This is a genomic window from Bacillus sp. H1a, from assembly GCF_000633475.1.
GTDB lineage: Bacteria > Bacillota > Bacilli > Bacillales > Bacillaceae_G > Bacillus_A > Bacillus_A paramycoides.
Map to the genome: position 1 here is coordinate 56,825 of NZ_AYMH01000045.1, position 89,853 is coordinate 146,677.

Below are 89,853 nucleotides of genomic sequence, written 5' to 3' on the forward strand. Positions count from 1 at the left end.
ACAAAGAAATTTACTTCTTTAGGTGTAGAAGTATTTGAAGATGATACAATGGATGTGACTGGTCACGGTGCAGGTAACTTAATTTGTACTTTACCAGCAACAAAAGATGGTGTTGATACAATTTATTTCACTTCTCATATGGATACAGTAGTTCCTGGTAATGGAATTAAGCCTTCTATTAAAGATGGATATATCGTATCAGATGGTACTACAATTTTAGGAGCGGATGATAAAGCTGGATTAGCATCTATGTTTGAAGCAATTCGTGTTTTAAAAGAAAAAAACATCCCTCACGGTAAAATTGAATTTATTATTACAGTTGGAGAAGAATCTGGTCTTGTTGGTGCAAAAGCATTAGACCGAGAGCGCATTACAGCAAAATATGGTTATGCATTAGATAGCGATGGAAAAGTTGGAGAAATCGTAGTTGCAGCACCAACACAAGCGAAAGTGAATGCTATCATTCGTGGGAAAACAGCTCACGCTGGCGTAGCCCCAGAAAAAGGTGTATCTGCAATTACTATCGCAGCGAAAGCGATTGCAAAGATGCCACTTGGCCGTATCGATTCTGAAACAACTGCAAATATTGGACGTTTTGAAGGTGGTACACAAACAAATATCGTTTGCGATCATGTTCAAATCTTTGCAGAAGCTCGTTCTTTAATAAATGAGAAAATGGAAGCACAAGTTGCAAAAATGAAAGAAGCATTTGAAACAACTGCAAAAGAAATGGGCGGTCAAGCAGATGTTGAAGTAAAGGTTATGTATCCAGGATTTAAATTCGCTGATGGCGATCACGTTGTAGAAGTAGCGAAACGTGCAGCTGAAAACATCGGTCGTACACCTTCTCTTCACCAAAGTGGTGGAGGAAGTGATGCGAACGTAATCGCTGGACATGGTATCCCAACAGTTAACTTGGCAGTTGGTTATGAAGAAATTCATACAACAAATGAAAAAATTCCTGTTGAAGAATTAGCGAAAACAGCAGAATTAGTTGTAGCTATTATTGAAGAAGTAGCGAAGTAATAAAGTAAAAAAGACGTGTGAACCAACTATGGTTTACAGGTCTTTTTTTATTTTGATTCAAGTGCTTTTACAAGGCGGATAAGCCAGTATAAGAAGATCCATGGCAATATATCAGTTGTTACAAAGCGTATGAAATGAGAGAAGATTCCTAAAACATGAATGTTGATGTTAAAAAGGGGAAGTAACAAATAATTAATTGCAAGGATTATAATAATGATAATAAATATATTATTGAGTTTATTGTGTTGTTTCATAACAATCCACTTCCTTTACAATAAAATCCATTTATTTCATAAAGTATAGCAAAAATAAAGATGAAAAAGAATAAGTAATTATTATATTGTACATGAATTTGGTATAATGAAGGAACGAATGTTCTTGGAGGAGGGTGGTATTATGCGAGAAATGTATCCGAAAAATGGTCGTGTTATTTTACATGTAGATATGAATTGTTTTTTCGCATCTGTTGAAATTGCCCATGATCCACCATTAAAAGGAAAGCCATTAGCGATTGCCGGGAATGAAAAAGAGAGAAAAGGGATTATCATAACATGTAGTTACGAAGCGAGAGATTATGGAATACGTACGACGATGCCCCTTTGGGAAGCAAAGCGATTATGTCCGCAACTAGTTGTAAGGCGTCCTAACTTTACATTATATCGCGAAGCCTCATTTCAAATGTTTCAAATCCTTTCCCGTTTTACAGAAAAGATACAACCAGTTTCTATAGATGAAGGGTATTTAGATATTACAGATTGCTATGTGCTAGGTTCGCCGCTTGAAATAGCAAAGATGATTCAACAAGCGTTATTAACAGAGTTACAGCTTCCGTGTAGCATTGGCATTGCTCCAAATCTTTTCTTAGCAAAGACTGCTTCTGATATGAAAAAGCCACTTGGTATTACAGTGCTTAGAAAACGTGATATCCCAGAAGTCATTTGGCCACGACCAGTTGAAGCGATGCATGGAATTGGAGAGAAAACAGCTGAAAAACTAAAAGATATTCATATAAATACAATTGGACAGTTAGCAAAAGGAGACGAGCATATCATCCGCGCTAAAATTGGAAAGCACGGTGTTGATTTACAAAAGCGTGCAAAAGGTATGGATGATAGGGATGTTGATCCGAATCAAATGGGACAACATAAAAGTGTTGGAAATTCGATGACTTTCTCAAAGGATATGGATGAAGAGAAAGAATTGCTTGATATGTTAGGGCGACTGTCGGGCTCGGTGAGTAATAGACTACAAAAGCGAACTCTTGTCAGCTATAATATCCAAATTATGATTAAATACCATGATAGGCGGACGGTAACACGAAGCAAACAATTGAAAAATGCAATTTGGGAAGAACGTGATATATTTCAAGCTGCATCACGTTTGTTGAAACAACATTGGGATGGTGATTCCATTCGTTTATTAGGTGTTACAGCTACTGAATTGGAGTGGAAGACAGATTCGGTCAAACAGTTAGATTTGTTTTCATTCGAAGAAGATGCGAAAGAAGAGCCGCTACTTGCTGTTATTGATCAGATTAATGATAAGTATGGAACACCTCTTTTACAGCGAGGTAGTCAATTATTGCGTAAGCAAGAGAAGTCGTTTCAGCAAAAACTAGAAAATAAATTTATGTAGAAGGTGCTATGAATATAAAACCTTCTTTTTTAGATGGAAAAGAGAATCCGGCCATGAGAAGAAGCGGTCAGAACCTTTTTCAGTCCCATGCCAAGTTAAAACAAAAAGATCGAACGAGTATGGATTACTTTAAGTTATTCCAAGCAGTTGCTAATAACTTGAAAATAAAAAATGGGTGTATGTAGAAGGTGTCATGAATATAAAACCTTCTTTTATATTCATGACACCTTTATGATTTAACTTGCTTCTAAATCTAGTGAAGTTTTCCAGCCAGCGGCAGTAACACCAGATTCTAAAAGCATTCTACTTACTATTTTTTCGATTAAGACAGCTGCATTTGTATTGCAATGTAATGTAGCTTGTATAGATACTTTTTGGTTAGAATCAACGTCTTCACTGTACAATTCTTTTAAACCGATACCTTCTGAACTTACCATGTGCATGAGAAGAAAACGAATATGTGCTTCATTTTCTTCTGAACAAGTAAGAGAAAGTAAGTAGTTTGTTTGCTCGGGTACATCTTCTTTTGATTTATTATTCATAAATAGAGCGATTGGGCGTAGTAGTATATTTGCTAGTAAGACGCCGGCTGCACCTAGCATAGCTGCAACGAGGAAGCCAGCGCCTGTAAGAGTACCTACAGCAGCTGCACACCATAAAGTTGCCGCTGTATTTAACCCTCTAATACTAAAACCGTCACGAATAATAACACCGCCTCCTAAAAAGCCAATACCACTCACAACTTGAGCAGCGATACGTGATGGGCTAGCTTCATGATCAAGCATGACGGATAATAAAACAAATATACAGGCACCAAGTGATACGAGAGCGTTTGTTCGTAGCCCAGCCATTCGATGTCTCCATTGTCTTTCCATTCCGATGCAAGCTCCTACAATAATTGCTATAAATAATCTTAATACGATGTCATACCATACCATAATGGTCACCTCCATACATTTAAGTACATGGTATATTTTTTAAGAATGAGTGAGAAATACCCACTCATTCTTATTTTTACAACCAGCTATGAAACTTTTTAATATAAAGTTTTTTCAGGAATTGTGTTAAGAAAGCATAACCTAATAATATTCCTATTAACCATGGGAAGTAGCTTAGTGGTAATGCTTGTAAACCAACTGCTGCACCAAGTGGTGAGAACGGAATGTAGATGCCAATTGCCATAATACAAGCAGTTAATAAAAGAACTGGTATTGATGCAGTACTTTGAATGAACGGAATCTTCTGTGTTCTGATCATGTGAACAATTAATGTTTGCGTTAGTAATCCAACGACAAACCAACCAGATTGGAATAGCGATTGTTCTCCAGGTGTATTTGCACCGAATACATTCCACATGACAACGTATGTGATAATATCGAATATAGAGCTAATTGGGCCGATACAAATAATGAAATTACGTAAGTTTGCAGTATCCCATTTTCTTGGTTTTTCTAAAAATTCTTTATCCATCTTATCCCATGGAATAGAAAGTTGAGAAAAATCGTAAAGTAGGTTTTGAATTAATAGATGAATTGCAAGCATCGGTAAAAATGGAATGAAAGCACTCGCCACTAATACACTAAATACATTTCCAAAATTAGAACTAGCTGTCATTTTTATATATTTTAAAATATTGCCGAACGTAGTGCGACCTTCTAAAATGCCTGCTTCTAATATAGTTAAACTTTTTTCAAGTAGGATAATATCGGAAGATTCTTTTGCAATATCAGTAGCAGTATCAACAGATATCCCAACGTCAGCATCACGTAGTGCAACGGCATCGTTAATACCATCCCCCATATAACCTACAGTATGACCATTCCCTTGTAATACGCGAATGATGCGAGATTTTTGCATTGGATTTAGTTTTGCGAACACTGTTGTTTCTTCTGCTAGTTTTGCTAATGCTTTATCTGGTAAAGAATCAATTTCGTAACCGAGGACAGGCTCCCCTATATTTAATCCAACTTCCTTGCAAACTTTTTTTGTAACAATTTCGTTATCGCCAGTTAAGATTTTTACTTGTACGCCGTGTTTATGCAATGCTTGAATTGCAGAAGCAGCAGATGGTTTTGGTGGATCTAAAAAGCCGATATATCCAGTAAGAATCATAGCGGATTCATCTTGTACTGCATAAGCTTTATAATCAGGTTTGTTATCTTTCTTGTATGCTACAGCGATGACACGCATTCCTTCACTATTTAAAGTTTCGCTAAGGTGTTTTACATTTTCTCTCACTTCTTCAGTAAGAGGGACAATTTGCCCATCCACTTCAGTGTAGTTGCAAATTGATAAGATTTCTTCTACGGCACCTTTACAAACCATTGTATGTTCACCTGAAATCTCTTTCACGATGACAGACATACGACGGCGAGCAAAATCAAATGGAATTTCATCTAGTTTTTGAAAAGCTGATGGATCAAATTTATGGTTTTCCTCTGTATGCTCAATGACAGCTTTATCTATTAAATTTTTCAATCCAGTTTGATAGAAGCTATTTAAATATGCAAATTGTAAGACGCGATTGCATTCATTTCCATTAGGATCTAAATGACGAACAAGGACAACTTTATCTTCTGTTAAAGTTCCTGTTTTATCTGTACAAAGGATGTTCATAGCACCTAAGTTTTGAATTGAGTTTAGCTGTTTTACAATTACTTTTTGTTTAGACATGTTCACGGCGCCTTTAGCTAAATTAGCAGTTACAATCATTGGTAACATTTCAGGTGTAAGACCAACTGCAACGGCAATAGCAAAGAAGAAAGCTTCTTGCCAATCTCCTTTTGTGAATCCATTAATGAGAAGGACAATAGGTGCCATAATAAGCATGAATGTGATTAAGAGCCAACTTACTTTGTTTACTCCTTTATCAAAGCTTGTTTCTGCCCGTTTTCCGATAACTTTTTTTGCTAAAGAGCCGAAATACGTATCCGTACTTGTTGAAACGACAACAGCTTTTGCGCTACCGCTAACAATATTTGTACCCATGAAGCAAAGGTTTTCCATATCGAGCGGATTGCAATTTTTTTTCATGTTTTTCGGTAATATATGTTTATTTTCCGTATGGTAGCAGTTTTCATATTTTTCTACAGGAAGTGCCTCGCCTGTTAAGGAAGACTGATTTACAAATAAATCTTTAGCCGATAAGATACGCACATCAGCTGGAACGATATCGCCAGCTGAAAGTGAAATGATATCACCAGGTACAAGTTCTTCAATTGGGATTTCCGTTGTATGGTTACGATTTAAATTCATTACGTTTTTTGTTTCGTGTATAAATCCATTTATTCTAGAGACGCTTGCAGTTGTTCGAACCATAGCTTTTAACTTATCTGCAGCTTTTTGAGAACGAAATTCTTGAAAAAAACGAATCGTTGCACTTAGTAGTACCATCACAGATACGACAATTGTTCCTTGTATGTCATCTGTGAAAAAAGAGAGTGCTCCAAGAGCTAACAAAACAAAAATAAATGGGTTTTTAAATGCCAGCAGAAATTGAATATACCATGGCAATGTTTTATTATGAGCAATTTCGTTCGGACCATATAAAGAAAGTCTACGAGACGCTTCTTGTTTAGAGAGTCCATCTTGTGTTGTTTCTAGAAGTTTTAACGCAGAGTTTACATCTTGCGTTGCAACTTCCACTAATAATTCGTTATTTGTTTTCATGCTATCTTGATCGTAAGCATGCTTCGTTTCTTGTCTTTGTAAATTTAACATTGGTAGTTCCTCCTTTTTCATGAAGGAGGAAACAATCTGTTACTCGACTATATTAAACAGGGAGGAACAGCTTCTTTCCTACCTACATGATGAAATATTAACGTAAAACATATGGGTATCTGGGCCGAATCATCACTTGCCACTGTTCCTCACCTCCGTACAATTAGTAGTTTCTGAATATGCTATGTTTGTTTCATAGTAAGGTGCATAAAGATATAAAAAAGGCCTTTACTCAAAACGAGTAAAGGCCTGAATTCGCAGTTAAAAAGAGTCAACAACAAAGACTGTTATTAAACATAGATAAAAACAGTTTTTGTGTATGACAAAACATACGCACCTCTCCCTCGTTGAGTTTTAGCACTGTATAGCATAGGTACTGAAACCAGCTACGTTAAGAAAGGCCTTCATTCCGACCTTTCCTGTTGACCCATTGGCGTCTCTCGACATTTTTGGGCAGCAGCGTTTCTCTATACAGGAGCCTCACCTAACAGAGACCATATTCAATTACAAGTTGAATATTAGCACTGTAAATTTGTAGTGTCAATATCTTTTTTGTCTCTTTTTTTTGAAAAATTAAATAGATTTATGATGGCTATATAGTAGGAAATAAGAGGTGTTTTTTTGGAAATAAGGTGGGGAATAAATACTTTAATGGATATAAATAAAAAGCACTGATTACAGTGCTTTTTATTATAGATTATGAGATTGTAGGATTTTCAAAAATAACAATTTCTGAGCTGTTTGTTGTTGCAATGCGTTGTGCGTAATATGTTAAAGCTGAAGAAATATATGTTGGTAACGTCTCATTTGTATGTGATGTTGTATATTCATGAATTAATTCTTTTAAAGTCGTCCATTCTAGTTGTGCTGGGTGATCAGAAACGAAAGAACTTACCCAGCGATCAAATGAAGATGAAAAATCAGTTTGTAAACGAAATACTTCTTTCATAATAAAACGCTCCCTTTATATGTGATATAGTTATATTACTACAAAACACGAACGATTGTTAAGTTTTTTATTTCCAATGTTCGTGTTATATAGTTGTCTAGATGATTGGTTATGTAAATTCAATTTGCCATTTGAAATAACATTCCGTAAGATGAAGAGTAGATTATATAAAGAGCTGGAGGAAAGAAAGTGGAATTTGTATTTTTAGGAACTGGTGCAGGTGTTCCTTCAAAAGGAAGGAACGTTTCAGCAATCGCCTTACAATTGTTAGAAGAACGAGGGCAAACGTGGCTATTTGACTGTGGTGAAGCGACTCAGCATCAAATTTTACATACATCTGTGCGCCCACGACGCATTGAAAAAATTTTTATTACGCATTTACATGGAGATCATATTTTTGGCTTGCCGGGTTTATTAGGGAGCCGTTCTTTCCAAGGAGGAACAACGCCGTTAACTGTGTATGGACCGAAAGGAATTAAACAATTTATTGAAGTAGCGTTATCGGTAAGTACGACACATGTAAAATATCCACTTGAAATCGTTGAGATTACAGAAGAAGGCATTGTGTTTGACGATAATGAATTCTATGTAGAAACAAAAAGGTTATCACATGGAATTGAATGTTTCGGATATCGTATTGTAGAAAAAGATATACAGGGAGCTCTTTTAGTGGATAAGCTGCTGGAAATTGGCGTGAAACCTGGTCCGATTTTTAAACGCTTAAAAGATGGTGAAGTAGTTGAATTAGAGAACGGCACTGTACTAAGTGGAAAAGATTTTATCGGTCCACCTCAAAAAGGGAGAGTTATTACAATTTTAGGCGATACACGATATTGCGAAGCGAGTAAAGAGCTTGCGCAAGATGCTGATGTACTTGTTCATGAAGCAACTTTTGCAGCGGAAGATGAGCAACAGGCGCATGATTATTTCCATTCCACAACAAAGCAAGCTGCGAGTATCGCACTTAAGGCAAATGTGAAGCGATTAATATTGACTCATATTAGTTCGCGTTATCAAGGAGATACATATAAGGGATTATTGAAAGAGGCACGAGAGTTATTTTCTAATACAGAAATAGCGATGGATTTAAAATCATTCCCAGTAGAGAAGTAATATTTTCGTAAAAAAATGGTAACGTACGTTTGCCATTTTTTTATTTATGATAATTTTTTTTTACTCAAACTGTTATCATTTCATGTTTATATGGGATAATACAGAGTTTTGTAATGGTTTGAATATATAGGATGAGAATACATAATACCGATTATTTAGACAAACTGTTATATAAGCACGCTTATATACAACTAATACAAACAAGGGAAATAGATTTTTGTTCAGAAATTTTAAAATTCAATAAAAGTAAGCGTTTTATAAAAAACAAGCTATAATGAGGGCACATTATAATTTATCGTAAGTTACAGCGTGCGTTTTAGCCATTTTTCGTAACAAACGAAATTGACTAAAAAGGGAGAGGGCATCAAGGAGATTATTAAGGGAACGATATTACTATTATTTGTACTAAGTCTTTTTTCACTCTTTAGTTTTAAAGCGCCAAATGGTATGAAAGCAATGGAGCTTTAGCAAATGCGGCCGTTGCAAGTTTCTTAGTTGAAGCTTTTCAATTATACGTTGGTGGAGATTTGATTGGTATACCATTCTTAAAAGAGGTTGGACAATCAGCAGGTAGTCTGGGCGGAGTAGCCAGTGCGACTTTAGTTGCATTAGCAATGGGTGTATCACCTGTTTATGCTATGCTTGTAGGGGCTTCTGTGTTAAAATTTGGTTTGCTACTAGGCTTTATTGCTGGTTATCTCATATCATTTTTAATAGTAGAAAATAATCTTTTCATAGAGTTTTAGGGGGAGTTATGATGAAGTATCGCTCAGTGTTTGATATTATTGGTCCGGTTATGATTGGTCCATCAAGTTCACATACAGCAGGTGCTGCAAGAATGGGGCAAGTTGCTCGTCAGCTGTTTCGTCATGAGCCAGAGAGAGTTAGCATTTCATTATATGGTTCATTTGCAAAAACATACCGTGGTCACGGTACGGATGTAGCGTTAATCGGTGGAATACTAGGATTTGAAACAGATGATTTACGTATTCCAAGTGCGTTAGACATTGCAAAAGAACGCGGAATTGAAGTGGAATTCATTGAAGAAGATGCAAATGCTCCACATCCTAATACAGCGAAAATTCGTCTGTATAAAGGAGAAGAGGAAATCGAAGTTGTTGCTTGCTCAATCGGTGGCGGTAAGATCGAAGTTGTAGAATTAAACGGATTCGATCTTCAATTATCAGGAACGAGTCCAGCACTGCTTATTGTAAATAATGATCGTTTTGGTGCTATTGCAGCTGTAGCTTCAATCCTTGCAAAACATGAGATTAACATTAGTACAATGAGTGTTTCTCGTAAAGAAAAAGGAAGAAGAGCGCTTATGGTCATTGAAACAGATGAATTATTAGCAGATGAAGTGATTGAAGAAATAAATGGGCAACAAAATATTTGTCAAGTAACTATTATGGATTAATTGCAGGGGGGACACACCATGTTTCGGAACGCAGCGGAACTAGTGGCGCAAGCTAAAGAACAAAATGTAAAAATCGCAGAAATTATGATTCAGTGTGAAATGGAAACAAGAAGTATATCACGTGAAGAAGTAATTGCCGGAATGGAAAAGAACTTAGTCGTGATGGAACAAGCAGTAGAACGCGGTATTCGTGGTGTAAAATCACCGACTGGTTTAACTGGCGGGGATGCTGTGAAAGTTCAAGCGTATATGCAGAGTGGAAAAGGCTTATCCGGGGATACAATTTTGGACGCAGTGAGTAAAGCTGTTGCGACAAATGAAGTAAATGCGGCGATGGGAATCATTTGTGCAACACCAACAGCAGGATCAGCTGGAACAGTGCCAGGCGTACTGTTTGCACTTAAAGAAAAATTACAGCCTACACGTGAAGAAATGATTGAATTTTTATTTACAGCAGGAGCTTTCGGTATGGTTGTTGCGAATAATGCTTGTATTTCTGGTGCGGCAGGAGGTTGCCAAGCTGAAGTAGGTTCAGCGAGTGGAATGGCAGCCGCAGCCGCAGTTGAGATGGCTGGTGGAACACCAGATCAAGCAGCTACAGCGATGGCGATTTCTTTAAAGAACATGCTTGGTTTAGTATGTGATCCTGTTGCAGGGCTTGTAGAAGTACCTTGTGTAAAACGGAATGCAGCAGGTGCTTCAAATGCCATGATTTCAGCTGATTTATCATTAGCTGGTGTAACTAGCACAATTCCATGTGACGAAGTAATTGAGGCGATGTTTAGAATCGGACAAACGATGCCAGTAGCACTTCGTGAAACAGCTGAAGGTGGACTTGCAGCAACACCGACAGGTCGTCGTCTGCAAGAAGAGATCTTTGGGAAGAGTAATAATTAAGAATAATTATGAGAAAACGGAGCTCAAATAAAGTTGAGCTCCGTTTTCTATTTTTCGTTTGTGATTTATTCTAATGTTTTTCCGAGATCACGTGATCGTTTCGTCGCTTGTGTAATACATGAAACTAGTGCTTGTTGAAAATTATGTTCCCGTAATACTTCTATTCCTGCTTCGGTAGTTCCGCCAGGAGAAGTAATTTCTTTTCGCAAAATAGAAGGGTGTTTTTCGCTTGCTTTTAGCATTTCAGCAGCACCAATCATCGTTTGAAGAATAAGTGATTTTGCAACATCTTCTTTCAGACCAATTTTTTTTGCAGCTTCTTCCATTGCTTCCACTACGTAATAAATATAAGCTGGTCCGCTTCCGGATAATGCAGTGACAGCATGCATATCTTCTTCCTCTACAACAGAGACGAGGCCAATCGTCTCAAATAAAGCTGTTGCAGTGTGAATATGTTCTTCCGTTGCATGTTCTGAAGGTGAGATGGCGGTAGCGGATTTTAAAATAGCCGCAGATGTATTTGGCATTGCACGAATAATCGGAATGTCTTTTTGAAGTAGGTTTCTAATTGAATGGGTAGAAACACCTGCCAATAACGAGATAATAAGCAGGTTGTTATTTATATGTTCTTTAAGAGGGATAATCGCTTCTGCGACATCTTTTGGCTTCATAGCTAGAAAAAGAATATTTGCATCAGTAAGTAATTCTTTTTTGTTATGTGTACCTTTAGTCCCGTATTTTTTATGTAACTCCTGTAATCGTGTCTCGTTAGAACGATTACTTACAGTAATATGTTCCCCTTTGACAACATTTGCGTCTAATAAACCACCAATAATTGCTTCAGCAATAGAGCCTGCACCGAGAAAGGAAATATTTTGAATAGACATGATGTTCCTCCTTTAAATTTGGTTAGAAATGCTTATAAATGTACATACATTCGTTTTTTTGGGGGGAAACACCTCTTTTTATCTGAAAATAATGACAAATTTGTGGAGAAGTTGTAAACTGAAGAGGTATTCATTTTTGAACCGGAAAGAAACAGGGGGGGCTAAGCATGACGGCGATTCATCGAATGGAGATTCCTGTTCCATTTGCAGTTGAGACAGTGAATGTGTTTTTAGTTGAGGGAGAAACATTAACGTTAATTGATACAGGGACAAATACAGAAGAGGCAAAGAAGGCACTAGAAAGTCATTTAGATGTATTAGGATATAAGATAGAAGATATTGAAACGGTAGTGATTACGCATCACCATGCGGATCATTGTGGACTTTTAAATACATTTTCTGAAAAAGTAAATATTATCGGACATCCTTGGAATGAACCGTGGATTACGCAAAATGCCGAATTTTTAAAGCGGTATCATGAATTTTTTAAAGAGACAGCCTTACAGTTCGGTGTTCCAGCAGCATTTTTGAATGATGAGGCACTATTGACGACGAAGACACTTAAATATTCTTGTAATAGATCGTTAACACACACTGTGAGAGAAGGAGATCGTATAGAGTCGTTACCTGGATTTACAGTGATTGAAACGCCAGGTCATGCTTCTACTCATATTTCATTATATAGAGAATCTGATGGAATATTAATTGGTGGGGATGCTCTCATTAGTCATATTTCTTCTAATCCAATATTAGAGCCACCATATGAAGGGCAAACAGAAAGAGCACGTCCATTATTGCAGTACAATCAAACATTAAAACGTTTAAGTGAAATGAATATTTCACGCATTTTATCAGGACATGGGGAAGATGTTCTGAATGTGAAACAACTTATTGAAACGAGGTTACAAAAGCAAGAAACACGTGCGTTTAAAGTGCTTGATTTATTAAAAGAAAAGCCAATGACAGCATTTGAAGTATGTGTAAAATTATTTCCGGTATTATATAAAGAACAATTGCCACTTACTATCTCAGAAACTGTTGGACAATTAGACTTTTTAGCATATAATCAACAAGTGATGATTGATGAATCTTCGCAACAATTGATTTATTATGCAAAGTAGGTGACAGCAATGACGGGACGTTTACAAGAAAAAGTAATCGTCATTACAGGTGCTTCTAGTGGAATTGGAGAGCAAGTCGCAATGCAGGTTGCGGAGCAAGGAGCGACGCCAGTATTAATGGCTCGAACAGAAGAGAAACTACAAGCATTAGCAGAGAAAATTAAAGCAACTTATAATACGCCTTGCTATTACTATGTATTAGATGTAAGTGAAGAAATGAAAGTACAATCAGTTTTTTCAAAGGTATTACAAGAAGTAGGACGTATTGATATATTGGTAAACAATGCGGGATTTGGTATTTTTAAAACATTTGAAGATGCGTCAATGGATGAAGTAAAGGATATGTTTCAAGTAAATGTATTTGGATTAGTAGCTTGTACGAAAGCAGTATTACCTTATATGGTAACAAGGAACGAAGGACAAATTATTAATATTGCTTCATTGGCTGGAAAAATTGCAACTCCGAAGTCGAGTGCTTATGCAGCAACAAAACACGCTGTATTAGGATTTACGAATAGTTTACGTATGGAGTTATCTAACACAAATGTGTATGTAACAGCAATTAACCCGGGACCGATAGATACGAACTTTTTTGAAATAGCCGATCAATCAGGTACATATGTGAAAAATATGGGACGTTACATGTTAAAACCAACATATGTAGCAGAACAAATCGTAAAGACGATGCAAACGAAAAAACGTGAAGTAAACTTGCCGAAGTGGATGGGAATTGGGCCGAAGCTCTATGTATTATTCCCGGGGTTATTTGAACGTGTTGCAGGTAAATCATTAAGTAAAAAATAGGAGATTTCCATATGGAAATCTCCTATTTTTTTATTTTCCGGTCACATAATCGTAAACGATATCTTCAACCGCCTCGTACACATCAATTTCAGTATTTGAATGAATTATCGTTTGAATATGTTTAATTAACATGTCCTGATCCTCTTTTGAAACAGGATTACATTGATATTGCCGAAAACTTTTTGTAATCATTTTCTCAATTAATTTTTCATTCATGTTTTTCCCCGCCCATATGTATACATGTATTGTTTTATTGTACTTGAAGTGAAATAAAAATACTACCATACATAATTTTTGTATAAAAATTCACCTACGTATATTATTTTTCTAGTAAAATTAAGTTTTTAAAGTTTTTAAAATTAATAAATATTTAATTGACTCTATAAATATACAATATTATAATCATACTTAATTTAAAGAATCGATTTAAGGAGGAGCATATGAAAGTCGCAATTATTGGAGCAACTGGATATGGAGGTATTGAATTAATTAGGTTATTAGAGCAACACCCCTACTTCTCAATAGCATCTCTCCACTCCTTTTCGCAAGTTGGTGAATGTATAGCGAATGCATATCCGCATTTGCGAAGTGTTCTCGTTCATAAGTTGCAAGAAATTGATGTGGATGAAATAAGGAAGGTAGCGGAGATTGTATTTTTAGCAACGCCCGCGGGAGTATCTGTGGAGCTGACACCAAAATTATTAGAAGTAGGTTTAAAAGTAATTGATTTATCGGGTGACTTTCGTATGGTAGATCCTTCGCTATATGAAATGTGGTATAAGCAGCCAGCTGCAAAGGGAGAAATTCTCAGAAAAGCAGTGTATGGATTAAGCGAATGGAAAAGGGAAGAGGTTAGGTGCGCTGAATTAATTGCAAATCCGGGATGTTTTGCAACAGCGACATTGCTAGCGGTAGCGCCGTTAATGCAAAACGGGATAGTTGAAGAAGATTCAATTATTATAGATGCAAAGTCAGGAGTATCAGGAGCGGGAAAAACACCAACAACAATGACTCACTTTCCAGAACTATACGATAATTTTCACATTTATAAAGTAAATAAGCATCAGCACGTTCCTGAGATTGAGCAAATGCTTATAGAATGGAATGGTGAAGCGAAGCCAATTACATTTAGTACACATTTAATACCGATATCACGAGGGATTATGGTTACACTCTATGCAAAAGTAAAACAAAAAATCAAAATGCAGCAACTTCAAAAGTTGTATGAAGAAACGTATCATAATTCAGCTTTCGTTCGAATTCGTTCTCAAGGAGAATTCCCAAGTCCGAAAGAAGTAAGAGGCTCAAATTATTGTGATATTGGATTAGCTTACGATGAAAGAACAGGAAGAATTACAGTAGTTTCTGTTATAGATAATATGATGAAAGGTGCAGCTGGGCAAGCGATTCAAAATGCAAATATATTAGCGGGATTGGAAGAGGCAACGGGTTTACAGTATATACCGCTTTATCCATAAGGGGGAAATTATGATTAAAGCATCGTTCATTAATAAATTAGAAAATGGTTCAATTGTCACTCCGAAAGGCTTTTCGGCAATTGGTACTGCGAATGGTTTGAAAAAGGAGAAAAAGGATATAGGTGCAATCATTTGTGAAGTACCAGCATCGTGTGCCGCTGTTTATACAACAAATCAAATGCAAGCAGCGCCGTTGCAAGTAACGAAAGATAGTATAGCGGCGGAAGGGAAATTACAAGTAATCGTCGTTAATAGTGGAAATGCAAATGCTTGTACGGGAATGAAAGGATTGCAAGATGCTTACGAGATGCGAACATTAGGAGCTGAACACTTTGGAGTAAAAACGAATTACGTCGCGGTCGCTTCAACAGGTGTAATTGGAGTACCTTTACCGATGGATATAATTCGAGAGGGAATTGAATCACTTGTACCAACAAAGGAAGTAAGTGGAGCTCATTCTTTTTGTGAAGCGATTTTAACGACGGATCTTATGACGAAAGAATCTTGCTATGAGATGATAATTGACGGAAAAGAAGTAACAATTGCTGGGGTCGCAAAAGGTTCTGGGATGGTTCATCCCAATATGGCAACGATGCTTAGTTTTATTACAACAGACGCCAATATAGAGCATGACGTATTACAAACAGCACTATCACAAATTACAAATCATACATTTAATCAAATTACGGTGGACGGAGATACTTCTACGAATGATATGGTCATCGTTATGGCAAGTGGATTATCAGAAACGAAGCCAATAAGTATGGAACATAAAGAGTGGGAAACTTTCGTAGTTGCTTTACAAAAGGTATGTGAAGATTTAGCAAAAAAAATTGCGCAAGATGGTGAAGGAGCTACGAAGTTAATAGAAGTAAATGTGCTAGGGGCTCGAACAAGCGAAGAAGCAAAGAAAATCGCAAAGCAAATTGTCGGTTCGAGTCTTGTGAAAACAGCAATATACGGTGAAGACCCAAATTGGGGGCGAATAATTAGTAGTATTGGCCAAAGTGAAGTAGCTATTAATCCAAATACAATTGATATCACCCTTCAATCTATCAATGTGTTAAAAAATAGTGAACCTCAAATGTTTTCTGCAGAGGGAATGAAAAAGAAATTACAAGAACATGAAATTATTATTGATGTGTATTTACATTTAGGAGAAGAAACGGGATCAGCTTGGGGCTGTGATTTAAGTTATGACTATGTGAAAATAAACGCTTGTTATCGTACATAAGGAGAGAGAAGATGAGTGATTATATTGTAGTTAAATGTGGCGGTAGCATGTTGGATCAATTAAATCATGTGTTTTTTGATTGTATAAAGAAATTGCAACAGAAGTATAAGGTGGTTATTGTCCATGGCGGTGGCCCAGAAATTGATGCCAAATTAAAAGATTGTAATATCAAAGTAGAAAAAAGAGATGGATTACGAGTAACACCAAAAGAAGTTATGGATGTTGTTCAAATGGTGCTATGCGGTAGTACAAATAAAAGGTTTGTAATGAATTTACAAAAGCATAATTTACTAGCCGTAGGGCTTTCAGGGTGCGACGGTAATTTACTTCAAGTTCAACCTGCCAGCGAAGGGATAGGATATGTGGGAGAAGTAAGTTATGTAGAAACAGCCTTATTAAAAGGATTAATAAATATGAATTATATTCCTGTTATTGCTCCAATCGGGATAAATGGTAATGAGGTTTATAACATAAATGCTGATACTGCTGCCGCTGGAATTGCATTTGCGATTGAGGCAAAAGAACTCATTTTCATTACAGATGTAGACGGGATATTGTATGAAGGGAAATTAGTAAAGAAAACAGATGAATCTGAAATTCTTACTTTTATAGAACAAGGTGTTATTACAGGCGGGATGATTCCGAAAGTACAGGCGGCACTTACATCATTAAAAATGGGAGTGCAAAAGGTTAGTATCGTGAATGGTACAAAGGATTTTACTGAGGTCACAGGAGAGTGTATCGGAACGACGGTAACGAAAGGTGTGAGTATCGTATGACGAGTCATCTTTTTCAAACGTATGGAAGAAGAGACGTTGAGTTTATAAAGGGGAATGGAACGAAAGTTATTGATAAAAATGGTAAGCAATATTTAGATTTCACTTCCGGTATTGGAGTGTGTAACTTAGGACATTGCCATCCTACTGTTGTAAAGGGGATAGAAGAGCAGCTTAGGGACATATGGCATATATCTAACCTATTTACGCACTCCTTACAAGAAGAAGTCGCGTCATTATTAACAGAAAATATAGCATTAGATTATGTGTTTTTTTGTAATAGCGGGGCGGAGGCAAATGAAGCAGCTTTAAAGCTGGCCCGTAAGCATACTGGGAAATCTCTCGTAGTCACATGTCAACAATCTTTCCACGGCAGAACATTCGGAACGATGAGTGCGACGGGGCAAAATAAAGTGAAAGAAGGATTTGGTCCACTACTTCCGTCTTTTTTACATACCCCTTTTAACGATATTAAGGCGTTAGAGGAAGTAATGAATGAAGAAGTTGCGGCGGTAATGGTAGAAGTTGTTCAAGGAGAGGGGGGAGTAATACCTGCTGATCTATCTTTTTTGAAAGCGATTGAAACATTATGTAATAAGTTCGGTTCATTATTTATTATAGACGAAGTACAAACAGGGATCGGAAGAACAGGAACACTATTTGCTTACGAACAAATGGGAATAGATCCTGATATCGTTACCATTGCTAAGGCTCTTGGAAATGGCATTCCCGTTGGAGCGATGATTGGCCGGAAAGAACTTGGAACATCGTTTACTGCAGGATCACACGGTTCAACGTTTGGTGGGAATTATATTGCAATGGCTGCAGCGAAAGAAGTATTGCAAGTAAGTAAGAAACCATCGTTTTTAAAAGAAGTAAAGGAAAAGGGCGAGTACGTATTAGAGAAGTTGCGAGAGGAATTACGACATGTCGAATGTATTCAAAATATACGTGGTAAGGGGCTTATGATTGGGATTGAGTGTAAGTATGAAGTTGCAAGTTTTATAGAACAACTAGAAGAAGAAGAAGGACTTCTCGTATTACAAGCAGGGCCTAATGTTATAAGACTATTACCGCCACTTATTGTAACGAATGAAGAGCTAGAACAAGCGGTATATATGATAAAAAAGATAGTTTGTACAAAAAATGCATCAATCATATAAGGGGGAAATTTCATGTCAACTGTACAAGTACCAAAATTAAATACGAAAGATCTTTTAACACTAGAGGAATTAACGCAAGAAGAAATCATTTCTTTAATTGAATTTGCTATATATTTAAAAAAGAATAAGCAGGAGCCTTTATTACAAGGAAAAATATTAGGTCTCATTTTTGATAAACATTCAACTCGTACTCGCGTTTCTTTTGAAGCAGGGATGGTACAGCTTGGAGGACATGGAATGTTTTTAAGTGGAAAAGAGATGCAAATTGGCAGAGGAGAAACGGTGTCAGATACTGCGAAAGTACTATCTCATTATATTGATGGAATTATGATACGTACATTCTCGCATGCGGATGTAGAAGAGCTTGCGAAGGAATCGAGTATTCCTGTTATTAATGGATTAACGGATGATCATCACCCTTGTCAAGCATTGGCAGATTTAATGACGATATATGAAGAAGTTCATGCGTTTAAAGGGATTAAATTAGCTTACGTAGGTGATGGAAATAATGTATGTCATTCATTGTTGTTAGCGAGTGCAAAAGTCGGAATGAATATGACTGTTGCAACTCCCGTAGGGTATGAACCGAATGAAGAAATTGTAAAAAAAGCGTTAGCGATTGCAGCTGAAACAGGGGCTGAAATTGAAATTTTGCAGAATCCTGAATTAGCGGTAAGCGGAGCGGATTTTATTTATACTGACGTTTGGATGAGTATGGGGCAAGAGGGAGAAGAAGAGAAATATACTTTATTTCAACCTTTCCAAGTAAATAAAGAGCTTGTTACACATGCGAAGCAAACATATCGTTTCTTACATTGCTTACCTGCTCATCGTGAGGAGGAAGTAACAGGAGAAATTATAGATGGACCGCAGTCTATCGTCTTTGAACAAGCTGGTAATCGATTGCATGCGCAAAAAGCGTTATTAGTGAGTTTATTTCGAAATACTGGAAAACCTTCCTGAAAAGGAAGGTTTTTTTATATTGAAATGTCGGATGTATATTTGGTTAATTATCTCTATATCATTTATAATAAAAAGAGAAAATTAATTTTGTTTTTCATATTATGTAGGGACATACTAGATAGAAAAAATATAGTTAAAGAGATGATAATTGTGAAAACAACTAAGAAGACATATTCGTTTTTTCAACGGATGTGGAGAATATTAAAGTTTCAATATTATAAGTTACTGCGATCGCCAGAAGGAGCAAAGAAAGTGTCGTTAGGCTTTGCTATTGGATTTGGTTTAGAAATGTTAGTAATTTATACGGCATCGCTCGTATATTTAATATTTTATCCAATTGTCAGGTTGGCAAAGGGATCTTTTCCAGCCGCAGTCATTGGCAATATTATTGGGAAAATATCGTTTCTCCCAGTATTTTTATTTCCATTTGCTTACGCGTTAGGGAAAACGATTTATCCATTTCATGTAAAGAAAATACATCATGAACCATTTACGATATCAGATTTGTTTTCGAGCCATATTTTCACAATGTTAAAGAGCTTGTTACAGAGTGAAGTATATGTATTGATTGGTATGACGATAATAGGAGTTGTGTTTGGGGTAATTTCATATTTCGTTGTGCATTATTTATATGAAAAGAATCGTAAGTTACGTTTGAAGAAAAGAAAGAAACGAGTGAGAGAACCACTTGTACAAATATAAAGAATGTCACATTCATTTTCTCCGTTGAATATGTTTAAGAAAAAGGGGGAGAGAATGAATGTATTATTATTACGTACCTCAAGTATACTCGTATCTAACATATTATCCGGTACATGATATGCGAAGACAATTTGGAGTGTATCAACAACCGCAGCAATTACAACAACCTCAACAACAGAATACGCAAGAGCGAAAGCCATATTTAATGACATGGCCGTATTCAAATGTTTATTATGGTAATTATTACGAATCATAAAGCTGCTTCTATTTAGAAGCAGCTTTATACGTTTGTTTTCAAAATTAAATTTTGAATGGTTTGAAGAGAATAAATGAGCTTTTCGCGCTCTTCCTCAGATAATGTTTGGAAATTTTCTTTTAGTTTGTCTAAAATGAATTGCTGATACTGACCTACTAGCAATTTCCCTTCAGCTGTTAGGGAAATTAAAATGACCCGTCGATCTTTTTCGCTATAATGACGCTCTATTAGTTCTTCTTGAATGAGTTTGTTCAATAGAGGGGTCATGTTAGGCCGTGATATCGCTAGCCGCTTGCCAATTTCTGAAACTGCTAATGTACCATTTTCATGCAAAAGCAGTAACACCTGTGTATGTGATGGCGGCATATGTCTTTGAGAAGAAAATTCTCCTGGAAGCATAAATTTGCGATAAAAAAGAGGCACTAGCGAAAGCAGATGATCAACGATACGTTCCCACTCGCGTGATTCCATGTAAAGGCCCCCTTCCACTATCATTGTAACAAAAAAGACAAGGTATAAAAATAGAATTGTTTCATGGTCGCCTTAATATTTGTAGGATAACACTTGCTTTGTAAATGTATTGGCAATAATCGCATAGCCGTTATCATTTGGGTGTACTTGGTCAAATAGTAAATCTTTTTTATCATTCGATATTAATTTTCGAATTGGTAAAACGATAGATGGTTGATTCGCTTTTGAAATAGCATAAACAGAATCATTCCAACCATCTAAAAACATATCTGCATAACTGGCAATGGAGTCATCGAGTTGTAAAGGGTTATAGAGTTCAGAGAGAATGAGTAAAGCATTCGGATTTTGATCTCGAACTGTCTTTACAATGTTTTTTACATCCGTTTCGAAACGAGCTTTTTCTTTATTTAGCATTTTAATACCATCTATAACACCTACATCACGATTTAAGCGAAATAAATTATTTCCCCCAATATTAATAGTAATGATATTCGCTTCCCTAATTTTTTGTTGAACTTCTTCGGACTGAACTTTTTTAGCGAGACGATCCGTAGTAAGGCCATTTACACCAAGATTTTCTACTGTAATTGGTTTATGAATTTGTTCTTCCAGTTGTCTGGAAGCTAATTCGGCAAATCCCCCCTGTGTAGATCCATATCCTTTGGCGAGTGAATCACCTAATACGAGGTGATAAAAGGAGTCGTTCGTTTGTTTATCAATCCAACTTGGAGCAGATGGTTTTTCTGTTTTTTCTTTAATTTCTTTTTGTTTTGTCTCATCGTTCTTGTCAAAATTAGAATAAGAAATGATTAGAAGGAGGAGACAAACAATTGTTAAGATGACTTTTCTCATAAATTCATCCTCCTTGTAATTGGTAATTGTATCATATTCAGCAGTATAAGCAATGTAAGGGCATATTATATATTTATGAAAACTTCACAATAACTTTACAGAAAATTTGTAGAAGTGTGTCAAAAAATATTGACGATATGAAAGAAGTTTAGATATGATAATGTCAGATAAGGTGAAAATCGTCGCTCTAATAGAAGAAAAAAGGTATGTGGTTAGGGACTGATGGAGATTCATTTCATTATTTTGGGGTAATTGTATAAGGGGGATTTTTTGTGAAAAAGTCAAAAAAAATGCTAGCTGGAGCAACTCTTGCTATTGGTGTTATAGCGCCGCAAGTATTGCCAACAACAGCTCATGCAGAGGAAAAAACTGGGGAGAGTACAGTTAACTTACGAATTTTAGAAACATCAGATATTCACGTTAACTTAATGAATTACGATTATTATCAAACGAAAACAGATAATAAAGTAGGTCTCGTGCAAACGGCAGCGCTTGTTAATAAAGCGCGTGAAGAAGCGAAGAACTCTGTCCTATTTGATGATGGGGATGCATTACAAGGGACGCCACTTGGAGATTATATAGCGAATAAAATAAATGATCCGAAGAATCCTGTTGATCCAAGTTATGTACATCCATTATATCGTTTAATGAATTTAATGAAGTATGACGTCATCTCTCTTGGGAATCATGAATTCAACTACGGTTTAGATTATTTAAACAAAGTGATTAGTAAAACGAAGTTCCCAGTTATTAACTCGAATGTTTATAAAGATGATCATGATAATAATGAAGCGAACGATGAAAATTATTTTAAACCATATCATATTTTTGAGAAAGAAGTAGTGGATGAATCAGGTGAAAAACAAAAAGTGAAAATTGGTGTAATGGGATTTGTTCCACCTCAAGTTATGAACTGGGATAAAGCGAATTTAGAAGGAAAAGTAAAAGCGAAAGATATTGTGCAAACAGCGAAAAAATTAGTTCCGGAAATGCAGGCACAAGGTGCAGACGTTATCGTTGCATTAGCTCATTCAGGTGTTGATAAGAGTGGATACAATGTTGGGATGGAAAATGCATCGTTTTATTTAACTGAAGTTTCTGGTGTAGATGCAGTATTAATGGGACATTCACATACTGAAGTGAAGGATGTATTTAATGGTGTTCCGGTTGTAATGCCTGGCGTTTTTGGCAGTAACTTAGGTATTATCGATATGCAATTGAAAAAGGTAAACGGAAAATGGGAAGTGCAAAAAGATCAATCTAAGCCACAACTTCGTCCGATTGCTGATGGTAAAGGAAACGCATTAGTAGAATCAGATCAAAAATTAGTTAATGAAATTAAAGATGATCATGAAGCAACAATTAACTATGTTAATACACCTGTAGGTAAAACGACAGCACCAATTAATAGTTATTTTTCATTGGTACAAGATGATCCTTCCGTACAACTTGTGACGAATGCACAAAAATGGTACGTAGAAAAGTTATTTGCTGAAAATGGACAATATAGTAAATATAAGGGAATTCCAGTTTTATCTGCAGGAGCACCATTTAAAGCAGGTGGCCGAAACGGTGCTACATACTATACTGATATTCCGGCTGGAACGTTAGCGATTAAAAACGTTGCAGATTTATATGTATATCCAAATACATTATATGCTGTGAAAGTAAATGGAGCCCAAGTGAAAGAATGGCTTGAAATGTCTGCTGGTCAGTTTAATCAAATCGACCCAAAGAAAACAGAAGAACAGCCATTAGTAAATGTAAACTATCCTACATATAACTTTGATATTTTAGATGGTTTAAAATACGAAATTGATGTGACGCAACCAGCGAAATACGACAAAGATGGAAAAGTTGTAAATGTAAATACGAATCGTATTGTAAATATGACGTATGAAGGTAAGCCTGTAGCTGACGATAAAGAGTTCATCGTAGCGACAAATAACTATCGTGGAAGTAGCCAAACGTTCCCTGGTGTAAGTAAAGGGGAGGTTGTATACCAATCACAAGATGAAACACGTCAAATCATTGTGAAGTATATGCAAGAAACACCCGTTATTGATCCAGCAGCCGATCAAAATTGGACATTTAAACCGATTGTTGCAGATAAATTAAATACAACATTTGACTCTTCACCAAATGCACAAAAGCATATAAAGAAAGATGGAAAGATATCATATGTTGGACCATCTGAAAATGAATTTGCTAAATATGCAATTGATATAACGAAGAAGAATGATGATGGAGAAAAACCAACGACACCACCAACAGGTGATGGAGGTGATGGAGGTAATGGAGAAAAACCAACACCACCACCAACAGGTGATGGAGGTAATGGAGAAAAACCAACGACACCGCCAACAGGTGATGGAGGTAATGGAGAAAAACCAACACCACCAACAACAGAAGAAGGCAATAATGGTAATGAGCCAAAACAAGAAGGAAACAACACTGGATCTGGACAAACTACAACAGATGATCAAAATACAAAAGAAACAACAACAACTGTAAGTGAAAATAAAGAATCAGAAAAAGATGAGCGTGATTTACCGAAAACAGGTGCAAGCGTTGCTTCTACAATCGGAGCAGGCCTTGCGTTTGTTGGTGCGGGACTACTTATGTTATTTAGAAGAAAGAAAGCGAATAGATAGTGGAGTAATAAAAAAGGATTACCGATTAGGGTAATCCTTTTTTATTCTATATTATGAAACCGACACTGTTTTTTCTTTCTTCCATGAAAGACCGAATCCAGTAAAGCCAACGATAATAGTTACGACTGGACAAGCTAAGCAGAAGATTGCGTATGGAGCGTAATCAAATGTTGGAACGCTAAGGACGTTTGTTAAGAATACGCCACTTACACCCCATGGTACGAGCGGGTTAATAACTGTACCTGCATCTTCTAATACTCGTGATAAATTACGACGTTCTAAACCAACCTCATCGTATTTGTTAGCGAATGCTTGTCCTGTTAAAACGATTGATAAGTATTGTTCGCCGAGCAAGAAGTTTACACCAATTGCAGTTGAAGCAGTAGAAATAATTAAGCGTGTACTTGTCTTTACAAAGCTAGAGATGATATTCATGAGCTGCGCGATAATACCCATTCCTTGTAATAATCCTCCCATACAAAGAGCTAGGAAAATAAGGGCAATCGACATCATCATACTTTGCAAACCACCGCGAGATAATAAGCTATCAATATCTTTTATACCAGTTTTAGAAACGTAACCGTCCTGCATAATTTTCATTAAATCAGGTAGAGACGTACTTGGCTTGAAAATAAAGAGAATAATGATCCCTACTACGATTCCAGCAAGTAATGTTGGAACTGCTGGAACCTTTTTAAATGCGAATAGGAACAGTAATAAAATTGGAATAAGTGTAACGATAGAAATCGTTGCATTTTTTTCTAATGTACTAATAAAGGTTGTAAAATCAACGTCGCCTTTAGTACCGCTGCCTAAAATGAAAAATGCAATAAAAGCAATAATGAAAGCAGGGACTGTTGTCCAAAGCATGTTACGAATATGTTCAAATAAATCTACACCCGTTACAGCTGGAGCTAAGTTTGTTGTATCAGATAAAGGAGACATTTTATCTCCAAAGAATGCACCAGAAATAATTGCACCAGCGATAAGAGCTGGATCGTATCCAAGAGCACTACCCATGCCCATAAAGGCAAGGCCTACAGTTGCAGCAGTTGTAAACGCACTACCAATACTTGTGCCAACAATTGCACAAACAACAAAAACAGTTGGAATGAAAATTTTTGGAGATACAAGTTGGAAGCCGTATACCATTAAAGTTGGAATTGTTCCAGCTGCGATCCAAACGCTGATTAATACGCCTACAAGTAAGAAAATAAATATAGATGGAATACCAGCTGAAATACTACTGATCATCCCTTTTTCCATAGTAGACCAAGAGATTTTTTTCATAAAGCCAAACGCTAATAAAATAACGATACCGAATAAAATTGGGATATGCGGTGAAACTTCTAATTGAATAACACTGAAGCCAATGCAGAAAAAGATAAAAATTGTTAAAAGAACAGATTCAATTTTTGAAACCATTGTTTTCCCCTCCTAATTAATCGAAAATAGTCTTTTTTATATAAAATTCGCCAATATTGTATATTCCCTTCTAAAATTTAGAATTTTGTGACAAATTACCGGTAATTGTTAATAATTCTATATGATACGGAAATGATTGGATAAAAAAACGTCCCTGCATATAATTATGCAGGGACGAAGAAATCGCGGTACCACCCTAGCTTGTGAAATGAATGTATCACAAAATAAAGGGTCGTATGATATGCGCTAATAAAATAAAAACGCCCCTGCAATATATGCAGGGACGAAAAATTCGCGGTACCACCCTAAATTGTGAAACAGTGTCGTTTCACCACTCTTTAGACATAACGGTCTATAACCGTCTTTCACTACTCCTCACGTTTCGTAAAAGAAGCTCCAGGGGGTAATTCATAAATCGCTCTGTACTGGTTCGCACCGACCACCAGCTCTCTGAAATCAGAAATCGAAATACTACTAAATCCTATCAACGCCGATTCATATGATGTTAGTTAAATTTTTATCATATATTCGTCTTACATGTCAATAAAAATATTCAAGATTTTTTAAAAGAAATAAAGGCGAAATGTTTTTAAAGCGCCAAAATTGTGCGTTATAATGAAAGTGAAAGGGGGAGAAAAGAGTGAAGAAAAAAATAGTTCTTTTTACAACCTTATTAGTTGTTGGGGGTGGTGCTGGAATTTACACAGCTTTTGCAGCCTCCTCAGACCAACCAGACAAATACAAAATACAGCAGTCAGAAGTGAAAAAAGTAAAAGAAGCTGAAGAGAAGAAATCAATGGAAAAAACAGCAGCGAAACTAGGGGTTTCTACCGAGGGAAAAACAAAAGAAGTGATTGAAAAAGAAGTAGACACTGCCAGATTTGAGCAGCGACACGATCTATTAATTGAGCATGCAAAACAACTTGGAATTGATACAGAAGGAAAAAAAGATGAAGAAATTATTTTAGAAATTGGAAAGGTAAAGCATGGAAGGTAGAACAACTTATCGTATGATAAGTTGTTCTTTTTTAAGAACCTTTTGATTTAAAAATAATTGACAGTCATTTAGATTTAATGTTAACTGTATTTATAAACTAGTTAACATTAGGGGTGACAATTGTGACTGTTAGTAGTAATACGAATGAAAAATTACCTTATACATATGAAGAATTATCGGAGAAAAATAAAGCCTATGTATGGCATCCATTTACACAAATGAAAGATTATTTAGAAGAAGATCCTGTCATTATTGAACGTGGAGAGGGAAGAAAGCTATACGATGTAAATGGAAATGAATATTGGGACGGTGTTTCGTCTATTTGGTTAAATGTGCATGGGCATCAAGTACCGGAACTAGATGAAGCAATTCGTGAGCAATTAAATAAAATTGCACATTCTACTATGTTGGGACTTGCTAACGTTCCATCTATTTTATTAGCAGAAAAAATAATTGATGTTGTACCAGAAGGCTTGAAGAAAGTATTTTATTCAGACTCTGGTTCAACCGCTGTTGAAATTGCAATTAAGATGGCTTTTCAATATTGGCAGCATAAAGGGAAACCGAGAAAACAAAGATTTGTTACATTAAAAGAAGCATATCACGGTGATACAATTGGTGCTGTTTCAGTAGGAGCAATAGACTTGTTTCACCAAATGTATAGTTCGCTCTTATTTGAAGCAATTAAAATGCCTTATCCGTATACATATCGTTCTCCTTATGGAGATAATAAGGAACAAATTGTGAAAAAACATTTAGAAGAAATGGAAGAGCTACTGAAAGAAAAACATGAAGAAGTAGCAGCGATTATTGTGGAGCCATTAATGCAAGGTGCTGGCGGGATGATTACAATGCCGAAAGGATATTTAAAAGGGCTTCGCGATTTATGTACAAAATACAATGTATTATTTATTACAGATGAGGTAGCGACGGGATTTGGACGTACCGGAAAAATGTTTGCATGTGAACATGAGAATGTGACGCCAGACATTTTAACTGCGGGAAAAGGTTTAACAGGTGGTTATTTACCGGTGGCGATTACGGTAACGACAGATGAAATTTATAATGCCTTTTTAGGAGACTATGAAGAACAAAAAACGTTTTTCCATGGTCATAGTTATACAGGGAATCCGTTAGGGTGCGCTGTAGCAATTGCAAATTTAGAACTATACGAAAAAACTAATTTAATAGAAGATGTTGCGTATAAAACGGAATATGTAGCAAAACAATTAGAAGCGCTTAATGAATATAAGCACGTAGGAGATATTCGTCAGTGCGGGCTAATGGTTGGCATTGAACTTGTTAAAAATAAGGAAACGAAAGAATCGTTTGAATGGACAGAAAGAGTCGGCGTTCAAGTGTGTAAACGTTCAAGAGAGTTAGGCATGATTTTACGTCCACTTGGTAACACCATTGTATTTATGCCTCCTCTTGCATCTACAATGGCTGAAATTGATGAGATGTTACGCATTTTATATAAAGCAATCTCAGATGTTACGGAGGAAGAATGATGAGTGGTTTCTTTATAACAGCAACAGATACGGAAGTTGGAAAAACTGTAGTGGCAGGGGCCTTAGCAGGTATATTTCGTGAGCGTGGGTATAATGTTGGTGTATTTAAACCGTTGCAAAGTGGACATGTTGCGTCAAATCCAGATGGGGATGCAGCAAGGTTAAAAGCATTATCGGGTGTACCGACAAAAGAAGATGAAATTTGCCCTTATTCAATTGAAGAACCACTTGCTCCGAGACTTGCCATGAAAAGAGCTGGAAGAGTCGTAAAGTTAAAAGATATTATTGCGCACTATGAAGAGTTATTAAAAGAGTTTAATAGCTTATTTGTAGAAGGAGCTGGTGGGCTTGCCGTCCCATATACAGAAGACGCTCTAGTAATCGATTTCGCAAAAGAGTTAAAGCTGCCTCTTATTGTAGTAGCACGTCCTACACTAGGAACAGTAAATCATACAATTTTAACAATAGCTTACGCAAAGGCACAAGGATTAACAGTGGCAGGTGTCATTTTATCTGGTTGTAAAGAATGTGAAATGGAAAGAGTACAAGAAAATAAAGAAATGATTGAAGAATTGAGTGGGGTACCGGTTTTAGGTTTATTACCATTCTTTGAAGGTGAGTTTACAAAAGAAGAAGTATTGGAATCGGCAAAAGAACATATTATGATTTCAAAATTAGAGGAGTTCGTCCAAAATGAATCAAATGTGGCGCACACATCTTCAATCTAAATTACAACAATTAAATGAGCAAGGGCAGTATCGCAATTTGCATGTGACAGAGCAAGCAGAAGAGACATGGCTTATTCGAGATAAGAAAAGGATGCTAAATTTAGCATCAAATAATTATTTAGGATTAGCTGGAGATGAAAGGTTGAAAGAAGCTGCTATTGTCTGTACAAAAAAATATGGAACTGGAGCGACAGCATCTCGTCTCGTTGTAGGAAATTATCCACTGTATGACGAGGTTGAGAGAAGTATATGTAATTGGAAAGGTACTGAAAGATCCTTAATTGTAAATAGTGGATATACCGCGAATGTTGGAGCGATTGCTTCGTTAGTTGGTCGTCATGATATTGTTTTTAGTGATAAATTAAATCATGCAAGTATTGTTGATGGAATTATATTAAGCGGGGCAGAACATAAAAGGTATCGTCATAATGATTTGGATCATTTAGAGAAGCTGTTGAAAATAGCGTCACCTGAAAAGAAGAAATTAATCGTAACAGATACTGTTTTTAGTATGGATGGTGATACTGCATATTTGAGAGGTTTAGTGCAGCTTAAAGAGAAATACGGGGCAATCATTATAGTTGATGAAGCGCATGCGAGTGGAATATACGGAATTAGTGGAGCTGGATTATCTCATATAGAAAAAGATATTGCTCAAAAAATTGATATACATATGGGGACGTTTAGTAAGGCTTTAGGGTGTTATGGTGCGTATTTAACAGGTGATGCAATTTATATAGAGTATTTACAAAATATGATGAGGAGCTTTATTTTTACTACAGCCTTACCACCAGGAACATTAGGAGCGATACAAAAAGCAATTGAGATTGTGAAAGAAGATCACGAAAGAAGAGAGAACCTTATAGCGAATGGTGCGTACTTCAGGAACCGTTTAGGAGAAGCAGGTTTTGATATTGGGAATAGCTCAACTCATATTGTACCGATTGTAGTCGGTTCAAATGAAAATGCCCTACGCTTTAGTGAAAAATTGCAAGAGATAGGCATTACAGCAATTGCAATTCGCCCGCCAACTGTTCCGGTCAATAGTTCCCGAATTCGCTTTGCAGTTACGTCACAACATACAAGGGCCAATTTAAGATGGGCAACGCAACATATTATTCGTATTGGTAAAGAAGAGGGGTTTTTAGTATGAAAGAGCTGAAGATTATTTTTATTCCTGGATGGGGAATGGAAGAAGAGGTTTGGACTTTAGTTCTGCCGTATTTTAAAGGATATTCTGTTCAATGTGTAGAGTGGCGTAATGTGAAAGAAAGTAGTGAATTTGCGGGGCGCATCATAGATGCAGCAAATGATGAAAATGTGATTTTAGTTGGGTGGTCATTAGGAGCGCTAGCCGCTATCCAATCTTATAAAAAGATTAAGGCAAAAGGTATAGTTTTAATAGGTGGTACTGCTAAATTTACAATTACTAGCGACTATACAAGTGGGTGGAATGCTTCATTTGTAGAACGTATGAAAAAGAATTTAGCAAGGCAGAAAGAAAGTACGCTACAGCGCTTCTATGAAAATATGTTTACAAAAAATGAGTTAAAAGAGAATAAGAATTTTGAAGAGCTTACAATGCAATTTAAAGGAGACACGATTCAGTCTTTGCAATTAGGTTTAGATTATTTAATAGAAACAGATATGAGAAATGAATTAACAGATATTAAAGCCCCGTTGTTACTCCTTCATGGAGAGCAGGATGTAATATGTCCATTGTCTGCAGCTCATAGTATGACGAAGAATACGAACGCTACGCTAAAAGTAGTAAGCGGGGCTGGGCATGCATTATGCATAACAAATTTTGAATATTGTGCAAATGAAATAATTCAATTTGTAGAGGGGATACGACATGATCAACAAAATGTTACTGCAAAAACGGTTTAACGGGGCGGCGGTATCTTACGATCAATATGCAAACGTGCAAAAGAAAATGGCACAATCGTTACTTTCTATATTGCAAGAAAGGTACAGTGAAGCATCATCGATACGTATTTTAGAACTTGGATGTGGAACTGGATATGTAACAGAGCAATTATCAAATTCATTTCCGAAAGCACATATTACAGCTGTTGATTTTGCTAATGAGATGATTGCAGTGGCGAAGGCTAGGAAACAAGTAGAGAATGTTGTATTTAGATGTGAAGATATTGAGAAATTAAAATTAGAAGATTCATATGATGTCATTATTTCAAATGCTACATTTCAATGGCTAAATGATCTAAAAGCGACAGTGAAAAATTTATTTAGCCATTTGTCTGAAGAGGGAATATTATTATTTTCAACGTTTGGTAATACGACTTTCCAAGAATTACATACGTCTTTCCAACGTGCTAAGAAAGAAAAGGGGATACACAATTGTACTTCAATTGGACAACGCTTCGTTTCGAGAGAACAGTTGGTAAATATATGCAAAATACCATTAGGAGATGTACATGTTTCTGAAACATGTTACATAGAAAGATTTACAGAAGTTAGGGAGTTTCTACATTCTATTCGAAAAGTAGGAGCGACCAATAGTAATGAAGAATCGTATTGTCAAAGTCCTTCACTCTTTCGGACGATGCTTCGAATATACGAAAGAGATTTCACGGGAAAAGAAGGGATAATGGCAACATATCATGCTTTATTTACGTATATAACAAAAGAGGGGAAGAGATGAAATGAAACAAGTACAAACAAAAAGGGATTGGAAAAAACTTGCATACGACGTAGTAGAAGAGAAAATGATTACGAAAGAAGATGCAATAGCGATATTAGAAGCTGATGACACAGAAGTTTTAGAAATTATGAATGCAGCTTATATCATTCGCCATCATCATTTTGGTAAGAAAGTAAAATTGAATATGATTATTAATACGAAATCAGGCTTATGTCCTGAAGATTGCGGGTATTGTTCACAGTCTATTATTTCAGAAGCACCGATTGATAAATATGCATGGTTAACGCAGGAGAAAATTGTAGAAGGAGCACATGAAGCAATTCGCCGTAAAGCAGGTACATATTGTATTGTAGCATCTGGACGTCGTCCGACGGATAAAGAAGTAAATCACGTAATTGGAGCAGTTAAGGAGATTCGTGAAACGACAGATTTGAAGATTTGTTGTTGTTTAGGTTTCTTAAACGAAGATCAAGCAGGACGTTTAGCAGAGGCTGGTGTGCATCGTTATAACCACAACTTAAATACACATGAAAATAATTATGATAGTATTTGCTCAACTCATACGTATGACGATCGTGTTGATACAGTTCAAAAAGCGAAGCAAGCCGGCATTTCACCATGTTCTGGGGCGATTTTTGGAATGGGAGAAACAATTGAACAACGTGCTGAAATTGCCTTTGAATTACAACGTATAGATGCAGATTCTATTCCTTGCAATTTCCTTGTTGCTGTAAAGGGGACGCCGCTTGAAGGACAAAAAGAGTTAACACCTGTAGAATGTTTAAAAGTGTTGGCGATGATACGTTTTGTAAACCCAACAAAAGAAATTCGTATTTCAGGAGGACGCGAAATCAATTTACGTTCTGTACAGCCGCTCGGTTTATTTGCAGCAAACTCTATTTTTGTCGGCGATTATTTAACGACAGCTGGACAAGAGCCGACTGCGGACTGGGGTATGATTGAAGATTTAGGATTTGAGATTGAAGAATGTGCACTATAATATAGATGAAAAGTAAACTCTTTTAAGAGTTTGCTTTTTTTGTAAATAAAATGTAATAAAAAGCCATTAACGCTTGATACTATTGCTTTTTAATCGAGAAAAAGAATTTTTGTGGACGAATTTTCCAAGCCCCAATTGTACATAGTAAAAAAGTAATTTATATTGGGTTGGAGGATTTTACATGCACAAATATATATTAGCTATTATGACTTGCCTTATTTTAATAAAAGCGATAAGTGCTGATCCAGTTAAGGCGGCTGAAAATCCTGAACAAAAAGAAATGCAACAAAGAATTGAACAACATTTTCGAACGAAAGCTGAGCATTTTGGACTTGAAACAGAAGGAAAAGATTTAAAAGAAGTGCGGAAAGAACTTACTATTATAGAAGAAGCGAAAAAGAGAGAAAATGTGTGGAGAACAGCACAAACTCTTCGTATAAAAACAGAAGGAAAAACGATGGATGAATTAATAGAAGATGTACGAAAAAGGTGAAAAAATAAAATAAAAAAAGAGGCCGTAGCCTCTTTTTTTAAGCCCATTGTTTTGATAAGTGAGCCATTTCGATTGCAGCAACTGCTGATTCATACCCTTTATTACCAGCCTTTGTACCTGCACGTTCAATCGCTTGTTCAATTGTTTCTGTCGTTAATACACCGAAAATAACTGGAATGTCCGTTTGTAGTGATAAAGACGCAACACCTTTTGCTACTTCATTACAAACGTAATCGTAATGTGTTGTAGCACCACGGATTACTGTACCTAATGTAATAACAGCATCATACTTTCCGCTATTGGCCATCTTTTTAGCGATCAAAGGAATTTCGAATGCACCAGGAACCCATGCAACGTCAATATCATTTTCTTCTACACCGTGGCGCTTTAATCCATCTAAAGCCCCGCCGAGTAACTTGCTTGTAATAAACTCATTAAAACGTCCAACAACAACCCCAACTTTTAAACCTGTACCAACTAAATGACCTTCGAATACCATATTTTATCTCTCCCTTAATTATAAGTTTAATAAATGTCCTAATTTGTTTACTTTCGTTTGTAAATACGTTTTATTTTCTTCTTTTGCTGGCATTTGCAACGGTACACGCTCGATTACTTCTAAATCGTAACCTTGTAAGCCAGCAATTTTTCGTGGATTATTCGTTAATAATCGTAACCTTTGTAAGCCTAAATCTTTTAAAATTTGAGCGCCAATACCGTAATCACGAAGATCTGCTGGGAACCCGAGTTTTTCATTTGCTTCTACAGTATCAAAGCCTTCTTCTTGTAATTTATAAGCGCGAAGCTTATTAAGAAGCCCAATGCCGCGTCCTTCTTGTCTCATGTAGAGAAGAACCCCTTTTCCCTCACGCTCAATTTGAGCAAGCGCAGCATGTAGCTGTGGTCCGCAGTCACAGCGGCACGAACCGAATACATCACCTGTTAAGCATTCTGAATGGACACGTACAAGTATATGATCACCTGTTGAAATATCACCTTTTACGAGTGCGATATGTTCTTTCGTGTCTAATGAGTTAGAATAGCCAATTGCATGAAACGTACCGAAATCAGTAGGTAATGTAATTTCCACTTCTCTCGTTACAAGCGTTTCATGATGGCGGCGATAAGCAATCAAATCTTCAATTGTAATCATTTTTATATCAAATTGTTTTGCGCACTGCAGTAAATCAGGTACACGTGCCATCGTCCCATCTTCATTTATAATCTCGCAAATGACCCCAGCTGGTTCTGCTCCGCAAAGTTTGGCTAAATCGACAGCAGCTTCTGTATGACCAGCACGACGCAAGACACCGCCTTCTTTCGCAATTAATGGAAAGATATGTCCAGGGCGATTGAAATCAGCACTTTTTGATGTAGGATTTAACAATTCTTGTATCGTAGTTGCCCGTTCGTGAGCGCTAATCCCTGTAGTTGTAGAAATATGATCAATACTTACTGTAAACGCAGTATGATGTGAATCTGTATTATGAGAAACCATTGGTTCTAACTGTAGACGCTCTGCACATTGTTCTGTAATCGGTACGCAAACGAGGCCACGACCGTGTGTAATCATAAAATTAATCGTTTCTGGTGTAATGAACTCTGCTAAAGCAATAAAATCGCCTTCATTTTCTCGGTTTTCATCATCACATACGATAACGACTTTTCCTTGTTTTAAATCTTCTAGAGCTTCTTCAATACGATGAAACATTGTGCTTCCCCCTTATAGAAATCCGTTTTCTTGTAAAAAGCTTTCGGTCATTGAATCTGTTTTTTTTACCGGTTTTGAAATAAAGCGTTCAATATATTTACCAATCATGTCACACTCAATATTTACGATATCTCCGGCTTTTTTTTCTCCGATGACAGATTCGCTTACTGTGTGTGGGATGAGTGAGATTGTAATTGAAGATTCGTCTATATCAAATATTGTCAAACTAGTGCCATCAACAGAAACGGATCCTTTATGCAAACAATAGCGTAATAATTCATCAGAAATTGCTATTTTGTAATAGATGGCATTGTAATGTTGTTTTTTAGTTAAAATCGTACCGATGCCATCTATATGTCCGGTGACGAAATGTCCACCGAATCGTCCGTTCGCAGCCATTGCCCGTTCTAAATTCACTTTGGCACTTGGCTTTAGCATACGAAGTGATGTTGCTTTCATAGTTTCAGGCATTGCATCGACCGTGAATGAAGTAGTCGTAAAATGAGTCACGGTTAAGCAAATCCCGTTAACTGCGATGCTATCACCTAACTTGACATCTGATAAAATTTGATTTGCGCTAATAGTTAACTTCATTGCTTCCCCACTTTGAGTCATGCTTGATATCGTTCCTAACTCTTCTACAATTCCTGTAAACATTCCGTCACCTCGCTTTTTAAGGTTGCAACAATTTTTATATCATTACCAATTTGTTTCATCTCTTGAATTGTTAAGGGAAGTGCATCTTGTAATTTTGAAAAACCATTTCCGCCAAATAAAGTAGGTGCATCTTTTCCACCGATTAATCTCGGGCTTATATAGGTCACAATTTCATTAAAACTATTTGTTTTTAAGAAACTTGCATGTACCGTTTGACCACCTTCAACGAATAGAGAAAGAATTTGTTTCTCCCCGAGTAGGGATAGGACATCTTGTACTTCAATTTGCTTCGTTTTCATTTGGAATACAGCTATATTGTTAGATTCATAAGATGCTATTTGCTCTTTATTTACATCCTTACCGACAATAATCCATGTCGGAGCTAAGCCATCTGTTATGACATGAGAAGATGGCGGCGTTCGTAAGTGGGTATCTAAAATAACGCGTATAGGATGTTTACCTCCGTTTGGAATTCTTGTTGTTAAGTGTGGATTATCAGTTATAACTGTATTCACACCGACAAGGATAGCATCATGCATATGACGATATCGATGAACATCAGCTCGCGCTTCTTCACCTGTAATCCACTTACTTTCACCGGTTACAGTCGCTGTTTTTCCATCTAAGCTCATTGCTGTTTTTATTGTTACAAATGGACGTTTCGTTTTCATATAGTGAAAAAAGTATCGATTTAATAAAGTTGCCTCCGTTTCAAGAACACCGGTAGTTACCTCGATTCCGGATGCTTCTAATCTCCTTTTTCCATTAACGGAAACGAGTGGATTGCAATCAAGGGTAGCAATTACAACACGCTGTACTCCTTTTTCAATGAGTAATTCACAACAAGGTGGTGTTTTTCCAAAATGGCTACACGGTTCAAGTGTTACATAAACGGTAGCGCCTTTTGCTCTTTCACCAGCCATGTGAAGAGCATGAACTTCAGCGTGTTCTTCACCAGCACATAAGTGAGCACCCATTCCAACAATATTTCCATCCTTTACAACAACAGCACCAACCATAGGATTTGGACTTGTTTGTCCTGATGTACCTTGTGCTAATTGCAAGGCAATTCTCATATATTCTTGATCTGTCATTCTCTTCACCTCTCCTGAAAAAATCAAAAAACCCCAAAGATATAAAATCCTTGGGGTTTGGGAGACGTGATTTCTAGAAATATAGTTCGAATACGAAAGTATAGGAAAGAAACCTAACGATGACTGATATTTTGGCATAAGGAAAAAGCCTAGCACAATATCGAGTTTTTCAAACGCTAGTCGTATCTTTTTATTTCAGTATAGAAACATAAGTATACAAAATAAAACATATATGAAGATTCAAAATGAACCTTTAAAAATATGCATACTGAAATAAAAGTGTATTCGCTATATATAATTACTAGAAAACATATCCTTCTCCCATCCAGACTATACTGTCGGCCCTAGAGTTTCACTAGATCCACCGTTTTCGAGTTGAAAACGGGTCACGGACTTAAAAGCTTTCGCTTCATCACCGCCGGTTGGGAATTTCACCCGACCCCGAAGGATGTTGTTTGCTCACATTATAGCACAAAAAAGAAAAAAGCATAGTAGAAAATGTTCGAATGTGAAGAATTGTGTGGAAATATATGTTGCTTTGAATGGAGTCAAAAGTAATAGAAATGTTGTAATGGGAAGGTGTGTACAGGCGTTGATTGAAAGAAAAAACATGCACAAAAAATGTGCATGTTACTTATAAAATTATTCTGCCTCTGGTGCTCTAACAACAGATTCGAATTTTCCTTTATGCGAAGCATCGCAATAAGGCATATTTTTTGATAGACCACAACGGCATAAAGAAAATGCCGGTTTTTCTGGAAATACATTCCCTTGTGAGTCGACTAATTCCACGTCCCCTGTAACGCGAAAAGAGCCATTATCATTTACTTTAATTTGTACTTTTGCCAACGTTATCCCTCCTTTCCAAACGCTTAATCTCATCATATAATCAGGGAGAGGACTTGACAATAAAAAAGAGTTCTTTGTACGGAAGAAGAGGGAATGTTATAATAGCTTTTATAACTGATTAGAGTAAGGTGACGAAAGATGGATAAACAATTACGAACACTACAAAATATTGCAAATGAGCGCACGTGGGCATCATTTTTGAATGATAATCATCCATATAGTTTACTTCATTGGTCAATCGCAGGTGTAGGACAAGAACCGAAAGATGTTTGGTTACTTCAAGATGAGGTGACCTTTCAAACGACGGAATTCCCAACGCTAGATGAGGCAGTAAAGTGGATTTCTGAAAATATGGAACAAGTTACAGACGTTTTAGCGCAGTAAAAAACAGGCTTATGCAAGCCTGTTTTTTGTTTCTTTTACATATGTGTTTAAAAATTTGTCAATGGCAGCTTCGTACTCTTCTTTATTTTCATTATAAGAGCAAGCGTGTGCACCATGTTCTGCAATATAAAGTTGTTTATTATTCTCCTTTGCTTCATAAAGTGATTTCGTCATATCAGCTAAAATATAGTCATCATCTTTACTATGAATAAAGAGAACAGGATTGTTAATATTTTTTATGCAATCAATTGGTGAAACTTCACGAATTGTATAGCCGTCACGAACTTTTAAAAAGGCATTTGCTAAAGGTAATAAAGGCCATTTTGGCAAATGAAATTCAACCTTTAAACGATGTTGTAATTGTCCGTAAAAATCAGAGAAAGGACAATCAGCAATATAAAAATCGGCACCATCTTCTACAAGTCCTGCATATTGAAGAAGGGTTGCAGCACCCATAGATTCACCATGAATTCCAAGTGTAATATTCGTTCCGAAACGACCTTTTAGCCAGTCAACTACTGATTTTAAATCATGTTTTTCATAATAGCCATAGCTTGTCGTTTTGCCACCTGTTTTACCATGGCGACGATGATCATAAATAAATACGTTATATCCTCTACTCAAAAATAAGTTTGCATACTTAACGGAATTCATTTTATTTACAGTCACACCGTGGCAAAAGATCATAAATTTATTGGAATGTCCAGCTGGCATGTAATATCCGTGAAGTTCGTATCCAAATTGAGAAGGGATGTGAATTTCTTCTTTTTGAATAGCATTAAAATCGTCCAAATGAAAATGTTTTTTCGTTTCGCGTTCTAAAACTTCTTCCTCTGTTTTTTTCTTCAAGTACATAACTTTATTTGTAAAGAAAATCCCAATAGCAGTTAGTGCACCTAGTATAGTAAACAATGCTGTAAAAAAACGTTTCATACTTTACCTCATCCTCCAAATACCTCTACATATGATACACTTACATTGTATCACAATGATATAAAAAGGGGAGAAATCGTGTATGGTTCATATACAAAAAATTACACCAGAAATGAAAGAAACAATTCAGGATTTTATGTGTGAAAACTGGGGAAGCTCAATGATGGTCTCACGGGGCAGAGTACATCGATTGGAAAAGTTACCCGGTTTTGTTGCGCTTCAAAATGACAGAATAGTGGGAATTATAACTTGTGAAGTGACAGAAAACATGTGTGAAATTGTATCGTTAGATAGTCTTGAAGAAGGAAAGGGGATTGGTACAAAACTGATGGATTGTGTATTGCAAATAGCAAGGGAGAATGGATGTAAAAAAGTATGGCTCATTACGACGAATGATAATATGAACGCACTTCGTTTTTATCAGAAACGTAACTTTATGATGACGAACTTATATATTAATGCGGTAAAGGAAGCACGAAAAATAAAGAAAGAAATTCCGTTTATTGGTTATGATAATATCGCGATTTCACATGAAATTCAGCTGGAGTATATTTTGTGAGTAAAGTGGAAGCTATGTAACAATTTTCAGAAATATAAAACAATAACCTTGACGAATGTTATATTTTGGTTTAGTTTAAAATTGTAATCTATTACCATATTAAGGGGTGACGATGTGGCAACTATACGTGATGTTGCAAAATTGGCCGGTGTTTCAGTCGCAACCGTTTCAAGAGTTATTAATGAAAAAGGATATGTCCATGAAGATACGGTAAAACAAGTAAAGCAAGCAATTGAAGAGTTACAATATAGGCCTAATGCTACAGCAAAGCCCTTATTTAAACAGCCTTCAACGATGGTTGTATTACTTGTAGATAATTTGCATAATCCATCATACATCACTTTGCTCCGTTTCGTTGAGGAAATAGCATATAAAGAAGGATATCAAGTAGTAGTTTGTAATATAGAAAATAAGAATAGATACATAGATATGTTTATGCAAAATAACATTGCAGGCGTTATAATGACGGAATCTGTTTTTCGAAGTATAGGAGAAATCTCACTTCCTTTCGTTGTGCTTGAGGAAAGGCAATCTCTTATGAGCTATTATGAAAGTGGGCAGAAAGCTGTTTCTTTATTAAAAGAGAAAGGCTGTCAGTTTTTTACTTATATTGGTGAGGGGGTAGAGAGTGAAGAAATGGAAGAGCATGTGGCAGGATTTTTAGACACTGCTTGGAAAGAAGGACTTTCTTATCGAGAGGAAATTGTACAAGGGTATACGAATCAACAGTTTCTTGAAATATTGCAAAAGCATCCGTACATAGATGGGATTGTAGCTTCGAGTGACAAGGTCGCTATTGAGCTAATCAGGGCGGCGAAAACTCTTAATATTCATATACCAGGTAAGTTGCAAATCATTGGATTTAACGGGAGTGTGGAGGGTGAATGGATAAGCCCATCGTTAACGACGATTGGAAGCCATATCGAAGAAAACGGAAAAATAGCTTTTCAGCAGTTAATTGGAAAAATAAAAGAGAAGAAGGTGGAACAAGAAGAAGTAAAAACAGAATGTAGATTCATTGAGAGAGAAACAACAAAGTAAAAGGTGCGTTTTTAAAACGCACCTTTTATAGTGTAATTGCGGCAATAAAGCCGAATATAAGTAACGGTATATTATAGTGTAGAAAAGTTGGAACACATGTATCCCATATATGGTGATGTTGACCGTCAGCATTTAAACCGGAAGTTGGTCCAAGTGTACTATCTGATGCTGGAGATCCTGCGTCACCTAGAGCACCAGCTGTCCCGATAATTGCGATTGTTGCCATCGGGCTAAATCCGAGCTGGATGCATAACGGCACGAAAATTGTTGTTAAGATTGGGATGGTTGAAAAAGATGAACCAATTCCCATCGTCACGAGAAGTCCAATAACGAGCATAAGAAATGCAGCGAGCGGTTTACTATTTCCGATTATATGCGCACTCGTTTGCACAAGAGATTCAACGTGTCCAGTTTTTCGAAGAACAGCGCCAAATCCAGCGGCAGAAATCATAACAAATCCGATAAAGGACATCATACGCATTCCGCTCGTTAAAATAGCATCGGCTTCTTTAAGAGGAAGACTACCGCTAACTGATAAGACGATAATACCTGCTAAGGCACCGAAAATCATTGATTCTGTTGCTAATTGAACAGTTAATGTAGCGATTATTGATAATAAGCCAAAAGTGATGCTTCTTTTCGTATAGGGAACGATTTCATTCTGTGCAGCATGAACGTGTTCTGTTTCATACGTACGTGGGTTTCGATATGTAATGAAAACCGCTACACATAATCCGATAATCATACCGATTGCTGGAATAGTCATTGCTTTTGGAATAAGTGCGACGTCAAATGTAAGGCCACTTTGCGCAGCATTTGTTTGCAATACGTCATGATAAATTTTTCCGAACCCTGCTGGAACCCACATGTAAGGAGTAGTCAAACCAAATGTAATAAGACATGTTACAAGCCTACGATCCACTTTCAGTTCATTTAATACTTTTAAAAGTGCTGGAATTAAGATCGGGATGAAGGCGATATGAACAGGGATAATATTTTGTGAGAAACAAGCCATTGTTAAAATAATAAATAATATAAGTATTTTAGAATAGACTTGTTTTTTTGTGTCTTGTTCGTTGCCAATCCATTTTAAGGCTGATTGGATCATTGCATCGGGAAGCCCTGTTTTTGAAAGGGAAATAGCAAATCCACCGAGCATTGCGTAGCTTAATGCGATAGGAGCACTGTTTCCGAGACCGGTTGTAAAAGTGCTAATTGTTTCTGAAATACCAAGTCCGCCGATAAGTCCGCCTGTTAAAGCTCCAACAATAATGGCGACAATGACTTGGACACGTAACAAACTAAGCAATAGCATGACTGCTACTGCGATGAGTACAGCGTTCATAATAAATGTAGTCTCCCTAATCTTTATTCTGTTAAGGCAAGTACATGTGAAGTATGCTATTTTGTGGTTACACATGCTTGCGACATATTATTATAAATTGTTTTCTGGAAAATGTAAAAGTGTCTTTCGTTATTTATGTTGAAAAGATAGCTCTTGTTTAATTGATTGTAAAGATTGGGCGAATAGTTCAGGCTCTTCTAAATCTGGAGAATGTGCCGAGTTTGGAAACCAAATCATCTTTTTAATAGGAGCTTGAATGATATCGCAATATTGTTGAACGAGTGCATAGGGAGTTTGATAATCATAGCGACCAGAACAAAAATAAACCGGAACAGCTAAACTTGAAATAGATGAAAAGAAATCGATTGTCAGCATCTCTTCCCATAGTACTCCAGACTTTAAATTTCCTGTGAGAAATTTGAACCAATCTAATATCGTATATTCAGGAGAAAAGAAACCTTTTCGTATGAAAGAAAAGGAAGATCCGTTTTGTATTGCTCCTCCAAATGTACCAAGCCACTTTCTTTGAATAATGAGACGTCGCGTATCTAAAAAGGGTGGTTTACCTAATTTTAAAAGAGAGGCTAGTGCTTTTTTATGGTCATGTTTTTTTGCCGAGTTAATTAAATGTTGAAATAGTAATTCCTCATTTTGCTTCATATGTACGATTTGACCGATGCCGATATAAGCCTCTATATATTCCGGATATTGACTAGCGATTTTCAGTCCGATAATACTCCCCCAAGAATGACCAGCGAGAAATAATTTTTGCTTATTGAACCTTTTAAGAAGATATTGGATGACTTCTTTTGCATCTGAAACAAATTGATCAATCGTAAAGTTCGATTGGATATCCCGCCATAAAAAGGATTTTCCTGCCCCGCGTTGATCCCAATTAATCACGATAAAATGCTTTTCTAACTCTTTCTGAAAATGTCGAATAAAGCCGATTTGAGCCATACCAGGTCCGCCGTGACAGCATAATAAAATAGGCTGATCCACATTTTGCCCACGTATAAGGAGAGATTGTTTCCGATCATTAATCATAACGCTTTCTATCGTAGCGATACTGTTAGGGATTAATTGCTTCTTTTCGTTATAAAACTGAGGGGTATGGCTACGAAAAAGCATATGTAAACCTCCTTTTCTTAAATGGTATGAATCGCACGGGCTCTTTCTTTTGCATATACTACTAGAAAATCATTGTATCATAACATACTGGTTAGATTTCAATCTTAGGCAATTAAGAGATGAGGGAGAATGTGACGATTGGAGAAATTATCGATTCTTTAAATAGACGTGAATCAATTGCTATTATAGCGAAACGGCTTGAAATGAGCCCATATACATTATCAAAGAAATTAAGGGTGGTTGGATATGAATATGATGGAGAGCAGAAGAAACGTATTTTTACAGGTGACGGAGAAGAACCACATCATTTGCAAATCCAAAAAGCTACTGCCCTTCAATATGTAAAAACAGACTATCAATTACTAATTTATGAACAATTACAAAGCATTTATGAATTACTAAGTAAAAATCAACAGAGCGTTGTTCATCTTGTATAGCGAATTCTAATCCGTTCAAATAAAGAGTTGGACATTCTTCAGTGATTTTGGGCTGAGGGTTGTTACCAGTTAAAAGGTTGTAAATTTGTACAAATTGGTGGGAATATTTTATTTCATCTTGCTGAATTTCAAGGATTTGATTTCGTTCATTCATTGCTTTCTCAATACTACGAATAGGTTTGTCGTTTTGTCGATATAAAGCATCCCAATTGTCTGGCCGGAAATACATATGAACCCTCTCAGTATAGTTTTCTGTATATTACGAGGAAATAAGGGGCTATGTGCTTATCTATTACTGCACTAGAAGAATACGATAATATGTATGACCATAAAAGAAGAAGCTCCTTGCATATAAAAGAAGAAGCTCCTTGCATATAAAAGGAGCTTCTTCTTTCGAGTGTCACGCACTAATTCGAATAATATTTAGTTGATTTTTTGAATACGTCCATCAATAATCGGCTGAATTGGTTCTTTCAATTGTTTTACATAAGCGACTAATGCTTCAAAATCGTTCGGACCAGTTTCAGCATTTTTTCCATTTTTAAAGGATACGAATCCATCACCGCCAGAAGCTAGAAAAGCATTTGCAACTACGCTATACGTTTTAGAGGAAGCTAATTCTTCACCATTTGTTAAACGGATATTAGTAACCTTTTCGCCATTTGGTTTATTTGCATCCCAAGTGTATTGAATACCTGAAATTTGGAGCATTCTCGTAGCTCCTTTTTGCCATTGTTGATTTAAAATATCACGAATATCTTGACCTGTTAAATCTACTTTAGTTAATTGATTTCCGAAAGGTTGAATGCCATATAATTCGCCCCATGTAATATCTCCAGCGTCTAGATCGTTACGAATGCCACCGGGATTCATAAGAGCGATTTGTGCTTGCATTGTTTGGCGCTGTGCATCGGCAATTAAATTTCCAAGAGTAGATTCACCAGCATCGTTTTGTTTACGGTCGATAGGTGCTGTGGATTTCCCTAAAACTTCATTTACAAGCGGTGCAATTTTTTCTTTATATTGATCTAATTTTTGTTTTACTTGTTTATCAGGCTCTACACCTTCATGGTACGTTGTAATAACTTCAGCTTTTTTCTTAACGATATCTTTTGTTTTTCTATCAATGGTTACATCTACGTCTGAGAAAGCCATTCCGTAAGAATTCGCTTGTACGATAAGTTTATTATTTACAGTACCATTTACATACGTATGACTATGTCCACCGAAAATAACATCAACTTCAGGGTCTGTTTCATTTGCAATACGGACGAGATCACCATTTGTTACACCAGTGTCATCAGTTGTACCTCCAACATGTGCGAGGACTACGATAGATTTAACGCCGAGACGCTTTAATTGTTGTGTGGATTTATTAATAGCTTCTACTTCATCAGTAATTTGTACATTTTTTAGCATAGTGGGCATAACGACATTTGGTGTATCCGTTGTAACAACCCCAATGAATCCTACAGGAACTCCATCAACCATTTTTACAGTAAATGGTGGTAAAAATAAGCGGCCAGTTGATTTATTATAGAAGTTTGCAGCGACATAAGGGAAGTTTGCTCCTTCGAAATTCCCTGTTTTTTCGTGATATCCACCGTAAATGAGGCGTTTCATTTCATCAATACCTTCATCGAATTCATGATTTCCAATTGTACCAACATCAAACTTTAAGTCATTTAAAAATTCAATAGTTGGTTCGTCTTGTAGTAAAGCTGAAACTGGTGGACTAGCACCGACAATATCTCCAGCATGCACAAGAAGTGTATTAGGATTTTGTTTTTTACGTTCTTTTAAATAAGTGGCTAAGTATTCAGCGCCACCAGCTTCTTTGTTATTAATTTTTTTTACAGTGTCTAGTTGTCCATGGAAATCATTAATACCAAGCATTTGTACGTCTATGTATCGGTTTTGTTCAGCAGGAGTCTGAGATGGAGGAGCGGCGAACACGCTTGAAAAAGTCATGGTGCTTAAAATAGCGACAGCAGGAATAATTTTTTTCCACATGATTAATTTCTCCTTTTTTATAATCTGACATCATACGACATAATTTTAATAGATTAATAGGATTATATCCACAATAAAAGTTAGTTTTTTCGAAAAATTAACATATTTACAAAAAATAAATAATAGAGAATGCGAGAGTAATGTACCTTTTTTATTGTCGATTTCACCGTGTATCCTCTATAATAGAGGAAAAAGTAAAAGGTGAGCAGTATGAAGAAAAAGAAACAAAGACAAATGCAAAGACAATCTCAAATGAATAAACCAGAGAAAGAATCACTTACATTAGGTGATCAATTGAACGATTCACTAATGCAACAATTAAAGAATAAGAAAAAAGAGTTGCAAGTGAGAGAAGAGAAAAAAGAGGCAGCTGAGCAAGAGAGAAAGCGTAAAGAGCAAAAAGAACGTGAAAAGAATAAATCATTTGAAGAACTGTTAAGTGAAAGTAATCTTACTTGGAAAGACTTTAAATAATAAAAAAATGATCAGTGAAATATCACTGATCATTTTTTTGACGAGTTTGTAAGAAAAGGGGAATTAAAATGAGAAAAATTGTAGTCGTTCCGTACGAAAATCATTGGAGTGAGAAATTCCAAATGGAAGCCGAAAGATTAAAGCTGGCGATGCCAGAAACGGTGAAAATTTATCATATTGGCAGTACATCAGTGCCAGGACTTGCGGCTAAGCCAATTATTGATATGATAATGGAAGTAGATAGTATTGAAAGAGTAGATCATTGGAATAAACAATTTGACGAGCTTGGTTATATTGTGAAAGGGGAAAATGGCATTTCAGGTCGCCGTTTTTTTATTCATGGAACTGAGGAGAAACGCTCGTATCACTTGCACGTATTTGAAAAAGGAAATTCTGAGATTACAAGGCATTTAGCGTTTCGTGATTATATGATGGCTCATTGTGAAGAAGCTGAGGCATATGCAACTTTAAAGAAAGAACTAGCCGAAAAATATACATATGATGGCACGCTGTATACAGAAGGAAAAGATGAGTTTGTACGTAATGTTGATGAAAAAGCAAAAGAATGGATAGAAAATAACGTGAATGACTGAGTTCACGTTATTTTTATAAGGTGTATAAAATTATTATGTAAACTGTACGTATGTTTTGACTTTTTGGATGAATCTTGTTGAAATAAAGTGGTGGTTTATAAAAATGTAACAATGAAAGGGAGAACGAATGTGCATATTCCAACAACTACACTTCATAATGGCGTGAAAATGCCGATGATTGGCTTAGGTGTTTATAAAGCGAAAGAAGGCGACGAAGTAAAACAAGCAGTAAAAAAAGCGTTAGAAGTTGGATACCGTTCGATTGATACAGCGACTGTATATGAAAATGAAAGCGGTGTCGGAGAGGCGGTTCGTGAATCAGGAATCCCGCGAGAAGACTTATTTATTACAACGAAAGTTTGGAACGACGATCAAGGATACGAGGAGACACTCGAGGCGTTTGAAAAGAGCTTAAAGAAATTACAAATGGACTATGTAGATTTATATTTAATCCACTGGCCAATTAGAGGGAAGTATGTTGATACGTACCGAGCTTTAGAAAAATTGTATGAAGAAGGTAAAGTGCGTGCGATAGGTGTTTCTAATTTTCATAAACATCATTTAGAACTGTTATTATCAAATTGCAAAGTGAAGCCGATGGTAAACCAAGTGGAACTGCATCCAATGTTAGCGCAATTTGAATTGCGTAACTTCTGTCAAAATGAGCAAATTCAAATGGAAGCATGGAGTCCATTAATGAGGGGCGGGGAAGTATTCGAGCACCCAATTATTCAGGATATTGCTAACAAATATGAAAAAACACCTGCGCAAGTTATATTAAGATGGGATATTCAAGGTGGGGTTGTGACAATTCCTAAATCTGTTACGCCATCTCGTATTGAAGAGAACTTTACTATTTTTGATTTCTCATTAACTGAAGAAGAGATGAATCAAATTAATACGTTAGATCGTAATTTACATGTAGGGACGAACCCTGATAAATATGATACGTTATAAAAAGACGCTACCAGTATGGTAGCGTCTTTTTAACGATGTAAAGCATATGTATCAAATTTTACAATTTGCTGAAGTTGTGTATATTCTTCTTCTGTTAAAGGTGTTTGTTTACCAGCATGTATATTTTCTTGCAACTGTTGAATAGAGCTTGCACCAGGTATAACAGATGCAACAGCTTCATTATGTAAGCAGTATTGAATGGCCGATCCAGTTAAAGAGCGTTCTCCTGTAATGCCTTTTACATTAGTTAATGTTTGTTTTAATTCATTGAAAGAATAGGAGAGGTAATCTTTTTCTTTCACTTTTTCTATTTTCGTTTCATTGTTGTCAGTTAACAGTCCTTTTGCAAGTGGTCCGCGTGCGATGACACTAATTTGATGTTCATAAAGTAGCGGGAACCATTCTTCAGGACGACGATTTAAAAGGCTGTACTCCATTAATACACTAACGATATTTGAACGTTTTGCATACTCACGGATGACATTTGGACGTATAGAAGAGATACCATAATGACGAATAATACCTTCTTTTTTTAATTCTTCAAAGGCTTCAACTGTTTCATCCATAGGATCTTCAATCGTCCCGCCATGCAGTTGATATAAATCAATATAATCTGTTTGAAGTCTACGTAAACTTTCTTTTACTTCGGCCTTTATGTAAGCTTTAGAAGGATCCCAAGACCAGCCGTTTTTTTCTTCTGTCCATCGATTTCCAACCTTTGTTGTAAGAACAATTTGATCTCGTTTTCCTTTCAGAGCTTTTCCGACAAATTCTTCATTTAATCCATAATCGTATAAGTCCGCTGTATCAAAAAAGTTAATTCCTAAATCGATTGCCTCATCGATAATACGCATAGCTTCTACTTCAGATGTTCCAAGAGACATACAGCCAAATCCGATTTCCGTAACATATAAATCTGATTTTCCTAATTGACGTTTTTTCATAAGTCAACCTCCTTATCTTTATTGTACGAAAGGGGAAGAAGGTTGACAAACGTTTACTTTTTGTTTGCTGTAATCCACTCTTGCACAGTTGTATACTCTTTTCCATATTGTTTTAGTTTATGACGAATTTGCCATGCTTTGCCGACTAAAGTGACGCGATTTGGTAAAATATAAACTTTCATTTCTATCAGGCTCCTTTCAATGTGGTAAAATGTATGAAGAACGATTAGGAAATAGAACAGGGAGATGAAGTAGTATGAGTAATCTTGCAGAAAGAACAGTAAAAACTGAACCGATTTTTGATGGTAGAGTTATAAAAGTTCGTGTTGATGATGTAGTATTACCAAATGGAGAAATGAGTAAACGTGAAATCGTAAATCACCCTGGGGCAGTTGCTATTATTGCTATTACTGATGAGGGGAAAATTGTACTTGTTGAGCAGTATCGTAAAGCTCTCGAAAAGGCAATTGTGGAAATTCCAGCTGGGAAGTTAGAACCTGGGGAAAAGCCAGAGGTAACAGCAGTTCGTGAATTAGAAGAAGAAACAGGATATGTATGTGAAAATATGGAGTTTATCACATCTTTCTATACATCACCTGGTTTTGCAGACGAGATTTTATATGTATATAAAGCGACAGGATTAAAACAAAAAGAAAATAAAGCAGCTTTAGATGAAGATGAATTTGTGGAATTAATGGAAGTGTCATTAGAAGAAGCAATTTCTCTTATGGAAAATCATCGTATTCATGATGCGAAGACGATGTTTGCAGTACAGTATTTACAATTACAAAAATAAAACACTCGCCTTAGGCGAGTGTTTTTTAATTAATTTTCGCATATACACGTGCATCGCGTAAGCTACCGTCTGGCGCTAGGAAATCATTTTCCATAGTACCCTCTAAAATAAATTCAAGACGTTCTGCTAAGCTACATGCATTTACATTTGTTGCGTCAGTACGAATTTCAATTCTTCTAGCACCTAGTTTATCAAAGGCAAATTGAATTGCCCCTTTAACGGCTTCTGTCATATAGCCTTGCTTTGTATAAGCGCTATGTAACCAGAAGTGAAGTGAAAAATTTGGAATATCCCAGTTTTCAGGCTTAAGAGTAATAGCTCCGATGAATGTACCAGATACTTTATCGTATAAGTGAAAATCAAGTGTTTCACGAAGTAAAAACTGTCCGTGAGCTTCGCGAACAATTTCTTCAGCACTTTCTTCTGTTTCAGCTGTAATTGGCATCCACGGTAATAAGTCTTCTAGAGAAGCTTGGATTGCTTCATACACTTCTGTGCCGTCACCTGGAAACGGCTTACGTACTTGCAAGCGCTCAGTTTGAAATAATGTTGGAAAATCTAACAATAATGGTTTCAAGAGAAATCCCTCCTATTCTCTACTATTTAGTTTAGCAAAGTAGAGCGGAATTTCAATGTTAATTCGTCATACTTTTTTTCTTTCTCACATACATTTTTAGTAAGAGTGTGAACGGAGGGAAGGAAAATGTGGCGAAAAACTTGGCAAGACCGTGTAATGTCTCACATACAGGAAAATTCTTCACTATATATATTTAACTCTGTTTTATTATTGATGGGAGTAATATTTGGAGCGATTCTTGTGAATAGTTTACAAATAAACCAAAAGCAAGATTTATCATTTTATTTACAGCGTTTTTTTGGACAAGTTTCTAAAGGAGAATTTGCTATTGCGGGTGAAATGTTTCGAGAAAGTTACTTTTCGCAATTAAAATATATTGGCTTTATTTGGATTTTAGGGATTTCCATTATTGGATTACCACTTATTTTTATCTTATTATTTTTAAAAGGAGTAGTTGTTGGATTTACAGTAGGTTTTTTAGTAAGTCAGCACGGATGGAATGGATTACTATTAGCATTTGTATCTGTATTGCCGCAAAATTTAATTATAATTCCAGTGTTTCTTGTTATGACAACAATTGCTGCAAGCTTTTCTTTGAGAATGATTAGGCACCAATTTATCCGGAAAATAACTGAGCCACTATTACCGTTATTAATTCGTTATACATGCTTTTTTCTCGTGATTGGAGCAGTGTTAGCTATCGCCTCTAGCGTCGAAGCATATGCATCACCAATTTTAATGAAAGAAGTCGTGGAAGCTATTAATAAAAAATAAATACTTTTTGAGAATAATTATCAATTTGTTTTTATTGTTTTTTCTTTTGACAGAAGCCCTTCTTCTGATATAATGGTGTAAGAGTGGCGAGGAGGGAGTAGTACCGAATGGAAGAAAGAATTGAACGAATTAAGAAGCAATTACATGCAGCGAGCTATAAATTGACACCACAACGTGAAGCAACAGTTCGTGTGCTGCTGGAAAATGAAGAAGATCATTTAAGCGCAGAAGATGTATACCTCCTTGTAAAAGAAAAGTCGCCAGAGATCGGATTAGCAACCGTCTATCGAACTTTAGAGCTATTATCTGAGTTAAAAGTTGTCGATAAGATTAACTTCGGAGACGGTGTTTCACGCTATGACTTACGCCAAGAAGGTGCACAGCGTTTCCACCATCATTTAATCTGTACACAATGCGGTGCTGTACAAGAAATACAAGAAGATTTACTTGGTGAAGTGGAGAATAAAGTAGAACGAGACTGGAGCTTTAAGGTGAAAGATCATCGTTTAACATTCCATGGGATTTGTAAAAATTGTCAAGAAAATGAAACGGATGAAAAATAACCTTTTCCTATTTAACTAGGAAGAGGTTTTTTATTTGAATAAGGTATAAATCGGTGGAAGCTTGGCATATGTTGTAATAACTTATATTTTGGAGGAATTTACAATGCGCCGAGCTTTGAAATTAACTTTTGATGGAATGAAAGTATTTTTATTATTTACGAGTTGTACGATTTTGTTTTATTTCGCTATACTATGGATAAATGAAGAATATGAAAGTTACCATCGTTATGAAAAGCCAAAAGAAGAGACTGTAGAAAAAGTATCAGGGAATGAGGAGCCGGCAAAGGATGCTTTCGTAAATAGAATGATGTTTTTCTATGAAAATGGGGAGTAGTGTAGATTGGAAGATCAATTAAAAGATTTTATTCATTATATGATTGTTGAAAAAGGATTAGCGAAAAATACAGTTGTATCTTACGAACGTGATTTGAAAAGCTATGTGAAGTATTTGCAAAATGTAGAACAGACGAAGACATTTCATGAAGTGACACGCCTACACATTGTTAACTTTTTGCAGTATTTAAAAGAAAATGGGAAGTCTTCAAAAACATTGGCACGTCATATTGCATCGATTCGTTCGTTTCACCAATTTTTACTTCGTGAACGAGCGGTGGAGCATGACCCATCGGTACATATTGAAACGCCGCAAGGGGAACGGAAATTACCAAAAGTATTATCTGTTGACGAAGTAGAAGCGTTACTTCAAACACCGAAAGCGGCGAGTGCTTTTGGGATTCGTGATAAAGCAATGTTAGAGTTATTGTATGCAACAGGACTTCGTGTTTCAGAATTAATTGCATTAAATTTAGAAGATGTACACTTAACGATGGGGTTTGTTCGCTGCATAGGGAAAGGGAATAAAGAAAGAATTATTCCATTAGGAAGCTTAGCGACGGAAGCGATTCAAAAGTATATTGAAAAAGGAAGAAGAGAATTGATGGGGAAAAAAGCAGTAGATGCACTCTTTTTAAACCATCATGGAAACCGATTATCGAGACAAGGGTTTTGGAAAATTTTAAAGCGATTAGCGAAAGAAGCAAATATTGAAAAAGAGCTTACACCGCATACGTTGCGTCACTCTTTTGCTACGCATTTATTAGAGAACGGGGCAGATTTGCGTGCTGTACAAGAAATGCTTGGACATGCAGATATTTCAACAACGCAAATCTATACACACGTTTCAAAAACTAGATTAAAAGATGTATATAAACAGTTCCATCCGAGAGCATAGTTATTATGCTCTTTTTTTCATAGATTGAGAAGAGTAAAGCACTTCACAGAAACTTCACAAACATTTCGTACATTATTTTCAGCAGAAGACTAGAATATTACAATGTATTTACTCTATACTAAGGAAAGTATGAAGGAGGAAATGAAGATGAAAAAACTTATTATTACATTATTTATCGCGATGCTAGCACTGGCTGGCTGTAATACAAACAAAGAAGAACCGAAAAAAGAACAGAAAATTGAGGCTGTAAAAGTAGCCGTTCAAACGAATCCGAAAAAAATTAAACCAGGTGAAAAAACAGAAGTACAGGCACTTGTTACACAAGGAAAAGAAAGAGTAACGGATGCTGATGACGTAAAGTTTGAGATTTGGAAAGATGGCGACGAGAAACACGAGATGTTAGATGGTAAGCATAAAGGGAAAGGGGTTTATGCTGTAGAGAAAACATTTGAGACTGATGGAGTATACCATATTATTGCTCACACAAATGCACGTGAAATGCATGTTATGCCAGAAGAAAAAGTGGCTGTGGGAAATGCCAAAGTAGAAGATGCAAAGAAAGAAAATAGTGATCATGGTGCAGGGCACGGCGATCATAAGAGCGATACAATGATTCACCTTATGGCTGGAGATTTGAAAGCCAATGCTGAATCAGAAATGAAAGTTCATTTGAAACAAAAAGAAGAAGCATTAACTGGCGCTGAAGTACAACTTGAGATTTGGAAAGATGGCGTTGAAAAACATGAATTTATTCCAGCAAAAGAAGGAAATAAAGGCGAGTACGTAACCAAGCATACATTTAAAGAAAATGGTACTTATAAAGTGAAAGTTCATGTAAGAAAAGGCGAACTACATGAACATAAAGAAGAAACAGTAGAAGTAAAATAAAAAAGTAGCTCTTTAGAGCTACTTTTTTATTTTTATATTAGGAAATTATTCATAAAATGATTAGCACTTCTTTGTAGAATGGATTACAATAGAAGTGTGAAGAAAATGAGAAATTCTACGAAAATGTATTAAAAAGAAAGCGTAAACATGTTATGATATCAATATCAGATGTCTGACATCTGACTTAGAAAAAACTAGAAATGTTTTTCAGTCGTTTCAAGTAAAACGAAATAGGTTAGAGAATGATTTAAAGAAGTACTGTTTGACAATGAGAACGAAAGATAATTCTTATCGATAACAGTTTCACTTTATAGCGTTTTGAACATACTACAAGAAGTAGAACTGAACTTATAGGAGGTCGCAGTTATGAATAAATATAAACGTATTTTCCTAGTCGTAATGGACTCAGTGGGAATCGGTGAAGCACCAGATGCTGAACAATTTGGTGATTTAGGTTCTGATACAATTGGTCACATTGCTGAACATATGAATGGATTACAAATGCCAAACATGGTGAAATTAGGTCTTGGTAACATTCGTGAAATGAAAGGTATTTCTAAAGTAGAGAAACCGCTTGGATATTATACAAAAATGCAAGAGAAATCTACTGGTAAAGATACAATGACAGGTCACTGGGAAATCATGGGCCTATATATTGATACACCATTCCAAGTGTTCCCTGAAGGATTCCCGAAAGAATTACTTGATGAATTAGAGGCAAAAACAGGCCGTAAAATTATCGGTAATAAGCCAGCTTCTGGAACTGAGATTCTTGATGAGCTTGGTCAAGAGCAAATGGAAACAGGTTCTTTAATCGTTTACACTTCTGCTGATAGCGTATTACAAATCGCAGCTCATGAAGAAGTAGTACCACTTGAAGAACTATATAAAATTTGTAAAATTGCACGTGAATTAACACTAGATGAGAAGTACATGGTAGGACGTGTTATCGCTCGTCCGTTCGTCGGAGAACCAGGAAACTTCACACGTACACCAAATCGTCATGACTATGCGTTAAAACCATTTGGTCGCACAGTAATGAATGAACTAAAAGATAACGATTATGACGTAATTGCTATTGGTAAAATTTCTGATATTTATGATGGAGAAGGGGTAACTGAATCACTTCGTACGAAGTCTAATATGGATGGAATGGATAAGCTTGTAGATACATTAAATATGGACTTTACAGGTCTTAGCTTCTTAAACTTAGTTGACTTTGATGCATTATTCGGTCATCGTCGTGACCCACAAGGATACGGAGAAGCATTACAAGAATATGATGCACGTCTTCCAGAAGTATTCGAAAAACTAAAAGAAGATGATCTATTATTAATTACAGCAGACCACGGTAATGATCCAGTTCACCACGGTACTGATCATACACGTGAATATGTGCCGTTATTAGCATATAGCCCAAGCATGAAAGATGGCGGACAAGAATTATCACTTCGTCAAACATTTGCTGATATTGGTGCAACTGTAGCAGAAAACTTTAACGTTAAAATGCCAGAACACGGAACAAGCTTCTTAAACGAGCTAAAGAAATAGGGGGATAAACAAATGAATCGTGAACTTATTACAAAATCAGCTTCATACTTAAAAGAGCAATTTCAAGAGACACCACAAGTAGGACTAATCCTTGGATCTGGACTAGGTGTATTAGCAGATGAAATCGAGAATGCAGTAACAGTACCATACAGCGAAATCCCTGAATTCCCAGTTTCAACTGTAGAGGGTCATGCAGGTCAATTAGTATTTGGTACACTTCAAGGTGTAACAGTAGTAGCAATGCAAGGACGTTTCCATTTCTACGAAGGATATGATATGCAAAAAGTAACATTCCCAGTTCGTGTTATGAAAGAACTAGGTGTAGAAACAGTTGTTGTAACGAATGCAGCTGGTGGTGTAAATACATCATTTGAACCAGGCGATCTTATGTTAATTTCAGATCACATTAACTTCATGGGTACGAATCCATTAATCGGACCGAATGATTCTGAAATGGGTGTACGCTTCCCTGATATGTCTACATCATATACGACAGAACTTCGCGAAATGGCGAAACAAGTTGCAGCAGATTTAAACATTAAAGTACAGGAAGGTGTATACGTTGGAATGACAGGTCCTGTATATGAAACACCTGCTGAAATTCGTATGCTTCGTACACTTGGCGGAGATGCAGTTGGTATGTCAACTGTACCTGAAGTAATTGTAGCGCGTCATGCTGGTATGAAAGTACTTGGTATTTCTTGTATTTCAAATATGGCAGCTGGTATTTTAGATCAGCCACTTCACCACGATGAAGTAATTGAAACGACAGAACGTGTTAAAGCTAACTTCTTAGCATTAGTAAAAGCAATCGTAAAACAAATGAAGGGGTGACTTCACAATGAGAATGGTGGACCTAATTGCAAAAAAACGTGATGGACATGCATTAACGACAGAAGAAATTAACTTTATCGTTGAAGGATATACAAATGGTAATATTCCAGATTATCAAATGAGTTCACTTGCAATGGCGATTTTCTTCCAAGATATGAATGAACAAGAACGTGCTGATTTAACGATGGCAATGGTAAATAGCGGCGATACAATTGATTTATCGGCAATTGAAGGGGTCAAAGTAGATAAGCATTCAACAGGTGGTGTTGGTGATACAACGACACTTGTATTAGGTCCATTAGTAGCTGCTTTAGATGTACCAGTTGCCAAAATGTCTGGACGTGGTCTAGGACATACAGGTGGTACAATTGATAAATTAGAGGCAGTACCAGGATTCCATGTTGAAATCGAAAATAATGAATTCATGCGTCTTGTAAATGAAAATAAAATTGCTGTTATTGGCCAAAGTGGAAACTTAACACCTGCTGATAAAAAGTTATATGCGCTTCGTGATGTAACGGCAACAGTAAACTCTATTCCGCTTATTGCAAGCTCGATTATGAGTAAGAAAATTGCTGCTGGAGCGGATGCAATCGTTCTTGATGTAAAAACAGGAGCGGGTGCATTTATGAAAACAGACGAAGATGCGAAACGTTTAGCGGAAGCAATGGTACGAATCGGTAATAACGTTGGTCGTAAGACGATGGCGGTTATTTCTGATATGAGTCAGCCACTTGGTGAGGCAATCGGTAATGCATTAGAAGTACAAGAAGCAATTGATACATTACAAGGTAAGGGACCGAAAGATTTAGAAGAGCTATGTTTAACGCTTGGAAGTCAAATGGTATACCTTGCTGGACAAGCTTCATCATTAGAAGATGCACGTGAAAAATTAATTGAAGTAATGAACAATGGAAAAGCGCTAGAAGCGTTTAAAACGTTCTTATCGGCGCAGGGCGGCGATGCTTCTGTTGTTGATGATCCTTCTAAATTACCACAAGCACAATTTAAAATTGAAGTGGAAGCGAAAGAAGACGGTTACGTATCGGAAATCGTTGCAGATGAAATTGGAACAGCAGCAATGCTTTTAGGAGCAGGGCGTGCTACGAAAGAGTCTGAAATCGATTTAGCAGTTGGTCTAATGCTTCGCAAAAAAGTAGGCGATAGCGTGAAAAAAGGTGATTCTCTTGTTACAATTTACGCAAACCGCGAAAATGTTGAAGATGTTAAAACGAAAATTTATGAGAACATGAAAATCGCTAAAGAACACGTAGATGCACCGACTTTAGTACACGGTATTGTAACGAAGTAATTAAAAAAGCTGAGGAGATTTCTCCTTGGCTTTTTTTACTATTTTTTGTTTATAATAATAATGGGTGAAATTATGATTAGAATTTGTGCAATAACGAAAAAAAATGAAGTTTTATATGATGTTTCGCTAGAAGAAACGAAAAAAGAAAACATCGTATGGTATTGGCTTGATTTATACAAGCCGACGAAAGAAGAGTATACATATATTTTACAAGATCACTTCAAGTTCCATCCCCTTGCAATTGAAGATTGTGTAGAGTATGTACAGAGGCCAAAGGTAGATTTTTATGATGGATATAATTTCTTAGTTCTCCATGCGTTTGGAGAAGACGGATTGGAACCACATGAAATCGATTTATTTGTTAGCGATCGATATATTGTTTCTTTCCATTTCTCTCATAACAATGCGATTGAAAGAGTATGGAAAACGCTCGGTGAGAAGAAACGTATTAAGAAGAGCCCTTTACATGTAGCACATACAATTATTGACCAAATTGTAGATGATTATTTCGCACCTGTTTATTACATTGAAGATCATTTAAATGCAATCGATGATAATTTAACGGGTGAGACAGCAGGAAGTGTGCTAGAAGAGGTATTCGATATTCGTTCAGATTTATCTAAGCTAAGGCGTACGATTATTCCGATGCGTGATTTATTGTATCGTATATTGAATTCAACTCGTTTTTACGGTATAAGCGATCATGAAATTTATTTCAAAGATATACATGATCATTTGCTTAAACTGACAGAGATGATTGAAGCGAGCCGTGAATTAACAGCAGATATTCGAGATAGCTACTTTTCGTTGAATTCCCACCATATGAACAACATTATGAAAACATTAACTGTATTCTCGACTATTTTCATGCCATTAACATTTATTGCAGGGGTATATGGCATGAACTTTTCGCATATGCCAGAGCTTGGCGGACAGTATAGTTATTTTATTTGTTTATTTTTAATGGCTTTAATTGGCGGAGGAATGATGGTTTGGTTTTACAAAAAAGGATGGTTTAAGTAAAAAAACACCGAGAAATACTCGGTGTTTTTTTTACTAGCCAATAGCATGTAATACGAACATGGCTAAGAATAAGCATGTAATGATATACATGGATGGTGCGACTTCTTTACGCTTTCCAAGAGCAACTTTCAAGATAGGATAAGCGATAAATCCGAACGCAATACCATCAGCGATACTATATGTGAACGGGATCATAACGATAATTAAAAACGCTGGAAACCCTTCTGAAAAGTCGTTCAGAGGAATTTGTTGAATGCTTGTAATCATCAGGCCGCCAATAATAATTAAGATTGGTGCAATGGCACTATCAGGAATTAGTTTGACAAACGGAAGCGCAAACAGTGATGCGAAGAATAACAACCCTGTAACGATAGACGTCAGACCTGTCTTCCCGCCTGCAGTAATACCTGCGGCACTCTCTACAGTTGAAACGGTAGGGCTTGTGCCAAATAGACCACATGTCATTGCTGAAATTGCATTTGCTTGGTAAGCACGTGGGAATTTACGGTCATCTTCTAATAAACCGTGTAAAAGTCCCATGTTCTCAAAAATAAGCACCATGCTTAAGGAGAATGTTGCAATCCAAAATGGTAAGGAAGAAAGTTTCCCAAATGACATAGCTCCAAACACATCGCCGTAATTAGCGAATGAAAACGAACTATTTCCCACATGACTCGTATCAACAAGGCCGAACAGCCATGCAATACCAGTTCCAATTGCAATCGTCCATAAAAAGTTTCCACGTACGTTACGCACAAATAGCACAAGTGCTACAATAAGAGTAAGTAGTGTTGCAAGAACGACAGGACTACTTAATTTTCCCATTGCAACAGCAGTAGTAGGATGCGAAACGACTAAACCACCTTTTTGCAAGCCAATAAAAGCTAAAAATAACCCGATACCGACAGTGATCGCTTCCTTTAATGACTTTGGAATCGATACCGAAAGCACGCGAGCAATCGGTGTAAACGCGGCAATTGCAAAAATAATACCAGAGATAAAGACAGCAGCTAATGCTTCTTGCCAAGTTAAACCGAGCGTATGCACAGCAGTGTACGTGAAGAATGCATTTACACCCATACCAGGGACAAGAATAGCAGGTGCATTTGCCCAAAATGCCATGAGTAGACATCCGACAAATGAACTAAAAACAGTTGCCAAGATTCCTGCCTCAAGAGGAATGCCGGCATCTGATAAGATTGACGCATTTACAATCATAATATAAACGATCGTGAAAAATGACGTAACTCCAGCTAAAACTTCTTGTTTTGGTGATGTTTCGTGTAAGTCTAATTTAAATGTTCTTTCAAGTATTCCTTTCATGTTAAACCTTCTTTTTCATATCCCTCTCCCACCCGTGATATCTCTTTTGTAAGAGCTCACCGTCCTTTATTATATCAGAACATCATGTTTTTACAACAACGAAAATGATAACGGTTACTTATAAATGAAATTATTTATAAATACGTAAAAATAGCCCGGATAGATGAAATGATTTCTAATTCTCCTGATTGAATGGGCGGAGCTGCATGCGCTTGCAAAGTAGCATAGGATGCAACCTCCCGTGGTAATTGGACAGATTCTTCAACGAGTGAGAGTGGAACAGGATTAATATTTAAATTGTATGTACTCGCAATTGTACGAGCTTTGTCTACTGCTTGTTGCAGAGCCTGAATGAGAGCTTGCTCATAATATTTATTTGGATGAGATATTCGAAAACGTAACCCTTTTGCTACATTTGCACCATTCGAAACGGCTATATCATATACTTCCCCTGCTTTTTGCACATTTAAAACGGTAATTTCATACAAATGCTCCACACGGTATCCTTGTAGTAATGCTTTATCATTTACATATTCGTATTGAGGAGTAATCGTATAAGAAATGGTTTCTATATCTTTATCGGCAATACCGAGCTGTTTGAGTGCATCCAGCAATTGTTTCGATTGTATCGCATTTTCTTCTTGCGCCTGTTTTACATTTTTACTATCTGTTCGAATTCCGAGTGTTAATATGACAACATTTGGTTTTGCCTTTACAATGCCTTCTCCTTGTACAGTAATAGTAGCTTCTTTACCAGCATTTGTCGTACGGATATTATGTAAATACGGATTCATTCCACCTTGCATTTTGCATCACCATCCTTTTTTATTCCGCTATTTGCGGGCAGTAAGACTGCCCGTAAAAGCCCGATTGGTGAAGGCTAATAATCAGTGGGGGATGGAGACCTTCCCACTGATTAAAGTTTCACTTTATATGTATATGTGTGAACAAAAAAGAAAATCGTATGAAAAAAGTTACATAAATGAGAATTAAGAGGAAAGAAAGCATATACAACAGAGGTATTTATAGATTATAATATGTATAAATATGATAAAAAAGGGACGAGGCTAGTGAACGAAAAAAGAGAAACACTGATTTTAGATTTATCTGCATCATTTCGAAAGATGATACGTTTATTACAAAATGATATTAATACACGTTTTTCAGAGCATATGCCATATAATGAATTCTCTGTACTACGTGCGTTGTTTTTAAAAAGTCCACAGATGGCTTCGCAAATTGCGAGTGAAGTAAACGTAACCTCCAGTCATATTACAGCTGTAACAGATCGTCTCGTACGAAAAGGATTTGTAGAAAGAAAACGTTCAAATTCAGATCGTCGTATCGTGTACTTAGAAATTACAGAACACGGACGAGAAGTAACTGAAAAACTTGAAGCTGTGCGTAAAGAATATTATAAAGATAGATTTAAAGGTTGGAGCGACCAAGAGATAGAAATGGTTTTAGAACTATTTGGCCGCGTATTATAATAAATGAGGATAGGAGGCGAGAGCTTTCCTATCCTTTTTCTTTTGAATAAAAATATTTTGAAACTCCGATACTTTAATTAAAAAGATCGGAGGAAAGATTATGAAATATATTGCTGCGCTTACCATTTTACTTGGAAGTTTTTTCTGTTTTCATACATTCACGTACGCCGATACCCCTATCCAAGTGGTGCAAAAAGAAGTGAAGTATATTGAAAACGATAATACGGTCTTATATTCGAAATTATGGGTTCGTTCTATGCAAAATGCAGTATTATTCCATCATAGCGATAATATTCGTAATCAGGACACATTGCGTAATGTAACAAATTCAGCGCTCGTTAAAGCAAAGCAATTGCCGTTTAAGAAAGCATCTATGTACATTCCGAGATTATCGCAATACGTATCAAAAGCAGGGAAAGAAAATATTCAAGTGTACTACATTGCGGTGTGCTATAACGTGAAAAAAGAAAATGCATATCAACTTAATGGCATGAACTATTTTCTACAAGTATTTGTGAAAGAAAATGGGAAATGGAAAATTGCTGAAAGTGTAGTCGCACCGACAGAACAAATTGTACAAAATGGTGATGGGTTTGGGATGAAAGAAGAAATGGTGTATGGGGATAGGAGAGAGAATGTGAAATAACCTCCTTCAAAAGGAGGTTATTTTATATTCGAAGAAAATTTAAGTTTTAAGAAGTGAGATAAGATTAAGTAAACTACGGCACTAGTTCCTATGAAGCCCATATAATAGCTCCAGATAGAGTGGCTTCCACCTACTAACATTCCGCCAAACATTCCAATAAAGATTACACAACATATCATACATAGCTTTTTGAGATTTGGATATAATAGGAAGTTTCCGTTTTGTTCATTAGGTGATCTTGTATATAAGTACATCCCTAAAGGTAATAAAATAATTATATTTGCGATTGGCCCAATAAGTTTCGTCGCTGAAGGAATGTAAGTGAAGTTTGGCTCATCATGACGCACTCCAGCAGCATCGGTATACGCCCTCTGAGGGTCGTAATCGAAATCAATATCGAATCTGTGAATTGGTGCTAAAATATTCACTTTTTCTAGTATACCTGTATATAAACTATCTACTTTCTCTTGTGTATAAGCAGGCGTATTTGTATGGATGGAAATAAATCCAGCAATAAGTGTTGGTAAAATAAAAGGAAATCCAAGTATAGCAGTAGCAAAAAATCCTTGTGAAATTATATTTCCAGTAATTGTACCTATACATAGTGCAAGGGTATAGATGGAAATTAATACAATAACCATGTATAAGAAATAAGTATGAAATGGTGAAAATACTTGATACTTATTATGAAAAGTTGTCTTTTTCATAATAGCAAAAAGTCCCCAATTCAATATAACGATAGCTACAATATTACACACGCCAAAAAGCCATTTCGTCATGAAGAGATCTTTCCGTTTAAATGGCATAGACCATAGAAAGTCACTTGATTGATTTTGACGTTCCCATCCAATAAGGATACAGGCTAATGCAATGAGGAGTGCCCCTTGAACCATGATAGCATCAATAAGTGAAAGGTGATAAGTGTATCGGAATATATAGTTCCATTTATTATTTTCATGGAAAAAATTTAGTTGCGTTGCAGCTGATAAATAATATTTATATGACAGTACGTAGAAACTTACTAACCAAAATAGCCAAACAATATATTTGCTTTGCTGATATGTGCGTATCCACAATGCTTTTTGAAACATAGGATCTCTCCTTTAAAAAACTTTATAATTTGTAAGACGTGATAATACAAAATAAGTGACGATTCCAGTTAAAAAGAATCCAATATAGTAACTAAATAACAAATTATAACTATTTAACATTTGGCCACCTATTAATGCAGCATATATGGTAGCACTCCATATCCAAAGTGAGCGGTATTTTTGAAAAATAAAGATTTTCTTATTGTTTTCATTCGGTGACCTCGTGTAAAGAAATGTGCCAAGAAGTAAGCCGAAAATTGTATAGAAAATAGAAACAAGAATTACTTTGGCAGAGTAGTAACGATGAGATGTAGGCCCTATTTTTATAACTTTTCCGCTATCCACGTATGATTGTGAATTAGGATCATAATGATAATCAATTGAAAAGTTTAGTATGGGACTTGAGATGTCTGTTTTCTTAGTAAAATCATAAATTTTCTCAAATCTTGTATAGCTTCTATGCTCATATAGTGCATCTGCGTTGATTGTTAAGAAAAAGAGCAAGAGTGAAAACACTCCCATTCCGATTACGCAAAAAGTAATGCTAAAGATGCCTTGTGGAATAACGCCACCAGTAAATGTGCCAATACATAGAGAAACAGTGTAAATAGCAATATATGAAAAAATTGCGTAAAGAAAATAACGATGAAATGGGCCGAATGATTGATATTCAAAATGGATTGTTGATTTGTAAATAAAATACATAAGAATCCAATTAATAAGAAATGATACTATAATAAAAAATGTACCGAAAAACCATTTTGATAAGAAAATATCACGCCTTTTAAAGGGCATCGTCATCAGTAATTCTCCATGTTGATGACTACGTTCCCATCCAATTAATATACAGGCTAGGGCAATTGTAATAATACCCAACAAAAAGCTATTAGAAGAATAAAAAGAATAGTGATAGTAAAACTTTTTTTCACCCATGCTTTCTGGATGGAGAAAGAGAGACTGTTGCTCTTCTGCTGCTTGATAGTATTCGAAAGATAAAAAATAAAGTGAACTAAAGAAAAATAGTAAAACAGCATATTTCCCGCGTTTCCAATTCCACATCCATAACGCCTTATGAAACATACCCATCCTCCTCAAGCGTCGTAACGAAGAAATCTTCAAGTGACATTGTTAATTCTTCAATGAGTATTGGTTGCTCTTTATAAAACTTCTCAAGTGTTGCAGCAACATTTCCTTCGATTAAAATCGTATATACTTTTCCCGTTTGATTTAATATTTTAATATTGCTTAAGTTTTCTAGTTTTTGAGGTAATGATCGTTCGTAAGCAACTTGTATTTTAGCAAATCGTGATTTTGCATCGTCTAGTGACGTAATAGAATCTACTGTATGCCCTTTTAAAATAATGATTGTATCTGCGATTTTTTCAACTTCATCTAAATGATGAGTAGAGATGAAAATCGTAATTTCTTTCTCCGCTACTTCTTCAACGAGAAATTGTAGGATTTGTCTTTTAACGATAGGATCAAGCCCGTTTGTCGGTTCATCTAAAATAATATATTCTGCTTTTGCAGCGAAAGCTAAAATGATGGCAAGCAGTGCTTTCATTCCTTTTGAATAACTACGAATTCGTTTGTTCGGCAAGTTAAAACGTTCTAATATTTCATAAAAATATTGTTCATCGAATGCTGTATAAACGGCTTTATAAAATTTCACGATTTCCTTTACTGTATATCCGTTCAGTATGTTAGTAGAATCCGGAACATATACAACTTTTTGTTTAATTTCCGGCTGCTTATGAACATCCGTATCCTCATATGTAACAGTGCCTTCATCGGGGTCTAAAATGCCGACCATCGTTCGTAATAAAGTTGTTTTCCCTGCACCGTTTCTACCGAGCAATCCGACGATACTACCTTTTTGTAATGTGAAAGAAACATCGTCTAAAATTGTTTGATTATCAATTGTTTTCTTCAAGTTTGTCACTTTCAGCATCTGTACTTCCTCCAATCTCTTTGTAGTATGAATCTATCCAATCGTGAATTTTATCTTTCGTAATCCCAAGATAAGAGGCTTCTAGTAGTAATTGATGAAATTGCTTTTCAACCATAGCGATTTTCCTTTCGTCTAATGTTGGGGTAATCGATTGGGATACAAATGTTCCTTTCCCTCGTAATGTTTCAATAATCCCTTGTCTTTCTAATTCTTGATAAGCTTTGCTTACTGTATTTGGATTTATAACGAGCAAAGATGCGAGCTCGCGTACAGAAGGAAGCTTATCACTTGGAGCTAACATGTTTTTCAATACGAGTTCTTTTACATTTTGGACAATTTGTTCCCATATCGGAGTGTTGCTTCTTGGATCAAGTTGAATATGCAAGAGCAATGTCTCCTTCCTGATGAGTATTAAGTGTACTACTGTGTGTAATACACTTAATACAATATAGGCGATGAATTTATTTGTCAACTGAAAATGATAGAAAAATATGGTATTAAAAATGTATAAATTGGAAAAAATAGGTTTGATATAGAATGGAGGGTTAGTCATGAAGCGAGTTTTTGGAATACTTGTTTGTTTCATGTTATTGCTTTCTGGTACTTCAGTTAGTTTCGCACAATCTGAGAAAACGAAGCAGGAGAAAACAGAAGAAACAGCACCGAAGTTAGCCGAACAAGCGTCGTCAGCAATCGTAATTGAGCAAGATACAGGTAAAGTTTTGTTTGCTAAAAATCCGAATGAAAAGTTACCACCTGCTAGTATGACGAAGATTATGACAATGCTATTAATTATGGAACAAGTTGAAAAAGGAAAACTAAAACTAAACGATAAAGTTAGAGCGAGTGAACACGCAGCTTCAATGGGTGGATCACAAATTTTTCTAGAGCCTGGGGAAGAGATGACTGTAAATGAAATGCTAAAGGGTATTGCGATTGCATCTGGAAACGATGCATCTGTTGCAGTAGCTGAGCATATCGCTGGTTCAGAAGAAGGGTTCGTAAATATGATGAACAAAAAAGCGAAAGATCTAGGACTGAAAAATACACATTTTCAAAATCCGACAGGTCTTCCAGCGAAAGATCATTATTCCACAGCGAATGATATGGCTATTATGGCGAAAGAGTTGATGAAGTATCCACTTATTCGAAAATATACAGGTAAGTATGAAGACTATTTACGTGAAAATACGGATAAGAAATTTTGGCTCGTTAATACGAATAAGTTAGTTCGTTTTTATCCTGGAGTAGATGGAGTGAAGACGGGTTTTACGACAGAAGCGAAATATTGTTTAACAGCATCAGCTGAAAAAAATGGAATGCGTGTTATTTCAGTTGTCATGGGAGCACCTACGTCAAAAGAGCGGAACAACCAAGTAACAAAGCTTCTTGACTATGCATTTGGACAATATATGACAAAGAAATTGTATACACGTGGCGAGAAAATTAAGACTGTACAAGTAGGAAAAGGTAAAAAAGAAAAAGTAGATTTAGTTGCGTCAGACAATGTGTCTCTTCTTATGAAGAAGGGCGAAAATATGGACAAGGTAAAACAAGAAGTGATTGCTGAAAAGAAAGTAAAGGCACCGATTAAAAAAGGTGATGCACTTGGTACACTCGTTATTAAAAAAGATAAAGATGTTTTATTAAAACAAACAATTGTAGCAAAAGAAGATGTTGCTGCAGCAAGCTGGTGGGAACTATTTAAAAGAAGTTTTGGGATGTTTTCAACATCAAAATAGCGGCGGGAATTTTGCCGCTTTTCTGCTCGTATATACGGGGATAATTGCTGAAAGGTTTCACTTTATGACGAAATAGTTCTTCTTTTGTCAGTAGGAAGGATTCTTATTTTATATCACGAAAATCTTATGTTAATGAGTAAAGTTTGAGCATAAGGAGGAAATCGTGTGAGTCTTTCCATGCACTTAGAAGTAAAACGTGACGTCTTATGTGTGAGACTAGAGGGTGAATTAGATCATCATACTGCTGAAGAGTTGCGAACGAAAGTAACAGATATGATTGAGACACATGGTGTTCATCATATTGTTTTGAGCCTAGAGAACTTAACATTTATGGATAGTTCTGGTCTAGGTGTTATATTAGGCCGATATAAACATGTAAAGGGATTAGGTGGAGAAATGGTTGTCTGTGCAATTTCACCGCCTGTTAAACGTTTATTTGAAATGTCAGGTCTATTCAAAATTGTTCGTTTAGAAGAAAGTGAAGCGCATGCGCTCGCGACGTTGGGGGTGGCATAAATGAGAAATGAAATGAACCTTCAATTTTCAGCGTTAAGTCAGAATGAATCATTCGCTCGCGTTACAGTAGCTGCTTTTATTGCACAACTAGACCCGACGATGGAAGAACTAACAGAGATTAAAACAGTTGTGTCAGAAGCAGTTACAAATGCAATTATTCATGGATATGAAGGAAATGCAGAAGGTGTTGTTTATATTTCAGTGATTTTGGAAGAAGCAATGGTGAAACTCACGATTCGAGATGAAGGGATTGGTATCTTTAACTTAGATGAGGCAAGACAACCCCTTTTTACAACTAAACCTGAATTAGAGCGTTCCGGAATGGGATTTACTATCATGGAAAATTTTATGGATGAAGTAGAAGTTATTTCAAACGAATCTTTCGGGACAACAATCCATTTGACAAAATACTTATCAAATAGTAACGCTCTATGCAATTAAGGAGAATAGCCTATGGACATAGAGGTCAGAAATGAGAAGAAGAAACCTCAGTTAAAGGACCACGAGCTAAAAGCGTTAATTCAAAAAAGTCAAGATGGAGATCAACAAGCGAGAGATACAATCGTTCAAAGTAATATGCGTCTCGTATGGTCGGTTGTGCAGCGATTTCTTAATCGAGGGTACGAACCAGACGATTTATTTCAAATTGGATGTATTGGGCTCTTAAAATCGGTAGATAAATTTGATTTATCTTTCGACGTGAAATTTTCAACATATGCAGTTCCAATGATTATTGGTGAAATACAACGGTTTTTACGTGACGATGGATCTGTGAAAGTAAGTAGATCTTTAAAAGAAACAGGAAACAAAATTCGAAAGATGAGAGACGAGCTTTCGAAAGAATTTGGAAGAGCCCCAACGATTAATGAAGTAGCGGAGGCTCTTGAACTAACGCCAGAAGAAGTCGTTTTGGCACAAGAAGCGAGTCGTGCTCCTTCATCAATACATGAAACTGTGTATGAAAACGATGGAGATCCAATTACTATTTTAGATCAAATTGCAGATCAATCTGAAACGAAATGGTTTGATAAAATTGCTTTAAAAGAAGCAATTAGAGAATTGGATGAACGAGAACGTCTAATTGTGTATTTGCGTTATTATAAAGACCAAACCCAATCAGAAGTAGCGGAGCGCATAGGTATTTCGCAAGTACAAGTTTCAAGGCTTGAAAAGAAAATATTGAAACAGATGAAAGATCGAATAGATGAATAGCTATCTATTCGATTTTTTTTTGTTGTAACGTATGGTTGGTCGATAGCTGCAGCATTTCTTGTTGTTGCGATAGTAATTAGCTTAAAAAAGTGGAATGCACAAATATATTCAGATTCTGCACAGCTTGAAAAAGAATGGAAGGACCGAGGTGTTTCATGATGAGTGGATCAGCGATTATGATGATGGTTATTGGTATGGTAGTTATTTGGGGAGGACTCGCATTAAGTATTGCAAATTTATTTAAGAAAAAGGCGTAGGTTAAAACATCTGTACCGAAACGGTACAGATGTTTTTTATGAAAAAACTGTATTAGAAAAAATTCCAATAACCATACTACAACTACGAGGAAGAGTGAAGGGGTGATTGGAAGTTGGAACAAACGCTTTATATTAAAATGCGAAATCGCTTAAAAGTTTCTCCTACTTATGAAGTAAAGCTGGGTGATGTTGCTCAACTTGCCGGAGATTCTTTGATAGTTGAGTCGTTACAAAATGAGATAGTTTACAAAATAACAGCGCATGATAAAACGCACGTTGTAATTGATGTTATGAAAGTGATTGAGATTATTCAACAAAAAGCGTCCCATATACAAATTAATTTACTTGGTTCTGGACAAACTCTTGTTGAAATTATATACGAAAAAAAGAAAGTGCACCCGGTTTTCTTCGGACTTGTATGGTTGTTGCTTTTCATTGGCGCGGCTCTTGCGATAATTTATTTCCATGAAGATGTTAGTATGCAACAAGTACACCAACGGTTATATTACATGATTACTGGAGAATTTAAGGCACAACCGCTATTATTTCAAATTCCATATTCATTAGGTCTTGGATTAGGGATGGTCTTGTTTTTTAATCATGTATTTCAAAAGCGAATCAATGAAGAGCCTAGTCCATTAGAAGTTGAGATGTTTCAGTATCAGCAGTCACTCGATCAATATGTTATCGTTCATGAAAATAAGGATAATACGAAACAGATTGCCGATGATTGAGTTTGGATTTGTAGTTTTAATTGGTTTAGCTGGAGGCATTGCGGTAGGTAGCGGATATGTTGCATTTTTAGCTGCGCTTGGTATTATCCCACGTTTAGCTCAATTAACGAGAAGTGGAAAGCATATTCGATATTTTGAGTGGGCAGTCATTGCAGGTACTTTAATAGGGGCTTGGTGTAGTTTGAAAAATATTACATTTCAAACGTCACAATATTGGCTCGTAATACTGGGATTGTTTTGTGGCACGTTCATTGGAATGCTTGCTGCGGCATTAACAGAAGTGTTAAACGTTTTACCTATTTTAGCGAAACGGGTAGGGGTAGAGGGGAAAATTGTTATTTTGCTCGTTGCTCTTGTACTTGGAAAAGTAATAGGCTCATTATTTCACTGGATTTATTTCGTAAAGTAGGAGGCAATATATAAATGGCACAACGAAAATTGAAGGATGATTACATAAATAAAGTGAAGGAGTACCATCCAAAACCGAACTATTTGATAAATTGTGTAAAGGCATTTCTTGTAGGTGGACTCATCTGTATGGTGGGAGAGGTATTGATGAAATTCTATATACATTACTTTCATTTTAGCGAACAAGAGGCAGGGAATCCTACAGTTGCCACTCTTGTCTTATTATCGGCGATTTTAACAGGATGTGGTGTATATGATAAGATCGGGCAGTTTTCTGGAGCCGGATCAGCAGTACCAGTTACTGGATTTGCGAACTCTATGGCGAGTGCTGCACTAGAACATAGGAGTGAAGGGATTGTTCTTGGGATTGCTACTAATATGTTTAAGATTGCAGGCAGCGTCATTGTGTTTGGAGTCGTCGGTGCATACATTATCGGGTTAATAAGATATACATTTAAAATTTTAATGTCTTAAAGGAGGGATAGGTATGAGGTTGACAGGAAAACAAACGTGGGTATTTCAAAATGATATCTTCGTGAATGCAACTGGTACTGCCGTTGGTCCGAAAGAAGCTGAAGGCCCTCTTGGAAAGGATTTTGATATTTCATATGCTGACTTACATTGTGGAGAGGAGAATTGGGAACTTGCTGAGCGAAGGTTAATGTCAGACTCGATTCAACAAGCGATGCAAAAAGGAAATATAAAAAAATCGCAAATTGATTTCTTTTTAGCGGGTGATTTATTAAATCAAACAGTGACCGCAAATTATGTTGCTCGTGAGTGTGGTATTCCTTTTTTAGGAATGTTTAGCGCTTGTGCGACGTCAATGGAAACTTTAGCGGTTGGAGCAGCCTTTATAGACGGTGGATTTGCGAATCGCATCTTAGCTACAGTAAGTAGTCATAATGCGACGGCTGAAAGACAATTTCGTTATCCAACAGAGTATGGAGGACAAAAGCCAGGAACAGCAAATTCAACGGTTACTGGAGCAGGATCCATATTAATTAGCAATGAAGAGAGTGCAATTAAAATAACAACAGCTACGATTGGGAAAGTACAGGACTTAGGAATTGCGAATCCTTTAGATATGGGATCGGCAATGGCACCAGCTGCTGCTCATACAATTCAACAGCATTTTGAAGATTTAAGAAGAAGTGCCGCTGATTATGATTTGATTGTTACGGGTGATTTATCAGCTGTTGGGACACCAATTGCGAAACAACTTTTACTTGAGGAAGGATATAATCTCGGGAATATATACAATGATTGCGGATTAATGATTTACGATTCGAGTCAGGAAGAAGTGTTTGCAGGTGGTAGTGGCTGTGCTTGTTCAGCGGTTGTAACGTACGGGCATTTATTACGTGAGATGCAAAAGGGGAATTTACAACGAATTCTTGTTGTTGCTACTGGAGCATTATTAAGCCCGATGATGATGCAACAGAAGGAAACGATTCCCACAATCGCGCACGGTGTTGTATTTGAAAGAGTGAAAGGAGAGTGAATTGTGGATTTTATATATGCATTTCTTGTAGGCGGAGCTATTTGTGTAATTGGACAAGTGTTGCTAGACTTCGCCAAGTTAACACCAGCTCATTTAATGGCAACTTTTGTAGTCGTTGGGGCTATATTAGATGGATTCGGATTGTATGATAAGCTTATAAAATTTGCGGGTGCTGGGGCAACGGTCCCTATTACAAGCTTTGGGCATTCACTACTGCACGGAGCAATGCATGCGGCAGAAAAACATGGATATTTAGGAATTGGAATCGGTATGTTTAGCTTAACGTCAGCGGGTATTTCAGCAGCAATATTATTTTCATTTTTTGTAGCACTTATATGTAAACCGAAAGGATAAATCAAATGAGACGAAGGGTTGTTTTGGTCACAGATGGAGATGAATATGCAAAGCGGACAATTGAGCTGTTAACAAAGGAATTTGGGGGAAGGTGTATTTCAGCATCGCAAAGTAATCCAACCAAATTGACAGGGAAGAAAGTTGTTGAGCTTATTATGCAAACACCATATGACCCTGTATTTGTCATGTTTGATGACAGCGGATTTATAGGAGAAGGATCTGGTGAAAAGGCGTTAAAATATGTCGCAACACATAAACAAGTTGATGTACTTGGTATTTTAGCAGTAGCGTCTAATACACATCATTGGGAATGGGCACGTGTAGATGTAAGTGTAGATCGGAATGGGAATTTGACAGAATACGGTGTGGATAAATTTGGACTTCCAGATGGTGAAATTGGCAGGATTAGTGGGGATACGATTTATTGTTTAGATGATTTGAATGTTCCTGTCATTGTGGGGGTTGGTGATATTGGTAAGATGTGTGGAAATGATGAATGGGAGAGAGGCTCACCTATTACTAGAAAAGCGATTCAATTAATTTTGGAAAGGAGTGGGTTTTATGACGAATCCTAAAAAAGTGAATATCCCTATTTCATCTTTTTTAAGTGATAATGAAAATTATTTAAAACAAACGGTTGGACTAGGTGTTACATACGATGTGGGTATTCGTAAATTTCAAATTTTAAATAAAGAAATTGGTGTGTTATTTGTAAATGGACTTTGTGATACAAATTATATTATCCCTATTTTAGAAGAAGCGGTGGATACAAATGAAATAAGGGATGTCGAAGAAAATACAGTGAAGCTTTTAGAGAATCGTTTAATTCATCAACAAGTAAGTAAAGTGAAAACGATGGATGAGGTAATGCTCCAAGTATTGTCTGGACTCATTGTTATATTTGTGGAAGGTGAAACGGAAGCGTTCGCAATAGATGTTCGTAGTTATCCAGGGCGGACACCGACAGAACCAGATACAGAAAAGGTAGTACGTGGTGCAAGGGATGGCTTTGTTGAAAATATCGTTGTAAATACAGCTTTAATTCGTAGAAGGATACGCGATCCACGTCTTCGAAATGAAATGATTCGAGTTGGAGATAGATCGCAAACGGATATTTGTATTACATACGTTCAAGATGTTGCAAATCCAGATTTGGTAAAGATTATAAAGCAAGAATTAAATAACATTGAAGTAGACGGGATTACGATGGCGGATAAAACGGTAGAAGAATTTGTTGTCAAACAAAGTTATAATCCATTCCCGCTTATTCGATATACAGAAAGGCCCGATGTAGCAGCAAATCATCTATTAGAAGGACATGTGCTAGTGCTCGTTGATACGTCACCAAGTGTTATGATTACGCCAACGACATATTTCCATCATTTACAGCATGCAGAAGAGTTTAGGCAAAATCCAGCTGTAGGTACATTTTTACGTTGGATACGTTTTTTAGGCGTTATATTTTCGCTGTTCTTACTGCCATTTTGGTTAGTTTTTGTATTTGATCCAACTCTTTTACCGGAAAATCTTGCTTTCATTGGACCAAATAAGATGACGCATTTACCGATTTTATTACAAGTTTTGATGGCAGAAATTGGACTTGAATTTTTAAGGATGGCAGCTATTCATACACCGACACCGTTGTCATCTGCAGCAGGATTAATTTCTGCCATATTAATTGGTCAAATTGCAATTGATGTAGGTTTGTTTGTACCAGAAGTTATTTTATATGTAGCGGTTTCTATGATTGGATCATTTGCAACGCCGAGTTATGAACTTGGACTTGGAAATAAGGTTGGAAAATTGTTTGTCATTATTTTGACAGGTGCCTTTCATGAGATGGGATTTGTAATCGGAATGACTATATTGATTTTATTTTTAGCGTCTATAAAAAGTTTACAAACACCGTATTTATGGCCGTTTTTACCGTTTGATTGGGGTGCATTAACAAAAGTTTTACTCCGTCCAACTATGTCTAGTTTAAAAGTTCGTCCAAGTATTGTAAGACCTCAAAATGTGCGAAGACAAAAATAAGCGGGATTATGCTCCCGCTTATTTTTTATTGAAAAATTATTGCTTTTTTAACAAAAACCAAACATTTTTTTTGTACAATTAGAGTAGATATTGTGTATGAAAGGGGAAGAGGACATGATTAAATTATTTGTAAGTGATTTAGATGATACGCTCGTTTACAATGTGAATCATATGCAAAAAGAAGATGAACGAGCGCTTTGTTGGCTAGCTGAAAAAGGGACAAATATTTGTTTTGCCTCTGGCCGTTTTACTCACCGAATTAATGAGGCGGTAGAACGGTTTTCGTTCCCGTATTACACAACCGGTTTAAATGGAGCGACAATGTTACTACCGGATGGAAAAGTATTTCATGAATCGAGTTTTGAAGATGGGGTTGCCCAGGAAATATATCGATATATACATAAAAAGGGACTAGCAGATATTGTATGTGCAAATGAGCAGCGATATACAAAAAGGAAGAATGAACATCATCATATTTTTGAAGAGTATATGGGAGTGCATATCGCTGAAATAGAAGCATTAGAAGAGGAATTCGGGAAGACTGTACATCCTGCGAAGTTGTTTGTTTTTGGGGGTGAAGAGAAAATTGTAGCATTAGATCAAGAATTACGAGATACATTTCATAGCGAAGCGGAAGTTTTTATATCGGGTAAGCGCTACGTTGACATTATGCCAAAGGGAGTAAGTAAGGGGAGCGCTCTGAAGCGATTAATGGAATATTTAAAAGTTGAGGCAAAGGAAGTCGCGTGCATTGGTGACTCTTTTAATGATATTTCTATGTTTGAAGTAACTCCGCACTCGTTTACTCTTCATCATGCTCATCCGTATGTGAAAGAGAAGGTAAATCATGTTGTTCGTTCGGTTGAAGAGGCTATTATGAAATTACCTTTGCTCGTATAAAGTGAAACCTTAAATCCTGCTAATTATTAGCTCAGACGCTCGTTAATGCAAAATAAAAAAGCTCGTCAAAGACGAGCTTTTTACTTAAATAATGATTTAACAAAATCAATGATACTAGAGAAGAAATCTTTTACTTTATCTAAGAAACTTTGTCCTTCTTCAGATCCTAAGAAGGCTGATACATGGTCTTTTGCTTTGTTTAATTGGCTACCAACTTGGTTCCAATCAATATTAAGATTTTTCATTTTATCAAATAACGCTACTAAGTTATCCAACTGTTCATCTGTTAATGTAATACCGAGTTGATCAGCAATTTTTTTTATTAATGAACGTAAATCTTCAGTAGTTTTTGGCTGTTCTTTTGCAATTTCTTCTTTAATTTTTGCAACAAGTTGAACTGCTTTTTCTTCACCGATTTTATCACCAAGTTTTGCTGTTTGTACCATTTCTTCATTGGCTACTTTTTTAACATCTTCTGGAATTTCTTTGTTCGATGTTGTTTCATATGCCTTCATTAAACCGGTTAAAGCAGCGGTTCCAGAAACTTTAAATGGTGCAGTAATTTGAATCTCTGCATCTTTCACACCTGCTGTAATAAGTGCATTTGTGTACATTGCATCTGTTATCGAATTAATGTTTTTTGAGCGTACAATGAGACCTGACCCTGGTTTTGTGTATGTAATCATAGAAGAGGAAATTGCTCTCGTACCAATTTGTGCTTTTGGAACAATTCCTTCTAGAAATTTATGTTCTTCCGCATTAGACACAGTAATAATTGTAGCATCTTTTGGTGCTTTCATTTCTTTTAACAGATCTTGTTTTTGTTGTTCAGATAAGTTTTCTCCTAGTGTAACAATTGATTCTCCCTCAATGATGTCTGCAAATGAAGCTGTTGGCATAATAAATACTGCTACAGCTAATAGCAGAGCTAGTAATTTCGCTTTCACGAAAAATCGCTCCCTTTCTCTTTCTAAAATTTTCGGGCAACACAGTTATTATAGTATATTTTTCTTATTTGTCACCTAGCTTTTTCCACATTTCAAAAAAGAAGTATGCAGATTGTCGGATTCTTTTTGTTTCTCGTCATGAATATGGTAATATAGTGCTGAGATAGTTGAAAGGAGACATATACGTATGAAAACTTTAGGATACATATTAATGGAAAATGGTGAAAAAATCGAATTGGAATTTTTCCCAGAAGAGGCACCGAAAACAGTAGAAAACTTTAAAAAATTAGCAGAGCAAGGATTTTATGATGGTGTGACATTCCACCGCGTTATTCCTGGCTTCGTAAGCCAAGGTGGAGACCCAACAGGCACAGGTGCAGGTGGCCCAGGTTACTCTATTCCATGTGAAACTGATGGAAACCCTCATAGACACGTTGTTGGCTCACTTTCTATGGCACATGCTGGCCGTAATACAGGTGGTAGCCAATTCTTTGTTGTTCATGAGCCACAACCTCATTTAGATGGCGTACATACAGTGTTTGGTAAAGCGACGAGCGGTATTGAAACAGTATTAAACATGCGTCAAGGCGATGTAATGAAAGAAGTTAAAGTTTGGGAAGAATAAGGTATGAAAAAAGAGAGCTTTTGCTCTCTTTTTATGTTTAAAATAGGAATGGGTATTTCCGCTACAGTACATGGTACAAGTAGCACTTTGATTATTGCTAAAATATAGTGCTTATGAGAACAAACTTTTAACAAATTACATAGAATACATTAGATTATATGTGTCAAAAAATATTTTTATTATATGAATTTTGCTAGAATTACGTTGTTCTACGGGGATGAGTAGCACGTGTTTCTGTTAACTTTCATGTAGTATGGTCTCTTTTTTTGAAAATCTACTTAGAACGAAATAGTGCGAAAACATGTATTTGACTTTCTTCTTTTCACTTTGTATGATTATCAAGTTGTTTTAGGCTCTTCTCACTCTGTTGAAAATATTGTAAAATGTATGTGATATGAAAAGAGTGATTGATGGGATTAATAGTTTATAACTTTTGTAAGAAGGGATAAGGGTTATGTTAATTCGTTTTAAAAAAAGTTATGAAAAGATTGCAATGGGGCTTCTTTCATTTATGCCAACTGAAAAAGATGTGAAAACATTACAATTGACAATGAAAGAGTATGAAACAAAAGATGATTGGCAACTGTATTTGTGGAAACAAAACGAAGATTTTGTTGGGATAATGGGGATTGTAAAAAAAGAGAATCATGTATTAGAAATTCAGCATTTGAGCGTGAACCCGTCTCACCGTCATATGGGGATTGGGACGAAGATGGTTCAAGAACTTAAGATTAAATTTCTTGAGTTTACAATTTGCGGAAATGAGCAAACAGCAAGTTTTTGCAAAAAGTGTAAAGAGCTTGAACAAAATATACATTCATGAAAGCAGGGATAAGTAGTTTATTATCTCTGCTTTCTTTTTTGTAGTTGTTCGTTTCGTTCAGAAATGACTTCTGTTCGATCACGTAATGTGTGCTTATTCATAATGTATTCACCAGGAATGGCGTTCGCATCTTTCCAAAATAGCCCTTGTTTCTTACATAACTGTATGCAATGACTTTCCAATGAAGCGTCTAATAATGGTAAAAATAACGGAGCGAAATTTTCTTTTTTATGGATAGATTGTAATCTTTCATTTAATAAGAATATTAGCTGTTTATGATCTATTCCTAATTGTTGTAATGACGCACTGTTCTTTTCTAAAAGTGCTATTGAACTTTTTATCATTTTCTCTGCGCCATTCCAGTTGGAGCGTCTTTGATGATATAAAGAAACCGCAATTTGAATGAGACCAACTAAGTAATTGTCACGCTCTCCTCTAGGTTTTAATTTCCAATACTCTTCTAGTATTTCATGACATTCAAAATAATCATAATCTCCGTGAAAATGAATTAAAAATTGTATGTATTCGGTAGGATACATTTTTTTCGCCCCTGTCTAACTATTATATGTACAGTGTATCATAGAAATATTAACAATAAGCGACTAGGGAATTTTCCTTAGTCGCTTTATTGCCTCATGTTAGCAGAAGCAAGCCGCTCCTACAATGATTAGTAAAATGAACAGTACAACAAGTAATGCGAATCCACCGCTAAAACCGCAATCAACGTGACCCATAGTTTTTTGACCTCCTACATTGTTCTTACTACACTGTTATCATATGAAGCGGTGGGCATTATGACATGGGCATAGGTCTATTTTTAATTAAATTTCTTAAAAAGGTTGGATAGAACATGAGTATGCTCTATACTTATGTTGTTATAGAAAAAATGTGGTGGGATGCTTTGTGCAGTATAATTTTAAAGTAGAGGCATTTGAAGGGCCTTTAGATCTATTGTTACATTTAATACATCGTTACGAAATTGATATATACAATATTCCTGTAGCGGAAATTACAGAGCAATATTTATCTTATGTCCATACGATGAAAGAATTACAATTAGATGTTGCTAGTGAGTATTTAGTAATGGCAGCAACGTTATTGCAAATTAAAAGTAAAATGTTGTTACCAAAACAAGAAGAAGATGTACCTGATAACGGTGAAGACTTTATGGATGACCCTCGTCAAGAATTGATGGAGAGGTTAATTGAATATAAGAAATATAAGCAAGTTGCTACTGAGTTAAAAGAAAGAGAACAAGAAAGAGCACAGCTATATACACGTCCGCCAATTGATTTTACATCATTTCAACAAGAAGAGGAGACAAGCTTACCTCTTGATGTTACATTATATGATATGTTAGCGGCATTTCAAAAGCTAATGCGTCGTAAAAAAGCAAAGAATCCTGTAACAACACGAATTACTCGTCAAGAAATACCAATTGAAAAGCGAATGACTGATATTCTACAACAGTTAGAAACAAAAGGCGGTCGTCAAAGCTTTTATGATTTGTTTGTTGATGAAGAACGAGAAATAATGGTTGTAACATTTTTAGCGGTTCTTGAGCTGATGAAAAATCAACAAATTATTATTGAACAAGAGCATAATTTTGATGAAATTTTCGTATCAAGCTCTAATAAATCCGTATAGATTCATTATAGCTTATTAGGGTGGAAAATGAGAGGGAAATACTTTATCTCATGATCGTTTTTAGTGTATCGTTTGGAACAAGAAAAGAAATATTGAACCGAACGCATTGACTGTGATTCGGTTTTTTTTATGTGTATTTTTTTGGAAAAGGCAGGAGGAAGGAGTTCGTAAAATGGATAGAAAAGAACAAAAAGCAATTATTGAAGGACTTTTATTTGTTGCCGGTGATGAAGGGATTTATCCAGAACAAATAGCGAAAGTTCTTGAAATTGAAGTGGAAGAAGTAAGAAACAGTATAGAGGAAATGCAAACGGAATGCGAAGGAACGCATCGCGGCTTGCAAATTGTGCAATATGCAAAAGTATATCGTTTTGCAACAAAGAAAGAGCATGCTTCGTATTATCAAAAATTAATGGATACCCCAACCGCGGCTTCACTTTCTCAAGCAGCTCTTGAAACGTTGGCAATCGTTGCATATCGTCAACCGATTACAAGGACAGAAATGGAAGAGATTAGAGGTGTGAAAACGGACAAGGCATTACAAACGTTAGTTTCGCACTTACTTATAAAAGAAACGGGAAGAGCGGAAGGCCCAGGGCGTCCTATCTTATACGGAACTACGAAAGAATTTTTGGATACGTTTGGATTGAAAACATTAGATGATTTGCCATCGCTTTCTGAAGAAAATGAACAAATGAATGAAGCAGATTTATTCTTCGGTTCTTTACAGGAATTATCAAAATAAAAGCTTAGCATTTTGCTAAGCTTTTTTTGTATATCAATTACAGGGCGTGCCATACTAAATGAAAAAAGGAGACGAGTTATGAGAGGTGTACGGAGTATTCTATTGTTGGTTTCTGTTTTATTATGTTTTTCGCTAAACAGCGCATCGGCTAAAAGATATATGATGACTATTCATACTGCGTCTCCTTTACATATGCAACGGCAACATTTAGGGAAAATGAAAGTGAGTTTTTTAAAAGTTGGACAAGGTGATGCGACACTTATTACCTTGCCAAATGGCCAAACGATGTTAATTGATGGAGGGCCTTATGAAGCGGGAGAGGTCATTATTCAAAAACTAATTGAAAAAGGGATTAACCACTTAGATGTTATTGTAGGTACGCATCCTGATATGGACCATATAGGTGGACTTATTCCGATTGTAGAACAAATGCCAGTCTCACTCGTATTAGATAGTGGGAAAACATATAGTTCATTTACTTATCATACGTATCGGAATAATATTAAAAAAAGGGGCATACCTTTCGTCTCAGTGAAGGAAGGACAATATATACCGTTAGATCCACATGTTTCTATACAGGTGTTAAACAATGGGAAATCGAAAGATGAGAATAATGAGTCTTCAATTGTTTTAAAAATTCGATATGGTAAAGCAGACTTTTTATTAATGGGTGATGCTGATGTACGGACGGAAAATGAAATATTAAAGCAATTTGATGTACATGCAGATGTATTAAAAGTGGGGCATCATGGCTCGTATACTTCAACGAGTGAAACATTTTTAAAAAAAGTAGATCCACAATTCGCTATTCTTTCATACGGGAGTAAAAATCCGTATGGACATCCTCATCAAAGTGTAGTGAGACGATTAAAACATCGCGGTATAATGCTATATGGAACAAATAAGCGAACAGTAGAAATAGAAACAGATGGTGAACATATTGCAATGTGGTCGAGCGGCTTGATGCCATTACTTAAGTAACTAATTATATAAGAGGTTATCTTCCCTTTTTGGAAAAAATGAATAACATATATTATAATTGAGAGAGAAATAATTAATTTCCTTTTTTGCTGAACAAAGAGGAAATTTCATTAGAATGTATAGACAACTACTCGTGTGTATATTAAGATGGAATTAGGCGAATAAGGTAATAATAACAAGTAGGTATTTCATGGGAAAGGATCGATGAAAATGAAAACGCAAGTTGTCATCAATGCCAAAATTTATACAGGTCAAGAAGTAGTGGAAAACGGATTTATTCGTTACGCAGAAACAATTAAAGAAATTGGTTTGATGGCTCAATATGTCTCACAAGAAAATGAAACTGTTTTAGATGCTGCAGGGAAGATTGTGATTCCAGGTATGATTGATGTTCATATTCATGGTGGGTACGATATTGATGCGATGGATGCAAATAGCGATGGATTAGTAACTCTTGGTAAAGAAATGTTAAAAGAAGGAGTTACAACTTACTTCCCAACAACAATGACACAAGCTCCAGAAGCGATTGAAGCGGCACTAAGTGCTGCGAAGGAAGCGAAAGAAAAAGGAGCACATTTCGAATATATTCACTTAGAAGGACCATATGTTTCAAAAAAACGTGCGGGTGCACAACCACTTGAACATATTGTTCCTGCGAGTATCGAGCAATTTAAACAATGGCAGGAAGCAAGCGGTAATCTAATTAAATTAGTAACATATGCGCCAGAAGAAGAAGGTGCGTTAGAGTTTGAACAGTATCTTGCTGAAACAGGTGTTGTTGGCACAATGGGGCACACAGATGCGATGGATGCACAACTGAAAAATAGAAAAATTACACATGCAACACATTTATACAATCAAATGCGTGGATTACATCACCGTGAACCAGGAGCTGTTGGTCATGTGTTATTAAATCCAGATGTAATGGTTGAAGTAATTACAGATGGCATTCATATTCACCCTGATATGGTGAAATTAGCATATAAATTAAAAGGACCGAAAAAAGTAAGTGTCATTACTGATGCAATGCGTGCAAAAGGTCTTGAAGATGGATTATATGAGCTTGGCGGACAGCCAGTACATGTAAAAGATGGAAGTGCCCGATTAGAAGATGGAACGTTAGCTGGTAGTATTTTGAAAATGGATCAAGCCTTCCGAAATGTAATTGAATTTACAGGATGTTCAATCGAAGACGCAGTACTGATGACATCAGTTAACCAGGCAGAAGAGTTTGGATTAAATAATAAAGGTGCGTTAGTGGTAGGTAAAGATGCAGACTTTGTTGTTATGACTGAAGAATTACATGTATATGATACGGTTCGTTTAGGAACTCATATGAAGGAAGGGAAGTAATTAGATGAAAATTCTTGTTGTAAAAACTCCAGAAGAATTAGCAGAAGCAGGCTATAAGTTAATTGAAGAGGTTGTAAAATCAAAAGAAAATCCAACATTAGGAATGGCTACTGGAAGCTCCCCATTAGGTATTTATGCAGAAATGCGAAAAAATAAACTTGATACAAGTCATGCAACCACTGTAAACTTAGATGAGTACGTAAATTTACCACACGAAGATAAAAACAGCTATCACTATTTCATGCAAGAACAGTTGTTTGATCATCTTCCATTTAAACAAACTTATGTACCAAACGGGATGGCAAGTGATTTAGAGGAAGAGTGCAAGCGTTATGAAGGCATTCTAGCAGCTAACCCAGTTGACTTACAGATTCTTGGAATCGGTGAAAACGGTCACATCGGATTTAATGAGCCAGGAACACCATTTAATTCTCCAACTAACATTGTGGAATTAACAGAATCTACGCGCCAAGCAAATCTTCGCTTCTTTGAGAATGAAGAAGATGTGCCGACTCATGCGATTACAATGGGAATTGGAAGCATCATGAAAGCGAAACAAATTCTACTTGTTGCTATGGGATCTAAAAAGGCAGAAGCTATTAAAGAATTATTGCAAGGTGAATATAGTGAGGTGTGTCCTGCTACAGTTTTACAACGTCATCCGAATGTAACCGTAATCGCAGATCCAGAAGCTCTATCTTTATGCAGTGAGGCGATTGCTGATGAACATCGACAAGTATTCACCATTTCCGATCTATTATCAGATTCAAGAGTGGGTGAAACAGCTAATTGAGGACGGCGAATGGAAGCCGGGAGATAAAATTCCATCTGAGAATGAACTTTGTGATAAGTTCGAAGTGAGTCGTATGACAATCAGACAGGCAATTAATAACTTAGTGGAACAAGGATATTTATACCGGAAACGTGGAATTGGAACATTCGTTCAACTTCCGAAAGTGGAGCAAAAGTTGCAAGGAATGACGGGATTCACAGAAGATATGATTTCTCGTGGTATGAAACCGAGCAGCCAGTTATTGAGCTTCCGCCTAGTTCCAGCTACTGCTAAAATAGCAGACCGGCTGAGAATACAAGAGGGAGAGTCGGTTTATGAAGTGAGGCGTACTCGCTTAGCTGATGACGAACCGATTGCATTTGAGACGACATATTTGTCGCCAACTCTTGTGAATGATATTAACGAAGAAATATTGCAACAATCTTTATATGAACATTTAGAGAAAAAACTAGGCTTTAAACTTGTTCGCGCTACTCAATCAATTGAAGCTTCAATCGCAACAGATAATGAAGCTGAACATCTGCATATTCCTAAAAAGGCGCCTGTACTTGTAATGCGTCAATGGTCATATTCAGAAGGTGAGTTACCGTTAGAGTATGTGAAATGTATTTATCGTGGTGATCGTTATAAGTTTATTACGAACATCGCACGTAACAAGTAATATATTTCAGTTTGTGAAGTACAGTGAACTTTCATGTGTTCAACATGTAAAGAAAATAAAAATACGACTCATCCTTATAAGGATCGAGTCGTATTTTTATTTTCTTCTTTATTATGAGCAAGCACTTGGTTAACTGCATCTTTAACAGCATCGACTACATAGTGAGCATGTTCTTTTACCGCGTCATCAGCCTGAGACATAGCAAAACTGTGAGGAGTTAGAGAAAACATTGGAATATCATTGTAAGAATCTCCGATGCAAGCAACCTCTTCGGGTTGTATTTGAAACTCTTGTAATAAAATGGAGATAGCGGAGCCTTTACTAATATTAGGTGGCATTACATCTAAACACTGTTCTGCTGAAATGAAAGTACTAACTTTCCCCTGAAATTTTTCATCAATTTTTTTTTGAAGAACTTGTAAGCTTTCCTTAGTTCCACCAACAGAAATTTTATTTGGAAAAATTGTATCGTCTATTTTCTGTAACAAATGTGGTTCTTCAACGGAAGTCATCGTTACTTGTTTTTCAAGTTCATGAATAAAAGGTGTCTTTTCTTCAATGTAGTAATTATGCTCATCACTTACATAACGGAAATAAGGGTCTTCGTTCGTCATCGCTAACAAGTCAGGTAGAATACTGGAATCGAATGTTGCAGATAATAGTTGCTTATTTGCATGAGTATATACGAAAACACCATTCACACTAATACGATGAAAATTTGTATTTACAGCTTTCATTAAGTCTGCGATTTCATTATCAAGTCGTCCGGAAGCGAAACAAAGAATAACATTTTGCTCAGCTAGACTACGAAGTGCTGCAATATCTTGTTCGTCAATTAGACCTCCGTGTTGCATCATTGTACCGTCAATATCACTTACAAACATTTTAATCATGTTGCTATCTCCTTTCTATGTACAGTTGCCCTTACATTATACGCATCATATACAAACATGTCTAAAAAATGAATTTTTAACAAATGGTAGATGTTTTACATTGACGACAAAGAAGAATATTCTGTAACATAACAGTAGGCTATTTAAGTACGAGGGTGGTGTTATATGAGTAATTATCTAGAAATTAAAAAAGTTTTAAATAATAATGTCATCATTGCTAGCCATCCTGAACACGAGGAAGTAGTAGTGATCGGTAAAGGAATTGGATTTGGAAAAAAGGCTGAAGATGTGTTGGAGCAAGAACAAATTGAGAAAATGTTTGTTTTAAAAAATGAACGTGATCGAGAACAATACAAACTTTTAGTGCCACATGTGAGTGAAAAGCTAATTGAATTGATGAATGATATTATGTTATACATTCAAGAAAAAGCAGAGTCTCCATTAAATGAACATATTCATATCGCTTTAACAGATCATATTTCTTTTGCAATTAAAAGGCTGAAACAAGGACTTACAATAGATAATCCTTTTTTGGTTGAAACGAAAATGCTATATCCAGAGGAATATAAAATTGCCGAAGGAGTTGTACACCTGTTAAACTCTCGTTTGCAAATTACATTGCCAGAAGGGGAAGTTGGCTTTATCGCACTTCATATATACAGCTCGCTTACAAACTCTGATTTATCTTCTGTTAATCAAAATTCCCGTCTTATTGCACAACTTGTGTCTTTAATTGAAACAAACCTACAAATTACATTAGACCAAGAAAGCATTCATTACTTACGCCTTATTCGTCATTTACAATATGCTATTGAACGGGTAAAAAAAGGCGAAAAAGTAGAAGAGGCACAAAGTTTTGCTGATTTATTAAAATTGGAATATCCAGTCTGTTACAATTTGGCGTGGAAGCTAGTCAAAGTAATGCAGAAAGAATTGCAACTACCTGTATATGAAGCGGAAAGTATTTATTTAACGATGCATTTACAACGGTTAGTGAAAGCAGAGCATGTGTAAAAAGACATATATTTTTGTCTAAAATGAAAACGTTAAAAAAAATGATTGAATCGCTTACAATAGTTATGTATAATAACTATTGCAAAGTTGTACAAAATTCGACAAACACATTAAGGTGAGTAACGAAAACGTTTGCCTTAATTATAGTGAACTTATACGTAATCCTATTTTTGACACGTGTTACTGATTCGATCAGGCATGAGTGGAGAAAAGTAAGGAATGTAAGCTAGAGAAAGGGATATACTACCCTTTGTATAGCTATCGTTCTATCTTTTTTTCCTCATGCCTTTTTGGCGTTTGTCGAAAAGTATCAATATAGATAAGAGAGGAAGGGTTTCCATGTTTAAGAATATCTTTGGTGTTCTTCAAAAAGTCGGAAAAGCGCTTATGCTTCCAGTAGCGATTTTACCGGCTGCAGGTATTTTGCTTGGATTTGGTAATGCATTTCAAAATCCACAGTTAACAAATGTTATTCCTGCTTTAAAAGCAGATTGGTTCGTAATGGTTGCGAAAATTATGGAACAATCTGGTGATATTATTTTCGCTAACCTTGCGTTATTATTCGCAGTTGGGGTAGCAATTGGTTTAGCTGGTGGAGACGGAGTAGCTGGTTTAGCAGCATTCGTCGGCTACTTAATTATGAACAAAACGATGAGTGTGTTCTTAGAAGTAGATAAGTTAGTGAAAGTAACAAGCACTGGAACAGATCCAGTGAAAATTGGATTTGCAGATCCTGCATATGCAAACGTATTAGGAATTCCAACACTACAAACCGGAGTATTTGGTGGTATTATCGTCGGGATAGTAGCGGCATATTGCTACAATAAATACTTCAACATTGAATTACCATCATACTTAGGTTTCTTTGCAGGTAAGCGTTTTGTACCGATCGCGACTGCAACATTCTCTTTAGTAGTAGGTATTATCATGTGCTTCGTGTGGCCATACATTCAAGGTGGCTTAAATACGTTCTCGCATCAAATGATTGATGCAAATAGAACGTTAGCAGCATTTATTTTTGGTTTAATTGAACGTTCACTAATTCCATTTGGATTACATCACATTTTCTATTCACCGTTCTGGTTCGAATTTGGTCAGTACACAAATGCGGCTGGCGAATTAATCCGTGGTGACCAAAAAATCTTTATGGCACAGTTAAAAGACGGCGTAGAATTAACAGCAGGTACATTTACAACTGGTAAGTATCCGTTCATGATGTTCGGTCTTCCAGCAGCAGCTTTAGCGATGTACCATGAAGCACGTCCTGAAAATAAAACATTAGCAGCTGGTATTTTAGGTTCTGCTGCATTAACATCTTTCTTAACAGGTATTACAGAACCACTTGAATTTTCATTCTTATTCGTAGCACCAGTATTATTCGGGATTCACGCTGTATTTGCTGGTCTATCATTTATGACAATGCAAATTTTAGGTGTTAAAATTGGTATGACATTCTCTGGTGGTTTAATTGACTTTATTTTATTCGGTGTACTACCAGGCCGTACAGCATGGTGGTGGGTAATTGTTGTTGGTCTTGTACTAGCAGTTATTTACTACTTCGGATTCCGTTTTGCAATTCGCAAATGGGATTTAAAAACACCTGGTCGTGAAGTAGCAAATGCTAATGACGGTGCAGGAAAAGCAGAAGCAGGTGAACTTCCTCGTGAAGTATTAGTAGCACTTGGTGGTAAAGAAAATATCGCTTCTTTAGATGCTTGTATTACTCGTTTACGTGTTCAAGTTAACGAACAAAAAAATGTAAACAAAGACCGCTTAAAAGAACTTGGAGCAGCTGGTGTACTTGAAGTTGGAAATAACATTCAAGCTATTTTCGGACCGAAATCTGACACATTAAAATCACAAATTCATGATATTATGTCAGGTCGTACACCTCATGTTGAAAAAGAAGAGCCTGTAAAGGTAGAAGAAACTCCTCAAAAAGTTGATGAAAATGAAACAATCGTATCACCAATTGAAGGAAAAATCTTACCGATTACAGAAGTACCTGACCAAGTATTCTCAGGGAAAATGATGGGAGACGGATTTGCAATTGAGCCGACTGAAGGAACAGTAGTTTCTCCAGTAAACGGTGAGATTGTCAATGTATTCCCTACAAAACATGCGATTGGTATTCAGTCTGAAGGCGGAAAAGAAATATTAATCCACTTTGGTATTGATACTGTAAAATTAAATGGTGAAGGCTTTGAAGCACTTGTAGCACAAGGTGATAAAGTGAAACAAGGACAACCATTATTAAAAGTAGATCTTGCATTCGTAAAAGAAAATGCACCATCTATCATTACACCAATTGTCTTTACGAATTTACAACAAGGACAACAAGTCGAATTGAAAAAAGATGGAAATGTTAAGAAGGGCGACAACGCTATTATTGACATTCAGTAGGAATTTGACGCAAAATGTTTATAATTATAATAGGCGATGTGGTTGACCGAACATCGCCTATTATATACAATAGATGATGTAGTACTCACGTCTATACAACTAAAAAAAATCGTAATTTAAAGGAGATAAATTATCATGGAAAAAATCTTTAAAGTAACTAGCGACTCAGGAATTCATGCACGTCCAGCAACTCTACTTGTAAACACTGCAAGCAAATTCGGTTCTGACATTAACTTAGAGTATAACGGAAAAAACGTTAACTTAAAATCAATCATGGGCGTTATGTCTTTAGGTATTCAACAAGGCGCAGAAATTAAGATCACTGCAAATGGTGATGATGCAGCTCAAGCACTAGCAGCTATCGAAGAAACTATGAAAAACGAAGGATTAGGAGAATAATGACTCTTAATATCCAAGGGATCGCTGCATCAAGTGGGATTGCTATTGCAAAGGCTTTCAGACTTGAGAATCCTGAATTTAACATTGAAAAGAAATCAATTACAAACGAAGCTGCTGAAATTGCACGCTTAGACGCTGCGCTTGAGAAAGCAAAATCTGAACTAGAAGCTATTAAGGACCATGCTTTTGCTGAGCTAGGTGCTGATAAAGCTGCTATCTTTGAAGCACATTTATTAGTATTAAATGATCCGGAATTAGTAAATCCAGTAAAAGATAAAGTAAATAGCGAAAAAGTAAATGCTGAATTTGCAATGGATGAAGTTGCATCAATGTTTATTTCTATGTTTGAAAACATGGATAACGAATATATGAAAGAACGCGCTGCGGATATTCGCGACGTAACAAAACGTGTTCTTGCACATTTATTAGGAATTAACTTCTCAAACCCTGGTACAATTTCTGAAGAAGTAATCATCATTGCTGAAGATTTAACACCATCTGATACAGCTCAGTTAAACCGTAAGTATGCAAAAGGGTTCACAACTGATATCGGTGGACGTACATCTCACTCTGCAATTATGGCTCGTTCTATGGAAATTCCAGCTGTTGTTGGTACGAAAGTTGTTATGGAGAAAATCCAAAACGGTGATATCGTAATCATCGACGGTTTAGATGGAGAAGTAATTGTAAATCCATCAGAAGAAACTCTTCGTTCGTTTGAAGAAAAGAAAGCGAAATTTGAAGAGCAAAAAGCTGAATGGGCAAAATTAAAAGACCAAGCTACTGTAACAAGCGATGGACATCACGTTGAGCTTGTTGCTAATATCGGTACACCAAATGACGTACAAGGCATTATCGATAATGGCGGAGAAGGCGTTGGTTTATACCGTACAGAATTCTTATACATGGGCCGTGACAATCTTCCAACAGAAGAAGAGCAGTTCGAAGCGTATAAAGCAGTTCTTGAAGGTGTAAAAGAAGGTCAACCTGTTGTTGTTCGTACACTTGACATCGGTGGAGATAAAGAGCTTCCATACTTACATTTACCAAAAGAAATGAACCCATTCTTAGGATACCGTGCAATTCGCTTATGTCTTGATGAGCAAGATGTGTTCCGTACACAACTTCGTGCATTACTTCGTGCTAGCGTATACGGTAACTTAAAAATTATGTTCCCAATGATTGCAACTCTTGATGAGTTCCGTCAAGCAAAAGCGATCTTATTAGAAGAGAAAGCAAAACTTGTAGAAGCGGGTACAACTGTTTCTGATTCTATTGAAGTTGGTATGATGGTTGAAATTCCAGCTTCAGCAGTATTAGCAGATCAATTCGCAAAAGAAGTTGATTTCTTCTCTATTGGAACAAATGACTTAATCCAATACACAATGGCTGCAGACCGTATGAACGAACAAGTAGCTTACTTATACCAACCATATAACCCATCAATTTTACGTCTTGTAAAAATGGTTATCGATGCTGCTCATAAAGAAGGCAAATGGGCTGGTATGTGTGGTGAGATGGCGGGAGATTCACTTGCTATTCCATTATTATTAGGTTTAGGTTTAGATGAGTTCAGTATGAGTGCAACATCAATCCTTCCTGCAAGAACACAACTAAGCAAGTTGTCAAAAGCAGAAATGGAAACTTTGGCAGAAAAGGCATTAATGATGTCAACTGCTGAGGAAGTTGTTGAACTAGTTAAAAGCATATAATTATAAAAAAACCTGAGTCGATTTGAAATCGGTCTCAGGTTTTTTCTATGAGAAAAGTAAAGCTTATTTTCTTACTATAGAGGATAAGGGACAGAATTAGATAGCGATTGCGATAATATCAGTTGGGCATACACGTAAAATGCCAGTAAAAGTATTTTGGTTTTGATTATTTTGATTGTTCTTATCGTCTTTATTGTTATCTTTGTTGTTATTAGCTAAAGCAGAAAAAAGAGCAACACCGTTACAGAATCCTTCAAAAATTACATTGCGGAATGATTGGTGGCCTCTAATGCTTAAAAGAGAAATTTCTGTTCCAACTGAAATGCTAGCAAGTATGTTACATACAGCAGGTCGTTGTGGTCTAATTTCTTCTCTCTCTTTCTCGGTGGTTGCACACTCTTTCATGATGATGACATTCTCTAAAGTTATCACAGCATCCAAATGATCCAAACATAATCTTCATCACCCGCTTCACACTTATAATCTATGTAAGTTCGGTAGTTCGTGACTGGACAGAGAGTGGAATTCTTTCTAGGGGATTTTCTCATTTTAAACGACTAGATGGGTGTTTATTACGGGATGATGTTTAAAATTGGGAAAATATCATAAAAAAAGTGTAAAGACCACCAAAATGAATGAAATAGGTAATCTTTACACTTTTTTACTTTTATATAAAACGATGATATATACGGGAAGAGCTAAAAGTAGTGGTACGATAGATCGTGAGGTATGTAATCCTTCCTCTAATTGGAACGCTTCTTCCTTTGGGAATTGTAACACTGAAATATTTGCAGCATCGCCAATAAAATATAGAAGCAGTACAGTTACGATGTAACTTAAAAGCGCAATAAAGCTTCCGTATGAATTCAATGAAAATCCCTCTCTTGTTATCTATTTGTTACCATTGTATCATAATTGTAACAAAATAACACGCCTATATTTCAACAATCTAACAAACTTCGACATAAAACGTCATGTATTTTTATATAAAGGAAATGAATTTTATGATTTTACATGTATTAATGTCGAAATATCTAATTTGATATTACGAATATATGACAAAGAAAAGTAATAAAAAACGAAGGTA

98 protein-coding genes, 4 pseudogenes, 2 riboswitches and 1 other annotated feature (1 of these 105 running past the window's edge) are annotated in these 89,853 nt (G+C 36.2%); of the genes and pseudogenes, 68 read left to right on the forward strand and 34 right to left on the reverse strand.

Going from position 1 to position 89,853, the window contains the following annotated elements; all coding sequences use genetic code 11:
* On the forward strand, positions 1 to 1,026 hold the 3' portion of the coding sequence (locus U860_RS0121275) for a tripeptidase T (protein WP_002173378.1). It extends 93 nt beyond the left edge of the window; only the last 1,026 of its 1,119 coding nucleotides appear in the window; its start codon lies beyond the left edge, outside the window; its stop codon occupies positions 1,024 to 1,026.
* Between the two features lie 47 nt (positions 1,027 to 1,073).
* Here U860_RS0121275 and U860_RS33895 read toward each other — a convergent pair whose 3' ends face one another.
* Complete coding sequence (locus U860_RS33895) at positions 1,074 to 1,280, reverse strand: hypothetical protein (protein WP_081806847.1); 207 nt, start codon at positions 1,278 to 1,280, stop codon at positions 1,074 to 1,076.
* 142 nt (positions 1,281 to 1,422) lie between these two features.
* Here U860_RS33895 and U860_RS0121280 point away from each other — a divergent pair, with 142 nt between their 5' ends.
* A complete protein-coding gene (locus tag U860_RS0121280) occupies positions 1,423 to 2,661 on the forward strand; it encodes a DNA polymerase IV (protein ID WP_025150092.1) in 1,239 nt (412 codons plus the stop codon).
* A gap of 236 nt (positions 2,662 to 2,897) precedes the next feature.
* On the opposite strand, the gene U860_RS0121290 is transcribed toward U860_RS0121280, so the two are convergent.
* The 3 genes from U860_RS0121290 to U860_RS0121300 form a co-directional block, all read right to left on the reverse strand.
* The gene (locus tag U860_RS0121290) at positions 2,898 to 3,599 is read right to left on the reverse strand and encodes an MgtC/SapB family protein (RefSeq protein WP_025150093.1); all 702 of its coding nucleotides are present in this window, start codon (positions 3,597 to 3,599) and stop codon (positions 2,898 to 2,900) included.
* 76 nt (positions 3,600 to 3,675) lie between these two features.
* Positions 3,676 to 6,381, reverse strand: coding sequence for a magnesium-translocating P-type ATPase (mgtA, locus tag U860_RS0121295; protein WP_025150094.1), 2,706 nt, complete (start codon positions 6,379 to 6,381; stop codon positions 3,676 to 3,678).
* Between the two features lie 333 nt (positions 6,382 to 6,714).
* A riboswitch (M-box (ykoK) riboswitch) is annotated at positions 6,715 to 6,880 on the reverse strand.
* A 198-nt stretch (positions 6,881 to 7,078) separates the two neighbouring features.
* Positions 7,079 to 7,330, reverse strand: coding sequence for a DUF3932 family protein (locus U860_RS0121300; protein ID WP_002173374.1), 252 nt, complete (start codon positions 7,328 to 7,330; stop codon positions 7,079 to 7,081).
* Between the two features lie 189 nt (positions 7,331 to 7,519).
* Here U860_RS0121300 and rnz point away from each other — a divergent pair, with 189 nt between their 5' ends.
* From rnz to sdaAA, 4 genes and pseudogenes are all read left to right on the forward strand, one after another.
* On the forward strand, positions 7,520 to 8,443 hold the full coding sequence (gene rnz, locus U860_RS0121305) for a ribonuclease Z (protein WP_025150095.1): 924 nt from the start codon (positions 7,520 to 7,522) through the stop codon (positions 8,441 to 8,443).
* 363 nt (positions 8,444 to 8,806) lie between these two features.
* A pseudogene (locus tag U860_RS0121310) lies at positions 8,807 to 9,159 on the forward strand (PTS sugar transporter subunit IIC); the annotation flags it as partial.
* Positions 9,160 to 9,200: 41 nt separating this feature from the next.
* Positions 9,201 to 9,860, forward strand: coding sequence for an L-serine ammonia-lyase, iron-sulfur-dependent subunit beta (gene sdaAB, locus U860_RS0121315; RefSeq protein WP_002173372.1), 660 nt, complete (start codon positions 9,201 to 9,203; stop codon positions 9,858 to 9,860).
* Positions 9,861 to 9,878: 18 nt separating this feature from the next.
* Complete coding sequence (gene sdaAA / locus U860_RS0121320; RefSeq protein ID WP_025150097.1) at positions 9,879 to 10,757, forward strand: L-serine ammonia-lyase, iron-sulfur-dependent, subunit alpha; 879 nt, start codon at positions 9,879 to 9,881, stop codon at positions 10,755 to 10,757.
* A 65-nt stretch (positions 10,758 to 10,822) separates the two neighbouring features.
* On the opposite strand, the gene proI is transcribed toward sdaAA, so the two are convergent.
* Positions 10,823 to 11,644: a pyrroline-5-carboxylate reductase ProI gene (gene proI / locus U860_RS0121325; RefSeq protein ID WP_029953050.1), complete on the reverse strand. Its 822-nt coding sequence runs from the start codon at positions 11,642 to 11,644 to the stop codon at positions 10,823 to 10,825.
* 167 nt (positions 11,645 to 11,811) lie between these two features.
* Here proI and U860_RS0121330 point away from each other — a divergent pair, with 167 nt between their 5' ends.
* Together U860_RS0121330 and U860_RS0121335 are read left to right on the forward strand one after the other, a co-directional pair.
* Positions 11,812 to 12,765: an MBL fold metallo-hydrolase gene (locus U860_RS0121330; RefSeq protein WP_025150098.1), complete on the forward strand. Its 954-nt coding sequence runs from the start codon at positions 11,812 to 11,814 to the stop codon at positions 12,763 to 12,765.
* Positions 12,766 to 12,774: 9 nt separating this feature from the next.
* Complete coding sequence (locus U860_RS0121335) at positions 12,775 to 13,569, forward strand: SDR family oxidoreductase (protein WP_025150099.1); 795 nt, start codon at positions 12,775 to 12,777, stop codon at positions 13,567 to 13,569.
* 30 nt (positions 13,570 to 13,599) lie between these two features.
* Here U860_RS0121335 and U860_RS0121340 read toward each other — a convergent pair whose 3' ends face one another.
* Complete coding sequence (locus U860_RS0121340) at positions 13,600 to 13,785, reverse strand: YqzH family protein (protein ID WP_025150100.1); 186 nt, start codon at positions 13,783 to 13,785, stop codon at positions 13,600 to 13,602.
* 224 nt (positions 13,786 to 14,009) lie between these two features.
* Between U860_RS0121340 and argC the strand changes: the two genes are divergently transcribed.
* The 7 genes from argC to U860_RS0121375 all read left to right on the forward strand — a co-directional run bounded on the left by argC (position 14,010) and on the right by U860_RS0121375 (position 20,141).
* Positions 14,010 to 15,047 (forward strand): N-acetyl-gamma-glutamyl-phosphate reductase, encoded by a 1,038-nt coding sequence (gene argC, locus U860_RS0121345; protein WP_025150101.1) that lies wholly within the window; start codon positions 14,010 to 14,012, stop codon positions 15,045 to 15,047.
* A gap of 10 nt (positions 15,048 to 15,057) precedes the next feature.
* Positions 15,058 to 16,281 (forward strand): bifunctional glutamate N-acetyltransferase/amino-acid acetyltransferase ArgJ, encoded by a 1,224-nt coding sequence (gene argJ / locus U860_RS0121350; RefSeq protein WP_025150102.1) that lies wholly within the window; start codon positions 15,058 to 15,060, stop codon positions 16,279 to 16,281.
* A gap of 11 nt (positions 16,282 to 16,292) precedes the next feature.
* Positions 16,293 to 17,060: an acetylglutamate kinase gene (argB, locus tag U860_RS0121355; protein ID WP_025150103.1), complete on the forward strand. Its 768-nt coding sequence runs from the start codon at positions 16,293 to 16,295 to the stop codon at positions 17,058 to 17,060.
* Complete coding sequence (locus U860_RS0121360) at positions 17,057 to 18,220, forward strand: acetylornithine transaminase (protein WP_025150104.1); 1,164 nt, start codon at positions 17,057 to 17,059, stop codon at positions 18,218 to 18,220. Before argB ends, U860_RS0121360 begins: the two co-directional genes overlap by 4 nt.
* Positions 18,221 to 18,232: 12 nt before the next feature.
* The gene (gene argF, locus U860_RS0121365; RefSeq protein WP_025150105.1) at positions 18,233 to 19,183 is read left to right on the forward strand and encodes an ornithine carbamoyltransferase; all 951 of its coding nucleotides are present in this window, start codon (positions 18,233 to 18,235) and stop codon (positions 19,181 to 19,183) included.
* A gap of 150 nt (positions 19,184 to 19,333) precedes the next feature.
* The gene (locus tag U860_RS0121370; RefSeq protein WP_025150106.1) at positions 19,334 to 19,885 is read left to right on the forward strand and encodes a DUF2062 domain-containing protein; all 552 of its coding nucleotides are present in this window, start codon (positions 19,334 to 19,336) and stop codon (positions 19,883 to 19,885) included.
* 58 nt (positions 19,886 to 19,943) lie between these two features.
* Entirely contained in the window at positions 19,944 to 20,141 is a 198-nt protein-coding gene (locus U860_RS0121375) for a hypothetical protein (protein ID WP_025150107.1), read from the forward strand.
* A 24-nt stretch (positions 20,142 to 20,165) separates the two neighbouring features.
* On the opposite strand, the gene U860_RS0121380 is transcribed toward U860_RS0121375, so the two are convergent.
* Together U860_RS0121380 and U860_RS0121385 are read right to left on the reverse strand one after the other, a co-directional pair.
* A complete protein-coding gene (locus tag U860_RS0121380; RefSeq protein ID WP_002173352.1) occupies positions 20,166 to 20,612 on the reverse strand; it encodes a MarR family transcriptional regulator in 447 nt (148 codons plus the stop codon).
* Between the two features lie 72 nt (positions 20,613 to 20,684).
* On the reverse strand, positions 20,685 to 21,464 hold the full coding sequence (locus tag U860_RS0121385; RefSeq protein ID WP_025150108.1) for a GDSL-type esterase/lipase family protein: 780 nt from the start codon (positions 21,462 to 21,464) through the stop codon (positions 20,685 to 20,687).
* 272 nt (positions 21,465 to 21,736) lie between these two features.
* Between U860_RS0121385 and cpdB the strand changes: the two genes are divergently transcribed.
* On the forward strand, positions 21,737 to 24,118 hold the full coding sequence (gene cpdB / locus U860_RS0121390; RefSeq protein ID WP_025150109.1) for a bifunctional 2',3'-cyclic-nucleotide 2'-phosphodiesterase/3'-nucleotidase: 2,382 nt from the start codon (positions 21,737 to 21,739) through the stop codon (positions 24,116 to 24,118).
* Positions 24,119 to 24,169: 51 nt separating this feature from the next.
* On the opposite strand, the gene nhaC is transcribed toward cpdB, so the two are convergent.
* On the reverse strand, positions 24,170 to 25,543 hold the full coding sequence (nhaC, locus tag U860_RS0121395) for a Na+/H+ antiporter NhaC (protein ID WP_025150110.1): 1,374 nt from the start codon (positions 25,541 to 25,543) through the stop codon (positions 24,170 to 24,172).
* Between the two features lie 276 nt (positions 25,544 to 25,819).
* Positions 25,820 to 26,040 (reverse strand) — a binding site (T-box leader).
* 143 nt (positions 26,041 to 26,183) lie between these two features.
* Between nhaC and U860_RS0121400 the strand changes: the two genes are divergently transcribed.
* From U860_RS0121400 to U860_RS0121435, 8 genes are all read left to right on the forward strand, one after another.
* Complete coding sequence (locus U860_RS0121400; protein WP_025150111.1) at positions 26,184 to 26,540, forward strand: hypothetical protein; 357 nt, start codon at positions 26,184 to 26,186, stop codon at positions 26,538 to 26,540.
* Between the two features lie 122 nt (positions 26,541 to 26,662).
* Positions 26,663 to 28,051: an adenosylmethionine--8-amino-7-oxononanoate transaminase gene (gene bioA / locus U860_RS0121405; protein ID WP_025150112.1), complete on the forward strand. Its 1,389-nt coding sequence runs from the start codon at positions 26,663 to 26,665 to the stop codon at positions 28,049 to 28,051.
* The gene (bioD, locus tag U860_RS0121410) at positions 28,051 to 28,779 is read left to right on the forward strand and encodes a dethiobiotin synthase (RefSeq protein ID WP_025150113.1); all 729 of its coding nucleotides are present in this window, start codon (positions 28,051 to 28,053) and stop codon (positions 28,777 to 28,779) included. Before bioA ends, bioD begins: the two co-directional genes overlap by 1 nt.
* Positions 28,745 to 29,932: an 8-amino-7-oxononanoate synthase gene (bioF, locus tag U860_RS0121415; protein WP_025150114.1), complete on the forward strand. Its 1,188-nt coding sequence runs from the start codon at positions 28,745 to 28,747 to the stop codon at positions 29,930 to 29,932. Before bioD ends, bioF begins: the two co-directional genes overlap by 35 nt.
* Positions 29,929 to 30,669: an alpha/beta hydrolase gene (locus U860_RS0121420; RefSeq protein ID WP_025150115.1), complete on the forward strand. Its 741-nt coding sequence runs from the start codon at positions 29,929 to 29,931 to the stop codon at positions 30,667 to 30,669. Before bioF ends, U860_RS0121420 begins: the two co-directional genes overlap by 4 nt.
* Positions 30,635 to 31,444 carry a malonyl-ACP O-methyltransferase BioC gene (bioC, locus tag U860_RS0121425; RefSeq protein ID WP_025150116.1) on the forward strand — a complete coding sequence of 270 codons (810 nt, stop codon included), beginning with the start codon at positions 30,635 to 30,637 and terminating at the stop codon, positions 31,442 to 31,444. The genes U860_RS0121420 and bioC overlap by 35 nt, the downstream gene beginning before the upstream one ends.
* Before the next feature lies 1 nt (position 31,445).
* Positions 31,446 to 32,444, forward strand: a complete 999-nt coding sequence (gene bioB, locus U860_RS0121430) for a biotin synthase (RefSeq protein ID WP_025150117.1) — start codon at positions 31,446 to 31,448, stop codon at positions 32,442 to 32,444.
* 181 nt (positions 32,445 to 32,625) lie between these two features.
* A complete protein-coding gene (locus U860_RS0121435; RefSeq protein WP_029953051.1) occupies positions 32,626 to 32,937 on the forward strand; it encodes a hypothetical protein in 312 nt (103 codons plus the stop codon).
* A 37-nt stretch (positions 32,938 to 32,974) separates the two neighbouring features.
* On the opposite strand, the gene ribH is transcribed toward U860_RS0121435, so the two are convergent.
* From ribH to U860_RS0121460, 5 genes are all read right to left on the reverse strand, one after another.
* Entirely contained in the window at positions 32,975 to 33,436 is a 462-nt protein-coding gene (ribH, locus tag U860_RS0121440; RefSeq protein WP_000230892.1) for a 6,7-dimethyl-8-ribityllumazine synthase, read from the reverse strand.
* An 18-nt stretch (positions 33,437 to 33,454) separates the two neighbouring features.
* Entirely contained in the window at positions 33,455 to 34,648 is a 1,194-nt protein-coding gene (gene ribBA / locus U860_RS0121445; protein ID WP_025150118.1) for a bifunctional 3,4-dihydroxy-2-butanone 4-phosphate synthase/GTP cyclohydrolase II, read from the reverse strand.
* A gap of 12 nt (positions 34,649 to 34,660) precedes the next feature.
* Positions 34,661 to 35,305, reverse strand: coding sequence for a riboflavin synthase (gene ribE, locus U860_RS0121450; protein WP_025150119.1), 645 nt, complete (start codon positions 35,303 to 35,305; stop codon positions 34,661 to 34,663).
* Positions 35,287 to 36,399 (reverse strand): bifunctional diaminohydroxyphosphoribosylaminopyrimidine deaminase/5-amino-6-(5-phosphoribosylamino)uracil reductase RibD, encoded by a 1,113-nt coding sequence (ribD, locus tag U860_RS0121455; RefSeq protein ID WP_025150120.1) that lies wholly within the window; start codon positions 36,397 to 36,399, stop codon positions 35,287 to 35,289. The genes ribE and ribD overlap by 19 nt, the downstream gene beginning before the upstream one ends.
* Before the next feature lie 309 nt (positions 36,400 to 36,708).
* A riboswitch (FMN riboswitch) is annotated at positions 36,709 to 36,852 on the reverse strand.
* A 189-nt stretch (positions 36,853 to 37,041) separates the two neighbouring features.
* Positions 37,042 to 37,284, reverse strand: coding sequence for a CDGSH iron-sulfur domain-containing protein (locus U860_RS0121460; protein ID WP_115610335.1), 243 nt, complete (start codon positions 37,282 to 37,284; stop codon positions 37,042 to 37,044).
* 102 nt (positions 37,285 to 37,386) lie between these two features.
* On the opposite strand from U860_RS0121460, the gene U860_RS0121465 reads away from it, so the two are divergent.
* Positions 37,387 to 37,632, forward strand: a complete 246-nt coding sequence (locus U860_RS0121465) for a DUF2552 family protein (protein WP_002173336.1) — start codon at positions 37,387 to 37,389, stop codon at positions 37,630 to 37,632.
* A 9-nt stretch (positions 37,633 to 37,641) separates the two neighbouring features.
* On the opposite strand, the gene U860_RS0121470 is transcribed toward U860_RS0121465, so the two are convergent.
* A complete protein-coding gene (locus tag U860_RS0121470) occupies positions 37,642 to 38,565 on the reverse strand; it encodes an alpha/beta hydrolase (RefSeq protein WP_025150122.1) in 924 nt (307 codons plus the stop codon).
* Positions 38,566 to 38,647: 82 nt separating this feature from the next.
* On the opposite strand from U860_RS0121470, the gene U860_RS0121475 reads away from it, so the two are divergent.
* A complete protein-coding gene (locus U860_RS0121475) occupies positions 38,648 to 39,124 on the forward strand; it encodes a GNAT family N-acetyltransferase (RefSeq protein WP_025150123.1) in 477 nt (158 codons plus the stop codon).
* A gap of 114 nt (positions 39,125 to 39,238) precedes the next feature.
* On the forward strand, positions 39,239 to 40,165 hold the full coding sequence (locus tag U860_RS0121480) for a LacI family DNA-binding transcriptional regulator (protein ID WP_025150124.1): 927 nt from the start codon (positions 39,239 to 39,241) through the stop codon (positions 40,163 to 40,165).
* A 25-nt stretch (positions 40,166 to 40,190) separates the two neighbouring features.
* On the opposite strand, the gene U860_RS0121485 is transcribed toward U860_RS0121480, so the two are convergent.
* Positions 40,191 to 41,510 carry a Na+/H+ antiporter family protein gene (locus tag U860_RS0121485; RefSeq protein ID WP_025150125.1) on the reverse strand — a complete coding sequence of 440 codons (1,320 nt, stop codon included), beginning with the start codon at positions 41,508 to 41,510 and terminating at the stop codon, positions 40,191 to 40,193.
* A 129-nt stretch (positions 41,511 to 41,639) separates the two neighbouring features.
* Positions 41,640 to 42,641 (reverse strand): alpha/beta hydrolase, encoded by a 1,002-nt coding sequence (locus tag U860_RS0121490; RefSeq protein WP_025150126.1) that lies wholly within the window; start codon positions 42,639 to 42,641, stop codon positions 41,640 to 41,642.
* Between the two features lie 131 nt (positions 42,642 to 42,772).
* On the opposite strand from U860_RS0121490, the pseudogene U860_RS0121495 reads away from it, so the two are divergent.
* Positions 42,773 to 43,075: pseudogene (locus U860_RS0121495) on the forward strand (CopG family transcriptional regulator); the annotation flags it as partial.
* Here the strand turns inward: U860_RS0121495 and U860_RS36005 are convergent.
* Both U860_RS36005 and U860_RS0121500 read right to left on the reverse strand, forming a co-directional pair.
* Positions 43,035 to 43,307: pseudogene (locus U860_RS36005) on the reverse strand (ferritin-like domain-containing protein); the annotation flags it as partial. The pseudogenes U860_RS0121495 and U860_RS36005 overlap by 41 nt on opposite strands.
* Before the next feature lie 194 nt (positions 43,308 to 43,501).
* On the reverse strand, positions 43,502 to 45,091 hold the full coding sequence (locus U860_RS0121500) for a 5'-nucleotidase C-terminal domain-containing protein (protein WP_025150127.1): 1,590 nt from the start codon (positions 45,089 to 45,091) through the stop codon (positions 43,502 to 43,504).
* Positions 45,092 to 45,301: 210 nt separating this feature from the next.
* On the opposite strand from U860_RS0121500, the gene U860_RS0121505 reads away from it, so the two are divergent.
* From U860_RS0121505 to U860_RS0121515, 3 genes are all read left to right on the forward strand, one after another.
* Positions 45,302 to 45,565 carry a YqkE family protein gene (locus U860_RS0121505; protein ID WP_025150128.1) on the forward strand — a complete coding sequence of 88 codons (264 nt, stop codon included), beginning with the start codon at positions 45,302 to 45,304 and terminating at the stop codon, positions 45,563 to 45,565.
* Positions 45,566 to 45,633: 68 nt separating this feature from the next.
* Positions 45,634 to 46,158 (forward strand): GrpB family protein, encoded by a 525-nt coding sequence (locus U860_RS0121510; RefSeq protein ID WP_025150129.1) that lies wholly within the window; start codon positions 45,634 to 45,636, stop codon positions 46,156 to 46,158.
* A 129-nt stretch (positions 46,159 to 46,287) separates the two neighbouring features.
* Entirely contained in the window at positions 46,288 to 47,115 is an 828-nt protein-coding gene (locus U860_RS0121515; protein ID WP_025150130.1) for an aldo/keto reductase, read from the forward strand.
* 29 nt (positions 47,116 to 47,144) lie between these two features.
* Here the strand turns inward: U860_RS0121515 and U860_RS0121520 are convergent, their stop codons facing one another.
* Together U860_RS0121520 and mciZ are read right to left on the reverse strand one after the other, a co-directional pair.
* Positions 47,145 to 48,059, reverse strand: a complete 915-nt coding sequence (locus U860_RS0121520; protein WP_025150131.1) for an aldo/keto reductase — start codon at positions 48,057 to 48,059, stop codon at positions 47,145 to 47,147.
* A 53-nt stretch (positions 48,060 to 48,112) separates the two neighbouring features.
* Complete coding sequence (gene mciZ, locus U860_RS0121525; protein ID WP_000870295.1) at positions 48,113 to 48,241, reverse strand: Z-ring formation inhibitor MciZ; 129 nt, start codon at positions 48,239 to 48,241, stop codon at positions 48,113 to 48,115.
* Positions 48,242 to 48,315: 74 nt separating this feature from the next.
* Between mciZ and U860_RS0121530 the strand changes: the two genes are divergently transcribed.
* A complete protein-coding gene (locus U860_RS0121530; protein WP_002173322.1) occupies positions 48,316 to 48,855 on the forward strand; it encodes an NUDIX hydrolase in 540 nt (179 codons plus the stop codon).
* Between the two features lie 25 nt (positions 48,856 to 48,880).
* Here U860_RS0121530 and U860_RS0121535 read toward each other — a convergent pair whose 3' ends face one another.
* A complete protein-coding gene (locus tag U860_RS0121535) occupies positions 48,881 to 49,432 on the reverse strand; it encodes a GNAT family N-acetyltransferase (protein ID WP_025150132.1) in 552 nt (183 codons plus the stop codon).
* Between the two features lie 126 nt (positions 49,433 to 49,558).
* Here U860_RS0121535 and spoIIM point away from each other — a divergent pair, with 126 nt between their 5' ends.
* The 9 genes from spoIIM to corA all read left to right on the forward strand — a co-directional run bounded on the left by spoIIM (position 49,559) and on the right by corA (position 57,608).
* On the forward strand, positions 49,559 to 50,206 hold the full coding sequence (spoIIM, locus tag U860_RS0121540) for a stage II sporulation protein M (RefSeq protein ID WP_002173320.1): 648 nt from the start codon (positions 49,559 to 49,561) through the stop codon (positions 50,204 to 50,206).
* A 107-nt stretch (positions 50,207 to 50,313) separates the two neighbouring features.
* Complete coding sequence (locus tag U860_RS0121545; RefSeq protein WP_000392654.1) at positions 50,314 to 50,769, forward strand: Fur family transcriptional regulator; 456 nt, start codon at positions 50,314 to 50,316, stop codon at positions 50,767 to 50,769.
* A 103-nt stretch (positions 50,770 to 50,872) separates the two neighbouring features.
* Positions 50,873 to 51,103 carry a YqzK family protein gene (locus U860_RS0121550; protein ID WP_001250436.1) on the forward strand — a complete coding sequence of 77 codons (231 nt, stop codon included), beginning with the start codon at positions 50,873 to 50,875 and terminating at the stop codon, positions 51,101 to 51,103.
* Between the two features lie 6 nt (positions 51,104 to 51,109).
* A complete protein-coding gene (gene xerD, locus U860_RS0121555; protein WP_002173319.1) occupies positions 51,110 to 52,000 on the forward strand; it encodes a site-specific tyrosine recombinase XerD in 891 nt (296 codons plus the stop codon).
* A 147-nt stretch (positions 52,001 to 52,147) separates the two neighbouring features.
* Positions 52,148 to 52,888: a FixH family protein gene (locus U860_RS0121560; RefSeq protein WP_025150133.1), complete on the forward strand. Its 741-nt coding sequence runs from the start codon at positions 52,148 to 52,150 to the stop codon at positions 52,886 to 52,888.
* Between the two features lie 366 nt (positions 52,889 to 53,254).
* Complete coding sequence (gene deoB, locus U860_RS0121565) at positions 53,255 to 54,439, forward strand: phosphopentomutase (protein WP_025150134.1); 1,185 nt, start codon at positions 53,255 to 53,257, stop codon at positions 54,437 to 54,439.
* Between the two features lie 12 nt (positions 54,440 to 54,451).
* The gene (locus tag U860_RS0121570; RefSeq protein ID WP_025150135.1) at positions 54,452 to 55,273 is read left to right on the forward strand and encodes a purine-nucleoside phosphorylase; all 822 of its coding nucleotides are present in this window, start codon (positions 54,452 to 54,454) and stop codon (positions 55,271 to 55,273) included.
* A 7-nt stretch (positions 55,274 to 55,280) separates the two neighbouring features.
* Positions 55,281 to 56,585 (forward strand): pyrimidine-nucleoside phosphorylase, encoded by a 1,305-nt coding sequence (locus U860_RS0121575; protein ID WP_025150136.1) that lies wholly within the window; start codon positions 55,281 to 55,283, stop codon positions 56,583 to 56,585.
* Positions 56,586 to 56,645: 60 nt separating this feature from the next.
* A complete protein-coding gene (gene corA, locus U860_RS0121580) occupies positions 56,646 to 57,608 on the forward strand; it encodes a magnesium/cobalt transporter CorA (RefSeq protein ID WP_025150137.1) in 963 nt (320 codons plus the stop codon).
* 33 nt (positions 57,609 to 57,641) lie between these two features.
* Here the strand turns inward: corA and U860_RS0121585 are convergent, their stop codons facing one another.
* On the reverse strand, positions 57,642 to 58,931 hold the full coding sequence (locus U860_RS0121585) for an NCS2 family permease (protein WP_025150138.1): 1,290 nt from the start codon (positions 58,929 to 58,931) through the stop codon (positions 57,642 to 57,644).
* Between the two features lie 134 nt (positions 58,932 to 59,065).
* Complete coding sequence (locus tag U860_RS0121590; protein ID WP_025150139.1) at positions 59,066 to 59,737, reverse strand: SIMPL domain-containing protein; 672 nt, start codon at positions 59,735 to 59,737, stop codon at positions 59,066 to 59,068.
* A gap of 264 nt (positions 59,738 to 60,001) precedes the next feature.
* Here U860_RS0121590 and U860_RS0121595 point away from each other — a divergent pair, with 264 nt between their 5' ends.
* Positions 60,002 to 60,421 carry a MarR family transcriptional regulator gene (locus tag U860_RS0121595; protein WP_025150140.1) on the forward strand — a complete coding sequence of 140 codons (420 nt, stop codon included), beginning with the start codon at positions 60,002 to 60,004 and terminating at the stop codon, positions 60,419 to 60,421.
* Positions 60,422 to 60,521: 100 nt separating this feature from the next.
* On the forward strand, positions 60,522 to 61,067 hold the full coding sequence (locus tag U860_RS0121600; protein WP_025150141.1) for a hypothetical protein: 546 nt from the start codon (positions 60,522 to 60,524) through the stop codon (positions 61,065 to 61,067).
* 17 nt (positions 61,068 to 61,084) lie between these two features.
* Here U860_RS0121600 and U860_RS0121605 read toward each other — a convergent pair whose 3' ends face one another.
* Genes U860_RS0121605 through U860_RS0121620 form a run of 4 tightly spaced genes read right to left on the reverse strand, consistent with a single transcriptional unit; the run spans position 61,085 to position 64,494 of the window.
* Complete coding sequence (locus tag U860_RS0121605; protein ID WP_025150142.1) at positions 61,085 to 62,158, reverse strand: ABC transporter permease subunit; 1,074 nt, start codon at positions 62,156 to 62,158, stop codon at positions 61,085 to 61,087.
* Between the two features lie 12 nt (positions 62,159 to 62,170).
* Positions 62,171 to 63,238, reverse strand: a complete 1,068-nt coding sequence (locus U860_RS0121610) for an ABC transporter permease (RefSeq protein ID WP_025150143.1) — start codon at positions 63,236 to 63,238, stop codon at positions 62,171 to 62,173.
* Positions 63,228 to 64,109, reverse strand: coding sequence for an ABC transporter ATP-binding protein (locus U860_RS0121615; RefSeq protein ID WP_025150144.1), 882 nt, complete (start codon positions 64,107 to 64,109; stop codon positions 63,228 to 63,230). Before U860_RS0121615 ends, U860_RS0121610 begins: the two co-directional genes overlap by 11 nt.
* Positions 64,075 to 64,494 carry a GntR family transcriptional regulator gene (locus U860_RS0121620; RefSeq protein ID WP_025150145.1) on the reverse strand — a complete coding sequence of 140 codons (420 nt, stop codon included), beginning with the start codon at positions 64,492 to 64,494 and terminating at the stop codon, positions 64,075 to 64,077. Before U860_RS0121620 ends, U860_RS0121615 begins: the two co-directional genes overlap by 35 nt.
* A 166-nt stretch (positions 64,495 to 64,660) precedes the next feature.
* On the opposite strand from U860_RS0121620, the gene dacF reads away from it, so the two are divergent.
* From dacF to U860_RS0121685, 13 genes are all read left to right on the forward strand, one after another.
* Positions 64,661 to 65,851 (forward strand): serine-type D-Ala-D-Ala carboxypeptidase DacF, encoded by a 1,191-nt coding sequence (gene dacF / locus U860_RS0121625; protein WP_025150146.1) that lies wholly within the window; start codon positions 64,661 to 64,663, stop codon positions 65,849 to 65,851.
* A gap of 165 nt (positions 65,852 to 66,016) precedes the next feature.
* Positions 66,017 to 66,367, forward strand: a complete 351-nt coding sequence (spoIIAA, locus tag U860_RS0121630) for an anti-sigma F factor antagonist (protein ID WP_002088460.1) — start codon at positions 66,017 to 66,019, stop codon at positions 66,365 to 66,367.
* On the forward strand, positions 66,368 to 66,808 hold the full coding sequence (gene spoIIAB / locus U860_RS0121635) for an anti-sigma F factor (RefSeq protein ID WP_001243400.1): 441 nt from the start codon (positions 66,368 to 66,370) through the stop codon (positions 66,806 to 66,808). It abuts the gene before it with no gap.
* 12 nt (positions 66,809 to 66,820) lie between these two features.
* Positions 66,821 to 67,579, forward strand: a complete 759-nt coding sequence (sigF, locus tag U860_RS0121640; RefSeq protein ID WP_025150147.1) for an RNA polymerase sporulation sigma factor SigF — start codon at positions 66,821 to 66,823, stop codon at positions 67,577 to 67,579.
* A 155-nt stretch (positions 67,580 to 67,734) separates the two neighbouring features.
* Positions 67,735 to 67,836 (forward strand): methionine/alanine import family NSS transporter small subunit, encoded by a 102-nt coding sequence (locus tag U860_RS0121645; protein WP_002094424.1) that lies wholly within the window; start codon positions 67,735 to 67,737, stop codon positions 67,834 to 67,836.
* Between the two features lie 113 nt (positions 67,837 to 67,949).
* Entirely contained in the window at positions 67,950 to 68,570 is a 621-nt protein-coding gene (locus U860_RS0121650; protein ID WP_002173302.1) for a stage V sporulation protein AA, read from the forward strand.
* A complete protein-coding gene (locus U860_RS0121655; RefSeq protein WP_025150148.1) occupies positions 68,563 to 68,979 on the forward strand; it encodes a stage V sporulation protein AB in 417 nt (138 codons plus the stop codon). Before U860_RS0121650 ends, U860_RS0121655 begins: the two co-directional genes overlap by 8 nt.
* Before the next feature lie 14 nt (positions 68,980 to 68,993).
* Positions 68,994 to 69,452, forward strand: a complete 459-nt coding sequence (spoVAC, locus tag U860_RS0121660) for a stage V sporulation protein AC (RefSeq protein ID WP_025150149.1) — start codon at positions 68,994 to 68,996, stop codon at positions 69,450 to 69,452.
* Between the two features lie 13 nt (positions 69,453 to 69,465).
* Positions 69,466 to 70,482 (forward strand): stage V sporulation protein AD, encoded by a 1,017-nt coding sequence (gene spoVAD, locus U860_RS0121665; protein ID WP_025150150.1) that lies wholly within the window; start codon positions 69,466 to 69,468, stop codon positions 70,480 to 70,482.
* Positions 70,483 to 70,485: 3 nt separating this feature from the next.
* Positions 70,486 to 70,836, forward strand: coding sequence for a stage V sporulation protein AE (gene spoVAE / locus U860_RS0121670; protein WP_000345912.1), 351 nt, complete (start codon positions 70,486 to 70,488; stop codon positions 70,834 to 70,836).
* Positions 70,837 to 70,841: 5 nt separating this feature from the next.
* A complete protein-coding gene (locus U860_RS0121675) occupies positions 70,842 to 71,411 on the forward strand; it encodes a stage V sporulation protein AE (protein WP_025150151.1) in 570 nt (189 codons plus the stop codon).
* On the forward strand, positions 71,398 to 72,870 hold the full coding sequence (gene spoVAF, locus U860_RS0121680) for a spore germination protein SpoVAF (RefSeq protein ID WP_025150152.1): 1,473 nt from the start codon (positions 71,398 to 71,400) through the stop codon (positions 72,868 to 72,870). Before U860_RS0121675 ends, spoVAF begins: the two co-directional genes overlap by 14 nt.
* 96 nt (positions 72,871 to 72,966) lie before the next feature.
* A complete protein-coding gene (locus U860_RS0121685; protein WP_025150153.1) occupies positions 72,967 to 73,770 on the forward strand; it encodes a Cof-type HAD-IIB family hydrolase in 804 nt (267 codons plus the stop codon).
* A gap of 80 nt (positions 73,771 to 73,850) precedes the next feature.
* On the opposite strand, the gene U860_RS0121690 is transcribed toward U860_RS0121685, so the two are convergent.
* Entirely contained in the window at positions 73,851 to 74,717 is an 867-nt protein-coding gene (locus tag U860_RS0121690; RefSeq protein WP_002173296.1) for a DUF1002 domain-containing protein, read from the reverse strand.
* A gap of 187 nt (positions 74,718 to 74,904) precedes the next feature.
* Here U860_RS0121690 and U860_RS0121695 point away from each other — a divergent pair, with 187 nt between their 5' ends.
* A complete protein-coding gene (locus U860_RS0121695) occupies positions 74,905 to 75,342 on the forward strand; it encodes a peptidylprolyl isomerase (protein ID WP_025150154.1) in 438 nt (145 codons plus the stop codon).
* Positions 75,343 to 75,796: 454 nt separating this feature from the next.
* The gene (gene ribT / locus U860_RS0121700) at positions 75,797 to 76,165 is read left to right on the forward strand and encodes a GNAT family N-acetyltransferase RibT (RefSeq protein WP_002173295.1); all 369 of its coding nucleotides are present in this window, start codon (positions 75,797 to 75,799) and stop codon (positions 76,163 to 76,165) included.
* Positions 76,166 to 76,185: 20 nt separating this feature from the next.
* Here the strand turns inward: ribT and U860_RS0121705 are convergent, their stop codons facing one another.
* Positions 76,186 to 76,704, reverse strand: a complete 519-nt coding sequence (locus tag U860_RS0121705) for a DUF309 domain-containing protein (protein WP_025150155.1) — start codon at positions 76,702 to 76,704, stop codon at positions 76,186 to 76,188.
* A 99-nt stretch (positions 76,705 to 76,803) separates the two neighbouring features.
* Positions 76,804 to 76,899, reverse strand: coding sequence for a YjcZ family sporulation protein (locus tag U860_RS33920; protein WP_000510194.1), 96 nt, complete (start codon positions 76,897 to 76,899; stop codon positions 76,804 to 76,806).
* A gap of 169 nt (positions 76,900 to 77,068) precedes the next feature.
* Here U860_RS33920 and U860_RS0121715 point away from each other — a divergent pair, with 169 nt between their 5' ends.
* The 6 genes from U860_RS0121715 to phnF all read left to right on the forward strand — a co-directional run bounded on the left by U860_RS0121715 (position 77,069) and on the right by phnF (position 82,345).
* Positions 77,069 to 77,812: a segregation/condensation protein A gene (locus U860_RS0121715; RefSeq protein WP_025150156.1), complete on the forward strand. Its 744-nt coding sequence runs from the start codon at positions 77,069 to 77,071 to the stop codon at positions 77,810 to 77,812.
* A 172-nt stretch (positions 77,813 to 77,984) separates the two neighbouring features.
* The gene (scpB, locus tag U860_RS0121720) at positions 77,985 to 78,557 is read left to right on the forward strand and encodes an SMC-Scp complex subunit ScpB (RefSeq protein ID WP_025150157.1); all 573 of its coding nucleotides are present in this window, start codon (positions 77,985 to 77,987) and stop codon (positions 78,555 to 78,557) included.
* Positions 78,558 to 78,635: 78 nt separating this feature from the next.
* A complete protein-coding gene (locus tag U860_RS0121725) occupies positions 78,636 to 79,538 on the forward strand; it encodes an MBL fold metallo-hydrolase (protein ID WP_025150158.1) in 903 nt (300 codons plus the stop codon).
* Between the two features lie 210 nt (positions 79,539 to 79,748).
* Positions 79,749 to 80,891, forward strand: a complete 1,143-nt coding sequence (nagA, locus tag U860_RS0121730) for an N-acetylglucosamine-6-phosphate deacetylase (protein WP_025150159.1) — start codon at positions 79,749 to 79,751, stop codon at positions 80,889 to 80,891.
* Positions 80,892 to 80,895: 4 nt separating this feature from the next.
* Positions 80,896 to 81,684, forward strand: coding sequence for a glucosamine-6-phosphate deaminase (gene nagB / locus U860_RS0121735; RefSeq protein WP_002173289.1), 789 nt, complete (start codon positions 80,896 to 80,898; stop codon positions 81,682 to 81,684).
* On the forward strand, positions 81,614 to 82,345 hold the full coding sequence (gene phnF / locus U860_RS0121740) for a phosphonate metabolism transcriptional regulator PhnF (RefSeq protein ID WP_071718750.1): 732 nt from the start codon (positions 81,614 to 81,616) through the stop codon (positions 82,343 to 82,345). Before nagB ends, phnF begins: the two co-directional genes overlap by 71 nt.
* A gap of 74 nt (positions 82,346 to 82,419) precedes the next feature.
* Here the strand turns inward: phnF and U860_RS0121745 are convergent, their stop codons facing one another.
* Positions 82,420 to 83,238 (reverse strand): Cof-type HAD-IIB family hydrolase, encoded by an 819-nt coding sequence (locus U860_RS0121745; RefSeq protein WP_025150160.1) that lies wholly within the window; start codon positions 83,236 to 83,238, stop codon positions 82,420 to 82,422.
* 165 nt (positions 83,239 to 83,403) lie between these two features.
* Between U860_RS0121745 and glcT the strand changes: the two genes are divergently transcribed.
* The 4 genes from glcT (at position 83,404) to ptsP (ending at position 88,766) form a co-directional block, all read left to right on the forward strand.
* Positions 83,404 to 84,252, forward strand: a complete 849-nt coding sequence (gene glcT, locus U860_RS0121750) for a ptsGHI operon transcription antiterminator GlcT (protein ID WP_002173286.1) — start codon at positions 83,404 to 83,406, stop codon at positions 84,250 to 84,252.
* A gap of 339 nt (positions 84,253 to 84,591) precedes the next feature.
* A complete protein-coding gene (gene ptsG / locus U860_RS0121755) occupies positions 84,592 to 86,655 on the forward strand; it encodes a PTS glucose transporter subunit IIABC (protein WP_025150161.1) in 2,064 nt (687 codons plus the stop codon).
* A 135-nt stretch (positions 86,656 to 86,790) separates the two neighbouring features.
* On the forward strand, positions 86,791 to 87,054 hold the full coding sequence (ptsH, locus tag U860_RS0121760; RefSeq protein WP_000411079.1) for a phosphocarrier protein HPr: 264 nt from the start codon (positions 86,791 to 86,793) through the stop codon (positions 87,052 to 87,054).
* Positions 87,054 to 88,766 (forward strand): phosphoenolpyruvate--protein phosphotransferase, encoded by a 1,713-nt coding sequence (gene ptsP / locus U860_RS0121765; RefSeq protein ID WP_002173284.1) that lies wholly within the window; start codon positions 87,054 to 87,056, stop codon positions 88,764 to 88,766. Before ptsH ends, ptsP begins: the two co-directional genes overlap by 1 nt.
* A 96-nt stretch (positions 88,767 to 88,862) precedes the next feature.
* On the opposite strand, the pseudogene U860_RS31835 reads toward ptsP, so the two are convergent.
* Both U860_RS31835 and U860_RS0121775 read right to left on the reverse strand, forming a co-directional pair.
* Positions 88,863 to 89,220 (reverse strand): annotated as a pseudogene (locus tag U860_RS31835) (DUF3915 family protein).
* 197 nt (positions 89,221 to 89,417) lie between these two features.
* Positions 89,418 to 89,636 carry a hypothetical protein gene (locus tag U860_RS0121775; protein WP_002173282.1) on the reverse strand — a complete coding sequence of 73 codons (219 nt, stop codon included), beginning with the start codon at positions 89,634 to 89,636 and terminating at the stop codon, positions 89,418 to 89,420.
* Positions 89,637 to 89,853 lie beyond the last annotated feature (217 nt).

Excerpts from the sequence above, each read along its gene's own strand:
- U860_RS0121585 (WP_025150138.1), bottom strand. The coding sequence starts at position 58,931 with ATGAAAGGAATACTTGAAAGAACATTTAAATTAGACTTACACGAAACA.
- argJ (WP_025150102.1), top strand. The coding sequence starts at position 15,058 with ATGATTAAAGCATCGTTCATTAATAAATTAGAAAATGGTTCAATTGTC.
- U860_RS0121475 (WP_025150123.1), top strand. The coding sequence starts at position 38,648 with ATGGTTCATATACAAAAAATTACACCAGAAATGAAAGAAACAATTCAG.
- ptsG (WP_025150161.1), top strand. The coding sequence starts at position 84,592 with ATGTTTAAGAATATCTTTGGTGTTCTTCAAAAAGTCGGAAAAGCGCTT.
- ptsP (WP_002173284.1), top strand. The coding sequence starts at position 87,054 with ATGACTCTTAATATCCAAGGGATCGCTGCATCAAGTGGGATTGCTATT.
- U860_RS0121490 (WP_025150126.1), bottom strand. The coding sequence starts at position 42,641 with ATGCTTTTTCGTAGCCATACCCCTCAGTTTTATAACGAAAAGAAGCAA.
- U860_RS0121645 (WP_002094424.1), top strand. The coding sequence starts at position 67,735 with ATGATGAGTGGATCAGCGATTATGATGATGGTTATTGGTATGGTAGTT.
- proI (WP_029953050.1), bottom strand. The coding sequence starts at position 11,644 with ATGTCTATTCAAAATATTTCCTTTCTCGGTGCAGGCTCTATTGCTGAA.
- bioF (WP_025150114.1), top strand. The coding sequence starts at position 28,745 with ATGAATCAAATGTGGCGCACACATCTTCAATCTAAATTACAACAATTA.
- nagB (WP_002173289.1), top strand. The coding sequence starts at position 80,896 with ATGAAAATTCTTGTTGTAAAAACTCCAGAAGAATTAGCAGAAGCAGGC.
- U860_RS0121335 (WP_025150099.1), top strand. The coding sequence starts at position 12,775 with ATGACGGGACGTTTACAAGAAAAAGTAATCGTCATTACAGGTGCTTCT.
- U860_RS0121420 (WP_025150115.1), top strand. The coding sequence starts at position 29,929 with ATGAAAGAGCTGAAGATTATTTTTATTCCTGGATGGGGAATGGAAGAA.
- U860_RS0121460 (WP_115610335.1), bottom strand. The coding sequence starts at position 37,284 with ATGATGAGATTAAGCGTTTGGAAAGGAGGGATAACGTTGGCAAAAGTA.
- U860_RS0121300 (WP_002173374.1), bottom strand. The coding sequence starts at position 7,330 with ATGAAAGAAGTATTTCGTTTACAAACTGATTTTTCATCTTCATTTGAT.
- sigF (WP_025150147.1), top strand. The coding sequence starts at position 66,821 with ATGGACATAGAGGTCAGAAATGAGAAGAAGAAACCTCAGTTAAAGGAC.
- U860_RS0121380 (WP_002173352.1), bottom strand. The coding sequence starts at position 20,612 with ATGGAATCACGCGAGTGGGAACGTATCGTTGATCATCTGCTTTCGCTA.
- U860_RS0121505 (WP_025150128.1), top strand. The coding sequence starts at position 45,302 with ATGAAGAAAAAGAAACAAAGACAAATGCAAAGACAATCTCAAATGAAT.
- argC (WP_025150101.1), top strand. The coding sequence starts at position 14,010 with ATGAAAGTCGCAATTATTGGAGCAACTGGATATGGAGGTATTGAATTA.
- U860_RS0121685 (WP_025150153.1), top strand. The coding sequence starts at position 72,967 with ATGAAAGGGGAAGAGGACATGATTAAATTATTTGTAAGTGATTTAGAT.
- U860_RS0121675 (WP_025150151.1), top strand. The coding sequence starts at position 70,842 with ATGAGACGAAGGGTTGTTTTGGTCACAGATGGAGATGAATATGCAAAG.
- spoVAC (WP_025150149.1), top strand. The coding sequence starts at position 68,994 with ATGGCACAACGAAAATTGAAGGATGATTACATAAATAAAGTGAAGGAG.
- U860_RS33895 (WP_081806847.1), bottom strand. The coding sequence starts at position 1,280 with ATGAAACAACACAATAAACTCAATAATATATTTATTATCATTATTATA.
- U860_RS0121330 (WP_025150098.1), top strand. The coding sequence starts at position 11,812 with ATGACGGCGATTCATCGAATGGAGATTCCTGTTCCATTTGCAGTTGAG.
- ptsH (WP_000411079.1), top strand. The coding sequence starts at position 86,791 with ATGGAAAAAATCTTTAAAGTAACTAGCGACTCAGGAATTCATGCACGT.
- U860_RS0121610 (WP_025150143.1), bottom strand. The coding sequence starts at position 63,238 with ATGTTTCATAAGGCGTTATGGATGTGGAATTGGAAACGCGGGAAATAT.
- U860_RS0121655 (WP_025150148.1), top strand. The coding sequence starts at position 68,563 with ATGATTGAGTTTGGATTTGTAGTTTTAATTGGTTTAGCTGGAGGCATT.
- ribE (WP_025150119.1), bottom strand. The coding sequence starts at position 35,305 with ATGTTTACAGGAATTGTAGAAGAGTTAGGAACGATATCAAGCATGACT.
- bioB (WP_025150117.1), top strand. The coding sequence starts at position 31,446 with ATGAAACAAGTACAAACAAAAAGGGATTGGAAAAAACTTGCATACGAC.
- ribH (WP_000230892.1), bottom strand. The coding sequence starts at position 33,436 with ATGGTATTCGAAGGTCATTTAGTTGGTACAGGTTTAAAAGTTGGGGTT.
- nagA (WP_025150159.1), top strand. The coding sequence starts at position 79,749 with ATGAAAACGCAAGTTGTCATCAATGCCAAAATTTATACAGGTCAAGAA.
- spoVAF (WP_025150152.1), top strand. The coding sequence starts at position 71,398 with ATGACGAATCCTAAAAAAGTGAATATCCCTATTTCATCTTTTTTAAGT.
- U860_RS0121290 (WP_025150093.1), bottom strand. The coding sequence starts at position 3,599 with ATGGTATGGTATGACATCGTATTAAGATTATTTATAGCAATTATTGTA.
- U860_RS0121470 (WP_025150122.1), bottom strand. The coding sequence starts at position 38,565 with ATGAAACGTTTTTTTACAGCATTGTTTACTATACTAGGTGCACTAACT.
- U860_RS0121340 (WP_025150100.1), bottom strand. The coding sequence starts at position 13,785 with ATGAATGAAAAATTAATTGAGAAAATGATTACAAAAAGTTTTCGGCAA.
- sdaAA (WP_025150097.1), top strand. The coding sequence starts at position 9,879 with ATGTTTCGGAACGCAGCGGAACTAGTGGCGCAAGCTAAAGAACAAAAT.
- U860_RS0121530 (WP_002173322.1), top strand. The coding sequence starts at position 48,316 with ATGAGTAATCTTGCAGAAAGAACAGTAAAAACTGAACCGATTTTTGAT.
- U860_RS0121360 (WP_025150104.1), top strand. The coding sequence starts at position 17,057 with ATGACGAGTCATCTTTTTCAAACGTATGGAAGAAGAGACGTTGAGTTT.
- U860_RS0121600 (WP_025150141.1), top strand. The coding sequence starts at position 60,522 with ATGAAATATATTGCTGCGCTTACCATTTTACTTGGAAGTTTTTTCTGT.
- mgtA (WP_025150094.1), bottom strand. The coding sequence starts at position 6,381 with ATGTTAAATTTACAAAGACAAGAAACGAAGCATGCTTACGATCAAGAT.
- spoIIAB (WP_001243400.1), top strand. The coding sequence starts at position 66,368 with ATGAGAAATGAAATGAACCTTCAATTTTCAGCGTTAAGTCAGAATGAA.
- U860_RS0121605 (WP_025150142.1), bottom strand. The coding sequence starts at position 62,158 with ATGTTTCAAAAAGCATTGTGGATACGCACATATCAGCAAAGCAAATAT.
- U860_RS0121500 (WP_025150127.1), bottom strand. The coding sequence starts at position 45,091 with ATGTGGAAAAAAATTATTCCTGCTGTCGCTATTTTAAGCACCATGACT.
- U860_RS0121745 (WP_025150160.1), bottom strand. The coding sequence starts at position 83,238 with ATGATTAAAATGTTTGTAAGTGATATTGACGGTACAATGATGCAACAC.
- argF (WP_025150105.1), top strand. The coding sequence starts at position 18,233 with ATGTCAACTGTACAAGTACCAAAATTAAATACGAAAGATCTTTTAACA.
- mciZ (WP_000870295.1), bottom strand. The coding sequence starts at position 48,241 with ATGAAAGTTTATATTTTACCAAATCGCGTCACTTTAGTCGGCAAAGCA.
- U860_RS0121545 (WP_000392654.1), top strand. The coding sequence starts at position 50,314 with ATGGAAGAAAGAATTGAACGAATTAAGAAGCAATTACATGCAGCGAGC.
- U860_RS0121510 (WP_025150129.1), top strand. The coding sequence starts at position 45,634 with ATGAGAAAAATTGTAGTCGTTCCGTACGAAAATCATTGGAGTGAGAAA.
- phnF (WP_071718750.1), top strand. The coding sequence starts at position 81,614 with ATGAACATCGACAAGTATTCACCATTTCCGATCTATTATCAGATTCAA.
- U860_RS0121705 (WP_025150155.1), bottom strand. The coding sequence starts at position 76,704 with ATGTATCCTACCGAATACATACAATTTTTAATTCATTTTCACGGAGAT.
- U860_RS0121465 (WP_002173336.1), top strand. The coding sequence starts at position 37,387 with ATGGATAAACAATTACGAACACTACAAAATATTGCAAATGAGCGCACG.
- deoB (WP_025150134.1), top strand. The coding sequence starts at position 53,255 with ATGAATAAATATAAACGTATTTTCCTAGTCGTAATGGACTCAGTGGGA.
- U860_RS0121570 (WP_025150135.1), top strand. The coding sequence starts at position 54,452 with ATGAATCGTGAACTTATTACAAAATCAGCTTCATACTTAAAAGAGCAA.
- U860_RS0121485 (WP_025150125.1), bottom strand. The coding sequence starts at position 41,510 with ATGAACGCTGTACTCATCGCAGTAGCAGTCATGCTATTGCTTAGTTTG.
- spoVAD (WP_025150150.1), top strand. The coding sequence starts at position 69,466 with ATGAGGTTGACAGGAAAACAAACGTGGGTATTTCAAAATGATATCTTC.
- glcT (WP_002173286.1), top strand. The coding sequence starts at position 83,404 with ATGAGTAATTATCTAGAAATTAAAAAAGTTTTAAATAATAATGTCATC.
- ribT (WP_002173295.1), top strand. The coding sequence starts at position 75,797 with ATGTTAATTCGTTTTAAAAAAAGTTATGAAAAGATTGCAATGGGGCTT.
- bioD (WP_025150113.1), top strand. The coding sequence starts at position 28,051 with ATGAGTGGTTTCTTTATAACAGCAACAGATACGGAAGTTGGAAAAACT.
- U860_RS0121385 (WP_025150108.1), bottom strand. The coding sequence starts at position 21,464 with ATGAGAAAAGTCATCTTAACAATTGTTTGTCTCCTCCTTCTAATCATT.
- U860_RS0121280 (WP_025150092.1), top strand. The coding sequence starts at position 1,423 with ATGCGAGAAATGTATCCGAAAAATGGTCGTGTTATTTTACATGTAGAT.
- nhaC (WP_025150110.1), bottom strand. The coding sequence starts at position 25,543 with ATGGTTTCAAAAATTGAATCTGTTCTTTTAACAATTTTTATCTTTTTC.
- U860_RS0121560 (WP_025150133.1), top strand. The coding sequence starts at position 52,148 with ATGAAAAAACTTATTATTACATTATTTATCGCGATGCTAGCACTGGCT.
- U860_RS0121590 (WP_025150139.1), bottom strand. The coding sequence starts at position 59,737 with ATGCAAGGTGGAATGAATCCGTATTTACATAATATCCGTACGACAAAT.
- U860_RS33920 (WP_000510194.1), bottom strand. The coding sequence starts at position 76,899 with ATGGGTCACGTTGATTGCGGTTTTAGCGGTGGATTCGCATTACTTGTT.
- U860_RS0121695 (WP_025150154.1), top strand. The coding sequence starts at position 74,905 with ATGAAAACTTTAGGATACATATTAATGGAAAATGGTGAAAAAATCGAA.
- argB (WP_025150103.1), top strand. The coding sequence starts at position 16,293 with ATGAGTGATTATATTGTAGTTAAATGTGGCGGTAGCATGTTGGATCAA.
- dacF (WP_025150146.1), top strand. The coding sequence starts at position 64,661 with ATGAAGCGAGTTTTTGGAATACTTGTTTGTTTCATGTTATTGCTTTCT.
- U860_RS0121435 (WP_029953051.1), top strand. The coding sequence starts at position 32,626 with ATGCACAAATATATATTAGCTATTATGACTTGCCTTATTTTAATAAAA.
- ribBA (WP_025150118.1), bottom strand. The coding sequence starts at position 34,648 with ATGTTTCATCGTATTGAAGAAGCTCTAGAAGATTTAAAACAAGGAAAA.
- bioC (WP_025150116.1), top strand. The coding sequence starts at position 30,635 with ATGATCAACAAAATGTTACTGCAAAAACGGTTTAACGGGGCGGCGGTA.
- U860_RS0121520 (WP_025150131.1), bottom strand. The coding sequence starts at position 48,059 with ATGAAAAAACGTCAATTAGGAAAATCAGATTTATATGTTACGGAAATC.
- U860_RS0121575 (WP_025150136.1), top strand. The coding sequence starts at position 55,281 with ATGAGAATGGTGGACCTAATTGCAAAAAAACGTGATGGACATGCATTA.
- U860_RS0121615 (WP_025150144.1), bottom strand. The coding sequence starts at position 64,109 with ATGCTGAAAGTGACAAACTTGAAGAAAACAATTGATAATCAAACAATT.
- spoIIM (WP_002173320.1), top strand. The coding sequence starts at position 49,559 with ATGTGGCGAAAAACTTGGCAAGACCGTGTAATGTCTCACATACAGGAA.
- sdaAB (WP_002173372.1), top strand. The coding sequence starts at position 9,201 with ATGAAGTATCGCTCAGTGTTTGATATTATTGGTCCGGTTATGATTGGT.
- U860_RS0121375 (WP_025150107.1), top strand. The coding sequence starts at position 19,944 with ATGTATTATTATTACGTACCTCAAGTATACTCGTATCTAACATATTAT.
- corA (WP_025150137.1), top strand. The coding sequence starts at position 56,646 with ATGGGTGAAATTATGATTAGAATTTGTGCAATAACGAAAAAAAATGAA.
- scpB (WP_025150157.1), top strand. The coding sequence starts at position 77,985 with ATGGATAGAAAAGAACAAAAAGCAATTATTGAAGGACTTTTATTTGTT.
- ribD (WP_025150120.1), bottom strand. The coding sequence starts at position 36,399 with ATGACAGATCAAGAATATATGAGAATTGCCTTGCAATTAGCACAAGGT.
- U860_RS0121725 (WP_025150158.1), top strand. The coding sequence starts at position 78,636 with ATGAGAGGTGTACGGAGTATTCTATTGTTGGTTTCTGTTTTATTATGT.
- U860_RS0121550 (WP_001250436.1), top strand. The coding sequence starts at position 50,873 with ATGCGCCGAGCTTTGAAATTAACTTTTGATGGAATGAAAGTATTTTTA.